General features: G+C 40.7%; 93 protein-coding genes and 1 tRNA gene (2 of these 94 running past the window's edge). 16 read left to right on the forward strand and 78 right to left on the reverse strand.

The annotated features are described in order from the left end of the window. Nucleotides 1–614 carry the end of a hypothetical protein gene (locus tag CH377_RS06060; RefSeq protein ID WP_243401997.1) on the forward strand. 1204 nt of this gene lie to the left of the window's left edge, so only the last 614 of its 1818 coding nucleotides appear in the window; the start codon falls outside the window, past its left edge; its stop codon occupies nucleotides 612–614. Here CH377_RS06060 and CH377_RS06065 read toward each other — a convergent pair. From CH377_RS06065 to CH377_RS06075, 3 genes are read right to left on the reverse strand one after another with little or no spacing between them, the layout of a single operon-like run. Then, nucleotides 597–1700, reverse strand: coding sequence for a SpoIIE family protein phosphatase (locus CH377_RS06065; RefSeq protein WP_100722914.1), 1104 nt, complete (start codon nucleotides 1698–1700; stop codon nucleotides 597–599). The two genes, CH377_RS06060 and CH377_RS06065, sit on opposite strands and share 18 nt — an antisense overlap. Next, nucleotides 1701–2516: a hypothetical protein gene (locus CH377_RS06070; RefSeq protein ID WP_100722915.1), complete on the reverse strand. Its 816-nt coding sequence runs from the start codon at nucleotides 2514–2516 to the stop codon at nucleotides 1701–1703. A 4-nt stretch (nucleotides 2517–2520) separates the two neighbouring features. Continuing rightward, nucleotides 2521–3429 carry a histone deacetylase family protein gene (locus CH377_RS06075; protein ID WP_207797596.1) on the reverse strand — a complete coding sequence of 303 codons (909 nt, stop codon included), beginning with the start codon at nucleotides 3427–3429 and terminating at the stop codon, nucleotides 2521–2523. A gap of 101 nt (nucleotides 3430–3530) precedes the next feature. Here CH377_RS06075 and pyk point away from each other — a divergent pair, with 101 nt between their 5' ends. Next, nucleotides 3531–4955 (forward strand): pyruvate kinase, encoded by a 1425-nt coding sequence (pyk, locus tag CH377_RS06080; RefSeq protein WP_100722917.1) that lies wholly within the window; start codon nucleotides 3531–3533, stop codon nucleotides 4953–4955. A 4-nt stretch (nucleotides 4956–4959) separates the two neighbouring features. Beyond that, on the forward strand, nucleotides 4960–5361 hold the full coding sequence (locus CH377_RS06085; RefSeq protein ID WP_100722918.1) for a hypothetical protein: 402 nt from the start codon (nucleotides 4960–4962) through the stop codon (nucleotides 5359–5361). Here CH377_RS06085 and CH377_RS06090 read toward each other — a convergent pair. From CH377_RS06090 to thrS, 28 genes are all read right to left on the reverse strand, one after another. Beyond that, nucleotides 5358–6227: a mechanosensitive ion channel family protein gene (locus CH377_RS06090; RefSeq protein ID WP_100722919.1), complete on the reverse strand. Its 870-nt coding sequence runs from the start codon at nucleotides 6225–6227 to the stop codon at nucleotides 5358–5360. The two genes, CH377_RS06085 and CH377_RS06090, sit on opposite strands and share 4 nt — an antisense overlap. A 49-nt stretch (nucleotides 6228–6276) precedes the next feature. Next, a complete protein-coding gene (gene aroB, locus CH377_RS06095; protein ID WP_100722920.1) occupies nucleotides 6277–7371 on the reverse strand; it encodes a 3-dehydroquinate synthase in 1095 nt (364 codons plus the stop codon). Continuing rightward, nucleotides 7368–7829, reverse strand: coding sequence for an NUDIX domain-containing protein (locus tag CH377_RS06100; protein ID WP_100710618.1), 462 nt, complete (start codon nucleotides 7827–7829; stop codon nucleotides 7368–7370). The genes aroB and CH377_RS06100 overlap by 4 nt, the downstream gene beginning before the upstream one ends. Nucleotides 7830–7840: 11 nt before the next feature. After that, entirely contained in the window at nucleotides 7841–8578 is a 738-nt protein-coding gene (rnc, locus tag CH377_RS06105) for a ribonuclease III (RefSeq protein WP_423789919.1), read from the reverse strand. 67 nt (nucleotides 8579–8645) lie between these two features. Further along, nucleotides 8646–8879, reverse strand: a complete 234-nt coding sequence (gene acpP / locus CH377_RS06110) for an acyl carrier protein (RefSeq protein ID WP_008594933.1) — start codon at nucleotides 8877–8879, stop codon at nucleotides 8646–8648. A 446-nt stretch (nucleotides 8880–9325) separates the two neighbouring features. Beyond that, nucleotides 9326–10090 (reverse strand): 3-oxoacyl-ACP reductase FabG, encoded by a 765-nt coding sequence (gene fabG, locus CH377_RS06115; RefSeq protein WP_100722921.1) that lies wholly within the window; start codon nucleotides 10088–10090, stop codon nucleotides 9326–9328. 96 nt (nucleotides 10091–10186) lie between these two features. Beyond that, complete coding sequence (gene plsX, locus CH377_RS06120; RefSeq protein WP_100722922.1) at nucleotides 10187–11191, reverse strand: phosphate acyltransferase PlsX; 1005 nt, start codon at nucleotides 11189–11191, stop codon at nucleotides 10187–10189. 5 nt (nucleotides 11192–11196) lie between these two features. Next, on the reverse strand, nucleotides 11197–11397 hold the full coding sequence (gene rpmF / locus CH377_RS06125) for a 50S ribosomal protein L32 (RefSeq protein ID WP_008593555.1): 201 nt from the start codon (nucleotides 11395–11397) through the stop codon (nucleotides 11197–11199). Between the two features lie 56 nt (nucleotides 11398–11453). Next, nucleotides 11454–12083 (reverse strand): ATP phosphoribosyltransferase, encoded by a 630-nt coding sequence (gene hisG, locus CH377_RS06130; RefSeq protein WP_100722923.1) that lies wholly within the window; start codon nucleotides 12081–12083, stop codon nucleotides 11454–11456. Further along, nucleotides 12084–12821 carry a tetratricopeptide repeat protein gene (locus CH377_RS06135; protein WP_100722924.1) on the reverse strand — a complete coding sequence of 246 codons (738 nt, stop codon included), beginning with the start codon at nucleotides 12819–12821 and terminating at the stop codon, nucleotides 12084–12086. A 21-nt stretch (nucleotides 12822–12842) separates the two neighbouring features. Next, nucleotides 12843–14525: a 30S ribosomal protein S1 gene (locus CH377_RS06140; protein WP_100722925.1), complete on the reverse strand. Its 1683-nt coding sequence runs from the start codon at nucleotides 14523–14525 to the stop codon at nucleotides 12843–12845. Nucleotides 14526–14555: 30 nt separating this feature from the next. Beyond that, complete coding sequence (cmk, locus tag CH377_RS06145; RefSeq protein WP_100722926.1) at nucleotides 14556–15269, reverse strand: (d)CMP kinase; 714 nt, start codon at nucleotides 15267–15269, stop codon at nucleotides 14556–14558. Beyond that, nucleotides 15266–16582, reverse strand: coding sequence for a 3-phosphoshikimate 1-carboxyvinyltransferase (gene aroA, locus CH377_RS06150; RefSeq protein WP_100722927.1), 1317 nt, complete (start codon nucleotides 16580–16582; stop codon nucleotides 15266–15268). Before aroA ends, cmk begins: the two co-directional genes overlap by 4 nt. Beyond that, nucleotides 16563–17480 carry a prephenate dehydrogenase gene (locus CH377_RS06155; RefSeq protein ID WP_100722928.1) on the reverse strand — a complete coding sequence of 306 codons (918 nt, stop codon included), beginning with the start codon at nucleotides 17478–17480 and terminating at the stop codon, nucleotides 16563–16565. The genes aroA and CH377_RS06155 overlap by 20 nt, the downstream gene beginning before the upstream one ends. After that, nucleotides 17477–18568: a prephenate dehydratase gene (gene pheA / locus CH377_RS06160; RefSeq protein ID WP_100722929.1), complete on the reverse strand. Its 1092-nt coding sequence runs from the start codon at nucleotides 18566–18568 to the stop codon at nucleotides 17477–17479. Before pheA ends, CH377_RS06155 begins: the two co-directional genes overlap by 4 nt. Then, nucleotides 18555–19094, reverse strand: coding sequence for an SMC-Scp complex subunit ScpB (gene scpB, locus CH377_RS06165; RefSeq protein WP_423789925.1), 540 nt, complete (start codon nucleotides 19092–19094; stop codon nucleotides 18555–18557). The genes pheA and scpB overlap by 14 nt, the downstream gene beginning before the upstream one ends. A 5-nt stretch (nucleotides 19095–19099) precedes the next feature. Further along, nucleotides 19100–19876, reverse strand: coding sequence for a segregation and condensation protein A (locus tag CH377_RS06170; RefSeq protein ID WP_100722931.1), 777 nt, complete (start codon nucleotides 19874–19876; stop codon nucleotides 19100–19102). Nucleotides 19877–19880: 4 nt separating this feature from the next. Next, nucleotides 19881–20243 (reverse strand): response regulator, encoded by a 363-nt coding sequence (locus tag CH377_RS06175; protein ID WP_008594408.1) that lies wholly within the window; start codon nucleotides 20241–20243, stop codon nucleotides 19881–19883. A gap of 4 nt (nucleotides 20244–20247) precedes the next feature. After that, nucleotides 20248–21330 (reverse strand): protein-glutamate methylesterase/protein-glutamine glutaminase, encoded by a 1083-nt coding sequence (locus tag CH377_RS06180; protein WP_100722932.1) that lies wholly within the window; start codon nucleotides 21328–21330, stop codon nucleotides 20248–20250. 16 nt (nucleotides 21331–21346) lie between these two features. Further along, complete coding sequence (locus CH377_RS06185; protein ID WP_100722933.1) at nucleotides 21347–24499, reverse strand: chemotaxis protein CheW; 3153 nt, start codon at nucleotides 24497–24499, stop codon at nucleotides 21347–21349. Continuing rightward, nucleotides 24500–24985 carry a chemotaxis protein CheW gene (locus CH377_RS06190; RefSeq protein WP_423789926.1) on the reverse strand — a complete coding sequence of 162 codons (486 nt, stop codon included), beginning with the start codon at nucleotides 24983–24985 and terminating at the stop codon, nucleotides 24500–24502. Nucleotides 24986–25099: 114 nt separating this feature from the next. Beyond that, nucleotides 25100–25687: a 5-formyltetrahydrofolate cyclo-ligase gene (locus tag CH377_RS06195; RefSeq protein WP_100722935.1), complete on the reverse strand. Its 588-nt coding sequence runs from the start codon at nucleotides 25685–25687 to the stop codon at nucleotides 25100–25102. A gap of 1 nt (nucleotide 25688) precedes the next feature. Continuing rightward, the gene (locus CH377_RS06200; RefSeq protein ID WP_100722936.1) at nucleotides 25689–25988 is read right to left on the reverse strand and encodes a cell division protein ZapA; all 300 of its coding nucleotides are present in this window, start codon (nucleotides 25986–25988) and stop codon (nucleotides 25689–25691) included. A gap of 5 nt (nucleotides 25989–25993) precedes the next feature. Continuing rightward, nucleotides 25994–26671: a hypothetical protein gene (locus CH377_RS06205; RefSeq protein WP_100722937.1), complete on the reverse strand. Its 678-nt coding sequence runs from the start codon at nucleotides 26669–26671 to the stop codon at nucleotides 25994–25996. A gap of 231 nt (nucleotides 26672–26902) precedes the next feature. Then, the gene (gene rplT, locus CH377_RS06210; protein ID WP_020771497.1) at nucleotides 26903–27256 is read right to left on the reverse strand and encodes a 50S ribosomal protein L20; all 354 of its coding nucleotides are present in this window, start codon (nucleotides 27254–27256) and stop codon (nucleotides 26903–26905) included. After that, on the reverse strand, nucleotides 27256–27459 hold the full coding sequence (gene rpmI, locus CH377_RS06215) for a 50S ribosomal protein L35 (protein ID WP_010514334.1): 204 nt from the start codon (nucleotides 27457–27459) through the stop codon (nucleotides 27256–27258). The genes rplT and rpmI overlap by 1 nt, the downstream gene beginning before the upstream one ends. Nucleotides 27460–27492: 33 nt before the next feature. After that, a complete protein-coding gene (infC, locus tag CH377_RS06220) occupies nucleotides 27493–28041 on the reverse strand; it encodes a translation initiation factor IF-3 (protein ID WP_100722938.1) in 549 nt (182 codons plus the stop codon). A 93-nt stretch (nucleotides 28042–28134) separates the two neighbouring features. Then, nucleotides 28135–30108, reverse strand: coding sequence for a threonine--tRNA ligase (gene thrS / locus CH377_RS06225; RefSeq protein WP_100722939.1), 1974 nt, complete (start codon nucleotides 30106–30108; stop codon nucleotides 28135–28137). 380 nt (nucleotides 30109–30488) lie between these two features. On the opposite strand from thrS, the gene carA reads away from it, so the two are divergent. Beyond that, nucleotides 30489–31577 carry a glutamine-hydrolyzing carbamoyl-phosphate synthase small subunit gene (gene carA / locus CH377_RS06230; protein WP_100722940.1) on the forward strand — a complete coding sequence of 363 codons (1089 nt, stop codon included), beginning with the start codon at nucleotides 30489–30491 and terminating at the stop codon, nucleotides 31575–31577. A gap of 25 nt (nucleotides 31578–31602) precedes the next feature. Here carA and CH377_RS06235 read toward each other — a convergent pair whose 3' ends face one another. The 17 genes from CH377_RS06235 to CH377_RS06320 form a co-directional block, all read right to left on the reverse strand. Beyond that, nucleotides 31603–32127 (reverse strand): hypothetical protein, encoded by a 525-nt coding sequence (locus CH377_RS06235; protein WP_100722941.1) that lies wholly within the window; start codon nucleotides 32125–32127, stop codon nucleotides 31603–31605. Nucleotides 32128–32382: 255 nt separating this feature from the next. After that, nucleotides 32383–32991 (reverse strand): SRPBCC family protein, encoded by a 609-nt coding sequence (locus CH377_RS06240; protein WP_100722942.1) that lies wholly within the window; start codon nucleotides 32989–32991, stop codon nucleotides 32383–32385. 33 nt (nucleotides 32992–33024) lie between these two features. Next, complete coding sequence (locus CH377_RS06245) at nucleotides 33025–33507, reverse strand: SRPBCC family protein (protein ID WP_100722943.1); 483 nt, start codon at nucleotides 33505–33507, stop codon at nucleotides 33025–33027. Next, entirely contained in the window at nucleotides 33494–33823 is a 330-nt protein-coding gene (locus CH377_RS06250; protein ID WP_100722944.1) for a metalloregulator ArsR/SmtB family transcription factor, read from the reverse strand. Before CH377_RS06250 ends, CH377_RS06245 begins: the two co-directional genes overlap by 14 nt. Before the next feature lie 343 nt (nucleotides 33824–34166). After that, the gene (locus CH377_RS06255; RefSeq protein WP_100722945.1) at nucleotides 34167–36401 is read right to left on the reverse strand and encodes a GAF domain-containing protein; all 2235 of its coding nucleotides are present in this window, start codon (nucleotides 36399–36401) and stop codon (nucleotides 34167–34169) included. Between the two features lie 2 nt (nucleotides 36402–36403). After that, complete coding sequence (locus CH377_RS06260; protein WP_100722946.1) at nucleotides 36404–39088, reverse strand: midas domain-containing protein; 2685 nt, start codon at nucleotides 39086–39088, stop codon at nucleotides 36404–36406. A gap of 193 nt (nucleotides 39089–39281) precedes the next feature. After that, complete coding sequence (gene atpC, locus CH377_RS06265) at nucleotides 39282–39662, reverse strand: ATP synthase F1 subunit epsilon (RefSeq protein WP_100722947.1); 381 nt, start codon at nucleotides 39660–39662, stop codon at nucleotides 39282–39284. A gap of 3 nt (nucleotides 39663–39665) precedes the next feature. After that, complete coding sequence (gene atpD / locus CH377_RS06270) at nucleotides 39666–41069, reverse strand: F0F1 ATP synthase subunit beta (protein WP_100722948.1); 1404 nt, start codon at nucleotides 41067–41069, stop codon at nucleotides 39666–39668. 21 nt (nucleotides 41070–41090) lie between these two features. Further along, nucleotides 41091–41951 carry an ATP synthase F1 subunit gamma gene (gene atpG / locus CH377_RS06275; protein WP_100722949.1) on the reverse strand — a complete coding sequence of 287 codons (861 nt, stop codon included), beginning with the start codon at nucleotides 41949–41951 and terminating at the stop codon, nucleotides 41091–41093. Between the two features lie 13 nt (nucleotides 41952–41964). Beyond that, entirely contained in the window at nucleotides 41965–43479 is a 1515-nt protein-coding gene (gene atpA, locus CH377_RS06280; RefSeq protein WP_086446202.1) for a F0F1 ATP synthase subunit alpha, read from the reverse strand. After that, the gene (gene atpH / locus CH377_RS06285; protein WP_086446201.1) at nucleotides 43469–44029 is read right to left on the reverse strand and encodes an ATP synthase F1 subunit delta; all 561 of its coding nucleotides are present in this window, start codon (nucleotides 44027–44029) and stop codon (nucleotides 43469–43471) included. The genes atpA and atpH overlap by 11 nt, the downstream gene beginning before the upstream one ends. Nucleotide 44030: 1 nt before the next feature. After that, complete coding sequence (locus CH377_RS06290) at nucleotides 44031–44558, reverse strand: F0F1 ATP synthase subunit B (RefSeq protein ID WP_086446200.1); 528 nt, start codon at nucleotides 44556–44558, stop codon at nucleotides 44031–44033. 2 nt (nucleotides 44559–44560) lie between these two features. After that, nucleotides 44561–44851: an ATP synthase F0 subunit C gene (atpE, locus tag CH377_RS06295; protein ID WP_008595212.1), complete on the reverse strand. Its 291-nt coding sequence runs from the start codon at nucleotides 44849–44851 to the stop codon at nucleotides 44561–44563. 43 nt (nucleotides 44852–44894) lie between these two features. After that, nucleotides 44895–45950, reverse strand: a complete 1056-nt coding sequence (atpB, locus tag CH377_RS06300) for a F0F1 ATP synthase subunit A (RefSeq protein ID WP_100722950.1) — start codon at nucleotides 45948–45950, stop codon at nucleotides 44895–44897. A 481-nt stretch (nucleotides 45951–46431) separates the two neighbouring features. Beyond that, the gene (locus CH377_RS06310) at nucleotides 46432–46665 is read right to left on the reverse strand and encodes an AtpZ/AtpI family protein (protein ID WP_100722951.1); all 234 of its coding nucleotides are present in this window, start codon (nucleotides 46663–46665) and stop codon (nucleotides 46432–46434) included. Between the two features lie 2 nt (nucleotides 46666–46667). Beyond that, nucleotides 46668–47663, reverse strand: a complete 996-nt coding sequence (gene lepB, locus CH377_RS06315) for a signal peptidase I (RefSeq protein WP_243401998.1) — start codon at nucleotides 47661–47663, stop codon at nucleotides 46668–46670. 91 nt (nucleotides 47664–47754) lie between these two features. Then, a complete protein-coding gene (locus CH377_RS06320) occupies nucleotides 47755–48054 on the reverse strand; it encodes a hypothetical protein (protein WP_100722952.1) in 300 nt (99 codons plus the stop codon). Nucleotides 48055–48359: 305 nt separating this feature from the next. On the opposite strand from CH377_RS06320, the gene CH377_RS06325 reads away from it, so the two are divergent. Genes CH377_RS06325 through CH377_RS06340 form a run of 4 tightly spaced genes read left to right on the forward strand, consistent with a single transcriptional unit; the run spans nucleotide 48360 to nucleotide 51471 of the window. Beyond that, complete coding sequence (locus CH377_RS06325) at nucleotides 48360–49163, forward strand: aldolase/citrate lyase family protein (RefSeq protein WP_100723227.1); 804 nt, start codon at nucleotides 48360–48362, stop codon at nucleotides 49161–49163. A 3-nt stretch (nucleotides 49164–49166) separates the two neighbouring features. Continuing rightward, a complete protein-coding gene (locus CH377_RS06330) occupies nucleotides 49167–49718 on the forward strand; it encodes a TetR/AcrR family transcriptional regulator (protein WP_100722953.1) in 552 nt (183 codons plus the stop codon). A 42-nt stretch (nucleotides 49719–49760) separates the two neighbouring features. Continuing rightward, the gene (gene corA, locus CH377_RS06335; protein WP_100722954.1) at nucleotides 49761–50762 is read left to right on the forward strand and encodes a magnesium/cobalt transporter CorA; all 1002 of its coding nucleotides are present in this window, start codon (nucleotides 49761–49763) and stop codon (nucleotides 50760–50762) included. Between the two features lie 10 nt (nucleotides 50763–50772). Beyond that, nucleotides 50773–51471, forward strand: a complete 699-nt coding sequence (locus tag CH377_RS06340; protein WP_100722955.1) for an SDR family oxidoreductase — start codon at nucleotides 50773–50775, stop codon at nucleotides 51469–51471. A gap of 23 nt (nucleotides 51472–51494) precedes the next feature. Here the strand turns inward: CH377_RS06340 and CH377_RS06345 are convergent, their stop codons facing one another. Then, nucleotides 51495–52235 carry a LytR/AlgR family response regulator transcription factor gene (locus CH377_RS06345; RefSeq protein WP_100722956.1) on the reverse strand — a complete coding sequence of 247 codons (741 nt, stop codon included), beginning with the start codon at nucleotides 52233–52235 and terminating at the stop codon, nucleotides 51495–51497. Further along, nucleotides 52232–53197, reverse strand: a complete 966-nt coding sequence (locus CH377_RS06350; protein WP_100723228.1) for a sensor histidine kinase — start codon at nucleotides 53195–53197, stop codon at nucleotides 52232–52234. Before CH377_RS06350 ends, CH377_RS06345 begins: the two co-directional genes overlap by 4 nt. 303 nt (nucleotides 53198–53500) lie before the next feature. On the opposite strand from CH377_RS06350, the gene CH377_RS06360 reads away from it, so the two are divergent. Continuing rightward, a complete protein-coding gene (locus tag CH377_RS06360) occupies nucleotides 53501–54943 on the forward strand; it encodes a hypothetical protein (protein WP_100722957.1) in 1443 nt (480 codons plus the stop codon). 10 nt (nucleotides 54944–54953) lie between these two features. Then, nucleotides 54954–55688, forward strand: coding sequence for a FecR family protein (locus CH377_RS06365; RefSeq protein WP_100722958.1), 735 nt, complete (start codon nucleotides 54954–54956; stop codon nucleotides 55686–55688). A gap of 61 nt (nucleotides 55689–55749) precedes the next feature. Here the strand turns inward: CH377_RS06365 and CH377_RS06370 are convergent, their stop codons facing one another. The 10 genes from CH377_RS06370 to CH377_RS06415 form a co-directional block, all read right to left on the reverse strand. Beyond that, nucleotides 55750–58890 carry an Ig-like domain-containing domain gene (locus CH377_RS06370; protein WP_100723229.1) on the reverse strand — a complete coding sequence of 1047 codons (3141 nt, stop codon included), beginning with the start codon at nucleotides 58888–58890 and terminating at the stop codon, nucleotides 55750–55752. Between the two features lie 227 nt (nucleotides 58891–59117). Continuing rightward, nucleotides 59118–62216, reverse strand: coding sequence for an Ig-like domain-containing domain (locus CH377_RS06375; protein WP_100722959.1), 3099 nt, complete (start codon nucleotides 62214–62216; stop codon nucleotides 59118–59120). 32 nt (nucleotides 62217–62248) lie between these two features. Then, nucleotides 62249–66034, reverse strand: a complete 3786-nt coding sequence (locus tag CH377_RS06380; RefSeq protein WP_243402000.1) for a hypothetical protein — start codon at nucleotides 66032–66034, stop codon at nucleotides 62249–62251. A 556-nt stretch (nucleotides 66035–66590) separates the two neighbouring features. Beyond that, the gene (locus CH377_RS06385; protein WP_100722960.1) at nucleotides 66591–66944 is read right to left on the reverse strand and encodes a hypothetical protein; all 354 of its coding nucleotides are present in this window, start codon (nucleotides 66942–66944) and stop codon (nucleotides 66591–66593) included. A 4-nt stretch (nucleotides 66945–66948) separates the two neighbouring features. Continuing rightward, nucleotides 66949–74529, reverse strand: coding sequence for a SpvB/TcaC N-terminal domain-containing protein (locus CH377_RS06390; protein WP_100722961.1), 7581 nt, complete (start codon nucleotides 74527–74529; stop codon nucleotides 66949–66951). A 37-nt stretch (nucleotides 74530–74566) separates the two neighbouring features. Next, a complete protein-coding gene (locus CH377_RS06395) occupies nucleotides 74567–78994 on the reverse strand; it encodes an LIC12048 family lipoprotein (RefSeq protein WP_100722962.1) in 4428 nt (1475 codons plus the stop codon). A gap of 10 nt (nucleotides 78995–79004) precedes the next feature. Then, nucleotides 79005–83501 carry an LIC12048 family lipoprotein gene (locus tag CH377_RS06400; protein ID WP_100722963.1) on the reverse strand — a complete coding sequence of 1499 codons (4497 nt, stop codon included), beginning with the start codon at nucleotides 83499–83501 and terminating at the stop codon, nucleotides 79005–79007. Between the two features lie 438 nt (nucleotides 83502–83939). Beyond that, entirely contained in the window at nucleotides 83940–85010 is a 1071-nt protein-coding gene (locus tag CH377_RS06405) for a TMEM43 family protein (RefSeq protein WP_100722964.1), read from the reverse strand. 178 nt (nucleotides 85011–85188) lie between these two features. After that, nucleotides 85189–85941 carry a beta/alpha barrel domain-containing protein gene (locus CH377_RS06410; RefSeq protein WP_100722965.1) on the reverse strand — a complete coding sequence of 251 codons (753 nt, stop codon included), beginning with the start codon at nucleotides 85939–85941 and terminating at the stop codon, nucleotides 85189–85191. A gap of 3 nt (nucleotides 85942–85944) precedes the next feature. Beyond that, a complete protein-coding gene (locus CH377_RS06415; protein WP_008596972.1) occupies nucleotides 85945–86283 on the reverse strand; it encodes an STAS domain-containing protein in 339 nt (112 codons plus the stop codon). Nucleotides 86284–86356: 73 nt separating this feature from the next. Between CH377_RS06415 and murD the strand changes: the two genes are divergently transcribed. Next, the gene (murD, locus tag CH377_RS06420) at nucleotides 86357–87706 is read left to right on the forward strand and encodes a UDP-N-acetylmuramoyl-L-alanine--D-glutamate ligase (RefSeq protein ID WP_100722966.1); all 1350 of its coding nucleotides are present in this window, start codon (nucleotides 86357–86359) and stop codon (nucleotides 87704–87706) included. A 2-nt stretch (nucleotides 87707–87708) separates the two neighbouring features. On the opposite strand, the gene CH377_RS06425 is transcribed toward murD, so the two are convergent. The 10 genes from CH377_RS06425 to CH377_RS06480 all read right to left on the reverse strand — a co-directional run bounded on the left by CH377_RS06425 (nucleotide 87709) and on the right by CH377_RS06480 (nucleotide 104448). Then, nucleotides 87709–89691, reverse strand: coding sequence for an HD domain-containing phosphohydrolase (locus CH377_RS06425; protein WP_100722967.1), 1983 nt, complete (start codon nucleotides 89689–89691; stop codon nucleotides 87709–87711). A gap of 95 nt (nucleotides 89692–89786) precedes the next feature. Further along, nucleotides 89787–92141: a cyclic nucleotide-binding domain-containing protein gene (locus tag CH377_RS06430; protein ID WP_100722968.1), complete on the reverse strand. Its 2355-nt coding sequence runs from the start codon at nucleotides 92139–92141 to the stop codon at nucleotides 89787–89789. Between the two features lie 157 nt (nucleotides 92142–92298). Then, nucleotides 92299–93693, reverse strand: coding sequence for a flagellar hook protein FlgE (gene flgE, locus CH377_RS06435; protein ID WP_100722969.1), 1395 nt, complete (start codon nucleotides 93691–93693; stop codon nucleotides 92299–92301). A gap of 30 nt (nucleotides 93694–93723) precedes the next feature. Continuing rightward, nucleotides 93724–94449, reverse strand: coding sequence for a flagellar hook capping FlgD N-terminal domain-containing protein (locus tag CH377_RS06440; RefSeq protein ID WP_100722970.1), 726 nt, complete (start codon nucleotides 94447–94449; stop codon nucleotides 93724–93726). A gap of 10 nt (nucleotides 94450–94459) precedes the next feature. Beyond that, the gene (locus CH377_RS06445) at nucleotides 94460–95938 is read right to left on the reverse strand and encodes a flagellar hook-length control protein FliK (RefSeq protein WP_100722971.1); all 1479 of its coding nucleotides are present in this window, start codon (nucleotides 95936–95938) and stop codon (nucleotides 94460–94462) included. Between the two features lie 1531 nt (nucleotides 95939–97469). Further along, nucleotides 97470–100781 carry a carbamoyl-phosphate synthase large subunit gene (gene carB / locus CH377_RS06460; RefSeq protein ID WP_100722973.1) on the reverse strand — a complete coding sequence of 1104 codons (3312 nt, stop codon included), beginning with the start codon at nucleotides 100779–100781 and terminating at the stop codon, nucleotides 97470–97472. A 71-nt stretch (nucleotides 100782–100852) separates the two neighbouring features. Further along, a complete protein-coding gene (locus CH377_RS06465; RefSeq protein WP_100722974.1) occupies nucleotides 100853–103114 on the reverse strand; it encodes a sulfatase-like hydrolase/transferase in 2262 nt (753 codons plus the stop codon). Further along, nucleotides 103095–103688, reverse strand: coding sequence for an RsmD family RNA methyltransferase (locus tag CH377_RS06470; protein WP_100722975.1), 594 nt, complete (start codon nucleotides 103686–103688; stop codon nucleotides 103095–103097). The genes CH377_RS06465 and CH377_RS06470 overlap by 20 nt, the downstream gene beginning before the upstream one ends. Next, nucleotides 103685–104251: a hypothetical protein gene (locus CH377_RS06475; protein ID WP_100722976.1), complete on the reverse strand. Its 567-nt coding sequence runs from the start codon at nucleotides 104249–104251 to the stop codon at nucleotides 103685–103687. Before CH377_RS06475 ends, CH377_RS06470 begins: the two co-directional genes overlap by 4 nt. Nucleotides 104252–104256: 5 nt before the next feature. Next, complete coding sequence (locus tag CH377_RS06480) at nucleotides 104257–104448, reverse strand: hypothetical protein (RefSeq protein ID WP_100722977.1); 192 nt, start codon at nucleotides 104446–104448, stop codon at nucleotides 104257–104259. Between the two features lie 106 nt (nucleotides 104449–104554). Here CH377_RS06480 and CH377_RS06485 point away from each other — a divergent pair, with 106 nt between their 5' ends. Next, nucleotides 104555–105547: a hypothetical protein gene (locus tag CH377_RS06485; RefSeq protein ID WP_100722978.1), complete on the forward strand. Its 993-nt coding sequence runs from the start codon at nucleotides 104555–104557 to the stop codon at nucleotides 105545–105547. A gap of 4 nt (nucleotides 105548–105551) precedes the next feature. Beyond that, entirely contained in the window at nucleotides 105552–105911 is a 360-nt protein-coding gene (locus CH377_RS06490; RefSeq protein WP_100722979.1) for an LIC12806 family lipoprotein, read from the forward strand. Between the two features lie 38 nt (nucleotides 105912–105949). Here CH377_RS06490 and CH377_RS06495 read toward each other — a convergent pair whose 3' ends face one another. Continuing rightward, the gene (locus tag CH377_RS06495; RefSeq protein WP_100722980.1) at nucleotides 105950–106360 is read right to left on the reverse strand and encodes a type II toxin-antitoxin system VapC family toxin; all 411 of its coding nucleotides are present in this window, start codon (nucleotides 106358–106360) and stop codon (nucleotides 105950–105952) included. Next, nucleotides 106361–106591, reverse strand: a complete 231-nt coding sequence (locus tag CH377_RS06500; protein ID WP_100722981.1) for a type II toxin-antitoxin system Phd/YefM family antitoxin — start codon at nucleotides 106589–106591, stop codon at nucleotides 106361–106363. A 282-nt stretch (nucleotides 106592–106873) separates the two neighbouring features. On the opposite strand from CH377_RS06500, the gene CH377_RS06505 reads away from it, so the two are divergent. Continuing rightward, nucleotides 106874–108862: an adenylate/guanylate cyclase domain-containing protein gene (locus tag CH377_RS06505; protein WP_243402001.1), complete on the forward strand. Its 1989-nt coding sequence runs from the start codon at nucleotides 106874–106876 to the stop codon at nucleotides 108860–108862. A 35-nt stretch (nucleotides 108863–108897) separates the two neighbouring features. On the opposite strand, the gene CH377_RS06510 is transcribed toward CH377_RS06505, so the two are convergent. The 3 genes from CH377_RS06510 to CH377_RS06520 are packed head-to-tail and all read right to left on the reverse strand — an operon-like array spanning nucleotide 108898 to nucleotide 111991. Continuing rightward, nucleotides 108898–109833, reverse strand: a complete 936-nt coding sequence (locus CH377_RS06510; RefSeq protein ID WP_100722983.1) for an energy transducer TonB — start codon at nucleotides 109831–109833, stop codon at nucleotides 108898–108900. Beyond that, nucleotides 109811–110842 (reverse strand): Holliday junction branch migration DNA helicase RuvB, encoded by a 1032-nt coding sequence (gene ruvB, locus CH377_RS06515; RefSeq protein ID WP_100722984.1) that lies wholly within the window; start codon nucleotides 110840–110842, stop codon nucleotides 109811–109813. Before ruvB ends, CH377_RS06510 begins: the two co-directional genes overlap by 23 nt. Nucleotides 110843–110851: 9 nt before the next feature. Continuing rightward, nucleotides 110852–111991, reverse strand: coding sequence for a S1C family serine protease (locus CH377_RS06520; protein ID WP_165780464.1), 1140 nt, complete (start codon nucleotides 111989–111991; stop codon nucleotides 110852–110854). 93 nt (nucleotides 111992–112084) lie between these two features. On the opposite strand from CH377_RS06520, the gene tmk reads away from it, so the two are divergent. Further along, nucleotides 112085–112678 carry a dTMP kinase gene (gene tmk / locus CH377_RS06525; RefSeq protein ID WP_100723232.1) on the forward strand — a complete coding sequence of 198 codons (594 nt, stop codon included), beginning with the start codon at nucleotides 112085–112087 and terminating at the stop codon, nucleotides 112676–112678. On the opposite strand, the gene CH377_RS06530 is transcribed toward tmk, so the two are convergent. After that, nucleotides 112672–113016 (reverse strand): LIC10421/LIC12816 family protein, encoded by a 345-nt coding sequence (locus CH377_RS06530; protein ID WP_100722986.1) that lies wholly within the window; start codon nucleotides 113014–113016, stop codon nucleotides 112672–112674. The two genes, tmk and CH377_RS06530, sit on opposite strands and share 7 nt — an antisense overlap. Nucleotides 113017–113125: 109 nt before the next feature. Continuing rightward, a complete protein-coding gene (gene omp85 / locus CH377_RS06535; protein WP_100722987.1) occupies nucleotides 113126–114568 on the reverse strand; it encodes an Omp85 family outer membrane protein in 1443 nt (480 codons plus the stop codon). Nucleotides 114569–114711: 143 nt separating this feature from the next. Between omp85 and CH377_RS06540 the strand changes: the two genes are divergently transcribed. Then, nucleotides 114712–114783 (forward strand) — tRNA-Arg (locus CH377_RS06540). Nucleotides 114784–114973: 190 nt separating this feature from the next. Here CH377_RS06540 and CH377_RS06545 read toward each other — a convergent pair. Beyond that, nucleotides 114974–115343: the final stretch of an alpha/beta hydrolase gene (locus tag CH377_RS06545; RefSeq protein ID WP_165780465.1), read on the reverse strand. 485 nt of this gene lie beyond the right edge of the window; only the last 370 of its 855 coding nucleotides appear in the window; its start codon lies beyond the right edge, outside the window — the gene reads right to left on this strand; its stop codon occupies nucleotides 114974–114976.

Genomic DNA, 115343 nt, shown 5'->3' on the forward strand with positions numbered 1-115343 from the left:
TTCGTTCTAAAAAGGAAGAAGCAACATATTATGATAATCTAAAACATTTTTATACCTTCAAACTGATCACCAAAAATTGCACATCCGAAATTTTTGATTCCTTAGAATTCATCTTAAATGAGAAGGAATACGAAACAGTTCTTGGAAAAAGAATAGATCCTCATTCTTCTCTCACTTTTATCCCGTTCATTGCCTACGACTCTATTACTGAAAAATGGAATATAAAAGAGGAAACTATTGAACTTTCTCATCGGAAAAAAGTTTTGGAAAAATTGTACGAATCGAATCCTAAATGGAAAACGTATCTGAAAGAATCCAATATTTTTAGTTCCAGCATTTACCGGAGTAATCCGGATGATTCTTCTTTTGTTTTTTTTACGGACGACGTAGTCCTACTCAGACCGATTTATGGGATTGTAAATTTAGGTTGGGGTATCGGCAATTTTACGGTCGGGATATTCACCAGCCCATTCGACAAAGGAAGAAGATTACAGAACGGATTGCAGTCTGCATTCTTCTCCTTGCCTGAATTAGTATTTTTCAATATTCGAAAAGGAACATTTCCGGGCGCAAAACCGAATCAATCAGAAAAGAAATTAGAGTTTCAGAAGTAGATAACTGGAATCGTCCCTAAATTCTCTAGTAGGCAAACTCACCTTGCTAAAAGTGCGGATCGCTTCTTGGTAATCCTCTATGCTTAGAGCTTTTTTGCGAACTTCTTCCAATTCCTTAAACAGAGGACTGGAAAGGCTATTTAATAACCCATCGCTATATAAGAATAATACATCTCCGGACTCATAAGGGATCTCATGTGACTCGAATTCTAGGGCATCCATAATCCCTAGTAATTGTCCAGACTTTTCGTTCAGAAGTTTTTGTCCGGCTGCCTGGTATAGAACTGGGAAAGGATGCCCTCCCCTTGCATAACAGATTGTCTTTTTTTCCAGATCAATCACTGCAACCGCAGCAGTTAAACTATGAGTTCCTATTTCCTGGGAAAGTTCCAGGTTCATTCTTTTCAGAACATTGGAAGGGTCCTGGCTTTCTTTATAAGCTTCTCTTGCAATACTTGTCATAAGAAGCCCTATAAGTCCGGAAGTTACTCCGTGATCCTCGATATCTCCCAGCAAGACCATTACCTTATTCCCTATTTTAGAGAGAACATAAAAGTCCCCGCTCACAAATGAAGCTGGAGTATTGTCCACTACCACTTCCAAAGGAGAAATTACAGGAACAGAAAGTATCTTTTTTTGGATCTTAGAGGCAAGTCTTAGGTCTCTCAGGATGTTTTCATCCCTCGCTTCCTTCTCTTTTAGCAAAGTATAATAATCCAATGCTCTTTGGACCGCGATACGGACTGTCTGGAGAGAGAATGGTTTTAAAAGAAAATCGGAAGCCTTATGAGTGAGTGAAGTCACTACATTATTAATATCCCTTTCTCCAGTCATCATAATGACCTGGGTAGCAGGAATCAAATTTTTGAAATAAGGTAGGACATCCAACCCGCTTGTTTTTGGCATATGAATGTCAAGAAAGACGATTGGGTTGGATTCTTTTTCAAAATATTCCTTACCCTTCTCCACTGAATCAAAAAAAGTAGAATTGTAACCTAATTTGGAGAGAAGAATTTCCAGGGCTTCTCCTACATCCCGATCGTCGTCAATGATCAGAATTTCAGGCTTAATCGTAATTGATGTCATCTAATCGATCCTAGAAAATTCCCTGGTCTCGGAAATTCTGGCAACCATAGAATCATACTGTTCGTCAAACAAGGATTTTTCGAGGTACGGATTGGTTGCGGACACCATTTCTCCGTAACTCCAGGAGTATACTGCAGAGGTCTGATTATCTAAAATTTTTCCGGAATGAATCGCTCCGGAGAGAGATCTTAGATTTTCTTTTTTAAAACATCTAAGTAGTGCCCTAAATTCTCCTTCTTTTTCAGGAGATAAGTATCTGAAATTTTTATGAAATAGAACTGCGTCGTGAAAATATTCAGGAATATTAAAGGCCCCTGCCGCCCCGATCTTTCCGGAAAGTAAACGGATAAAGGAAGTGATCTCGTTCATAATATTCAGGCCCGGGTATTCCTGGCCTTCGAAAAGTTTTTTCTTTTCTCCCAATTTCCCAAGCCTTACGTTTTGGCTTAATAACCAATCTATATAGATCATCGGAAAAGATTCGTTTATCTTTTTGAAAAGAAAATCGGAGAATTTTAAGCGCATATGGACTAAAATCTCGTTCTCTTCCGTTTTGATATAAATACGATTATCTACTTCTGAAATTCCATGGATCTCTAATTTAGTTTTTTGGAATCCTCTGAACTGCAACATTTCGAACATTCCGGATTGTTCCAAAAGTTCGTGTACTTCTTTAGCTGAGAATCTATTGAATAGAGTATCTTCTATTCCTAAATGTGTTTTAAATTCCCTATTTACATCTATGAGACCTAATGCCTCTGGATCGATATAACTCTGACCCGATGTGGATTTATCTGAACCGGAAAATATACTCATGTAATTAAATTAAGGAGGCGAAAACCCTGATCGTATTAAAATGAATACGAACTGTGTCATGGAAATTCCTTGCGTAACCGCCTGCAGGCATAACTACCACAGGAATATCCAAAGAATCCGCAAAAGTTTTCACCATTTTATCCCTTGCCTTCAACCCGTCGAAAGTGAGCTTTAGATCTCCTAAAGAATCATCTTCGAAAGGATCCGCACCAGCAAAATAATAGATCAGATCCGGTTTGAATTCTTTTTGGGTCTTATCCAAACCTTCTTGTAAACGGGCAAGATATGTTTTGTCATTGGTCCCGTTGTCCAAAGGTATATCCAGATTGGACTTCTCTTTTTTAGGATATAACTCTTCCTGGTGCATGGAAAAAGTCCAAACAGAAGGGTCTCCTTGGAAAATTCTTGCGTTCCCATTTCCTTGATGAAGGTCCAGATCTATAAATAAAACCTTTCGTTCCGGATATTTTTGCAGATAAAGTTTCGTCGCGATCGCAGCGTCGTTCAGATAACAAAAACCTTCTGCACGATCGGGCATACTGTGGTGGAATCCCCCACCGATATGATACACGTATTTATAACTTTCCGTCATCTCAGTCGCGAGAATGGTGCCCCCCACTCCCAGACAAAAACTTCTGACCATGGTTTGGTTCAGGGGAAGTTCTGAATACATGGTCCGATCCGTATATCTCAAATTCATAAAATCTGAAATGAATTCCGGAGTATGGACTAGGCTTAATTCTTCCTCTCCGACCGGGGCCGGTTGGAGGGCAGGCAAAGAAGAAAGTTTTGGATCTTCCTTGACTTGATTGTATATCATTGCGTATTTACGTGCGGGGAATACGTGAGGACCAAGGTCCATATTGTATTCCGGATGATAAACTAGAGCGAGCCGTTCTAACTGTTGGCGCAATTGGGTGTGCCTTTTTTTTCCCAAGCTTACCCTTCCGTTTCGCCCCGTAAAGAACGAAATAGCATTCTTAAATACGTCCAAATTTTCGGAGGTTCCCATTCATGTTTAGCCCGGAAAAAAAAACCAAAATGGTCTGCACCATCGGTCCTTCTTCCTCAGATGAAAATACTATCACCGCACTTCTCCGAGCCGGAATGGACATCGCGAGAATGAATTTCTCTCACGGCACTCACGAAGTTCACAAAAAAGTTTTTGAAACTTTGCGCAAATGCGAATCCGAATCCGGCGTTCCTCTAGGTATCATCGCTGATCTGCAAGGACCAAAAATCAGAACCGGAAAACTCCGGGTTCCCCAAATCGAATTAGAAAAGGGAAACAAGATCAGACTTTTACCCGACGCGGAATACTTAGGAGACTCCGAGGCGGTCGGCACTACCTACCCTGCCATGATAGAAGATCTTCGTTCGGGAGACAAACTATTAGTAGATGACGGTAAACTCGTACTAGAAGTTGAATCCAAATCAAGCAAAGAAGCAGTTCTAAAAGTTATAATAGGAGGAATTTTAAAAAGCAACAAAGGAATTAATTTGCCGGGAACTCCTATCTCTGCGCCCGCACTTTCCGAAAAAGATCTACTGGATTTGAAGTTCGCATTAAATTTAGGAGTGGATTACGTCGCATTAAGTTTCGTAAGAAGAGCTTCCGACCTAGAACTCGCCAGAGAAATGATGAGAGGCACCCAAACAGGACTCATCGCCAAAATTGAAAGACCGGAAGCCATCCGTAATATAGATGAAATTTTAGAAGCAGCCGACGGGATCATGATCGCGAGAGGTGACTTAGGGGTCGAAGTGGAAACGGAAAGGGTTCCTGTTTTACAAAAAGAACTCATTTATAAAGCGAACCGTGCAGGAAAACCCGTGATCACCGCAACACAGATGTTGGAATCCATGGTGGATAATCCAAGACCTACTAGAGCTGAAGCAAGTGATGTTGCAAATGCGGTGATGGATGGAACAGATGCAGTCATGTTATCCGGAGAATCTGCCAGTGGAAAATATCCAGTTGAATCCGCAGAAATGATGGCGAAAATTTTAAGAGAAACTGAAAACTTAGATCGAATCTACGAGATCCATTGGAACTTAAAAAAATCCGAATTAGAAATAGAAAGAGCCGCGCTCGGTTCTGCAGCAAGAGAGATCGCTCATAGTATCAACGCAAAAGCAATAGTGAATTTTACAAGAAGTGGATATTCTGCACTTATCACTTCAGAGATGAGACCAAAGGTCCCCATTCTTTCCTTCACGCCTTATTTAGCTACTGCAAGAAAGATGAAATTATATCGCGGTGTTCAACCTTATGTAATGCCATTTATGGAAACTTTCTTTGATATGATCCGTTATATGGAAACTAAACTTCCTGAAGACGGGATGTTGATCACGGGAGATATAGTTGTTATTCTTTCTGGAGCGCCGGGGGGAGAAGCAAAGTCAGTAGACTTTTTACAAATTTATAAAATAAGATAAACCCATGATCAAATATATTCTGAGTTGGTTCCTTCTTCTTTTGGCGGCTTTACTGAATGCCGCTATTCGGGAATTAGCTTATAAGGATTTTTTCGAAGAACATCTCTCTCACCAGATATCCGTTTTTACAGGACTCTTCCTGATCTCGGTGCCGATATTATACGTTTCCCAAAAATGGCCGTTTAAAGACAAGACTCATGCTTTTTCGATCGGACTTGTATGGTGTTTTATGACGGATCTTTTCGAATTTCTAATGTTCTTGCGAACTTCCGAAAACCCATATAAGGATTTTCTAAAGGTCCATAATATTTTTGCAGGCGAATTTTGGATCTTGATACTTGTCTGGCTGGTAATCTCTCCGATCTTGTTTTACGGCTCCGGTCCTAAATCAATCAAGATAGATTAGAGGATCTTAATCCCCGCTTCTGCAAATTCTTTCAGCACTTCTCTGGAGATCCTTGCCTTTTGGTTTCTTTTTTCCTTAATATGGGTCAGATAACGAAGGGAGAATAATACCCCTCCTTCCTCAACGGTCATATATACGATCGGAGTAGTTGTTCCAAGCCTAACAAGATAATTTTTCGAAAGTTCTCTAACGGAATAATCTATCTTATGTTGATCTATTATAGAGCTGTTTTTTAGGATCCCGTTCAAAAGTTTTTCGGCGGCTTCCCAATTTTCACTGTGAGGAATCTTAATCCTGAACTCATCCCACACGAACCCCATTTTTTCCTTAACTACATACACTTTATGAAGGATGATCGTATGATTCGGAAGATGTACCAATCGATTCGTGGATTGTTCCGATCTAGGATCAGGACTCAATTCCATTAAAGTAAAACGATTGATCCCTATATTGACCACGTCCCCTTTGATTCCTTCTATCTCGATCCTGTCCCCTACTTCGAATCCGTTACTACCGTGAATCAAAAGCCAACCCACATAGTTTAAAGTGATATCTTTTAAGGAGATTACTATACCCGCTCCAGCAAGCCCCATCACTGTAGGAAGATAAGATAGCCCTGAAAAAATTACGGGCAGAAGGGACACTGCTCCCACAACCACAAACAGGATACGAGTTACTCGCCTACGATTGTATCTGACAGAATTGTCCGCAGGAGGACTGATCCGATCGAAGCTCAAAACGAAAGTTTTGTAAACGATGACCAAGATCAGGATAAAATACACGACCAGAACAAACTCTTCCGTGATGGTTCTTTCCTTCGAGTTCAGAAGGGAAATCGGATTTAAGAGCCGTAGTATTTCTTCCATGATGAGAGAACCCAGGCTAAAGAAACTCTAAGCCAAGGCAAGGCGAATTCTAATCCATTCTTTTCTGTTTCTTAAATGCTGCAGCGATCTCTTCCAGTTCAACCGGAATATCCCAGATCGGATTTCCAGGAGATTGAAGAAGAACGAATCGAACCGAATTACCCACGTTCTTCTTATCATGAAGAGTATGTTTTGCTACCTGAGTGGATTTACTTTTATCGTGATATGGAAGATCGTATTCTTTTAGGATTTTTTTCAGAGCCTCTATCCAAGAAACATCCAGTCCTTGTTTTTCCGTAGAAAGAATGATCGCAGTTAATAAGCCGATGGAAACTGCTTCTCCATGAGAATATCTTCTGTAATTTGTAAGGGATTCTATCGCGTGAGCCGTGGTATGTCCCAGGTTCAAAACTTTCCTTAAACCAGTTTCTCTTTCATCCTGGGAGACTATATTAGCCTTGTATAAAATAGAGCCTACGATCAATTCCAAAAGTTCAGGAGAAGTATGGTCGTAGACGGATTTATCGTTCGAGCGGACCTTCTCTAGATATTCTCCTCCGGACAAAAGACCGTGTTTTACGATCTCAGCCATTCCACATCTCCATTCTCTTTTAGGTAATGTGGACAATGCGATCAAAGGTAAATATACGAATTCAGGTTGGTAGAAGGAGCCGATCATGTTTTTCCCAAGATCAGCATTCACTGCGACTTTTCCACCTACGGAAGAATCTACGGAAGCAAGTAAGGTCGTAGGAATTTGAGCGAAACGAATTCCTCTTTGGAATGTGGACGCAATAAATCCCGCAAAATCGCCCACCACTCCGCCACCCAAAGCAAGGATCAAACTTTTGCGGTCCGCTCCGAGCTCTATCAGTTTATTATAAACTTCTGCAGTGCGAAGGATATGTTTATTCTTCTCCCCGCCTTTAATATAAATTTCGTGATGCGGAATTCCAAGATCGGAAAGTTCCGATTCATAAAACTTGGAAAACAATCCTGAAAGTTTTCTTTCCGTAAGTATAAATATGGAAGAAACAGGGTAAAATCTTTTGATCGTTTCTCCCAAACCTCTGAAGTCTGAGTGGATCTGTACTTTATATTCTTTTGAAAACGCTCTGATCTGTACTTCCCGGATAGGATTCATTTATCATATACCCATTGGCTTCGTATAAAGGGAGCCGGTTTGTATTTTCCGGAAGAAAGAAAATCCTTAATATCCGGTCTTATATCCATTTCTAAAACCGCTCCCAAAGGAAAATAGCCGAATCCTGTGATCGCTTTCTCTTTCAGGTTCACTGTAGGATCTTGTTTTTTGACGGTAGCTAAGAACACCAACTGGAGAAGGTGACGATTCCCCTTAGGATCGATGGACTCATTCAAGAATAGAAAATTTGCACTGGTGATATCCAAAGAAAGTTCTTCTTTTAGTTCTCTTTTCAGAGCATCTTCCGCACTTTCTCCGAATTCAATTCCGCCTCCTGGCAATAACCAATAATAGGCATCCTTCTTTTTTTGCTGCAAAAGAAGGATCTCCCCTTTACGATTTCGGATCAAAGCGGCCACTCTGACCCTTAAACCTTTCTTTTTAAAAAAGAATTCCATATTAGATTTCATTAAACCTTGATCTTTAAGGCCTTTAACAATTGTTTCGCAGCGTCTTGTTCTGCGAACTTTTTATTCTTTCCCTTACCTTCCGCGGAGTATTTGTCCCGGATGGATACACTAACGTAAAATGTCTTTTCGTGATCCGGACCTATCTCTTTTAGTAATCTGTAGGAAGGTAGAAGTTTGAATTTTTTTTGGCAAATTTCCTGGAGGATGGATTTATAATCCGCGGCCTCTCTTACCTTATCGGAATTTTTAACGTAATCTATAAGATGTTGGAGTATAAACTTCTCCGCTGCTTCCATTCCTTGGTCTAAATAAACGGCGCCGACTAAAGATTCGAATAGGTTTGCGCCCAATTTTTTTTGGGCGCCTCCCTGACCTTCTCCTCTTCCCAATAGAACATAAGAAGTCAGTCCCAGTTTTTCACTGAGCCCGTTTAACATTGCCGTAGAAACCAAGGTCGCTTTTTTTCTGGAAAGTTCTCCTTCACTTGCAGAAGGATTTGTTCTGTATAAATATTTTGCGACCACAAGTCCGAGAACTGAATCTCCTAAGAACTCAAGTCTTTCGTTGTCTTCTTTGTACTGTGGATTTTCGTTCCTGAAAGAACTATGTATGAATGCGATTTCTAAATAAGAAGGTTTATTAAATTTTAAACCAAGCTCGGACGCAAGTAGAGCGGGATCCTTTCTGTCCTTAGGATCAGTCTTGTTTTGGTTCTGATTTTGTTTTTTTTTTATCAAAGGATTTTGATAAAAGGAATGGAAGAAAGACTTCCGAGTTCCCGTAAGAACCCGGAGGTCTAGTCAATTAGGACTTTAGAGTGTCGATGAACTTAATTACGTCTCCGACGGTTTGGATCTTTTCAGCATCCTCATCGGAAATTTCAACGCCAAACTCTTCTTCAAGAGCCATAACGAGTTCAACTGTGTCAAGAGAGTCTGCACCAAGGTCATCAATGAAGTGTGCTTCAGGAGTCACTTCTGACTCATCCACTCCAAGTTGCTCAACGATAATAGACTTAATCTTTTCGAAATCTGCCATTTGTTTCCTCCGTACCACCGAAGTGGTATGTAAGTTTTAGTTAGGTTTAGAATCGGGGATGAATTCATCCACCGATTTTTAAACATTTTTTTCTCAAATGTTTTGGCAAGCGATAACGGATTGGAAACGGGAAAAAAACAGAATATTATCCAAATTTCTTTTTCATATTTTTTTCAAAGAAGATGTTCTATAACTTACGTATTGGATCGACTTAATGGATCAAAAATTCCGGCCCAGTCCCATATTCAAATAATCAAAAAGTCACATTTCTAATATTTGATATTGAGACTGTTCTCGATCATTCGTTCGAACGCCGTTCGGATTTATAATTTTATGGAACATTACGAGAATCTTTCTAAGAAAGGTTTGATTGGTTCTGCAAAAAAACAAAAGCCCGGAAAATTCCGGGCTTTCTACCTATTATTCAGATTATAAGATCTGAAGTATTAGGCTTGGACACCTGGGAGGAATCCCCCACCGTTTACTTCGATCAATTGTCCTGTAATGAAAGAGGAAATATCGGAAGCTAAGAACGCGATAGTATTCGCGATATCATCCGGTTGTCCTGCTCTTTTTAAAGGGATCGCAGCTACCATTGCAGTGCGGATCTTTTCAGGGATCGCGTCAGTCATTTCAGTAGCGATAAATCCTGGAGCAATCGCATTACAACGGATTTTACGACCAGCCATTTCCAAAGCGACTGCTTTAGTCAGACCGATTACCCCTGCTTTAGAAGCGGAGTAGTTAGTTTGTCCGATATTTCCGTTCACTCCTGCGATGGAGGAAAGGTTGATGATGGATCCACCATTCGGATTTTTTGCCATAAATTTAATAGCGGCTTGGATACAGTTGAAAGTTCCAGTCAGGTTCACTGCGATTACAGCATCCCACTGCTCTTGTTTCATTCTAAGCATAAGAGTATCTTTAGTGATACCTGCGTTATTCACTAGAACGTCTATTGAACCGAAATTATCCACAACAGCTTGGATACCAGCTTGAGCGGATTCTGCGTTCGCTACGTTTACAGCGACTCCGATTGCTTTTACACCTGTGACTTTTGCGATTTCATCAGCAGTAGCTTTACTTGCCTCTTCGTTTAAGTCGGCAATGACAACGTTTGCGCCTGCTTGCGCGAGTTTAAGAGCGGTTGCTTTACCGATTCCGCGGGCAGCCCCGGTTATAATGGCGTTTTTGCCTTTCAAATCGATCATTGGTTTTTTCCTTACCAGATTCTGCGGTTAGCGTATTTTTAGGGCCTGGGGGGTCAAGTGATTCTGGGTGTAGCGTTCACCTTGGAAGACTCGGAGTTAGAACTTTGCCTTCTCTATATCTTCTTTGATACGCTGGTTCACATCCCTTTCGGCACATTCTACTACTACTCGGATCGCATTTCGGACCGCGTGCGCATTAGAAGATCCATGCCCGATCAAACAGGTTCCTTCTACACCAAGAAGAAGTGCTCCGCCATATTCAGCGTAATCCAATCTTTTCTTGATCGCAGTAAATGTAGGTTTAAGAAGAAGTGCTCCTGTTTGTGCAAGGCTGGATTGAGCGATACTCTCTCTAAGCACGGCAAATATGGATTTAGAAAGACCTTCGGTCGCTTTCAGGACTATATTTCCTACGAAGCCATCGCAGACCACAACGTCCACGTCTCTTCCTCCACCATACAGATCTCTTCCTTCTACATTTCCTACAAAATCGATCGGTAGTTTTTTAATATATTCGAATGCCTTTACGGTGACTGAGTTTCCCTTCTTATCTTCTTCCCCATTGGATAAGATCCCAACTTTTGGTTTATGGATATTGAAGATTAGTCTAGAGTAAATCTCTCCCATAATAGCGAATTGAGCCAAATATTCAGGCTTACAATCCACGTTTGCGCCTGCATCCAGAAGCAATGTAGGAGCTCCCTTTTCCCTTGGAATGGGAGCAGCAATTGGTGGTCTAAGAACACCCGGAATTCTACCCAGATATAATAATGCAGCAGCCATAGTGGCTCCTGTGTTTCCAGGTGAGAACATTCCAACACAAGTTTTATCCGCAACCAGTTGAGCAGCTTGCACAACGGAAGAATCTTCCATAGCGCGCACCGCAATGGAAGGAGAATCGTTCATGCCTATAATCTCACTGGCGTGAACAATCCTGATCTTGTTTGTATCGTATTCGTATTTGAGGAGGGTCTCGCTGAGATCTTCTTCTTTGCCAACGAGAATGACATTTCTGCCGTCCTGATTTACTGCGTTAACGGCACCTTCTACGATCCTATCAGGACCGTAGTCGCCGCTCATTGCATCGACGGCGACCCACATATTGATTAGTTCTCTTCGCTAGTCTTCCTGACTTTCGGTTCTACCACTACACGGTCTTTGTAAAAACCGCAAACAGGGCAGATTCTATGAGGAGGTCTGAAGGAATTACAGTTCGGGCAAGGTACTAGATTCGGTTTGCCGATCGCATGATGGGCCCGTTTCATCCTCACTTTTGATTTAGATTTTCGTCTCTTAGGAACTGCCATTGTTTTTCTCTATAGATAAGGTCGATTTACGACTATGTTTTTTTTAAAGCCGGAATTCACAACTGTTTTTCGGTTAAAGCAAACGATTCCAAGAATTCCCCTACTTCAGCTCGTTTTGTGTATAAGGCGGAGCGGTTGAACACCAATCTTGCCGTGGATTCCATAATAATTTCAACTTCTTCCAGATTATTAGCCCTGAGGGTCCCGCCAGTGGACACTAAATCCACGATACAATCCGATAATCCCACCAAAGGAGCGAGTTCAATACTTCCGTAAAGTTTAATGATCTCGCAGTTGATCCCTTTTTTCAGGAAGAAGTCCTTGGCGATATTCGGATATTTTGTCGCTACACGGACCTTTCTTTCTCCAGAACTAAGGCTCCAGCCTTTCGGGCCAGCTACTGAAAGCCTACATTTTCCTATGAGTAAGTCCAAGGGAAGAAGAAGGTCATAACCCCCTTCCAATAATACGTCCCATCCCACAATACCAGCATCCGCGGAATTTTGTTCCACGTAAGTCGCCACATCTTGGGAACGGACCAGTAAAATACGGACCTTTCCTTTCGGATCTTTATAAATAAGTTCTTTGGAATCAGGATCGGGACGGCCGGAAAGCCATCCCCTTTCAAGCATAAGTTCTATGCTCTCTTCGGCAAGCCGTCCTTTCGGAAGGGCCAAAGTCAGCATTTAGTTTCCCTGGCTGCTTTTTAGTAGAAGGTAAGTAGCTAGTTCTCTAACTGCTTTAAATTCTTCAGTAGGAGAAGCAATGTCTTGGTCTAAAACTTTTTTAAGTAGATCGACTGCTTCTTCTTTTTTGCCGTTTTCTAATTTCAAACGACCTGCTTGGTAAAGGCTCCAAGCGTAAAACCCAGCCACATTCTTACGGCTGCTTAAAAGTGAAGCGGAAACTCCGTAATCGGATTCCGCTTCCGCGAGTTGGTTTGCACTTTCTCTGTAATTTCCTGCGATATAAAAATAATAAGCCTTCACTTCCGGAAGCTCATCTATTTTTTTCCCCGCAAATTCTAACTTCTCTGCCGCTTTTTGGTATTCTCCATTTTTAGCATATAGATCTCCCAAGGTTTTGGAAAGTCTGATATCTAAAGAAGGAGAACTATAAGTTGAAGCAATAGTTTCGTATTTTTTGATCTTATCAGTGATCTCTGTCATTGGAGAAAGAGTTAACTCCTTCTCCACTTTTTCGATGGCGAGGGTACCCTTGCGGAATTGTTCTGCTCTGTATTCGTTCCAGCTAACAACAACCAGTACGGTTACAAATAAAACACCTACTCCGAATAAAACCTGCTTTTTATTCTCACCGATCTTGGAGAATAAAATTGCGAAAAATCTTTCTGCTCCGGTAAGACCTGGATAAGGATCTATATCCGTAATAGAAGCACCTGTTTTAGGTTCGAATCGTTTCATCCAAAACTCCGAGAATCGTCCTTATTTTAAGGAAGAATTGATAAAGCTGCCCAAACTTTCTCTGGAAGGAGTGTCGGAAGTTTTCAAGTACTTCGCCATCTCTTCTCTTTCTAAGGCTTTGTCGAAATCCTTGATAGACAAAGAGATCTTCTTGTTTTTGGAATCAATCTTAACAACAGCACATTTTACGATATCGCCAGGTTTATAAGACTCAGCCAAGTTGGTGTCTTTTCCGCCAGGGATCTCGGAGATATGAACAAGTCCTTCGAAACCAGGTTCGATTTCTACGAACATACCGAAGTCAACGATGCTCTTGATCTTCCCTTGAACAACTGAACCGATAGGATAACGATTTCTTAATGCTTCATAAGGATGTTCTTGCAGTTGTTTCAACCCGCAGGAGATCCTTTGAGCATCAAAATTGATATCAAGGATGATGTATTTCACCTCTTCTCCTTTTTTCAGAAGAGAAGTTGGATTCTTTTGTTTTTCATCCCAAGTGATATCGCTGATGTGGATCAAACCTTCGATACCGTTTTCCACTTCGACGAATGCGCCGTATTTAGTAATGCCGGTTACTTTTCCAGTCAGAACATTTCCAACTCTAACTTCAGGACCTAGAGCATCCCATGGATTCGGTTGAAGTTGTTTTAAGCCTAAAGATAATCTTCTGCTTTCGAAGTCGATGTCTAGGATAAGAGCTTCTACCTCTTGTCCTTTTTTCAAAAGTTCTTTTGGATGAGGAGGTTTTTTAGCCCAGGTCAATTCAGAAGTATGAATTAAACCTTCTAAACCTTCTTTCAATTCTACGAATGCACCAAAGTTAGTAAGAGAAGTAACGGTTCCACGGATGACCATGTCTTTTTCCAAGGAACGTTTTGCCCAAACCCAAGGATCTTCATACAGTTGTTTGAGTCCTAATGCGAGTTTGTTATTCTCCTTCTCCATTTCAAGAATTTGAAGTTCAATCTCTTGTCCGATGGTGAAGTATTGTTTGAACGGTGCGAATTTTTTATAAGAAATATCTCTTTGTCTGAGAAGTCCTACAACTCCTTCCAGATCGCAGAAAACTCCGAAGCTTGCAATTTTGGAAACAGTTGCTTTAACCTTGTCTCCAACTTTAACTTTTTCTGCGAGTGCGTCCCATTTCTCATTATTCACTTCGTCTAGAAGTTTTTTTCTGGAAACAACTCCGGAGCGGGTGCGTTCGTTGATCTCGATTACTTTGAAATCGAGTTCTACACCTTTGTAATTTTCTCCATCGGAGAATTTATAACTAAGTTGAGAAGCTGGAAGGAAAAGTTCCGAACCTTCTACGTTAACGATGTAACCTTTTCCTTTGATCTCATTTACCAAACGTCCGCTGACTTGGTAATTATTTTTGAATGCGTCTTTAACAACTTCCCAACCTTTTCTTTGGTCGGCTTCTTTTTTAGAAAGGATACATCCGGAGTCCGTGGACTCTTTTCTTTTTACAAGTGCTGTAACTAAAGATCCAAGTTCCGGTTTTTCGTCGAACTCGGAGCGAGGGATTCTTCCCTCTTGTTTCAATCCTTCGATTGCCACATAGACGTTATCGTTGTCTACGGATACGACTTTACCTTCGACCACTTGGTCTTTGCGAATTTCGGCTTCGTCGTTTTTCTTTTCTTCCCACTGTTTGAAAACTTCTGCAAAAGTGGACTTGTCTTGTTGGCTACTCATACGGATTGAAATACTCGGTGTTGATTGGGATTAGTGCGAATCGTTATAAATGCCAGAGTCTAGGCACCCAAGGATCTTACTAATTACACTATTTTTTGGCAGGTTATCTGTGTCAATGAGGATTGCGTCCTCCGCTTTCCGGAGAGGGGCGATTTCTCTTTCCGTATCGGATTTGTCACGGATAACGATCTCTTTTTCGATTTCTTCTAAATCCGAACGAATACCTTGCTCTAATAATTGATTATATCTTCTTTCGGCCCTAACTCTGGAAGAAGCTGTCAGAAAGAATTTGTAACGAGCGTCCGGAAATACATGGGTACCTATGTCTCTACCGTCCATTACCAATCGATGAGTTTGAGATAACATTCTCAATTGAGAATTTACGAATTCTCTGAATACAGCTTTGTCGGCGATGTATTTGATTTCTCTAGTGATCTCAGGAGTTCTTATATCAACGGAAACATCTTCTCCATTTAAGAAGATATGATTTTCCCCTGTTTCTGAAAATTCGCAGAAAATTTTCACACCTTCAGTGAGTGGTAGGAACTCCTTACCGGTTAACCAATCTGAAAAGGAAATAGAAGAATTTTTGGATTTATAAATCTTATAAATATGAAGAGTTAGCGCGCGGTAAAATGCTCCTGAATCCAAATATTCGAATCCAAGTTTTTTAGAAAGTTCACGAGCAACCGTACTCTTGCCGGTTCCGGCAGGCCCATCTAATGCGATCACGTTTTCCGTCATTGCACAAAACCTTCCAATAAAGATTCGAATCCGGGAAAAGAAGTTTCAATCCAAGAAGTTTCATCCGGATGGATTTCCAAACCGCTCACTGCCTTTAAGATCATAAAACTCATCGCGATCCTATGATCCATCTTAGTAAAAATGTCCACGGAGTTTCCGGAAAGCCAAGAAGATAGTTCGGAAGAATTTACACTCGAATCAATTTCAGGAATCTCGTATCCATCCGGATATTCGTGAACTGTAATCCCTAAGTTTCTGAGATTTTCAACCATCGCGGAAATTCGATCAGATTCTTTTGCACGTAATTCTTCTGCATGACGAATGATAAATCCACCTTTTGCAAAAAGACCGGCAATCGTTAGAATTGGGATCTCATCAATGAGAGAAGGGATCCATTCTTCTTTAATTTCAGAAAAACGTAAATTAGAAGAAACAGCTTCCAGATCTCCTACGGGTTCCCCACATTCTATCCTTTTATTATGGACTAAAATTTTCGCGCCCATTGCTTCAAGTGCGTGAAGAATTCCGATGCGAGAAGGATTTAATCCCACATTCTTCACAAGAACGGAACCTTCTTTCAAAAGAACTCCAAGCACTAAAAAAAACGCGGCAGAAGAAATATCCCCAGGTACCTTGAACTCCTTTGCTTCGAATATATAAGGAGGTTCCATTTTAAAATGAGTGGGAGAGAAATATGTCAGTTTATTTCCCAAAAACCGAAACATGTTTTCCGTATGGTCTCTGGAAAGAATATCTTCTTCGTATTCTAAAGAAGTTTCGGAAGCCATTGCTGCTAACATCAGGCAGGATTTCACCTGAGCGGAAGCAATCGGGCTTTTATAGTGAAAATTGGAAAGTTTTTTTCCCAGGATCTCAAGAGGTGCCTTATCATCCTTTCCTGAAATAGAAGCTCCCATTGAATTTAAAGGTTTTATAATACGGGACATCGGCCTTTTTTGAAGGGAATGATCTCCGGTCAATATTGCCTTAATTCCTTGAAGCCCGCAGAGTAATCCAGCGGACAATCTGATCCCAGTTCCTGCATTTCCGAAATCCAAAACTTCCTTAGGAGATTGAAGAGAATGTTTACCCGGGCTAGTAAAAACATATTCTCCCTTTGAGATCTTCTCCACTTTTAATCCGAGTTGGGTAAAAGCTTTCATTGTATTCAAAGGATCTTCCGCTTCTAAAAACCCGGAAACATGAGAGGCCCCTTTGGATAATACGGAGAATAATACGCTTCTATGAGAAAGAGATTTGTCTCCCGGAACTGTGATCTCTCTTCCGGAAGATTTAAGGATTCTTGGAATCATTTTGTTTCTTTAAAATTGCGTCCCTATCTATACGAGATTTTTCCATGAAGGACTCCCAATGTTTTAGGTCGAGCGGCTTTTCTGGATTTAACTCCGAAAGAAGTTTATCCAATCTATCTTTATAGTCCAAGAGTGCCTTATAGATCTCCTCTTGGTTAGAAGAAAAGATAGGTGACCACATTTTAGGATTTGAACCTGCAATCCGGGTCATATCCCTGAATCCCCCACCCGTCAAAGGCAAAGGGGAATTTTGGGTGAATTCCCTTACACATCCATTTTCCCAAACCCAATTTGTCATGAGAGAAGAGATCAAATGAGGAACATGAGAAACATAGGACAGAATCTTATCATGATCATGTGCAGGAATTTCAGTAGTGGACATTCCTAAAAATTTCCAAAAACTTTCTATCTCGGAATAAGCATCGTCAGTTGCGCCTTTAGGCCTGGTCAAAATACAAAGTCTGTTTTCGTATAGATCCACATTTGCGAATTCCAAACCTGATTCTTCGGAACCGCACATCGGATGAGAAGAAACGTATCTATGCTCTCCGGTAAGAACCGACTCCACCGCATGTGTAATCTCTTGTTTGGTAGAACCCATATCCGTCAAAAGACCCTTAAATCCGGAAGGAAGTTTAGAGATCACTTCGACGGTAGTATTTACCGGAACTCCGAAAACGATCAGATCATAAGATTCCCAATCAGGAGATTTGGAAAATTCTTCTGCAGTAAAAAGTTTATCCGCTGATTTAAGCCGGATCCCTTTTTCCTTACTGGAAGGAGATCCTACCACTCCCACAATTTCCGCGGGGGATTTTTTTTTGCGTAAGGCCAAAGAGAGGGAAGCGCCCATCATTCCCAGGCCGTAAATCAGGATTCTTGAAAAATTGGTTTTCACGGGTTAGGTGGAGAGATCGGATAAGATCCCAAAATCCTGAGATAGATTGTGTTTTCTTTTAATACGTTCAGGACCTCTTCTATCTGAGGATCCTTTTTATGACCTAGGAAATCTATAAAGAAGTTATATTCCCAAGAAGTCCTGCGTGTTGGTCTGGACTCTATCTTGGTCATATTGATCCCTTTATCAAAGATAGGTTTTAATACTTTGTATAAAGAACCAGGTTTATCCGGGATAGAAAAAACAACGGAAGTTTTATCGTTACTTGTAGGAGGACATTGATTTTTTCCGATGATCAAAAATCTGGTGGTATTGTCCGACATATCCTCGATGGACTCACGAACCAGATCCAGACCGTAAATTTCCGCAGCGATGGAAGAAGCTACTGCGGCACATGCTTCCTTCTTCTCTGCAACAATACTTGCGGCCCTAGAAGTAGAAGGAGTTTCCGAAACTTCTACATGAGGAAGGTTAGCAGCGATCCAATTCCTGCACTGAGAGTTTGCAATCTTGATACCATACAAGGTTTTGATCTTAGAAAGATCATGTTCGTATCCTAAAAGATTCAAATGTATCTTCAGATAAATTTCAGAATAAATATTTAGATCCGAAACTAAGAACTGATCCAAAGTAGAGTTTACAAGTCCTTCGGAAGAATTTTCCACAGGAACTACTCCGTAATCCGCTTTGTCAGTCTCAACCGCACGGAATACTTCCGGAATAGATGGAAATTCAGTCGCCTCTACGGATGTTCCGAATCTTGCACGAACCGCTTGGTGGGAAAAAGATCCTTCCGGTCCAAGATAACCTATCTTTAAACCCTTCTCCACGGAGAAGGAGCCGGACATGATCTCTCTATAAATTGCAATTAGCACTTTGTCCGGAAGTGGTCCCCCGTTTAGTCCAAGGATTTTTTCGTAAACGTCCTTCTCTCTATCAGGGCGATAGATAGGTTCGTTATTCTCTCTTTTGATCTCTCCGATCTCGGAGGCAATTTCCGCCCTGGCCTGGATAGCCTTTACGATTTCTTTGTCCAGGGAATCGATCTTGTCCCGGAACTCTTTCAGTTTGTCGTTATTCTTGGCCATTCTCTATCAAATCATCCAGGTTTTCGAATTTTAATTCCTTCACTTCCACAGGGGCAGGTAAATCGGTCAGTTTATTTAATCCGAAATGTATTAAAAAATCCTTAGTGGTTCCGTACAATGCAGGTCTTCCCGGAACTTCCTTATTACCAACTGGTTTAACCAGTTTTTTAGATATAAGAGAAGTTACCATCGCTCTAGAAGAAACTCCACGAATATCATCAATTTCAGATAATGTGATTGGCTGCTTATAAGCAATGATCGCTAAAGTATCCAAACTGGAACGTGAAAGTTGTTCTCTTTTCTTCTCTTTGAAAAGTTTAGCTAAAATTTCAGAATATTTTTCGTTCGTAGAAAATTGATAAGCGCCTGCGATCTCTCTAAGAACGAATCCACCGTCCTTCTCTTGGTAATCCAAGATAAGCTCGTCCAATATATCACGAGCTTCCTGTTTTTCGCAGTCTATGGATTTTGCGATACTGGCTAGTTTAAGCGGCTCTCCGGAAAGGAAAAGCAGCGCTTCTATCAGTCCTTTTAAGCCGGCTTTGTCGCGTTCCACGGTTCTCCCACCAAGAATATACGGATTTCGCCGAAAGTTTTATGCTGGCGGATGGATACAATTCTCTGTTTGCAGAGCTCCAACATTGCCAGAAAGACGGCTACTATCTCGGCTTTCTCCGGCTTGACCGTAGAAAACAATTCTTCAAAGGAGATATCCGAACGTTCGACGAGCAGTTCGGAAATGGTACCCATCTTTTCCTCGACAGAATACCGGTGGGGCGCGGTAAGTAAAGCGGGAATCTCAGCTTCGTCTTCCCGTTTTTCCAAGATCTCATTAAATGCGGAAATCAGGTCTAAAAGGCTTAGATCCAGCCAGGATTCGGACTCATCTATAACCTGATTGGTTTCTCTGGAAAATACTCCAGCCTGGACCTTATCCACATCCCCCATTTTCTGGGCGGTTAATTGGAATTTTTTATGTTCTAGAAGTTTTTCGACCAGTTCGGGTGGAAGAGGAGGATCATAATCTTCTTCTTCGAAACCTGGATCGGGTAATAATGCTTTAGATTTAAGATAAACTAAATTAGCAGCCATAAGAGCGTATTCCGCTCCCATGTCTATATGAATACTTGCAGAAATCTTAATGAAGTTAAGAAAGTCTTTGGTGATTTGAGAAAGGGATACTTCAAATATATCCACCTTATAACTTTCGATAAGAGACCAGAGAAGACTTAAGGGTCCCTCTGTAATACCACCTTCGGAATTGTTCCATTGAACTACGAAGGATTGTGTGGCGTTTTCTCTCTCCATCTCTTTATGAATTCAGTGCTTTTTCTGCCGCCTGTTGCAATCTTTCAGGTGAGAAAGGTTTTACTACGAAATCCTTCACTCCCATCTTGATCGCTTTCGCAAGAAGTTCTTCCTGACCAAGAGCAGTTACCATGATGATACGTGCTTTCGGATCTAATTTAAAAATTTCCTGGGCTGCTTCGATCCCGTCTTTTTCTCTCATGGTGATATCCATGGTGACTAGGTCCGGCTTGATCGCTTTGTACTGATCAACAGCGATGTTTCCGTTTTCGGCCTCGCCGACGATCTCATGCCCTCCGGCGACGAGTGCGTCCTTCACCATGGTCCTCATGAATTTTGCATCGTCTACTACGAGAATTCTGGCCATAATTTTAGTTTCCCCTTTCTTTAAGAATGGAAAGTATCCTTGATGTTATTGCGCTTACTGGTTCTACGAACTGAACCCCACCCATTTCGATGGCTTGGCGATTCATTCCGAAGATCACGGAGCTGTCCTCGTCTTGGGCAACAGTAGAAGCTCCAGTCTCTCTCATTCTGAGAGTCGCTGCCGCTCCATCTTTTCCCATGCCGGTCATAATCACACCGACTAAGGCGCTCCCGTATTCCCGGATTGCGCTGTCGAATAAAACTTCGACTGAGGGCCTGTGTCCATTTACCAACGCTTCCCTACCTAAGGCAATCCATTTACGTCCTGCCTTAGATTCGATCTTCAAATGTGCATCACCCGGCGCCACGTAACCTGTTCCGGGACGAATTTCTTCTCCGTCCTCGGCTTCCTTTACTGTGATTTTAGAGTGATCATTCAAACGAGAAGCAAAAGCTTTCGTAAAACCCACAGGCATATGTTGTACGACGAAAATTGGTAGATGAAAATTCTCCGGAAAATCAGAAAAAACAGTCTGTAATGCCTTCGGACCGCCGGTCGATGTCCCGATACAAACCGCTTCTACGGTTTTCTTTTCATCTTTGAAAATTTTACTTTTGACCGTTTCTACGATTTTTTTTGGGTCAAGGCCCGCATGACTTGGTCGTAAACTTTCGAAATAAGCTAGTATTCTATTTTTGAGAACTGTTCCGATTTCTTCCGGATTAAATTGATTACTGGAAGAGGGTTTCGGAACGAAATCTATGGCTCCGTATTCTAATGCTTTGAAAGTTGCATCCGCTCCGTGTTGTGTCAAAACGGAAAGCATCATTACCGGAATACCCAATTTTCGTTTCTGCAGTTCTTGGAGTGCGGAAAGCCCATCCATCACAGGCATTTCCACATCTAAAATTACAATATCAGGTCGCAGTTTTGTCGCGAGTTCAATACAATCCACTCCGGTTTTGCCGGTGGCTATAACTTGGATCCGACTTTCTTTTTTGATCTGGTCCGAAATAATATTTCGCACCAAGAGAGAGTCGTCTATGATCACGACCCTAATTGACCCGTCCGCAGGTGTTCCTACCACGACAAAATCCTAGTGTTTAAAATTTCGGAAGCAAATCCATGAGTTCGTCAAAGTCCGGAAGGAATAAAAGTACTCCTAACAGGTTGTTTCCCTCATGATTAAATTCAGTGAGCATACTTAAGAACTTAGTTCTTTCCGGTTTAACAACATCCAAAACTTCTAGGAAGGTTCCTTCCACAAGTTCCGGAACATCCGGCATCACACCCACTTTAGCCTTATTGGAAATAGAGTTCAAAACGGAGGCGCAAACTATGTTTGCAATCTCAGACAGAACACTTCTAGTATCGTCATCTAAAGCATCTCCGCTCGGATTGGAGTCCAAAAGTTCTCTGGCAAGATTTTTAGCATTTTCCCTGGAGAACATCATCAGCATGTTTCCGTTCAGATCTCCAGTCATTCTGACCTTCATTCCGTAGAATTTATCGTCAGAGAAACGGATCTCGGAAGCCAAACCTTCTTTATCATTCATGATAATTTCAGGAATAAATAGATCCACGTTTCTATTCAGGATCTGAGAAAGTACCATACCGGCATTCATCATACCAGTATTAACTACAGATTCGATTTTTTTGATCTGTTCTTTACTCAGGTTTCCGGTAAATTCCTTAGAGTGAGCAACAGACATCATTCTCTGTTTTTTCTGCTCTAAGAAACCTTCTATAATATGATCTGCCCTTTTTCTTTCTTCGTCAGAAACTGGAGAATCAGAGATCAATTCATTGATATGAGATCTGTAAGCTTCTTCCATTCCTTCTTTTTTAGCAGCAGGTCTTTCCAAAACTGCAGTATTGGAAGAAAGTTCAGAAGGAGTTTCGGTAGAAGTGATTAATTTCTCCTCGGAAGGACGGATCTCCATAGTGGTCTTGATCGGAGTGGACGAAACTTCTCTTTCGAGTTCTTCTTTCGCTACGATTACCTTTTTGGACTCTTCCGATTTTTTACGTTCGCTCTTCTTGCGACGTTCTCTTTCACGAGTAGTGATCTCATGTAATTTATGATTATAAACGTTAGTAGGGTTAGAAGTTTTTTGGATATACTTCTCTTCTTCCGTTTCGATAGTCCGGATCGTGCTGATACGTTTCATCGTTTCCAGATGGTAGTTTACATATCTCGCATTCTCTTCCAACTCTGCAGCGAATTCCACAAGTCCCGGAATATCTAGAACCATAATGATGGTTCCGTCTCCCATGATGGAAGCTCCGGTAAGTCCCTTGATATTTTTGAAGTTTTTCTCCAAGGACTTAATGACTGTCTCGTGTTTTCCGACAAGTTCATCCACCATGAAGCCTAACTTGCGTCCCTTGTATTGAACGATAACGACCGGGAATTCTTCTCTGTCCGTTTTGTCCTGAAGTCCCAAGATACGATTCAATCTGTAGATAGGAAGAACCTCTCCTCTCAAATTGATGATCTCGTTTCCTTCCAGAGTAGTGATCTGCTCGTTGTTTACCTTGATTGTCTCGTTCACTTCCGAAAGAGGGAAAGCATAAACTTCTTCTTCCATTACGATCAGGATAGAAGGAATGATCGCAAGTGCCTGAGGGAAGGATAGAACAAAGGAAGTTCCGGATCCTTTCTGAGATTGGATCAGAATTTTGCCCTTGAATTCTTGGATAAGGCTATTCACCACATTCATTCCAACACCGCGACCGGAAATATCGGTGATCCTATCTGCAGTGGAGAAACCTGGGGCAAAAATGAACTGATAGATGTCGCTTTCTTCTAAAGCAACTGCGTCGGTTTCGGAAACGAGTCCCTTCTCAATTGCTTTTTTGCGGATTTTGTCCAGATCCAATCCGCGACCATCGTCACGGATCTCTACCATAATATTGCTACCGCCTTGGTAAGCGTTCAACTCAACGATCCCGGTTTCAGGTTTACCTAATCTTTTTCTTTCTTCAGGAGACTCAATACCATGATCCACAGAGTTTCGGATCAAATGGAGAAGAGGTTCCCCCAATGCATCGATAACTTTTTTGTCCAGCTCAGTAGACTCCCCGTTTAAGACAAGGTCCACTGTTTTGCCGGTTTCTAAAGAAAGGTCTCTGACCAAACGAGAGAAACGACGGAAGACTGTAGAAATCGGGACCATCCGAATATTCATAATACCGGATTGGAGTTCTTTTGAGATACGATTGATTAGATCGATACGACCTTTTAGTTCGTTGAATAACTGATCGTCTCCAAATGTACGGAGAAGATCATCATAAATTTTTTGGAAGCCAGAGTTAGTGATTACAAGCTCACCCACATTATTCATTAGCTGGTCCAATTTGTCGGAAGATACTTTAATACTTTTTAAAGTAACTTTAGCTTCAGTGCTTCTCTCTTCCTCATCCAGTTGGTAGGAAGAAGAAACTCCGGTTTCAGAATAACCGCTGAGTTTATATTCCTGGATCATCAGGTTTTCTACCATATCCACGTTTGCGGCTTTGGTAAGTTCTTCTTGGGATTCAGAACTTACAATCAGGATAGAAAGATACGGAGCCTCTGTACCATTTTCCAATTCTTCCGCACTTGGTTTAGTACGGAATACTTGGCCTAAATTTTTCAGGTTTTGAACAATAAGAGTATAACGTAATCCTTTCATCGGGGAATCTTTTTTGAGTCCCACTTTTAAGAGCCAAGGTTTTCCGGAACCGTTTCGGATAATTTCTTCTATTTCTTTTTGATCGTCTGCATCTAGATCAATTCCGTTGCCGGTAATTTCTTCTTGTTTAGCAGCTGGAGCAGTAGATTGAGAAACGGATCTTGCAGGAGCGCTCGGAGCAGAGGCAACATCCGGATTTTTTTCATATGCCTCTAGTCTTTGGATCATATCCGTATAAGGGGTATCCACTTTTTTACCGGAAGCAACATTCACGATCACGTTCTTGATCAGATCAAAACATTGGAAAAGTAAATTTACTAAGGATAGATTAACTGCAAGTTTTCCATCTCGAATACTCTGGAGAAGATTCTCCATTTTGTGAGCAAGATCCGAAAGATTATATAATCCAACGAAAGCAGCGGAACTTTTTAAAGAGTGAGCTGCGCGGAATATATCATTGATTGTCTGAGGATCAGATTGGTCCTTTTCCAGTTTTAGAAGGTTCGCATTTAGTTCCTCTATCTGGTCTTCGGATTCTTCCAAAAAGAGTTCCGTGTATTCGCCAAGTACTCCTGCCATTTACGCCTCCTCCCCTGCATAATCCATTACCTTGGAGAGATTCAAGTTTAGGATCAGAGATTCTTCGAACTGGCTAACTGATTCTATAAGTTCACTATAATTTACACTCAGGTCTTCGTCCGCTTGGCTAACCTTGTCTTTACGGATCTTAACTACTTGTTTCACTGAGTCTACAAGGAGCCCTGCCCTTTTTTCTCCAGTAACAACTACAATGATCCGAGTGGAAGGAAGAATATCACAAAAACCTAATCCAAAAAGTTCCTTGAGATCCATGATAGGAATGATCTCACCTCTTAAGTTGATCACTCCTAATATAAAACCTTCTACATTAGGAATTCTTGTAATAGGCACCGGTTTTAATATCTCGTGGATATAAAGTATATCGATCCCGAAAATTTCCTTATCCACTTCGAATGTGAGAAATTCCTGAATGGTATCCAGTTCTTTTTCTTCTTGGTTTTGTTCCGTGTGGTTGTTTTTATCTATGGTTTTCACCGGTTCTCCGCCACTTACTCTTTCAGAACGGAAACTTTGGGCACAAGTTTCCGGCTTAGTACATTGTCGACACGGAGCCCCCTGAAAAAGAAACTCCCTATCAAATTATCCGACTGATTTTTCTCCCATTTTCCCGGGAAAGCAATGGTTTTTTTTCTCTGTAATCACTATACCTGCTTTCAGATCGTGGGGTTCCGCGGAAAAATCGCAAGGGTATAGGTCCTCAAAAGAAAGGCCAATCATTTTTTCCGAAAGGATATCCTTTAGAGAACGATCGTAGAAACCCTTCCCCCTTCCGAGCCTTGCCCCCTCCCCGCGCCCACCCAGGGCAGCCCCTATGATCCAATCTGCATTTTCCGGTTTTAATAAACCTTCTCCCATTGGTTCTAAAATACCAAATGCACCTGAGGAGAATCCGGAACCTAATTTAAATTCAAGTCCTGAATTTGTTACTTTTGGAAAAAATATGTCCAAACCTAAACTTCCTAACTGTAAAGAAGGGCTTAACGGTAAAAAAGGAGAAATTTCAAAATCATCAGCAACATAAGAAATGATTTTTAATTGGGTAGAAGAGGAGCTATGTCTCAGAAATTCCAGAAGATTGGAGCGGATACTTTCTTCTTTTTCTTTCCTGGAAGGAATTTCCAAGAGAAGGGATTTAATTTTTTTTCTGGCTTCCGATTTAGAAACCAAATCAAAGATCTCCTATCAAACCTTCTTCCAAAAGAGTGATCAATTTTTTAGTCTTTTCTTCAGCTTCGGGAGAAGAAGGTCCTGTATCGCCTGTTTGGTTTTTGGATTGTTCTAATTCGTCTGCGAAGTTTAAAGCAGCAAGCACCGCAAGTTTCAATTTAGGCGCATTAGGCATTCCCAATTGCAACTCACGGACTTTTCGGTCCACCAATTCGGCGAGCCTGTGGATATACTCCGGATCAGTATCGCCTACTATGGTATAGTCGTCGCCCAGTATTCGAGCTTTGACTCTTTCACTCATAAAAATTACTTAGGATCGTCTTCGATGACTAAGAAGTCGTCGTCTTCGTCCGCATCGAATACACTGATAGCATCATCATCATCTTCGATAATGATATCATCATCGTCGGCGGAAACAGGACTGAAGTCGTCGATCGGTTCATCAGTGATAATGATCTCGTCATCACCTCCGGAAGAATCGGAAGATTCAGTTAGAACAGAAATATCATCGTCTTCATCATCTAAAAGAATGATCTCATCGTCTTCGTTAAAATCTTCTTCCGAAGAATCTCTAACTACGGATGGAGCAGAAGCAGCTGCCGCTCCTGCAACTGCACCAGCTGCAGCGCCTGTAGCAAAAGAAGAACTTGAACTAGGCTTAGGTGAAGAAGAAGCAGACGAGGATCCGCTACCGGAAGCAGGAAGACCATCCAAACGTCCAAGAAGTTGATTGATCTTAGCTTCGAGTGCACGTTCTCTTTCTTTGATACCTTCCAACTCAGAGTTTGCTTTTTGGAGTTGTTCGCGGAGTGAAGAAAGTTCTTTTTCTTTCTCTTCCATCGCCAGTTTCATCTGGTCGTTTTCCGCGCGAAGAGATTCGTTTTCTGTTTCCAGGCGACCGTTTTCCGCCCGAAGGTCGCTAATGAGTTCGAGTGCTTTTAGGACTTTACTCTCGAGCTCCTCAATTGTCTCCATAGTTAACATAGTGCGAACCTCATTCCCCTTTATCGGAGTGGTTTATTTTATAAAATTACACTTAGAGCGAAATTCCGCCTAAATATTTTCGACCTGCCGCATTGGCAAAATCCATCCCATTTTTCATCTTTCTCAAAAAGAGAAAAACCTTTTTTTCTAAAAACAAAGAAAGCCCGTAGAATTACGGGCTTTTTACAAGAGGAAAGGTCCGTAACCGAACCCTCCTAAGGGCGAAAAATCTTACGCCGCTACCTTGATTTTTTCAACTAGAGCGTTGAAAGTTTCTTTGTCGCTGAATGCAAGTTCTGCCAGGGCCTTTCTATCCAAAGAAATATTGGCTTTTTTTAGACCATGGATGAACTGAGAATAAGAAAGTCCAGCTTCACGAGCTGCAGCATTGATACGGATAATCCAAAGTTTGCGGAAATCACGTTTTTTTGCTCTTCTGTCTCTGTACGCCCACTGACCAGCTTTCATTACTGCCGATTTCGCAGTTCTGTAAAGTTTGGATCTCGCTCCTCTAAAACCTTTTGCGGTTTTTAGGATTTTTTTACGACGATTCTTGTGTATGGTTCCGTTTGTTGCGCGTGGCATTATCGAACTCCGTAAGGCATGAGTCTAACGATTGCTTTCCAATCCGCATCCACTACCAAAGTCATTCCTCTAAGACGGCGACGTCTTTTAGGCCCTTTTTTGGTAAGAATGTGACGGGTGTTCATACTCTTCCGTTTTATTTTATTATTTTTGGAAAACTTGAACCGTTTAGCTGCGGCTCTATTTGTTTTAAGCTTAGGCATTTCCCCTACCTCGATAATTCCTGAATATTTACTCTATTGCTTTGCAGCAAGAGGTGTGATAACTACAACGATTTGGCGGCCGTCTAACACTGGTTCTCTTTCCGGAGTACCGACCGATTTTAAATCTTCTACCATTCGATTGACTACATTCATCCCGAGCTCGGAGTGCATCATTTCACGACCGCGAAAGCGAAGGCTGACTTTAACTTTGTCACCTTTTTGAAGAAACTCCACTGCGTGGCGTTTTTTAATATCGTAATCATGTTGCTCGATCCTTGGACGGATCTTCACTTCTTTCACGTTGATTACGTGTTGTTTCTTCTTAGCTTCTTTACTCTTTTTAAGTAGTTCGAACTTATATTTACCGTAATCGATGATCTTGCAGACATGAATCTCTTGGTCACCAGATACTTCTACCAGGTCCAAGTTTTCTTCTTTAGCGCGCCGTAAAGCCTCGTCAAAAGAAACGATCATTACACCGTCATCCGACACCAATCTTACCTGGGACACCCCTGTAATTTTCTCATTAATTCTATGAGTAAATAGCTTATCGGTGGGTTTCGGTTGAGGCCTCTTCTGCATTCAATCTCCGGTTTTTTCCAATTTTTTGGCTAGTAGGCTAGCTTTCAAGCGATTTTCTCTACGGATAGCCTAGTACATCAAGTAGAATTTAGTTCAAAGTCCTTCTGAGACTTCCTTTTCTAACAAAGAGAGAAACTCGGAATAAGACATAGAAATGGTTTCTTCTGAGCCTCGTTTTCTGACCGCAACTGTGCCTGAATCCTTTTCCTTCTGGCCCAATACCAGAAGGTAATTGGCCTTTTTCAGAATAGAATCTCGGATCTTGGCGCCTATCTTTTCATTTCTGAAGTCCGCTTCTGCTCGGAAACCGGAATCGATGAGATTTTTCAAGATCTCGGATCCGTATTCTTGCACATTTTCAGTTACGGTTAGAACGCGTATCTGGTTCGGGGAGAGCCAAAGCGGGAATTTACCTTCGAAATGTTCGATTAATATCCCTATAAATCTTTCCAAGGATCCATAAATTGCTCTGTGGACCATAACCGGTCTTTTTTTGGCTCCGTCAGAATCGGTATAATCCAATTCGAAACGATCCGGCATGGAGAAGTCAATTTGTACAGTTCCACATTGCCACATTCTTCCGATAGAATCCTTGATATTAAATTCTATCTTTGGCCCGTAGAATGCACCCTCTCCTTCTTTAATGGAGAATGGAATGTTTCTTTTTTCCAATGCTTGTTGGAGAGCGTTGGTTGCAAATTCCCAGTCTTCATCCTTACCTTGGGATTTTTCAGGACGAGTAGCGATATAAGTTTTGAATTCTTGGAATCCAAACTTCTTATACACATTAAAAGTGAAATCAATGATATCCAACACTTCTGCTTCCAGATATTCCAGAGGTGCATAGATATGCGCATCATCTTGAGTGAATGCTCTTACTCTAAAAAGTCCGTGAAGAACTCCATGCAATTCATGACGATGTACACTTCCTAATTCCGCAAATCTAAGAGGAAGTTCTCTGTAAGAATGAAGATGGTGTTTATAGATCAAACTACAACCAGGACAATTCATCGGTTTGATCGCGAATTCTTCTTCGTCGATATCAACGAAATACATATTCTCGTTGAAGTTATCCCAGTGACCGCTTCTTCTCCATAGTTCGGAAGAAAGTACAGCAGGAGTTTTGATCTCTTGGTATCCGCGCTTAGCGCATTCTTTACGAATATAATCTGCTAACGCATTCCAAAGAGTAGTTCCTTTCGGATGCCAAAAAGGAAAACCTGGAGCTTCCGGTTGGAAGGAGAATAGATCCATTTCTTTTCCGATCTTTCTGTGATCCCTCTTCTTAGCTTCTTCCATTTGGAAGGTGTACTCGTCCAATTCCTTCTTACTAGGAAATGCGATCCCGTAAATTCGGGTGAGCATACGATTGTTTTTGTCTGCCTTCCAGTAAGCTCCGGAAAGTGCAGTCAACTTGAATGCTTTCAAAAATCCGGAGCGTGGAATATGAGGTCCTCTACAAAGGTCGAACCACTCTCCCATTCCGTAGATAGAAACTTTGTCGTCCGGAATTTGGCCAACGATCTCTACCTTATAATTCTCTCCCATTTTTTCAAAAACGGAAATCGCTTCTTTTTTGTCCCAGACCTTGCGGAAAACTTCGTGGTCGCTATCTACGATTTTTTTCATCTCCGCTTCGATCTTTGGGAAATCCTCAGGAGTGATCACGGTTTCCGTGAAATCGATATCGTAATAGAAGAACCCAGGTCCATTTTCGATCACAGGACCAACGGTTAATTTTGCATCTTTGTATAAATTCTGGACCGCCATTCCGAGCAAGTGAGCCGCGGAATGTTGGAAGGTTTCCCAACCTTCTTTGTCCTGGAAGGTCAAAACTTCTAGCTTAGGTGTTGTATTAGGGGTGGTTGTGGAATCAATGGTCCGGCTCAAATCCAAAACGGTTGTGCCGTCCAAACGGACTGCTAACGCCTTGTTCTTTAAGAACGGAAGTTGGGATTCTATAAAATCCTTATATGAGGAACCGGAGGATACTTCTTTAGAACTTCCATCCGGTAAGATAAATTTGACTGACTGATTTTGAACTGCCACAGCTACCCCTGCTTCCATTCCGTCGATACGCGGTTTTTTTCGCAAGCAAAGCCGTGAAGAAGTAAAAAGGATTCGTGTGTTTTCCGCCTCAGTGGTCTTCGTGCCTTTGTGTGAACCAAAAAAATGGGATATTTCGCACAGAGACACGGAGCACACAAAGATTGAAGCAAGCAAATTTCAGATTAGCAGTTCCACGTGATTCCCTGCGGCAGGGATGAGTAGATCTTTAGTCCGGGCGAAGCCCGGATGAGCGCGAATGCGCGAAATCGGAGCAGCGCGACCCGAGCGATAGCGAGCGGTGCCGCCCGAATTTTCCTGCTTCCAACTTGTTGGAGTTCCTACAAAATTCTTGAGTGATTCCACTTGACCCTTGCCTTCGGTGCGAAAGCCTGTCCTTAATGAAAGCGTTCTTGGTTTTAGAAAACGGGGACGTATACGAAGGTGAATCCTTCGGCTACGAAACCCATTCCGTCGGGGAAATCGTCTTTAATACTTCCATGGCGGGTTACCAGGAAATTCTCACTGATCCTTCCTACGCCAACCAAATCGTAACTCTCACCTACCCGATGATCGGGAATTACGGGATCCATCCAGAAAACATGGAGTCCGGAAAAATCCAAGCGGCCGGGATGATCGTGAAAGAATATGTGGATCGTCCTTCCAACTTCAAGGCCCAAAAGACATTATCTCAATTTCTAAAAGATTATAAAATTCCTGGGATCCAAGGGATCGATACTCGAAAGTTGACCCGCTTCATCCGCACGAACGGCGCTCCTAATGGTGGGATCTTCGTCGCAAATGAATACTCTGATTCCTTTTTAGCGCAAGTGAAGAAGTTCCCGGGCATCGCAGACGCGGACCTCGCGAAGGTTGTCACCACTGATAAAAAATACGAGTTCGGATCGAATGCGGGGAAAAAATATAAACTCGCTGTTTATGATTACGGTGTGAAGACAAACATCCTTCGACTCCTGGACGCGGCTGGTTTTGCGGTTTCCGTTTATCCTGCCCAAACTCCTGCTTCTGAAATTATGAAAGATGGTGTGGATGCTTTTTTCCTTTCGAATGGTCCTGGAGATCCAGCGGCTTGCACCTATGCGATCGATTCTACTAAAGCTATATTAGAAAATAATTATCCTCTTTTCGGGATTTGTTTAGGCCATCAGATCATCGGCCTGACCTTAGGTAAGAAGACTGAAAAAATGAAATTCGGCCATAGAGGCGGAAATCAACCTGTCAAAAGTTTGGAAACCGGTAAAGTGGAGATCACTTCACAAAATCATGGCTTCGCTGTAGTTGCGGAGTCTTCCGAAAAAGAACCAATCTCTTTTATCAATCTGAATGATGATACTGTAGAAGGTATTTTAAAATCGGGGTATCCCCTTTTATCGGTTCAATACCATCCGGAAAGTTCTCCTGGCCCGAATGATAGTAGATACTTGTTTCAGAAGTTCTACGATTTAGTAGATTCAACTAAGAAAAAATAAATTTTACGAAGCCATCCTTAGTCGGCTAAGGCTTATAAGGATAATACTTTTGTAAATATTCGTATTCGTCTTTGAAAGTGGAATATTGATACATACATCCGGAACAGGTGAGTATTTTTGTAGGTGATTCTATAACTGCTTTTACTAGTTCAGTTTCTTCTTTGGTAAGTTTGACACCGCTCCCTTGCATAAAATAAAGCCCCTGTAATGCATACATTCTACCGACTGGGTTTGGCCCCTTTAGAATGTTCAAGAATACATCCTTTCTTTTTAGCTTATATAATAATTGATACTCCTCGTGTCCAAGGGGACTGTCACCTCCCATTCCACAAGAATTCCCATATGCAAACTCTTCTTTAGTTTCTCCCTCATAAGAAATTCTTTTAGGGTCGGTTAGTAGGTTATATGCAAAGCTATACTTCTTAGATAAGTTTAGTTTTACAAATTTTCCCAAATCAGTTACTGCAGGAGGTTTTTCCTGCTCAGACCTGGTGCTGGTAGAGGAACATGTAAGTATAAAAAAGATGAAAGCACAAAGAGTATATTTCATATGTATAATGAATCTACCCGCCATGGGCTAGATTTAGGACATTCAATTCGCCGACTAAACGAAAGTAATTGTTGGAAAAATCTGCATGTAGGAACTCCTACAAAGAATTTGCTTTGCGAATTTTGTTGACGAGAGAAGGAATTTATGATATTGCGTAAAGGCTCTCCCACAAGCCACTCCCCCCCTCCCGAATCTGGGCGGGGGCAATCTAAATCCAATGTAGGAACTACTACAATAATATCGTTCAGTTCTAAATTACTTTTTTCCCTTTAGCAAAGCATCTAACTTCTTAAAAGAACTCCCCCAGCCGACCGTCATAACGGGTTTCATTCCATCAAATGTCTGGCGTTCTGTTTCAGTGGCTTCTCCAAAAATTTCCCATTTTACTGTCACTTTTGTTTTTCCCTTAGCTTCTTCAGTGAAATTCACCGTGGTCAAAAGTACATCAGGGTATGTAGGAGCAAATGGAGGTTTAGATAAATTTCCTTCCATATCGCAAAAGTTCTGAGTGTAGATCAGTAGGTTATTCGGGTTTATCTTTTTATAATTTATCTTTCCGTATTTAGTAACTCCATCGGCAGTTGTCATTGACCATTGAGAAGTTCCACCTTCCTTAACCCCGGCACTTATGAACTTCATGGAAGCACCGGCTGGTCCCAACCATTTAACAAATCGATCCGGCTTAACCCACATTCCAAAAACTGTCTTTATATCTCCGTCAAAGGAACGGCTGATGGTAAATATATCTCTGTCAGAAGAATCCTCGAGCGACGAACCTTTAATAGAATTAGAAGTCGCACAACCAAAGAGAAGTGCGAAACCTAACAAGAATGTTAATTGCAAAATTATTTTTGATTTAAGCATAAGTTCTCCATCCTGACAAATATATAAGATCGACTACTTAAGTTTTTCCAAATACTTAGCAAGATTGCCGATATGTTGTTTAGCACCTTCGATCGCCCCATATTTCTCATTCACTCTTTCGAGTTCTTCTTTACTTGGGAAAATCTGCTCCATCGTAAGATTCGTACCTTCTCCGGCTTGTTCGAATATGATTTTTGATTCGAAATGAACATCGTGGTCACCTTCTCCGTCGCCTAGATGTTTGTAGAGAATATGATGAGAATCTTTAATATCGGTGAATTGGATTTTATTCTTATAATCATGCCCATCCGGCCCATGCATGATAAATTCCCAAATACCACCGTTGGTGAAATCCATACTCTTTGTGGTTAATGTAAATCCGTCCGGCCCCCACCATTCAGCAAGATGTTCAGGCGTTGACCATACTTCGAAAAGAAGTTCTGTAGATACATCAAAGTATCTCTTATAAATGACCTTATTGCCTTCGATAGTTGTTTCCACGTTATTTCTTATCACGGGCTCTCTCCTTTTTGATCTTCAATACATATTTATCCAGTTTATCTAACCGTTTATTCCAGAGATCGATTATATCCAGTAGCCAATCTTCCATTTCATTGATGCTTGATCCGTTCAGACTATAGATCCGCTTTTGAGCTTCCTTCTTCATATTAAGGACTTTGGCGCTTTTTAATATTTTTAAGTGATGTGAGATGGCAGGAGGGCTTATCTTAAAATTTTGCCCGATCTCTGTTGAGGTAAGTTCGCCGTTTTTGGCTACCAATCTCACTATTTCCCTTCTTGTATCATCTGCAAGGGCGGCAAAAGCATTCATAACCCATTATTTAAATGATTGTTTAATTAAGTCAATATTTAATTAAACAATCATTTAAATATATATTGCTTAGGGAATTGGCCATAGGATCTTAAATAAGGGAATCTTCCTAAAAAGAAGATGGGATTTTAAAATGGTTATTTGGATCGTGAAGTGTAATTTAAGGCTATGAAATGTTGGAATTCCAACATGGATTCCATGATGCGGATCTGGTTGACTAAGAAGGGATTTTGTGATATGGGGAATGAGCTCTCCCACGGGCCACTCCCCCCTCCCGAAGCCGGGTGGGGGCGATCTTCAGTCCATTGTAGGAACTCCTACAATAATATCCTGACAAATTAAATCAGGATTCTTCGATCAGCTCCAACATTCTTTCTTTCTCTCTGGTATCTGCAGGATAACATAAAGTTTGGTTTGCAGTAGAAGTCTGGAAATCTTTATTCTTTCTATCCAATTCTACGATTCTGTTTCGTATCTTACGAACTACAATCTGGGTTTCTTCTCTGTCTTTTCCGTCAAGGACGACTACGTATTTTCCTTGTCCTACCCTATAACAGTAATCCGTTTCTCCCAGATTTTCCTGGATGGATGCTCTGAGTTCTTCACAGTAATGAGCAAAAAATCCTGCACCCTTGATACGGACCATTCTGGTCGCATTTTGAACTTTGAAAACAGTAAGACTGAATGGAGTTCCTATTTTAGAAGCCCTTGAAATCGCTTCATCTATTCTTGATTCGACAGGACTGAATGGATCTCTGAATACAGCGTCTCTTTCTTCCAACATTAACAAATTGGAAAGTACAGGAGAAGCGATCTCTGAAATTCCAACTGCAGTTTCTCTATCCGTATCTGTCCAAGGTCTTTCTGTTTCATGAATGAATAACATTCCTACAAGCCAGTTCAGATTTAAGAATGGAAGAATATCGAAATCGTGCATGAGCCCGATCTCGTCGTTGGATAATTGGGATAATAGTTCCGGATTTTTCCTAAAATTCGCAATTCTGAATACGCCAGGAACATTGGCAACTATTCCGACCAAGTTGGAATCCAAGCCTAATCTAAATTTTCCTGAGGTATCAGGTGTTAGTAAGTTTGTCCCGAATACCTTATATTCTTTTCTGGTGCTTCTATCTAAAAGTAAAAAACTCCAACGTCTTAGTCCGAGTTCTTTTTTTAATACTTCTACAAGATAGTCGTATGCCTCGTCCATATCACGGACTCCGGCTAGGTCTCGTGCGGTTGCGAGTATCCTTTCGTTACTTTTGACTACTTGATTTAGGCGATCATTTTCTTCGTGAAGGGCTTCCAGGTCCATGATCCTTCTCAAAACGGATCCGGCCATTTCTCCTACAATCTTCAAGAACTCCAGGTCTTCGATAGTATAATCTTCACCTTCGACAGTCTTGCTTAATATTATAATTCCATAAAACTCGTCGTAACTACGGATCGGAACAAGCATCTCCGCTTCTGTTTTTTCCAGGATCTCTTTTTCTTTTTTAGGAGGAGAATGTTTTAAGACTTCCCTTGCATAAACTACGGAAGGCGTTTTTAATGCAGCCTGGTAACTTTCATCCCCTACTTCTAAAACCCAATCAGGATCAGCTCCTATTCCTTGGGCTTCTACAACTCTAAGAACATCATATTCTCCATTTGTAGAAGAAAAAATGACTATCGATTCCGCACCGATCTGTCCTTGGATGGAAAAGCTTAAATTTTCGAAAAAGTTTGTAAAATCTTTGGAGGCCGAAATCTCTTTAGAAATTTCGAATGCAGATAAATAATTCTCTAATTTTTTGCGAGATGCGATCTGCAAATCGATCGGTAATGTAGAATAATCAGAATCATCATCGAATAAGAACTGAGCATTTTCAGTGTCACTCTGTTCTTTGCTAAAAGGTCGACCAGCTTCTTGGTTTGCCTGGTTTTCAGCATCCTTGACCCAATCATCAAATGGGTCTTTAATCGCATCCGGTTTGGAAAGACCTGAAGGGATATTCTCTTCTTCTTTTGCTTCTTCTGCTTTCGATAATAATCCTTTGCTTGGAGTTTCTTCTGGAACATCCCCGAAGTCTGCCCCCAGATCTGAATCTTCTAATCCTAATCCAAGATCAGGATCAGCTTCAAAATCTGATTCTTCCGAGATAGAACCAAAGTCAGTAGAAGAAAGATCAAAATCACTATTTGTATCTTCTCCAAAATTTTCCTCACCGAAAGAGGAATCCGGGAAAGAAACTTCCGTATCCGAATCTTCCCCTCCAAAAGTATCGTGCGAAGTATCTGCACCAAAATCGATATCTCCGAAATCTGCAGAAGGTGAATCGAAACTAAAATCGTCTTCGGAGGAAGTGGATGCAGTTGCAGGTTCGAAGCTAGTAGGATCCTCGTAAGCAGAAGCGGCCTTCTCTTTTCTTCCGCCAAAATCCATAGCCTTTTCTAAAAGACCTTTGGCACGTACTGCCATTGATTTTTTCAGAAGAGAAGGTTTTTCACCTCCGGCAACTGCAACCGAAGATGATTTAGTTCCGGATTCCAAATTTCCGGAACGAATAAGACGAGTGACCTTGTCTAATAGACCCATCGTCAAACGCCGATTTGTTTCATTAATTTCTTATAAAGTTCAAAATAGTCTGAACGAGAAAAGTCACGGATCATATCATCCGGAAGATTTCCGAGTAGTTCATCTAAATAGAGAAGAATTCGTTTCATCTCATCTTGGGTAGGAATTGCCTCACCAGTTTCAGCCTCATCAGCAGAAGCTCCTGCTTGGCGGACCTCTTCTAAAGGAGAAAGTTCATTCTCATCCGCATACTCGTCCAAGATAAAATTCAGTTCCGGTTCCGGAGCCAATTTCTCTATAGTCGGGATAATCTCTCCGCCTACATCTTCTGCAAAGTCCAAACCTGAAATTTGGATATCATCTTCTAAAGAACCGAATGCATTTAAGTCATTTGCTTCAGGAGGAGAAGATAATAAGGAATCTAAGTCCTCTGAATCTACTCCTTCAGGAGTTTCGTCAGAGAGTAAGTTTCCTAATTCATCGTTGGATAATGTAATCGGTTCATCTGCTTCTTCTCCAAGATCCCAGTCAGAAGGTGCAGCAACTGCATTCTCTGTTCCTGCGCCAAGGTCATTCAGATCTGCAACAGGTCCGTCCCAATCTATATCATAGTCGGAAGATACATCAGGAGTTCCAATATCGTCTAACTCATTGATCGGAAGCGAGATTGGCTCGTCAGAATCTTCCATCAGATCATTGGAAGCCGTTTCTACTTCGGACTCTTCTTCCAATAAATGTCCTAACTCATCTTCGGAAAGAGCGATAGGCTCATCTGCTTCTGAATCTAAACTGAAGTCCCCGAATTCTATTGGGGCATTATCATCATGCTCTACAGGTGGAGCGTCCGCAAATATATCTGCATCGGAGCCTTCTTCTTCTCCAGAAGATAGTAGATCTCCCAGCTCGTCGTCTGAGAGTGCGATCGGTTCGTCTTCTTCAGAATCTAAAGAAGAAACTGTTTCTTCTTCTCCAGAGAGTAGGTTTCCAAGCTCATCATCAGAAAGTGCAATCGGTTCGTTATCATCAAGGTCAGAAGCAAGATCTAAAGAAGTTCCGGTATGTTCTTCTTCCTCTTCAGTTCCGGAAGATAATAAATTTCCAAGCTCATCGTCGGAAAGAGCAATTGGTTCATCTGGATCAGAACTTTCGGCAAAGAAATTTTCTTCAGAAGTTTCTGCAGGAGAGAAATCCATCAGATCGGAATCTGAACTTCCTAATATATCTTCGTCGCTTGCAGAAGTGAAATCACCTAAAGATTCTTCGAAAACTTTTTCTTCAGACTTAGCATTGTCCTCAAAATCCCCGAGATCCAATCCGGTATCTAGAGGATTTTCTTCTTCGCTCATTCCGAAATTATCAAAATCGGAAACAGGGAGAGAAATAGATTCTTCCTCTCCGCCAAATTCGTCCTTAGTTTCTGCAGGTTCTGAATCAAAATTAAAATCACTTAGATCAAGTTCGGAAGAAGAATCGGTATCCTCTTCCATTCCAAACTCAGACTCTGCTGTAGGAGCTCCTACAGAATCAAGATCATCTAGTTGGATACTTTCGATTTCATCCTCATCTCCGGAGGATAATAAATTCCCAAGCTCGTCGTCAGAGAGCGCGATCGGCTCGTTTGCTTCTTCTTCCATATCCAGATCGGAAGAAGTATGTTCTTCGGAAACAGAACCAAGATCCAGATCTCCAAAATCTCCCATCTCATCGAAAGAACTTTTGTTCTCTAAAGAAGTATCATCACCTTCTAAAAGATGATCCAATTCATCCGTAGAAAGTGCGATGTCCTTTTCTTCTTCACCGTCGAAGTTAATGTCCTCGGTCAATTCAGAAGAAGGCATGGAGATATCGTCTCCGCCCAAATCTCCGAATCCTTCTTCTTCCATGTTCGGGCTGAAGTCCTCTGCCATTATATCATCTAACTCATGCTCAGAGAGAGAAATTGGACCTTCATCATCAGAAACAATTTCGTCTTCGAATGTTTTGGAACCGGAATCTTCCGGAGCAGAAACTTCTTCTTCGTCCATGGAGAAGTCTGCAAGGTTGGAACCTATATCAATATTATGTAATTCGTCATCGGAAAGTGAGATCGGTGTCTCATCATCCAGGTCCGCATCCGAAAGCCCAACGACCTCGTCGTGGTCGGAAGAATCCCCTCCCCAATCGAAAGGTTGGTCGTCTGAATGGAATGCGGAAGAAGGGACTTCTCCAGGCTGAGAGAAATCTCCTAAGTCTAAAGAGCCTAGATCTCCGAATGCTTCCTCATGGTTTTCAGGTAGAGAAGAAGGAGATGATTCTTTCCAAGAAGGAGCAGAGGAAGAAGATGTTGGAGGAGAATTCAGATCATCATCGATATCGAGAAGTCTATCGATCTCAGCATCTATCATTGGATCTGTGAGCTCGAAATCAAAGTCTTCATCTAAATGAACGGACTCATCTAGTTGGCTTAGGTCTGAACCAAAATCAGCTTCTTCCGGTTCGAAATTAGGAATATCATCCGGGTAATCATCACCGGACGAAGCGAGTAATTCCTCGAAACCTTCGCTGTCTGGAGAATCTCCCGGAACGGAATCGAAATTAAAATCGGAAGAATCTCCATCGCTAGCCAAGAGAGAATCTATTTCGTCCAAGCTCATTTCACTCGGATCAAAATCCTCTCCATTTCCAGCTGGAAACCCCTCTCCCTCGTCTATCGTAAATTCGTCCGCCATGCTTCCTACAGTATGCTAAAAATCCGTATGTCTATTCGGAGGATCTCCTAAGTTGCAGGAAATACAATCCGAAAAAATTCCGAGACAGTCCTCTTATATTAGAAGACCCTCTCTCTTACTTATTGGGAAACTTCTTCGGCCTAACCGATAGAAGTGTCCCTTAATAATTTTCGGAATTTGGAACCCCTAAATATTAGCGGGAAGCTGCTAAAATTCGGGTTTTTGCTTTTAGGACGAGAGTATTTTTCTCGCTGGAGGCAGGAAGAGCTTCCGCTTCTTCTAGGGCTTTTTGGGCGGCCGCAAGGTCGATATCCTCTTTCAGGCTACCATGGTCCGTCAAAATTGTAACTTTATTGTCCCTTACTTCGAAAAACCCGCCTTCGATTGCGGCGATTTTCGTTTTATTTCCTTGTCGGACTTCCAACACGCCGATCCCAAGCAGGGAAACAAGAGAAGTATGGCCCGGATACACTCCGAAACCCCCTTCGCTCCCGGGCACGACGATGCTGTCCGCATCGCCGTGGAAGAGTAGTTTCTCTGGAGAGATTACCGATACGTCTAGCTTGGCTGCCATCGATTATGCTCTCAGGTTTTTGGACTTCTCGATCGCGTCTTCTATGGTTCCTACCATGTAGAAGGCTTGCTCTGGAAGGTGGTCGCAATTTCCTGCGATCAATTCTTTGAAAGAGCGAACTGTATCTGCAAGTTTTACGTATTTTCCAGGAGATCCTGTAAATACTTCCGCAACGTGGAAAGGCTGAGAAAGGAATTTCTCGATCTTTCTTGCTCTCGCAACAAGAACCTTATCGTCCTCAGAAAGTTCGTCCATACCAAGGATCGCGATAATATCTTGGAGGTCTTTATAACGTTGAAGGATCCTTTGAACCTCACGAGCAACACCGTAATGTTCCGCACCCAGAACTTCTGCGTTCATCACGCGGGAAGTAGAATCGAGTGGGTCAACCGCAGGATAAATTCCTTTATCAGAGATCGCACGAGAAAGAACCGTAGTTGCATCCAAGTGAGCGAACGCGTTCGCAGGAGCCGGGTCAGTCAAGTCATCCGCAGGAACGTAAATCGCCTGAACGGAAGTGATCGATCCCTTACGAGTAGAAGTAATACGCTCTTGAAGAGCACCCATCTCTGTAGAAAGAGTCGGTTGGTATCCTACCGCAGAAGGCATACGTCCAAGTAGAGCCGATACTTCTGATCCCGCTTGGGAGAAACGGAAGATATTGTCTACGAAGAGTAGTACGTCTGTTCCGATGGAATCGCGGAAATGTTCCGCCATTGTAAGAGCAGAAAGAGCCACACGAAGACGAGCACCAGGTGGCTCGTTCATCTGACCATAACAAAGTACGGTCTTGTTGATAACTCCGGATTCTTTCATCTCTCTCCAGAGGTCGTTTCCTTCTCTGGTTCTTTCACCAACACCTGCGAATACGGAAAATCCACCGTGTTGTTTCGCGATATTGTTGATCAACTCTTGGATAAGAACTGTCTTACCTACTCCGGCTCCTCCGAAGAGTCCGGTCTTTCCACCTTTGATATAAGGTGCAAGAAGGTCGATAACCTTGATCCCTGTTTCGAATACTTCCGTTTTAGGGGAAAGGTCTTCGTAACTTGGAGCAGCTCTGTGGATAGGCTTACGCTCTTTCACTTGGATAGGAGCTCCTTCATCCACTGGATCTCCAAGAACGTTAAAAATTCTTCCGAGGGTCACGTCCCCAACTGGAACGGAAATAGGAGCTCCTGTATCAGAAACTTCCTGTCCTCTTACAAGGCCGTCAGTGGAAGAAAGAGCAATCGCTCTTACTGCACTACCACCGATATGCTGTTGCACTTCAGCGATAATTTTTTCCTTTTTGCCTTCTACGACCGCGTCGATTTCAAGCGCGTTAAAAATTTCGGGCAGATGTCCGGACTCGAATTCGATATCCAAAACGGATCCGATGATTTGTTTTACTTTACCTTTGCTCATCCAAGTACTCCAATACCAGAACTAGTTTAGCGAGTCCGCACCCGCTACGATCTCCGAGATCTCCTGAGTGATCTTCGCCTGACGGATACGGTTGTAACCGCGGGTCAGAAGTTTGATCATCTCGGAGGCCGCGTCCGTTGCGGATTTCATGGCCACGCGCTTTGCGATCTGCTCGGAACAATTAGCTTCCAAGATCGCCTTTAAAAATGCAGTTTTTACAACTAAAGGAAGAAGAGATTCCAGAATATCAGCCGGACTTGGCTCATATAGGACATTGGAACCTACGTTAGCTTCTCCTTGTGCTTCAAACGGAAGAACCTTAGTAATGTCAGGCTCTTGGTTTGCAGAAGAGTGATAAACTGTGGAGATAATTTCCACTGTATCCACTTCTTCACTTGCAAATAGCGCTAAGAAGAAGTCTGCAAACTCTTCTGCTTCTTTGTAACCGGACTTATCGTCGATATGAGTATAGGTTTTTTCTATTTTCTCTTTTGCGAATTGGAAATAGGAAATTCCTTTCTTACCTACTACAAAAAGTCGAACGTTTACGCCCTGGTCTTTCAATTCTTGGATGCGAGTTCTTGCTAAACGGATCGTTTTGGAGTTATATCCTCCACAAAGACCTCTATTCGCAGTGATCACAAGAAGAGCTGCCGAGCGAATCGTATTCGGTTTCCTTAAATAAGGACTTTTTACTACAGAAGCAAGGGATGCAAGCGCTCCGACCAATTCCTTAATTTTATTAGAGAATGGATGGGACGCATTCACCCGATCACTCAACTTTTTGGATTTAGCCGTAGCGACCATTTCCATAGTTCGAGTGATCTTCCGAGTGTTCTTAACGGAGCTGATCCGTTTCTTTATTTCCCGAGGTGTAGCCAAGATTTTTCTCCGCTTACTTCAGGTTCCTAACAAAGTCAGCTGCGATAGAGGCGATAACCTCTCCCAGTTTTCCTTCGTCCGAAATTTTCTTTTCGGTGCGAATAGCGTTCAATACTTCTGGTTGTTGTGTGCGAAGAACGTTTAATAAATGTGCTCCGAACTCTCTAACTTTAGGAACCGGAACCTTGTCCATATGTCCTCTAGTTACCGCAAAAATTTCGACCACTTGTTCTTCTACAGGATAAGGGCTGGAAACAGGTTGTTTCAACATCTCAACGATGCGATATCCTCTGTCCAACTGAGCCTGAGTGATTGGATCCAAGTCAGTTCCAAGTTGAGCGAATGCTTCTAACTCTCTGAACTGAGCGAGTTCCAGTTTCATTTTTCCAGCGACTTGTTTCATCGCTTTGATCTGAGCTGCGGAACCAACACGAGATACGGAGATACCCACATCCACTGCAGGACGAACCCCGGATGCGAATAAGTTGGATTGCAGATAGATCTGACCGTCAGTGATGGAGATCACGTTAGTCGGAATATAAGCAGAAACCTCACCTTCTTGGGTTTCGATGATAGGAAGCGCGGTTAAGGAACCAGCTCCATATTTTTCGTCCAATTTAGCCGCTCTTTCTAATAAGCGAGAGTGAAGATAGAATACGTCTCCAGGATAAGCTTCGCGGCCCGGAGGTCTACGAAGAAGAAGACACATTTGGCGATAAGCAACCGCTTGTTTTGATAAGTCATCATAAACAACTAAGGTAGCTTTTTTCTCGTTATACATGAAGTATTCCGCGAAGGAACATCCTGAATAAGGAGCGATGTATTGCAGAGGAGCAGGATCAGCAGCAGTTGCGGAAACTACGATTGTGTAATCGAGAGCTCCAACCGCTTTTAGTTTTTCCACGATAGTTGCTACAGTGGAAGCTTTTTGTCCGATCGCTACGTAAACGCAGATAACTCCGGAACCTTTTTGGTTGATGATCGTATCCAGAGCGATGGAAGTTTTACCTGTTCCACGGTCTCCGATGATCAACTCCCTTTGGCCACGGCCAATCGGGATCATTGCATCAATACTTTTGATACCAGTTTGAAGAGGTTCTTCAACCGGTTGTCTTTTGGAAATACCAGGAGCAGGACTTTCTACCGCACGAGTATGTTTGGTATTGATCGGTCCTTTTCCATCCAGAGGCTCACCGAGTGGGTTTACCACACGTCCGAGCATTTCCGGTCCTACCGGAACCTCTAAAATTTTTCCGATTCTTTTTACGGAGAATCCTTCACGGATGTTTTTATAATCTCCGTAAATGATCACACCCACGGAATTGTCTTCCAAGTTGAATGCCTGACCGCGAACTCCGTTTTGGAATTCCACGAGTTCTCCAGCCATCACGTTTCTGAGACCGAAAACTCGAGCGATACCGTCCCCTACTTCCAGAACAGTTCCGACTTCTTCGACACCCAGATCTTTTTTATAATTTAAAATTTCCTGTTTGAGGACCGACGTAATTTCGTCTGTTTTAATTTTCATACACCACTCCGACCGGTAATTTGCTGTCCAGCAAGGTTTGCCTTACTTTCTTAAGTTGGCTTTTCATGGAAGAGTCGATCGCCAAGTCTTGGAATCTGACCACGAAACCTCCGAGAAGGCTCGGATCTTCACTTGCTTCCAAGATGAACTCCGATTTGAATCTTTCTTTTAATACTTCCCTTAATTTGGAGAGAGAAGCCTCATCCATAGCGGGATAACTTTTGACTTTCGCGCGAACTCTTCCTGCTTTACGATCCAGTTCTTCTTTTAAAGCTTCGTGAATTTCGGAAAGAAATGAAAATCTTCCCCTACGAAGAAGCACCTGTAAAAAATTCAGAGTGATTTCCGAAATTTTCCCCTGGAAGGTCTTTAATAGAACAGCTTCCTTATCTTCCCTTTTAACGGAAGGGGTATCGAAAAAATCGCGGAACTGCGGCTCTATCTTAAAAATACTTACGATAGAATCCAATTCCTGTTCGGCTTCTTCCGGAGAAGAACTAGCGTCCGCAAAAGCGGCCGCGTATGTTTTTGGGATCGCAGAATAGCTCATGTTACGCGCTCAGTTTCTTGATCTTGCCTAACTCGTTCTCGATAAAGGACTTATAATCGTCAGCTTTTAACTGTTTCTCCAGAACGAGAGCCGCGACTTGAACGGTCATGTCTACGATCTGTCCTTGGAGTTCTGCCAATGCTTTGGATTTTGCGAGTTCGATATCTTTCAGTGCAGTATCTTTAAGAGCCTTCACTTCTTTCGAAGCATCATCCAACATTTTGTTTTTCAGGTTAGTAGCGTCCGATTTGGCTTCCGCTACGATTCCGTTAGCTTGGTCCTTTGCTTGAGCGATTCTTGTTTCATAATCTTTCAGCAGAGATTCCGCTTCGGAACGTACGTCAGCAGCCTTACGAATATCGTTTTGGATGGTCTCAGCTCTTTCATCCAGAGCTTTGAGAATCACATCCCAAGCGAAAACTTTAAGGATAATGACGACTATCGTGAAGGTAATCAGGGTCCAAATGATCAGACCCGGATTAACGTCTAATAGTGCGCCTAATCCCCTGTCAGCTGCCAAGAGAAACAAGATTATTTACCTTCAGCCGGTGCAGAAACTTCAGTTTTAGCAGCAGATGCTTTGCTTACTGCTGTATTTAGAGTTCCACCTGCAAGGAACGCAATAACGATTGCGAACAGAGCCGCACCTTCGATAAGGGCTGCAGAGATGATCATTGCAGTTTGGATTTTTCCAGCTGCATCAGGTTGACGGCTGATTCCTTCAGCAGCAGAGCCACCGATTCTTCCGATTCCGAGTCCTGCGCCTAAAATAGCGAGTCCAGCTGCGATTCCTACTCCAATGTATCCTAGTCCGAATTCCATTTTATTACTTTCTCCTATTTGAAATCAAAACGCTTATATAAAATTAGTGCCTATGCATGCTCGAGCCCACGAAGAGCGAGGTGAGTAGAGCAAAAACGTAAGCCTGTAAGAAGGCCACAAACAATTCTAAGAAATAGATCGCGGTAGCTCCAAAAACCGAGATCGGCGCAACTCCCCATGATTGGAATTGGAAAATAAATCCGAGTAACGCTAAGATAATTACGTGTCCTGCAGTCATGTTCGCTAAAAGACGCACAGTGAGTGCGAATGCTTTAGCAAGTGGAGAAATGATAAACTCCAATGGCCACATTAGGAGATATAGAGGCGCAGGAACTCCATTCGGGACTGAATGAAGAATGAACTTCGGCCCTTGGTAAACAAATCCAGTTCCGTAGATCAAAAGTAAGGTAATAAGAGCAAGCGTAACGGTAACAGAAACATCGCCAGTCACAGTAATACCGTTCCAAACTTTTGCGATCCAGATCGGTTCATGATGAGAAGAAGCAGCATGTGCTTCTTCGGCAACTGGGACTTCTTCGCCTGCATTAACAGATTCAATTCCAAGTTGGATCACTTCTCCGACCGGAGGAATGAGTCCCATCAAGTTACAGAATAGAATGAAGAAGAATAATGTGAAAATATAATGATAATAAGAATGTCCGTGGCCGTCTGTGTTTGCATCCACAACATCCTTTTTCAAGAAAGTTATAAAAGCCTCTACAGCGTTAGCGAATCTACTTTGTATCTTTAAAGGATTTTTTGCGATTAATCGAGCAGCAGGAATAAATACAATCAGAAGAAGGAAGGAAACAATCCACATCATCGTAACACGACGAGTAATATGAAGATCGATACCGCCAACGAAATGGAATTTATGACCGGTGGAATGATCTACAAAGATGTTTTCTGCATGAGGATCATAACTTTCATGCCCTTCGAAAACTTTCTTTCCACCTACGTTGAAAGGAAACTCAGCATGATCCATCAAGTGGTGAACCAACACCTCATTCAAATCGAAAGGTTTAGAGGCTTCTCCCTCGGAAGCAAATAATGGAAGTGAGAACAATAATAATGCGGTTGCGAAGATTTGTTTCAACATACTTGTAAAGGGTCCTCTCGAAAACGACAGGAAAGAAGAGTTTTGGGGGCACCACCCAGGGTTCTATTTCCCGCAAAGTACCTTTAAACCGCTCTTTGAAGCGTTTTACGGGGTCACCTTGCGAATACCAATATTAAAAGGTTGGCGAAATGGGCAATAAAAAAACCGATCACGAAACCTTCACGTTCGCCTCTCCAGATAAACAGTACTAAAACGGCTAAATGAATAAAAAAAGACAGAACAGTCGTTCCAAATTGGATCGAAAAACCTTCTTTGGAATGTTTCCAAAGTAGATAAAATCTAAAATTGTAAATAAGTAAGGATAGGAAAAGAGATATTACAATTCCTTTCCAAAAGGATGGGTCGGAAGCTTCATAGAACCGAAACCATAATCCGAAGATAAGCAGAAGGATACTAAAACCTAAATAATACTTTTTAGGCTGTAGTAACCCGTCCGAGTCCTTTATCCCCAAGGTAAAACTTAATCCTTTTTGTCGAATTGGGAAACTCTAGTGAGAAGATAAAAAATCCCGTAACCGAATCCGAAAATCGCCCCAAATAAGATCCCGAAAGGAGACCAACCGAAACGTCCATCCAGATACCTTCCTATAAAAACGGAAGCAATGATGATAAAAGCAAACTCTGTCCCTACACTAGCAAGCTGCCAGGGAGAAACATCCTTATTTTCTGGAGGTTTTTGATCCGGTTCACTCATATTTATTCTAATACAGTCCCGATACGATACCAGCGGACCTGCATTCTAGGAATTCTATACAATATCGTACTCTTGAACCAGTTCATATTAGAACCGATATCTCCACATTTCGATCTAAATTCTTCCGGATCGTATTTTTGGGCGGCATCCCCGTTCATTCCAAGATCTTCTGCACTTTTATAAGCGCAAACATGGTCTTTCCAGTTAATGGAGAAGTAGATCAATGCGGCTTTTCCGAGTATATTCTCCCTAGGAACAAATCCCCAAAATCTGGAGTCGGAAGAATTTGTGCGATTATCTCCCATCATCATATAATGATCATCCGGGATCACACATCCAGTAACTTGGAAACATTCCGCGTCTTTGAATTCGTGTGTATAGGGACGAGTGTTTCCTTCGATCACATAATGTTCGAAACCGGGTTTCTTTTCTTTAAAAAGATAATATTGGACTGCTGCGTCATCGTCCAGGTCATCGAATAGGTTTCTTTTTTCTTCGTCCTGGAAGTCGTAAGCGGAGAAGTCTGTTTTTCCTTTTTCCATATATTCTATCTTGCCATAGACTGTTGGAAAACCATCTCTCTCATGTAGTACCTTTACGATCCGGATCCTATCTCCAGGAAGACCGATCACTCTTTTTACGAATCTTTTTGGAAACCAGCCTTCTTTTTCTTCTGGAGAGACTGCTCCGTCCGGAGGGATAAAGGTTACAATATCTCCTCTTTTAGGATCATCGTATCTTTTGAGTTCCGTATCCGTAAAAGGAAGCCTGAGGGAATATCTCATCTTATTTACGAATAGAAAATCCCCAATCTTCAAAGTGGGAAGCATGGATCCGGAGGGAATATTGTTCGCGTCCAAAACTGAGGATTTAAAAGCTAAAACTAATAAAACGATAAAAAAGAAGGAGAGAGTGGAATCTACCGATTCTTCTCCAAAGATTTCCTGGATCCATGTAGGAAGTTTTTTCAAAAAGGTACTGCCCTTCGGCTGGCTCATAGGTCTATTGATACGGGATCGGTATTTCCCGTCAATTCAGAAGACTGAATGCTCGCTTTAGAGGTTCGCGCGGAGTTCACAGAGAAATTTGTTACATGCCGCCGCCAGTTTCATTGGCGAGATATGTTTCGATTGTTCTATCCAAACATAAAGCTTCTACCCCGCCTCCCCCGTTATCGAAGTATTGCGGATCAGTTTTTACGATAAAACAACCATTCCCTTCTGCATCTATACAGGCTTGGAGGAAGGCTACACAAACAACATAATTAACAGCCGGATTGAATTCCTCCTCCTTCTTCTTCTTTCCTTTGGTCTCGTCTATGTCTTCTTTGGAGCAGCCGAAAAAGAGAAATAAAGTAAGAATCGGCAATAAAGAGAGTTTTTGCAGCATACATTCGCTTGAGACCCCATGATAATCCAATATGTTCCAGACCAAAACTTTGTGCGCTCCATGTCTCTGTGCGAAACTCGTTTTCTTTTAAGTTCGCACGGAGATCGCAGAGTTCACGAAGGAAACTTCCCGCGAGTGATCGAACCGGGGTCAAAAAATCGTTTTTGCGATTTTTTGACCGAAGGCGAGAGCACGTTCCGAAGCCTTGCGAGGACGCGGCCCGACCCACCTCTAAAAGACCTTTTCAAAGAGTTAAAATTTTTAAAAATCCTTACTGTTTTTTCGAAAAGGACGATATTAGAAACGTGAAAGAGCAGATAGACCGCAAAATTATCGAACTTCGCCGCCACCTGATTTCTTTGAAACAGAGTTATCCTATAGTAGGATTGAAAGGAGGCACGGAAACGGAAGATATGGATTCGGACGAGATCCGAGCGCTCCATATCGTGGCCAAAGATTTGGTCCCGGTCACTGTTAAGATCGGCGGGCCTGAAGCAAGGACCGATATCCGTATGCTTGTAAAAGAAGAGATCGAAGGGATTTCAGCGCCTATGATCGAATCTTCTTATGCTCTCAAAAATTTCATTTCTACTCTTAAAAGTATGCTAAGCCCTGTGACTTTTTCCAAGGTTACTAAGGCGATGAACCTGGAGACTATCACAGGTTATAAAAATTTATTAGAGATCGCTGACTCGAGTGCATTCGAGGACCTGGACCAGGTGACGGCAGCGAGATCTGACCTTTCCGCTTCTATGGGAATGATCCCTGATGATAAAGAAGTGATGAAAGTGACTCGCACCATCATCGCTATTTCTAAAGACAGAGGCAAAAAAACTTCTGTTGGTGGAACGATCACAAAACAAAATTTCAGAAAGATTGCCGAAGAAATTCAGCCTGATAAGATCAACTCCAGGCACGTTTGTGTGGACGCTATGAAATCTTTGGAAAAATTTCCGGAAGAAGTAGCAGAAGTTATGCTCCAATTCGAGATCGAATTGTATGACCTATTTTCTCTTTTAAAACCTGAGAAGGCCTACGGTTATAAGAATAGAATGGAAACCAATCGGGAAAGGATCGGATCCAGAAAGGTTCTCTATTCCATTCGGTAAACAATGGCCAAAGATACAAGAGACCTAATCCTAAGAACTTCCCTCAAATTATTTTCAGAACAAGGGTATCACGGCTCCACCATGAGGCAAATCGCCCAGAGAGCCGGTTTATCTTTGGGTCTCGCCTATCGTTATTTTGAATCGAAAGAATCTATTTTAGAAGGGATCATCGAGTCCCATGATAAGATCCTAAAAAAGTATCTTCCGGAAAAACTGAATACTACGGAAAATAGAGCGGAACTTATCCAATTCTTAGGTGGGCAGATCATTAAATTGGTAAAGGAGAATGAAGAATATCTCCGCCTATATTGGAGCCTCATGCTCCAACCTAAGATCCATAGATTAAAAAAACGAAATATTCATTTGGTGAATCTGATCTTTTATGAAAACTCCAAAAAGATCATATTGGCGTTAAAACCGAATTACACCGAGTTCGAAGTAAAAAACCTTACTTCCGCGATCATAGGTTATATGATCAATCATTTGACTAATAAGAGAGAATTCACTCTCGAAGATTTCCGAGCATATATAGTTTACGCATTGGAGAATACCTAAGGCTGAAAAAGCTCTCGGAAGAACCCGTATTAGGACAATAAGATGATACGTTTTCTTTCCTTCCCTACTCCCAAGGGCAAAAATCCAATATCCAAAGCGGTGATCCGAAAAACAGATCCCGCATTTCTGAAAAATTTCTCCCTGGCAAAAACTCTGAACAAAGAAAAGGTTTGGATCGATGTAGAAAATCCAAGCTCCGAAGACCTAATCTTTTTATCTAAAAACTGCGGATTCCATGATCTTGCGATAGAAGATTGTGTGAACAGGAACCAAAGGCCCAAGTTTGAAGATTATGATGACCATGCGTTTATCGTTCTTCATAGTTTTAAATCAGAAGGAGAACAGTCCTTTTCCGCGACTGAAACACATGTGTTTTTCAATCGTAAGTTTATCGTTTCAGTTCATGAACATAAGGAACCTTTGATCGATTCTCTCTGGCATCGAACTCTGACCGAACTGAATTTTGCTTCTAAGGGAACAGACCATGTTCTTTATCTTTTATTCGATCTTTTGGTGGATTCTAATTTTCCGATCTTAGACCAGATCTCGGAACAGATCACAGATTTAGAAAATCAGATCCTGATCAGCGAGATAGAACCCGACTTCATCACAAACATTTTATATGTAAAAAGAAATTTGGTCCGGATGAGAAGGGTCCTTTCTCCCCAAAGAGAAGTTTTGAATCTGATCATGAGGCATGAGGATAAATTTCTCTCCGAAAAGGTGCGCTTTTATTTTAGGGACGTATACGATCATTTGAGCCGACTCGTAGAAACCATCGATATGGACAGGGATCTGATCGGAAACTCCATGGATGCCTACTTCTCTATTCTTTCCCAAAAAACAAATGATATCATCAAACGATTAACCTTAGTTTCGATGATTTTTATGCCACTCACCTTCTTGACCGGTTTTTTCGGGATGAATTTTACGGAACTTCCCTATGAGAACAAACTGGTCCTGAGCTGCTCGCTTGCTACCATGCTTACTATTCCGGGTATGATGATTTTATATTTTAAATATAAAAATTGGTTCAAAGATTAGTCCAAGTCTTATGGACAAAAAAATTGCAATCGTTACAGGCGCAAGCCGCGGCATAGGCGAAGAAGTTTCTAAACAACTTTCCAAATCAGGAATTCATATAATATGCGCTTCCCGCAAAAAAGAAGATTCCGAAAAAACTGCGTCTTCTATTCGAAAAGCAGGCGGTTCTGCTGACGCTTATGCTTTGGATGTTTCTGATCCCGATTCTATCGATATGTTCTTGGAAGAGATTCTCTCCAAATATCCTAGGATCGATATACTCGTAAATAACGCAGGTGTGTATCTGGACAGCGGCTCTATAGAGAGTACCACTTTAGAAATGTTGCAAGGAACCTTGGATACGAATCTGATCGGCCCTTTCCTTCTTTCCCAAAAAATTTTGGGAATAATGAAGAAGAGCGGTTATGGAAGAATCGTAAATGTAAGTTCCGGAATGGGCCAACTTTATGATATGAGTTCCGGCTATGCCGCATATCGTATTTCTAAAACTGCATTAAATGCTCTTACTCGGATCCTTCATTCAGAATCTTCCGGCAAAGATATCAAAGTGAATTCTGTTTGCCCTGGTTGGGTAAGAACTGATATGGGCGGTAAGTCCGCAACTCGTTCTGTGGAACATGGTGCTGAGACTATTGTTTGGGCAGCTCAATTGGACAAAAGCGGGCCGAGCGGGATTTTTCTGAGAGATAAAAAAGAAATTCCTTGGTGAAGAGAGAAGCTTGTTGGAATTCCTCACTTTCCGAATAGTCCTTTGACTCCTTCTACAAACTCTCTTCCCACCGGAAGATTTGTTTCATCCTCATCTTTCAGATAAATCGTATATGCACCACCCGCTTGTGATTTTGCTGCAGATACTAGATTTCGATTCACCATATGTTTTCTATGGATGCGCAAAAAATCGGTCTTAGGTAATTCTTTTTCTAAATCGCCGAGAAGTTTAGCAGTTTCATAATCTCCATCCTTTGTATGAAGAACGGAACGTTTTCCATTTGCAGTGAGATAATATAGATCCGCATACAAAACCCGATGGATCAAACCTCCATCACGAAAAACGAATACTGGATCAGGCTCGCCACTGGCTCTGGAATTAGAAATGGATTTTAATTGCAGATGATGAAGTGCTCTTTCCATACATGCGGAAAATCTTTCCTTTGTATACGGTTTCAAAAGATAATCGCAGGCCCCGACTTCGAATGCTTTGAGTGTATGTTCTCGATAAGCAGTGGTAAATACTAATACTGGGAGACTTTCCCCTATTTCTTCCAGAACCTGTAAGCCGGTTTTTTCGGGAAGATTGATGTCCAAAAACATCAGATCGAATTTTTCTTTTTTGAGAAGGTCGATTGCCTGAGAACCTGTTCTCGCTATCCCACCCACCTCAAATTGTGGCCAATTTTCCAAAAATTTGCGAAGAAGGTCCCTGGCAGGAACCTCGTCTTCTATCACTAAAACCTTATATAGCACGCTATTCATCTTGATGCGAATTCCAATCGTAATGTGGTGATTCCGAATTTATCTTTTTCTAATTTGAGTTCCGCTTCTCCGAAATTATACTCTAACCTGGATTTTATATTGTTCAAGGTGCGAGAGAATTCGGATTTTTTATATTCAGGTAACAAATGATGCTCTTGTTTTTCGTTCCCATTATTTTTGATTTCTATTTTTATTCTTCCAAAACTTTCGGTGGCGCTTATTTCTAATATCCCTGCCTCGGAACGATTTTCTAATCCGTGTTTGAAACTATTTTCAACTAATGGCTGTAAGGTGAGAGGAGGGATCCTAAGTCTGGAAAAATCCCCAACTTTTTTGATCTTGATCGTCAAAGAATCTGAAAATCGGATCCTTTGCAATTCCAGATAGTTTACCGTGAAATCCCACTCTTCCGAAAAAGGTATCGTTTTTTCAAAAATCCGATCTGATAGGAATCTATAAGTTTCCGAAAGTAAAATTAAAGCATTATCCGCTTTTTGAGGGTCCGTTACTAGCAAAGAATGTATGGTATTCAAAGTATTAAATAAATAATGAGGATCCATCCTGTTCTGAAAGGTCCTGTATTGGATATCTTTCAGTTCACTTTCCATCTTCTTCCTTCTTTCTATCAGGATCTGCATGGATTTTTCTAAGAATGAAATGAATAAAGCTAGGATTAAGCTGCTCAGAAGAATATTATAAGATCCCCCGTGTGGTCTTTCGACTCCTTCTCCGGCTAATAATAATACATGGATGATTCCGCCTGACGCAACTCCCAGAACGGATGCGATCGCAGAAGCGACAACTAAGAAGGCACCTGTGAAAAATGCCCCTTTGTTCATTCGGTTCAAAAATTCTACCGAAAACTCCACTATGGAACATACACAATGTGTAGTTACCTGGGTAGCCAAGAACACCTTCCAAAAAGGAGCCTTGGAATTATGAGCGACTAACAATGAATTCATTGTGCCGATCACCGTGTTAATGGTTAACCAGAATAATATCTTAAAAGTGCGCATAGAAAGAATGGTCGAAAACTTTTTTCCGGTTCCGACTCCACTGTCCTGTATTCTTTTAACCCGTCGATTCCCTTTTTACAATCTTATTCCAGCCAAAGTATCGTTTATTCCAATCGAATGGGAACTACAGAAATCGGATCGACCAGCACGTTAAATACAAAGTCTGGTAGACAAGAGAGTCAGGATAGGTTTATCTAAACGAAATTTTTTCTTTACGACTTTTGTCGGCAAGTAATCGAGGGGACCTCTTTGAAAAGGACATCTATTCGAAAACTGATCACCGCTGCATGTTTTATTATGGGATCCGTAAGTTTATCCGCAGAGGAAATCGTTACCACTAAGAAAGACGAACCGGACGGTTTTTACGGTTTGAAGATTGGTGGTATCCTCTCCCCTTCTTATAATCAAAGAATGAGAGATGGTGGTTCCGGTCTTACTAATACATATCCTAATGAGGAGCCTGGCTTCTCCACACCTTGGACTCTTTTGACAGTTAATAAAGAATTTAAGGAAACAGGTGTCAGTCTGGAATTATGGGGAGAATTATTACGTTCTGCTCAAGTGAGCGCGGACACAAGAATGGATGGAGGGGTTAAATCCAATCCATATATTTTAGGGATCAGAAGGGCCTTAATACGTAAAACCTGGGAAACCGGACTAGGAGAATACTCGCTAACGTTCGGAATGCAGGAACTCCCACATACATACACCCAATGGAAAAACTATTGGAGATGGAGATATGTGGACAAGGGACCTCTGGAAAGTTTAGGGTTTGCACCTGCTCCCGCCGATATAGGGTTAGGCGGGACTGGGAAATGGGATACTTTATCTGCCCAAGTAATTCTTTCCAATGGAGAAGGTTACAGACAAACACAAAACACGGACTCCACAGGTTTCGATCTTTCTTCCAGAGTTTCTTATGAACCTAAAATAGGGGAAGAAAATAGGATTGGACTTCATTTCTTTTATAGATCCGCTAACTTAACCGGCGCTGCCACTTCTGATTGTAAGGAAGGAACGGCATGTCTTGCGTCGGACAATAATCCTTCTACCAGCCTCAGAAAAGATGTTCGTTCCTTAGAAAGTGACTCTTATGCTGTAGAAGCTAATTTTGATCGTAAAAAAATTCTTAACTTCGGTCTTGGATATGTGTTCAGAAAACAAAAAGGCGGAGAAGTCCGAGACGTTTCCAAACCATTCGGTGCGGTAACTCCTGGTTTGGATTCAACAGGAACCGCAGCCTACGCCTGGTTATCCTTAGGATGGGGAGATTTTAGGATCGTGGGTAGATTAGAAGGAGGAAGCGGAAGAGATGGAGTTCTCGCCGCAAACCGAACTCAGATAAATCAGATCATGCCGGGGACTCCTGAATCGGATTATTGGAATATACAAACCAATACTATTGGACCTTTGGTAAGCTCTTCCGGTTATTCTGTTCATTCTTCCTTTAGGAGAGGTTCCGTATTCGCAGAATGGAATATTACGGATTCTTTACGTGTTTCTATTGGATATACTGAATCCAGGAATAGAGATAAGGATGGAGGAAGAGAACAATCCTATGTGGACGGGTCCGGAAACGAAAGGACTAAAGCGGAGTATTTACAACAATTCCAGGGCGGTGCAAATAACGGGATAGTATCCTATGGCCGCCTGACCAAGGAGCTAACTCTTTGGACCACTATCGAATTTTAAGGAGATATTTATGAAACTAAGAGTGTGGATGATCTTAAGCTTAGCACTTTCCATCGGTTCCTTGGTTTTAATAAGCCAAGAGAATAAGGAGAAGGACGCAAGAGTTTCCTTCCTAATCGGAAAAGTGCAGTTACAAAAAGGCGGCAAGGGAAGTTGGAACATCTTAAAACAAGGAGATCTGGTTTCCGAAGGGGATATAGTTTCTACGGGTAACGCTTCTAAAACCACTCTACTCTATAAGGGTTCCGAGTTTAAAATCTTACCGAATACAAAACTGAAAATTTCCAGTCTACACAGTGAATCCAAAGATGGTAAATTGGAAGTGCAAAGTGGATTTGCTTGGTTCCAACTTGTGAATCTAAAAGGTAAAAAATTCGAGGTAAGCACTCCGACTACCACTGCGGGAGTAAGAGGCACTGCATTCTCCGCATTCCATGACCATAAAACCAAAGATTCTTCCTTCTGTACTTGTGAAGGTAAGGTTTTGATGAATGGAACTGGCGATCCAAAAGACGGGACCATGCAAGAAAAAGGAAATGGCGGTTATTATCCTGGCGGCGGAGAAGAGCCTAAAAGAAGTTCTTACGATGGAATTATCGTAAAATTTAAATCTCTTCCTCCTTTCAAAGACTTAATGAAAAAGAATATTTCCTTAAAGAACTGTTTATCCTGCCATACTCCTCAAGGTTGGACTCCGGAAGATTCCGTTCCAAGCGATGAGACTTACGGCGGAGGAAAAATATAAATCTTCTATCAAAATTTTGGAATGTATAAGAGGCTCGGGAAACCGAGCCTCTTTTTTTATCTTAAGGACAGGTGATCGCATTTCCAGGATTAGAAGCAAATGCTCCCTGGAACTGAAGTCCTCCAAATAGATAAGGATAAGCTTCCGAATTCGGAATAGGAATAGTCACCAATCTCAACTTATCCGTAGTAGATTGAAGATTACATTTATTCCCGGAACTAACATTTGTGATCGCATCCAAAGTCAAAGAACTAGGTAAAGGCACCTGTCTCAATACGTTATTTACCAAAGGAACGATCAAAGAACGAATCAAAGGATCTACCACTTGGAAAATTCCCTTAGGATCCAAACCAAAAGGATTAAACGTAGGACCTTCCAGAATATCCATTGTATAAGACATACTAGCCTCGTCTTTTCGGATCACAAGACTCATTGCATTCAAATTATTATATTGAGGCTTTCCAGTTGGATCTGGATTCACGAAAGGAATAAAATTAAAAGAGCCATCCCCTTTTATGCTCACACGTACTGTATTTAACAGATAGCGACAACTGTTTGCCGCATTATCTGCAGCAGCTGCACTGCAAGGCACGGAACTTCCGCTGCCCACATCAGTTCCAGGAAGTCTTCTTCCATATATTCTTAATTCCAAATCCGTAAAGTTAACAACCAAGGTAGGAAGAGAACTTGCACCGCCGAATTTGAACTCACCATTCGGAGCATGTATAGCATAGACATCTATGTCCACATCGTCCATTGCACTTACATTAGGAACAAATTTGGTTGGGTCGCTCGGTTTTAGTCCCACTAAAGGTCTACCTGGAGATAAGATATTTAGCAAAGTTCCAACTTTCACTAACTCTTGGGTTAATTCGAAAAGAGGATCTGAACCTGCATACTGCTTGATCTGATTTATAAATTGTTTATTGATCCTTAAATTTAAGGCTCCATTTTGCCAAAGGCTATAAGCTGCTTGAGTTACTGTATCCGCATTCAAAGTAAGAAGTAAGCCGGGATTTGCATTACTTCTGGAGAACGGATATGTTTTTGCCATAGCTGTCCCAGTTGGAATAGGACGAGTACTCACAAAACCGGTAGCTAATTGATGCCCATGATAATTCGGATCCGTATTTGCAAGAGGTGTTTTTGCCACCAAAGACACACTTGCAGAAGTTAAGATCCCTTTATTCGTACCATCTGATTTAACTACCGCATCGTTTTGCGCCATCAATCTCAGAGATAAAGGAAAATTATTCAAAGGTGCAGGCAAGTAATCAGGCAATGTAACATCCAGACCCGGATTATTCAAAGAGACTAATACGGCATTCATTGCCTCCACTGATACCCTTTCCACAATATCTCTAAGCATAGACTGAGTAATATAAGGTGTTGCCTGAGGAACCGCGTTATTCGCCACACTTTCCGTAATAGGAGAAAGCCATGAACCTAATGTGTCCGTAGCAGCGAGTAAATTTACTCCGGCTACATTTAGATTATTGGTCCATTCAGAAACATAGAAGTTCCCGTTTATCCCGTCCGTAGGTGTATATGGAGTTTTGATAGTAACTGCAATCTTACCGGCAGTATCGAAGCTTGCATTCGCTTTCGCTCTCGCCAAACGAGAAGTATATGGCGAGTTCGGATTCAAAGTAGCTGTTGTAGAGAACCCATATGTATCGTCATTTCCTAACAAACAAGCAAGACCTGTACAATCATGAGAATATCCGATCGTAGTGATATCTATCACGGATCTTTTTCCGTTCAGGTCTACGCCCATTACTCCATCCGCTTGGACATAAATTGAATCCGTAATATTCGTAGTATTATCGGGGGCTAAAGGAGGAACTACTACGTTATTAATATAAACATCCAGCCACATAGGAAGATTTCCCAAGAAGCTTGCAGTAATATTGAATGCACCGGTATTCCCAGCAACACCGCAGTAACCGTTTCCGAATTGGCCAGCCATATCACCATACGTTTTCACATAATTTACAGAGATAGGAAAATCATTCGCAGTAATAGACCAAAAATCTATACATCTTCTATCCGAAAAATTCCCATTACCATCTGGGTCTCTAAGAGGAGCAACGTCTGTCGACTTTGGAGATCCAGAAAAATCATTAAAAGTTTTATTTGTGATCTTAAAATCTGCATGAGCAAATCTCTGAAGAATATTAGAAAATAACTTTAAAGTTTGTGCTTCATCAAAAACAGCTGCGGATGCATTCGTGATTAAAGCATATGGAGTAGAATTTACTTTTCCATAATTGAATCCGAAAGATCTGCGGAAGGTTTTGCCGTCAGCAGTAGAGATCAGGAATTCGTAAGCGTTCCCACCTTGGAAAGGTTTTAGTCCTGCCTTAGCTCCAGAGAAAGTATTTAAATTCAATGAAGAAGCTAAAGGTGCTGTCATATCGCAAGGAGAAGCCGCACAAATTATATGTTCCGCAGTGGAACCCATATGTTTTAATTTAATAGATTGGATTTGGTTTGGATTACTAGGATTGGAAAAATTAGCATTCAGGTTCATGGAAATTGTACCTGGAGTTGCATCCAAGTAAGTTAGATCCTTTTGAGAATTCGCAGGACCTACCCCAGTACCGTTTAAGGACATCGTAATATAATAATCCGGCTCAGTAATGAAGCTGACTGTATAAGGTTGCAAACTTCCACCCTCCAACCCTTTCGAAGCAGAGGTCAAGGTAAGCTTGTAAGTAGTATTTGCTTTTAATTCCCGATAGGGATCGAATACAAGTCTTCCACCGGATTTCCAATAGAAAGTCCCTCCCTTTTCAGTTGGAGGTCCAGGCAGAAGAGTCCCGTTATCTTCGGTAAATACAAAGTCGGCCTTTACTGTGCTTGAAACCATCGGTTCGGAGAAAACGATCTCTAAACTTTTATAACGATCTACCTGAGTGAGACTAGCTAAATTAAGAAGAACCTGAGGACCTGCAGTCCCGAAATCAACAGGCAATGTAGCAGGTGTATCTGTTTCAGTATAATTAATATTATTGGAAGTCCCAGGGATAGAACCTCCGTCATCGATAGGTATCCCAATAGAACTAAGGAAGGAATCGAGCATTCCACCCCCCTTTTCGGAATCCTTACATCCCAAAAATATAAGGGAGAGCGCCAGACAGGTTATAACAACCGTCCGTTTAATAAAAATTCTATCTCTTTCACCCAATCCGGTAACCATTTTTTTTCTCCAGTCTTCAATCGCATGATTTCTTTCGAATTCGGCCGGAGTCGGCACCCGTCAGTGCCTATCCAACCTCAGACAAAACCTTCTTCTTTCGAAAATCGGCCCTGCCTTTAAGAGTTTATTTTCAATTTTGGAGAAAACTCTTGGTTTAGGATCTATTCTATCTTTATAATATTATATTTCTATACTTTACCCTATTCTATTCCTATCTATACAACTAATTAAGGACATTGCACCACGGTTCCAGGGTTTGTAGCGGCAGCTCCTTGGAACTGCAGACCTCCGAACAGATACGGATAAGGTTCCGTATTCGGGATCGGGATAGTGATCAATTTCAATTTATCAGTAGTTGACTGAAGATTACATACCGCACCCGAAGAAAAATTCGTGATCGCCGAAACGTTCAGAGATTTAGGCAAAGGCACTTGGCGTAATACGTTATTCACTAAAGGAATGATCAAAGAACGGATTAAAGGATCCACCACTTGGAAAATTCCCTTCGGATCCAATCCGAAAGGGTTCACAGAGTTTCCTTCCAGAATGTCCAAAGTATAAGCCATACTATTCTCGTCTTTTTTGATCACAAGGCTCATTGCGTTCAAATTATTATACTGTGGTTTTCCGGTAGGATCCGGATTTACGAATGGAATAAAATTAAAAGATCCATCCCCTTTGATGCTTACACGCACGGTATTCAGAAGATAACGACAACTGTTTGCAGCATTATCCGCTGCCGCAGAAGAGCAGGTTATTGAACTTAAGGTAGGATATCCGATCTGAGTTCCGTTCGGTCTTCTTCCATAAATCCTCAATTCAAGATCCGTAAAGTTCACAACTAATGCCGGAATAGAATTCGCTCCACCAAATTTAAATTCTCCGTTAGGCGCGTGAATCGCATACACATCGATATCCACATCATCCGAAGATTTTACGTTTTGGATTAACTTACTAGAATCACTTGGATTCAAACCTACTAAAGTGTTTCTACCTGGAGCCAAAATATTCAGAAGTGTTCCTACTTTTACCAATTCTTGGGTCAATTGGAATAGAGGATCAGAACCTGCGTATGCAGTGATTGAATCAATAAAAGGTTTATTGATCCTTAAATTTAAAGCACCGTTTTGCCAGAGGCTATAAGCGGCCTGAGTCACGGTGTCTGCAGTCAGGGTCAAAAGAAGTCCAGGGTTTGTAGAACTTTTAGAGAATGGGAAAGTTTTAGTAAGAGCATCTCCATTTGGAATAGGACGAGTGCTCACAAAACCGGAAGCCAATTGGTGTCCGTGATAATTCGGATCCGTATTAATTAATGGATTTTTAGCCACCAAAGCAACGGAAGCGGAACCAACTAGTCCTTTGTTCGCTCCGGAAACAGTAGGAGCTACATCCGTTTGGAATTTCAATTTTAAGGAAAGAGGGAAACTTTGGAGAGGTGCAGGAAGATAATCCGGCAAGATCACATCCAAACCGGGATTTGCCAAAGACGTCACAACAGCATTCAAGGCGTTAGGCGCAACCTTCTGGATCACATCTTTTAGCATGGATTGAGTGATTGCAGGTTTAAGAGCAGGAACCATTCCGTTCGCAATAGAGGCAGTTACGGAGGATAGAAGGTCCGCTGCCCAGGAAGTAGAATCCACATAGTCGACAGAATCCAGATCACCCGCATTGTTTTTCACACGTAAGTGATCGGACCATTCTTTTGTATAAAAATTATCGGCAGTGGTATTCGCAGGTAGAGCTGCTATCGTTAAAGGAGTTTTAATTGCGATATTAAATTCACCGTTCGAATCCACTATAGTATTCGTATTTGCGACTGCGGCACGAGGGTTCGCAGTCTCATTTAAATTCACTTCCGCAATAGTAGTGAAATAGAACTTACTACCGGAACCCACAAGGCCGAGACCGATCGAATTACGATTTCTTGCGATAATTGCAAGATTGATAATCGCCTTACGACCGTTAATATTCACTTTAAGATTATTATTCGCAGGAACACTTAAACCTGCTGTGATCGTAGGATCAGCTCCGGTCATAGCAGGGATATTGACTCCCGTAATGTAAACGTCCATATCGAAGTCAGAACAACCCAAGAAACATCCGTTACCTACGAATGCGCCGGGATTTGCTCCTGCCCCTCCGCAATACCCGTCTCCATTATCAGGATCAGTCGAATCACCGAAACTTCGGATAAAATTGATCTCTGAATGATAATCTATACAATGGCTGGTTCTTTTTGCAGTAGCCTTAGGATTATTTGAAAAATCGGAAAAAGATTTATTAACGATCTTATAATCGTTTTTAGCGAATCTTTCTAAAATTTGGCCGAACAGTTTTAACGCCTGGGTCTCATCCACAATCACTGCTGCACCATTCGTGATCAAAGCATATGGAGTAGTATTTACTTTTCCATAATTGAATCCGAATGATCTGCGGAACACTTTGCCGTTAGTAGTAGTGATCTCAAAAATATAAGCATTACCACCTTGGAAAGGTTTTAAGCCAACTTTCGCTCCAGAGAAAGTATTCAGATTTAAAGCAGAAGTAAGAGGAACAGTCATATCACAAGGAGGAGCGGCACAGATCACATGTTCAGCAGTAGAGCTTAAATGTTTCAGCTTGATCATTTGAATAGAATTTGCACCGCTGATCGGAGAAGTAAAACTCGCGTTCAAATTCATCGCGATCGTTCCAGGAGCAGCGTCCGTATAAGTTAAGTCCTTAGAAGAATTTGCAGGACCAACTGCAGTTCCATTTAATGTAGCACCGATCAGATAATCCGGTTCAGTAGTAAATTCTATCATATAAGGTTGAAGATTTCCACCTTCTAAACCTTTAGAAGCACTAGTCAAAGTAAGCTGATAAGTAGTATTAGGTTTCAACTCTTTGTAAGGGTCGAAGATCAATCTTCCACCGGATTTCCAGTAAAAGGATCCACCCTTTTCAGCAGCAGGACCAGGTAATAAAGTTCCCGTTTTTTCTTTCAGAACAAAATCACCATTCACTGTAGACTGAGTCATAGGCTCGGAAAAAACAATCTCCAAACTTTTATAACGATCTACTTGGTCGGTAGAAGATAAGTTTAATAATGCCTGGGGGCCGGCAGTTCCGAAATCTACAGGGAGAGTCGCAGGCTCATCAGTGTCCTTATAAGGAGTCAAAGACGCACTAGTAGGAAGACTTCCTCCGGAATCAGTAGCGATCCCGAGACTTGCAAAGATTGAATCAGAAAGGCTCGCTTGTTTTTCCGCTCCGCATCCAATAGATACGAATAGTACAGCGAAACTGATAAGTAAAAATCCTTTGAATGTTTGCATCTTCATTTGTGTCGGTAGTCCCGTAATATATCTATTTTTCATCTTAGTGAGAATATCGCATTCATATCGTCCCAGTACGTCGACGTGGGCTGTCCATTATTCCAATTGTCATAGAAGAAGGCATCAGATCCTGAGAAACGACGACCTCTTTCATAAATATCTCCAAACAATCCAATCAGAGTTCCCGCAGAATAAAGGAATGCCCTGTTATCCATAAGCGGGGTCTGGATCATATCGGATCTCAGAAGTACTTTAGTATTTTCGAATAATTCTTCTACAGAATACTGAGAAGACATGTTCGCATTCTTCTCCAAGAAACTGAAGAAACTTCCTGGTTTACCTAATTGGTAACCGGTTGCGTATAAATTCCTTCCATAAGGAGCCATAGAATCCAAAACAGGAGGGAGACTTGTGGTCAAAATATCGGAAAGAGTATAAGTTCTTGTATCCAGAGCAGTGTTATTCGGGTCAGTATCATCTCCCACATAGAAGAGAGAAGAAATTAGATCTAAAGTATTCGTAATTTCACTCGCTGTGAGTTGGATATCCAACAAGAGATCCAATAAGAAATCCAAGGATTTCACTAAAGACCAACCGGAAGATCTGGAAACGTAATCACGGATTCTTCTTACCAGATCATCTACTTTTACCCAGGTAGGGGCATATAGATCATTTCGAGGGCGATCATCATATTTATCTGCTATACGATAAACTAACCAATCAATCCCTTCATCGATAGCAAATTGATTCGGACAGTTGGTTTGGAAATTTGCTTCTCCACCACAATCTGACCAAAGTTTTGTTTGACCCAGGATCCCAGAAAGACCGTCCATCACCTTGCTAAGGGCATCTGCCTTTGCAGGGTCTCCAAGATTTGTAGTGAACTTAATGAGTCCTGAAAGAATATCAGTTTTACTTAATAGATCCAAAGGACCGTCAGTCATTCGGTTGCGGTCAGTATTTACGCTTGTAGAAGTTCCTTCTATTAATACGCTTAATAGAGTTCTGTAGTTTTTAGAAGCTTTGTATTCAACAACTGTAGCGGAAGGGTTCCTAAATCCTGTTGCAACTCCTACGGTACGAAGTTGAAGAAAAAGAGGCGCTTCAGTTGTTTCATCGATATTACTTCCTTTCGTAGGTGCATTGCTAACTCTTTCGGCAGGTGTCGCACCTGGAAAGTATTTAGGGTAAGTAGTGTCCCTACCATAAAATATATATGGTCTAGAAAAAAGTTCGGAAAGGTCAGTTAATACTTTGTAAGGATTTTTACCCGCAGCTCTATTTGCTGGAATCTTTGCATCGTCCCCCATTGCTTTCGCCAAAGCGACTATAAAAGGAGTCAAACGATTCCGTTTTTCCCAATTTGTAGTTACTTGAGAAGAAGATGTATCTGTAGGCCCCAAAAAGCCCAATTGTTTAATTACGCCAGCATTCTGAGAAATCACCGGCGGGATCATTCCCATACTTGTTTCTGGATTTGGGATCAAGAGAGGGAACAGTGCGGAATATACTGCAGTAACTTGTAAACTTTCATCCCCTGCTAGACCATAACCCCAACCTTCTACCAAGAAAACGGAATCTCCAGGCTCATTAGAAAGATCTTGTAATCCAGTCCCTGCCGAGGAATAATCTTTGACTTTCGTTGCTTTTTTATTCCAAGTTCCGTTATATGTCAAACAATCCGGACCACTATTAAGGGGACCGCAGTTAGGCAAAAGACTCATCATTCCCATAACCCCATTCCCGATTGCTGTAATAAACAATGCCTCTTCGTAGGTAACCGTAGCACTTAACTTTGCACGTACTGGCAAAATTGCTACAAACCGTTTTTCATATAATAACCATTGTAAATTCTTATAGAAAGCTTCCTCAGCGCTCGAAACCAAAATAGGTGCTGGAACTGTCTCAGCAATTGCATAAAAACCCTTAGTCGCTCCCGGATTTGCCGATGCAGGATTTGTTGCGCCTTCCTGGTAGCCACCAAGATAAATCCTACATTCCGTTTCAATTGCAGTTGCAGCATTCGTAACGGGAGTTCCGTTCGGATTTGGATCACAGCCAAGGCGTGTGGAAGCAGTCATACCGGTTCTAGGTACGATTTGCACATAATATTGAGATGTATTCCAGGAGGGTTGATATTTTAAGAGAGTACCATCCGGAGCGATTGGCTGCCCTACTCCATTTGTTTGACTATAATATGGTCCGTAACCTTCTAATGTTACCTTAACAACCCAGTCTAGCATCCAAGGAATTGTTTTATTGTATAACTTATCAAAAGCGGATTCGTTAAGAGTAGCACTCCCTGTTGAAGTATCTGTTATAGGTAAAGCTTCTCCCCTAGAAGGAGTTTCCAATACAGAAAGAACACGTGTATTAAAACCGATTCGATACACATCTGCAGAAGCTGGACCGGTATCCGGAGTGTCGTCCCTAAACACCTTGCTGCTCTTTCTACTCAACTCTGTAATATTCTTAAAATTGAATGTATCAGAAGAGCCTATTTGAGCTCCCAGGCTAAACATAGCATCTCCGAGAGTAATTTCTCCACCTGTTGTAACAGAACCAGAGTTTGTGAGGGCATTATTAACAGTCTCCCCTCCTTCCGGATTCCATCTATAACCGAAATTATTTCCGATTGTGATTACCAAAAACAGACTCTCTAAGGCAGAAACAGGCCGGCTATCAATGTCTGTTTGGCGATTTCGTCCATCCCCATCCAACTGCAAAAGATCTTTAAATGTTTGGCTGGAACCGGAAGAATTCCGCATAAAGTCCAGAAAATATGCATTCTTAGCAGTTTCTTTGAGCAGATTTACGGTAACATCTCCACTTGGAAAAATTAAAGATTTAATACTTACAAATAGATCCTGCAACATAGTTCGGAGTTCAGCAGGTTTTAATCCACCGCCCGGAGAATTATAAGCAGCATTCGTAGAATATTCGTTAGCTGTTGGCTCAACAGGAGAAGTAGTATTTACAGTAAAGAAGTTCTCAGCATTTATTATAAAATTCTTAAATGAGGTTTGAGGAGTCATTTGATCCTCAAACCCTGCAGCCTTATACATCATCTCACCGAAATCGTAAACAAGAGAGATAAAACCTTCTTTTAAGCTGCGGTCAGTAAGAAGAGAAGGAGCAAAAAATCCTCCTAACAGATTCTCCACTCCTGTGCGGAATGTGGTATTTTTACGTAATCCTTTATAAAGAAAATCTTCTATATCATGAAGAGTATCTATAGAATCCGGATCGGTCAAAATATCTGCGGTATCGTGTATAGATGTAGTGACTTGATTCGCAGTTTTTGTATTATATTCTATTAAAAGTTGGTTCGCACCAAGGGGCATTAGATTACGAACCACAGGTTTTTTATAATGACGAATCTTTTCAAAAACAGGCTGGATAGAAGAATATGCGGCAGGATTCGAAGTTTGCATCTTTTCGATCATGTCCGCAAGACCCAAAGAAAGGGTTTGGACACTAGTTCTACTCTGCAACATTGCGGATTCTAATGCGCGAATTGTACCTAAATTATCCGTTCTTGGTGCTTCGGAGAGTGCATCACCCAAGGCTTCATTGAAGCCAACGGGGTCCATATTAGTGAAAAAGCTCTTCACCACCGGATAAGGATTCAAAAAACTGAATAAAGAAACACCTTGGTAGTCGTCGGTATTATCTGAGAATTGAGAAATTCCGTTCTTGTCCGTTCCTGCATGAGAGCAGGCTCCGGATAATGAGAATATAAGAGAAATGAAAATTATATTTTTCTTAAAATCAAGAAGGCGAAATTTTCCCCTGGTGACTTCTCCTATTGGCAGCATCTTCATCCCTTAAACCTCTCTGGGTCCATGTTCGCTTTTTTGAACAATTGTTATTTTTTGGAACCAGAACGGCTTCTATTTATACCGTGGTTCTAAAAAACCTTCAATCTTTTTTTATATCAATTGTTCGGTTCGTGTATCGATCGCTATACTGGTACATACTATAACGGTATAGACAAGGACTTTTTTCACTATAATTGATGATTTTTGGGATAACGTATGTTATTTTTAACTGTCTTATACGTCCCTTATTTTCTCAGAATTCCACTTAAAATCGTGTTCTAAAGCATGATTTAATCTAGGTTTCGAATAAACGCACGTTTATTTTTTGGAAAGTTTTTATTGAGTGAGGTAAGTTTTTAGGAACTAAGAAAGAAGGTTTTTCGAACTACTACATTAATAATTTTTCTTAAAACGAAGTATAACATTAAAGATGGGAAATTACGAAGACGAGAATTCTATTAAATAATCAAAATAAAGAGTAAGAATATATATATCAATTCCTGTAAATTTGTTTCAAATTTGCTTTTTGGAAAAGCCGCAATGTAAGGAGTTTCGTAAGCTACTTCGTTCCAAGCATATTTAAAGCTGCCATCGCTAACGATCGAACTTTATCCCAATGGTTATAATATTCAGAAGATAGATTTTCACATATTTCATAATCTTTATTGGAAATCAAGTTCAACTCTGCGTCGATTTCTTCTAAAATTTTTAGTTCATTTTCAGTTAAATAAAATGAAAATTCACCATTAACAACCTTGTAATAAATATCTTCATATTCTAAAGCAAGTTCATCAAGCAAAGGAAAAGTTCCAATAGACTTTAAGTATTCTTCTTGAGTTTTAAGATCAGAAGATAAATTGGCAAGTGTGCGATTTAATTCAACAAGCAATGCATTTTTATGTAAACTATCCATATATTTACTCTCTTCCTCCTGGAATTACTTTTCCCTGACCATTGCCATTGTTGACACGCCAGTATGGACTCGCCCCTTTATGCCCCCCGCCAGGATGATAACGAAGCATTCTGCCCGTCGGTTCTCCTTTTTCAGTGTATTGACGATAAACCCATCCTTCTCCTTTTTTCGATCCTTTTCCTAGAGTTTCAACTTTCCAGCCTTCATTTTTCCCAATTGCTTCAGATACCTGTGCCGGTGTCTTTCCTTCAAGTAGCATTTCGTCTGAAAGAATTTTATCAAGAGTTAACTTTTGTAGGATGCTTTTAGACTGCGTCGACCCTTTAAATCTTCCTTTGAATTTCAATCCACTCGTTGCTGAACCTCCACCGACTCCTCCAAGAATTCCCCCTGTTAGATCGGTTACCAACTCTGCTTTCTCAGCAACTGTTAAAGGATCATCGAAAGTATAGCGCCCTGCAATGTCCCCCGCTGTGTAACCTAAAGTGAATGTCCCTGCACCAACCATACCCCATCCGAGTGCAGGTGCAAGTGTACCATCGGATGCAATTAATGCAGTTGCAGTTCCAGTATATAACATTGCTATTAAGGTAGATTGATAAAATCTAATTCTAAGGTCATACTGGTTGTCTTTAATATAGCCCCAAGTAGTTTTATAACCTTTTACGACGATTGTATATTCACCATTTTTATCATAGCGAACATTCCGACGTCGATTCAACATTTTACTGAGGTCACCTTCATGCCCCGTTGGATCTTTATATAAAATCGGATTCCCTGCAACGTATGAAAATCTATTCCAACCTTGTGTGCTACGAACCCCATCAATTACATTATCCGCACTTGTAAACCTCGCGATCTGCGGATCATAATATCTAGCATTATAAAAATAAAAATTAGTTTCTCTATCTAACTCTTGAGAGTTGTATTTAGGAGCAAAATCCAGAGTTCCTCTTTGGACAAGAGTCTCTCCATACGGCTCGTATTGCATTCGGCTAAGAGTATGCGCTCCTTCGTCTAATACATGAGCTACTGAATCTACTTGGTCCGTTAAGAAGTAAGCAGTAACCCCGTCTTCATTTAGAGCAGCGATTCGGACTCCATTGAGATAAACATTATTTATGGAACTTAATATATTTGGTTCTTCGGAGTATTCTAATCCGTAAAATTTACTTGGATAAAGGATCTCTTGGTTTTTGAAAGATGCCCCGCTCGGAATTAATGCTTTCTTACGAACTCTAAATCCACCTTCATCATACCAGTAATGCCCGATTGAGACGCTAAGCGCATCCTGGACTTGAGTGATCCTATTTTGAGAATCTATCGAAATCGTTTTGGTCAGATCTTTGAAATTATCTCTCTGGTAGGTCATGTTCCCGGAGGAATCGTAACTCATGACCAAACGATTATTCCCGCTTTGGGTGGAATCAATATTAGTGACTTGGTGGTTGGAATATTGGTAATTCCACTCGTCTATGAGTGTATTATCGTTAAAGTTATGATTTCGTTTTGCGAGTAGGTTTCCGTTCTTTGCATAGCTAAAACTTTGACGAAAAGTTTTGGTATAATTGTCTGCGGACTCTTGGTATTGTCCGTCTGCCTCAATAAGTCTATTTAAACCGTCATAGCTGTAATTGTATGCAGTTGCATAGCCAGAAGATGTGTTTGTGATCCCTGTAATATTGTTTCTGCTATTAAAAGCATAGACGGCATCTTGGAGAGTTTTTGCAATCCCATCTACATCCCCTACGGAGTTGATTCGAACTAATCTTTGTTTTATATCATAACTATAATTGGTTTGAACGCCGTTCCCAAGACCAAAACCCGCTGTTTGCCCGAATTCATTGTAGATAATATTTTCAACAATAGTTTTGTTACAGAATCCAGGAATGATACCGTTTGTATTAACCTGGACAGAGATCCCTGTAATATAACCCGCAGTTCCATAATCATAACAAGCCTTCATCCTGGTATGATTAACAGGATGCTCCGGATAATCTATTGATATTACACGATTAAGTAAGTCGTATTTATATTCTGTAATATAAGGACCATCTGCCAAGTCGATGGTCAGATTTTTGATGTTTCGGGTTTCTTTTTTCATGCGACCAAGCTTGTCGTAGCTAAATGTTTTGGTCTGAATGGAATCTTCTACCTTTACTAGCTTTCCAATAGCATTCTCGGCTCCAGAACCACTATCATAATCGAAATAAACGGTTCCCTCCGGAGTGTCCTTTGTAAGCATTCTTCCGAGAGAATCATATGTAAAGGTTATGCTAATTCCTCGTGCATCTGTGGTTTGAATGGTATCTCCAAATGCATTGTAAGAAACGGTGCTGACTCCGAAATCCGGATCACTGCTTTTCTTCAATCTCCCAAACGCGTCATAGAACCAATAGGCTTGATTCTTTCCGGAAATATCCTTAACGGTTATCCCACTTGTATCACAGGATAAGGCTCCTCCGTCATTCAGGTCAGATTTTTTGACCATCTTACCCGCAATATCGAAACAGAAACCTATCTTCGCTTGGGTCCCATCCGAGCCGAAGTCTTCAATGTAGAGGACTTGCCCTCTTCCGTCTTTTACTGTTCGTTTGCTTGTTCCACCACTATGTGTTTCAACTGTTTCAAAAGGATCATTATACGTTACTGTTAATGTTGTTGCTTCTGTCTCTCCGGCAGCAACTGGAAGGATTGTCTTATTAACCCTACCTATTGCATCATATTGGAATTGGCTTGGATTTTTTTCATCAGAAACCAAGGCGAAAGTATCCATCTCACTTGCATTGGCCCAATCCGATTGCCCCATCCTGGAAATTTGCCCATTACCATTATAAGTAATTTTTCCAGATCTTACATATTGTCCGTTTGATCCAGTCTTAACTGTATGAATTACTCTCCCCAGTCCATCTCTATAAGAACTAAGTGCAAAATCTGGATCTCCTACGCCAGAAAAGAATACTGACTTAGCGTGTGACGGAAAATTCGAATTAAAATTATAACTCGCCAAGACTTTGACGCCAGCATCAGTATCAGCGCTTGATTCAATTAATCTTCCATAATTATCATATTCAAAATAACTTTTATTTCCATTTGGGTCAGTTGAATCTTCGGGTAAACCGAAAGCTTTCTCATAATTTATACCAAAACGATTCACTAACTGTGCAGACCCACCAAAGTCAGTTTTTTTAGTGATAAACTGGTGAAGTTCACTATCATATTCAAAATTCGTTCCCCGATTCGGACTTGCACTTGAATCTTTTACCTTAATTTTGTTTCCATAAGTATCATATTCATTTTCCATAATCTTTGCAGAAACTGCAGGCAATCCACTTCCAGTATAACTTACTACTGAACGAGTTAAGTTTCCGAAAGTATCATACGTAAATGTATTTGTAAGCTCGTTAGAAGTTCCTTGAAAGGTAACCGTTTTCTTAGGTCTAATCTGATTTGTTGTCGAATTGGTTTCGAAATCCGTTGCTTGTATAGTGACCTGGACAGAATGAGCAGAATCCGAATACTTATCCGTAACAGTTTCTATTTTTTTAGAAACTGTATACCCATCTAAAGTAATCGAATTTTCAATAGTTTGCGTTGGAATGCCCTTCTGGCTTTTTTCCGTTTTAGTGCTGTTTCTTAAATAACTTACAACACCAGGAACAGTTTCAATATGCTTTATCTCATAAGAATACAATGCTGAACCATAATCTTGATTATCAGCTCCTATAATATGCGTTTCCTTTTCTACCCCACCTAATGCCCGATTATCTAGGAAATTGGCAAAAGTCCGGGAATGATAGGTATGAACCGTTCTAGAACCGTATGCATCTTGGATTGTAAATTTACTAAATCCGAAATAGTCAGTTTCCAATTTATCGTTTATGAATGAGGAGAAAAATACACCACCCTCGTAATCATACGTTTTGGGAATAATATTTCCGAATCCATCGTCCAGACTGATTTTTGTACAAACACGATATGTATTCGGTAAATCCGGGATCCCATCTCCTCCATTATTATCAAACTTTATAGAATCTGCATATTCAAACTTATAAATTCCGCCAATTCCATTTTTTAAACTTTCTATAATGTCAGGAACGGTTCCCGAAGATAATGCAAAATACCAAGTCGGTTCCTTTAAATGTATAATTCCTATATCTGTAAGTCCATCCCCGTTGTAATCTCCCTGGATCCATTGGAATACGTAAACTTGCGAGATCAAATCGGGACGAGTTAGACTCTTGCTAATTACATTGTCAGGTAAAGAAATCATTTTTGCCTGAGATAGATCGTATAACTTTATATCTGCCCCGGAAGAAATAATGGGATTTCCGGTTGTATCAAATAATCCGCTAAATCCGATTTGGCTTACTGGAAAGGTAGAAGAAGAGACAGTATTTCCGGCTATTTTAATCTTATAAAATATATATCCCGAATCATTTTTATCTCCGAATACGATTGATGTCCCCTGACCTACACCTTCGGATCTTAGAGTATATAAAACTCCCGCTTGAGATCGGGAATCGAATTCAGAAGCGGTAAACGGAAGCGAAACATTTCCGTTCAAAGCGATAAAAGAAATCTTCGAATTCGGAATATCTAATGTACCAAGATACCACTTATGTGTAGAATTACTTCGATCTACTATCAGGACCTGTGCCTGTCCCAGAGAAGTTGTAAAACTTCCTGAGAAGAAACTGAAATTCTTGCGATTCAATCTGTTTATAGAAGTTCCATTTTGAAAAAGGTTTCCCAAGTAGTTAGCACTAACCGCTACCCCATCTAGCGTTAAGAATTTGGTCCCGTTTGGCCCTGATAAGACAAATCTTCCAACATCTGTTCCATTCTGATCATCCAAAATCAAAATAGATTTGTAAGAAGTAGATTCGAAATGATCTGCTAAATAAGCACTTTCCTTTGGATGGAAATTCGTAATTTGGGAATCAGTTACATTTACAAAATCGGCCAAACCAAAGGTATTTGTTCCAGTTAGTTTGATAGTCCTAAATTTATTCGTATTTCCCGTTTTTTGATAATATAAGACTTCATCCTTTGTAATCTGAGAATAACGATCTGCCTTTCCCCCAAAAGGGAGAGTGATATCACCGTATTCTGGGTTAAAATCCAATAAGACTCTTTCGGTAAAATTGGTTCCTTGTTTAAAATCAAATGCACCCGTTTTTCGATCGTAAATGAGTAATTCAGGCGAAGAATTACAATCGTTTATACTAAAGCATCCTGGAAAAACAAGTTCTCCTCTTCCTGTATTCAGATTCCCATCATACTGGTAATTTAGTACGAGAGTTTTAGTGTCATTTGATAATGAAACTGCTGCGGATTGATTAGAGATTTTAACTTCGTCCTTCGGGAGGGGGGTTTTCATTACCCTTTCTTGATCTGGTCCATACTGCATATCGCTATATGCTTTATAACGAAACCCGTTTGAAGTAGATTCACCGATCCAAAACTTTCCATCAGTTAAAGAAAAAAATCCGATATCGGATTTGCCATCTCCATTAAAATCACCTTGTAGCCATCGAGTAATATCTTTGAACTGAGGAGCCTTAGACCAGACTCGAAAACTAATTGTCCCATCGCCAGTCTCTCCTAAAACCCAATCTCCAGAAGAACGATCAAATATTAGAAAATCGGAAAATCCATCTCCATTAAAATCTCCGGAAAATCTATCATTGGTGAAAAGGGATTGCTCAGGTACTGAGAAGGTTTTATATAATTTCCATTGGATCTTGAAATAGATCGGATCAGTTTTATCTTCGGTTCTATGATTTTCTCCGACGAACCATTTCCCATTTCTTGAATCGTAAAAGGAAATATCCGTTCTTCCATCTCCATTATAGTCACCGTTTAAAAAGAAAATTTTGCTTCTATTCCGTCCGTCTATTGACTCGTCGGAAGTAGAAGCGCTATCCCAATTGGAATTGGGAGTATAATCATCTTTAAATAGGTTTTGGAATTTTTTTGCAAATTTAAGAAATTCAAAACGACCCCCTTTATTCAACATAAGGATCCATTGCCCAGTCGGTTCGTCAAAAAGAACCGAATCCGCCAAACCATTGCCGTCATAATCACCTGGAAACCATTCCATTCTAAAAATATCTGGAATACTATTTGTTAACTTTCCATAATTACGAAATTGGAATACTTGCCCTGTATGTTCTGCTACAATAAAATCTCCGGTCTCCGGCAAATAAAAAGCTATATCGGCCCTTCCATCGCCATTATAATCTCCACTGACATTCCCTTTAAAAAATCGAATTTTAGAAACGCCTTTATAACCCTGATATTTATTTCCATAAAGCTTAAAGCTATATCCACCTTCTCTTTTACCTTCCGCAGCTTTCCAGTTCCCATTTTCAGGGTTAAAGAAAACGATATCAGAAAGACCATCTCCATTAAAATCACCTTCGAAATAATCCGTTTGGTTCGGAGTAGTTTCCGGTTCATTAGATGCTCCATTTGAAGTATTTTTCCAAACTAACTTTCTTTCTGAATTAGTATAATGAAACTCCGGTTCAGTAGTATGTCTATTGGATTCAACCGTTTTTAATATGGGGCGTCCTGAGTCAAAAGATGTATCATAAATAAAATTATATTTCCATAATTTCCCACCATCCCAACCGATTTCTATCGAATCCAAAAGACGATCCATCTTCGTTAAAAATCCTGGAACTTTTGAAACATATGGATCAGTTCTAACTTTTGTAAAAAATTTTATATATTGCCTTGGGCTCGCTCCACTGCGACTATTTCCAGTATATCTAATTTCTTGAATATATAACGAACGGCTTTCAGAGTAATTAGAAGTATCATAGATGACTTGAAAGTAATTTCCGTTCAAATCTTCTGATTTAGCAAGATACCAACTGTAAGTTCGATTAATCTTATTAGGATCATAAATACGATTCGAAGCGCTATCTCCATAAATCGACTTCTTTCCTGAAGAGTCTAAAACTTCCCAAACGCCTCCTGACTCTATATTACTGAGTTTTAATACTGAAAAATCTGCATCCGCCATCTCAGGTCTGTATGTCCCATTTTCAGAACTGCTCGAGCCGGAAATTTTTATTAATTTTTGTCCATTCCAGGAGAATGTATCTCGCGAATCGTAAAATAAGGCTCCGAACTCAGGTGTTCTAGTAATAGAACCTAGCCCCAAATTCCATCCTACCCCAACCCAGCCATCAGTTCCCGAACTTGAATATGAAAGTCCAAGACTGGGGTTCATTCCTGCTCTTCCATCCGGAACATCAAAAGGATAATTGAAACTGACTGCCCCAAAATGATTCGGTTCAGGTGGAGAAATTAAAATTGCTCCAGACAAAGGATCTGCCTTCGTTTCAGGATCATCAATAGCTTCACTATAATTGGTAGAAATAGAAAATAAATCACTTCCTTCCGGAGCTGGGGCCGATCCGGGAGAAAGTAAGCTTGTATTAGGAGCAAAAGCGCCTGGAAACAATTTGGATAGAAAATTCGCGCCTCCAGTACAAGAGGAGAAAAAGAGCAAAATTAGCCCAAAGCAAATGCCGTTTTTTAGAACGGAATTTCTATACATGGATTTCATTTTAATACCCTAACCTATAGGCAAACATTCTCCTCCTTTAATATGTTATCTTAGCTTGCAGTGTAAAATCTCGTTCTATCAAAGGTGACACGAAGAAATTATTCAAACCAAAGCGAGGTTTATCAAAATTTTGTAAATTAAAACTATATCCACTTAAGACTGGGGAAGAATTAGAAGTACTCCCTCCTGAAAAACCCATTAAGCCATTAGTAACGACATTTCCAATCTGGTATGTTCGTAGCACTGTCGAAGGGGAACTTCCTGACACTTGGAAACTACTATAGTCAATTCCACGTCCTTTTATGTAAGTAGGAGCGTTAACATCTCCAGAACTTATTGCCCATAAAAATATAATTTTATTCCCTACGAAGTAAACCGGGAGCAATGCTCTGGAAGTTGACGTAGAATCAATCTCGATCGGATTTGATTGATTCACTAAACCATTAGCTAAATTTATTGTCTTTACAAGCAAAGTATTGGAACTTTTCGAATAGGCTATCACCGAAAGATTATCTTTAGATGAGTATGTATAACCCCCCGTAACAGCCAAATCAAGAGGAGTCAATGCAACGGCACTGTCTGGGCCCAAATTTAAATCAAAAATTTGATATTTAATATTTCCATCCGACTTATAAAAAAATATTCCATTGTTGCCAGATACATCAACTCCCGAACTAACTGCGCTATCGTAAGAAACGGCCATTTGTGTAGAATTAGCAGGGAAACCAGAATCCAATACATACATTGTTGACCAAACATACTCATTTAAAAAGCCATTTTCTTTAGTAATCGAAGTAGCATAGAGCTTTCCATTTTTAAAGGCAGCCGAAGTCGAATAGTTATTGCGACCACCTAAGAATGCAAGATCTTCATTATTTGTTAAAACCTGCCCATTATTCAAATTGATCGTTGTTAACTGTAGTGTATGGTTCCACATTCCAAATGCAATTAAATTGGTCCCTCGAAGTATTGCCGCTCGATTGCCATCAGCAAGTAAGTAAAAACTATAGTTCTGATAAACACATGGAGAATCACAATTGGAATTTGGAACAAAGTTAAAGGATGTTTCCGGATACAATGGTGATGAAGAAGGGGTAGTTAAGCTGAAAATTCGAGCATAACCGGTTAACATATCCCCGTCATGCCAGACAATAATCGCTTTTCCTTGAGAGGCCGATATTCGAAAGAAAGAATATGTACTATAAGCCGTTTTGATTATAAATTCATTTCCAATTGGTAGGCCAGTAGCTAAATTGTAATAACGACCATGTAAAACATAAGGATCAGATGAGAAAGCTCCAGTTGACCAAACAGTTAATGCAGTATCACCATATGAGACGGTACTTGAAGCTATACCTGAATTTAATGCTCCATTATTTGGACTTATAGTAAAAGGTGCGTTATCTGTCTCTAATCCCAAAACTTTTCCGCTAAGAGTATTCAATTTCGGAACTCCATTTGCCAAGAAATTCGAAAAATGGCCTGCGTCAGCCCAGGAATTCCAGTTACCGACGCCCAGATTGTATGCACCTGTCCAATTTAATGTAGTAAAGTCGGTATTTATTCCTAAGCAGGCAGGATTGAAAAGATTACTCGCACAATTGACCGACCCATTTCCCACTGAAAGAGGCAAATACTTTGAATTTTCCCATTCTCCCGTAGGAATACTTGCATACTGTGAATTCCATTCAGTATAGAAATTGCTTTCAATGACGAATCTAAGATTTGGAGTTTGAATGCCAGCTAAAACAAACGCAGAAGTAAACCTATTATTCACTTGTTTAATAGGACTGTTAAGGTCGATCTTATAACAAACAGTACTATTAGGAGATCCTAGTTCACATTGTTCTTCAACCACATTTGAAATAGTATAGAAATTCGAATCACCATAGATTTTAAGTGTATCATTTATTTCGAAACCTGCCGAACCCTCTGTGAAGGTGAAATCTTTTGTGACAATTATACTTGTATCACCCTCGTAAGCAGCCCTAAAAAGCGGGCCTTGGACTTTCCTAACTTGTGAGTATTGCAGAGGCCAAACACTTCTACGATATGCATTATTTAATGCAGGACGAATATACACTTTAATTAAACTTACTTGCGGATCAACATAAGGATGATCTTTTGGAAGTTCTAAACATACAGAATAAATTTGGTTATCAAAATCCATACTAGTCCCGCAGTTTTTCATTTTGAAACTATCTCCCGAAGGACCTAGATCCTTGACAATATGCATCCAATCCGTTCTTTCACCTCCAAATCCTAAGCTAACCTCAAAATCCGGTATTTGATTATATTCAAATTTCTTGGTCAAGACCTGACTATTATATAAGAAATTATTAAAATATTGGTAATTTCCTGAAACTTGACCAATACCAAAATTAGGATTTAAGTAGGATGTTTTTTCAAGTTTCAGATTTAACTGGATCTTTTCTCCAAAGCCAGCATCTCCTAAAAACAGAGATTGACTCTTTGGATAATAAGGATGTTTCCCTGTAGACTCCAAATCCCAGGAAGTATTGATTTTATATGCAGAAAGGGTTTCTAAAGGATTAGTTCCAAATTGTTTTTGTTTTTGTATAAGATCTTTAACGGAGATATAAGTTATATCATAAGTGTCCCCTGCCCATATAAGCGAGTCTACACCCAACACCATGAATGCTGGTAAATTAGTGCTTGCATTAAATTTTCTTTGAGTAGCCGTATTTCCAACACCATCCATATAAAAGGCTGTGGGAGAATAATATTTTCCTTTCGAATAAACCATCCAAACTCCCGCAGAATTGAGCTCATCTTCGGACCATTGCGAAACAGGTTTCTGTACACAAGCTGTTCTCGTAACTCCGTCAGACCCAATACTCGTCGACGAAACACAGGGAATTGTGGATCGAATACCCCCAATAGACTTAATACCTTTCATAAATAATTTTGATTCATTTAAGGTAGGTGCAATTTCCGAGAAATCTATAACATAATTATCGAATTCAATTTCCATTCCCGAACACGCGATTCTTTTTAAGGCATTCTCTAATGAGATCCCAGGAGACATTTGAGTTGCTGAAATCAATTCGCAAGGATTAGAATTTGCACCTTCAGCATCAAAGGCTGTTACTCGATACATATCGCGAATGTTTGGACCAAGCACTTTGATTAGCGCAGTTCGCCCTTTAGCATTTTCTTCTATTATTTTAAGATTATCTCCCGAAAAATTCAATAGAGAAGATTTATAATTTGAGTCAGCTACGTGAGTCATCAGATAATCTACGATATATATTTTAGGATTATATCCTGCTGCAATGGCCCTTTCTACTTCATAGCCATTTAAGCCAACGTTTTCTACTACATAGGGGCCGAATTCAGTGCCTCCATAAACTTCCACTTCAAAGTTACTGCCATCAGCTTTCAATAATTCGAAACTTCTAACCGGAATTAATTCTCCGTTAGGCGCTTCAAACATCAAAGAACATAGAATATGACTTAACTTTACAGGCATATTAGCGGAATTATTTTTAATGTATAGAGCTGCTCGGACATAGCCTCCGTCCGATTTGGTATTCATTTGTTGTTCAGTCTTAGACGATTTTTCGGATCTGAATTTTCTAGCCTTTTGACTTGCTGAATCTGATTTTAAATTTTGTGCTGAGGAATCCAAATTATTCTTAAAGGGGCGATCCGCCCATTTAGTTGTAGTTGTAGCTAAAGAGTTTTTATTTTCCCAACTTGTCTTCGTACTCATTCCGTAGTTAACACCGGAAGAGGCGATATTTACCTCTTCTCCTGTTTCAGAATACCCTGATAACTTATTTGATGTCCCCACAGAAACGGAAGTTCCATAAGATCCAGAATTCTCAGACGTGGAACTATATTGATCCTGGAATTGAACAGTTTTCAAATTTAATTCGTTTTGATGGATTTTTTCCGAACCTTCGGATTTTCCGGAAGTAATATCATCCGAATTAATCTCACTTCCTACTTCATCTTGAGTAGTATGATCCGCTTTCTCCACAGCAACACGCATCGTTATAGGAGTAGCAATTACTGATTCTATAGAGGGAAAATCCGCTACCCATACGTTCGTAGTCGTTTCATTTGCATTTAGAATTCCATCACCGTCGAAATCATTTACAATGGTAGTACCCGTAGGATCTATCGTTCCTCCTAGGGAAGCAACATTAACCTTAGTTCCTGGAGGTAAATTGAATAGATTATCAACTGGAGTTACCGCTGGTCCGCCACCGGGAATCCCTCCTTTATCGGTAATCAATGGAATGGGACGAGCCATTAACCAAGTAGCTTTTGAAAGATTAACATCTCCCTTACCCCAGAGCCATTCCATTGCACATGCCGTATTGCAGAAGAATATAAAAAAAGAATAAATTATAATCTTTCTAAGATCTGCAGCTTGAAAAATTCTTAATCCCAAAAGCACTTTGTTATTAGTGAAATTCTTATTATTTTTTTTCATGATTAATTCCTTAGAAACTCAGCTGTGCCTTGAGTAGATATTCTCGTTCAACAAGGGGGGCTATAAAAAAGTTATTCGAGCCATACGGAATTACTGGTGTATAATTAAAGTCTAATAAATACCCCCTAACTTCCGGTAAAACGACATTATTTGCCAACCAAGAGAAAAAAATCTTGCTCTGAAATACACTATTTGTATCTGTCCAATGATGTGCACTTACAGTAGCTCCCGTTTGATCTACATCATTCGTCATGCTCACTAAAATCTCCGAAGAGCCTTCCGCTGTTGGAGTAACGCTTAAAAAATTTCCGATTCTTGCGCGTACAGATTTCTTATTTAAAACCGAATCTGTATGTTCCCAAGACACAATAAACTTAGGGTTTGTTCCATCAGTTAAAGAAATCTGAGTAGTTATTGGTTTACGAACAATAGCAGGTGTTGAGAGGTTCATCAGGATTGCAAAACCATTTAAGGCACTCGTTGCAATGTTGACAGATCGAACATACACTGAATTAGATTTCGAATATGTTAATAGGCCGTAATTGGAAACTTGAGATACTGTTAATTTAAAATTCGAATTTGCTCCTCCAGTCGCATCTACCAAGGTTGTATTCGATCCAATTACATTGCCTGCACCTGAAGTATCTAAGTTAAGTCCGCGGCCAGTAATTACTCCAGCTCCGTCGAGCCATGCAATAAAGCCCCTGTAAACCGGACTAGGCACAGTTCCAGTATTTAAACCACCAACGAATAAGGAAGTTATTGTTCCAGTAGTGGTCCCCAAAACCGAGCGAATTGCATTAAACGTAGGCGTAGATCCACTTCCTCCGGGAGTAGCAATATCATCGCAGTTAATGCTATTAATAGCGTATGAGGTTGTTCCGGTTAACTGTGCATATGTGACGACTACGCGAGAAGAGGATACTGCTTCTGCAACCACCATAATTTGAGAATTTGCGGTACTGGTAACAAAACCTGCAGTAGCAGAAACATTAAACTCGCTTGCATTTACTGCTGCTCCGGATGAGTTAATCAATTTTCCTTTAATCCAATATGTTCCACCGCTGGCTGAGGTGGAATGATTCCATACAACAAGAGAATAAGGCCCGCCTGACGCTATATCGAAGTATGAAGTTGTAGTGCCAGTGAGAGCTCTTGTGGTAGTTATTGTATTCGATTGTGTAGTAATAGAATTATCAGAACCAATCGTAACCTTTAAAACAATTAGATTCGTAAAACTCGGCTCATATAGAATAAAAATAGACCCATCGAATCCTTGCTTCGCCACAAACTTCCCAATGAGAGAACCTGCAGTATTTAGTTGAGCATAAGGACCCATTATTCCTGTTTTAATATTGTAAACTCTTCCAATTAAATTGGATCCGCTTTTCCAAATATTAAGTATCTGTCCATCTTGTGTTGTAATTACAACAGGATCAGAAGTAGGAATCGGCACCTGCGCTAAGCTATTTTTACCGAAAGAAATATCAGATCTTGGGACCTCTAATTTAAAAATCCTAGATGTATTAGTTTGGAAATTTAAGCCTCCATTAGTAATAAAGTTATTCATCTTATTCCTGTCAGTCCAGGAATTCCAATGAGCAACTCCATAATTATAGTTACCCATCCAGTTCATAGCCACGAAATCTGTACTGAATCCGAGGCAGCTCGGAAAGAAGTAAGAAGTTGTATTCGCACAATTCAAGTTTCCACTAGTAGGGACAAGGGGAACATACTGGGGAGTGACCCACTGGCCTAAAGGAATAGTCGAATACTGAGAATTCCAATCATCAAAGAAACCATTCTCGACGGTTAACCTCATTGGAGGAGATGTCAGTCCTGCATATACATATGCAGAACTGGTCCTTGATATAGGCGAAATAATCGAAGGAGTAATTGCGATTTTTTTACACATCGCCAGGTTTGTAGGAACATCTGGCTCACAACGCACATCTATTGCACTTAGTACGGTATATATATGCGGATCTGAATAAAATCTCAGCTGATCAGAATTTTGGAAATTAGTACCTCCATCCGCGATTAAACTTGAATTGCTAACATATATATTCGTATCTCCAGCAGATGCCGGCAAATACAGATCCCCTTGAATTTTTCTGACCTCAGAATAACGCAATGGCCAAATGCTTTTCCTATAAGCATTATTTAAAGATGGACGTATGTATAATTTAATAAGGCTTACACTTGCATCCACAAAGGGGTGTTTTTTCGGTAAAACTAAACAAAGAAAGAAATCTTGAGTATTAAAGTCTAATGTTCGCCCACAGTTTTGCAGCTTGTATTCTTCACTTGGATCATTCGTTCCCGTCCCTACATCACGAATAACGTGCATCCATTCCGATCTAGTTCCACCAAAGCCGAGACTGATCTCAAAGTCCATTGCTTCGGCCCATTTAAATTTCTCTTCTACCGTTGTTATCGGAGTATATGTAAAGTTTGTAAAATATTGATATAAACCTCCGTTTTCTGGAACACCGAAGTTAGGAGTAAGATATTTGGTACTATCAAGTTTAATCTTTAACTGTAATTTCTCTCCAAAACCTGCATCACCTAAAAATAATGACTGCTTATTAGGATAATATAAATCGTCCCCAAGAGAATCTATATCCCAAGTCGTATTTAAGCGATATTGATTTCCAGTTTCCAGAGGATTGGTGCCGAATTGCTTCTGCTTTAAGATTAAATCCTTTAGTGAAACATAAACTATATCATAGGAATCTCCGGCCCAAATAGTGGATGCGATACCTTTCACCATAAGTGTCGGGTTAGTTGCATTTCCATCAAATCTTCTTGGTTCTGCAGAAGGCCCAGTTCCATCCATATAGTAAGTTGTTGGAGAATAGTATTTGCCTTTAGAATAGATTACCCAAACGCCTGCATTATTCTTATCATTTTCTGACCATTGAGCGATTGGATTTTGAACACATGCATCTCTTGGTTGCCCATCAGAACCAACGACATTCTGAACCATAGTGCATGGAACAGTAGATTCGATACCTGCAAAAGATTTTATCCCTCGAATATATAGTTTAGACTCTCCGAGCGAAGGAGCTATATCTGAAAAATCTAATACGTAATCCTGATAGTCGATCTCAATGCCAGAGCATTTCAATCTATTAAGGGCTTTCTCCATAGTAATCCCAGGAGAAAGAGAAGTAGCACCTGTAACTTTACAAATGTCTGTTGTATTACTTTCTCCCTGAGCTTCAAATGCTGCAACTCGATATAACTCACGAAGATTCGGCCCTATTACTTTAACAAGGGCAGTTCTCCCCTTAGAGTTTTCTTCGATAATTTTTAGATTGTCTCCTGTGAAGTTCAAAAGAACAGATTTGTAATTTGAATCCTTAACATGAGTCATTTTATAATCTACAATGAAAATTTTCGGAGTGTATCCAAAGGCAATTGCACGCTCAACCTCATAGGCATTTAAACCAATATTCTCAATTACGTACGGACCAAACTCGGTACCGCCATAAACTTCTACTTCAAAGAGGCTTCCATCTGCTTTGTATAGTTCAAAGCTTCTTACCGGTATTAACTCTCCACTTGCAGTCTCGAACATAAGTGAGCATAATATATTTGTTAACTTTACCGGCATATTTACTGAATTGTTTTTGATATATAAGGCAGCCCGAACATAACCACCGTCTGATTTTGTCGTAAAATCATTCGTCGTCTTTTCAGAGCGATCAGCCCTATATTTTCGTGCCTTCTGACTAGATGAGTTAGCTTTAAGATTTAAGGCATCGGAATCTAAATTATTCTTAAATGGACGATCAGCCCATTTAGTAGTAACTGTGGAGAGAGCATTTTTACTTTCCCAACTCGCGCTAACGGTAGCGCTGTAATTCATTCCAGTCTGTACAGGTCCGACACCTGTAGTAACGTCCGCCGAGCTAGTATGCTCGACAGAGCGATCATTCTCGGACGATGAACTGTATTGGTCCTGAAATTGAACAGTTTTAAGATTTAATTCACTTTGGTGTATTTTCTCTGTCCCTTGACTTTTTCCCGATTCAAAATCATCTGAATTAACCTCATTTGTTAAGTCTTCTGTGATTGTCCCACTAGCTTTCTCTACGGTGACTTTCATTGTAACAGGAGGAGCAATAACTGTCTCTACAATCGGATAGTCAGCCACCCATACGTTAGTCGTCGTTTCGTCCGAATTTAAGATCCCATCCCCATCAAAATCGTTCACTATATTTGTTCCGGTAGGATCAATCGCTCCTCCCAGACTGGAAATTCTAATCTTAGTACCCGGAGCAACATTAAAAAGATTATCCACTGGAGTCTCTTGCGGACCGGCTCCAGGAATTCCACCTTTATCAATAATCAAGGGAACTGTTTTTGCTACGAGCCACGTAGCTTTCGAAAGATCAACATCCCCCCGTTTACTCCAATCAAAACCTCCGGAGCAAGTGGAAAGCATAAGCACACTCAAAAAGATTTTTAGAATTTTCTTAAAATAAGCAAAAGTAGACATCAAAACTCTCCGCTGTTTCACGAAGATATAGGTATAACGAGCGTTCGATACATCGATGCATTCAATTTAATCAAAAAATTTCTGTTATTATCTATATCTAAATAAACTTATCCGTGCCTCAACTATACGCAAAGGAACATAGATTGAGATCAACATGGCGGAGGATGAAAAAAAAAAGGAACTTCTGTCCATTAATTTTCGTAATTTAGCTAAAAATGTAGAAAGCCATATTGAAAAACCGAAATAACTATATCTCATTTGGGATAGAGTTACATTCTACATTATATAAATCGGATACAATTTATCGAGACAATAGAGAAATCGAGATCTCGAGACGGTTTGCAAATTGATATTTCAAAATTTCCAAAAGATGAAGATATAAAAAAAGCCCGAGAAAATCTCGGGCATTTTAAGAAAATATAATGTAATTTTCTTTTCTTATGCAGTTGCCGCCTTCTTTTTATAGATAGCGTAACCTATTGCAGCAAGTCCAAGCACCAGCCAAATATACCAGAACTTCACAAGAAGAATGGTAATAGCAGTAATCACAAATGCAACAACTCCGAAGACGATAGAAAGTGCAGCTTTTCCCAATTCTCCCACAAGAGGAACAAAACTTAAAAGGGAAAGCAATGGTCCTGCAAGAAGATTGAAGCTAACCCACATCGCGATAAAACAACCTAGCCTCATCAGCCATTTTTTAGTATTATCATCACTTTGGATATCCTTCATAGTGGTTTGGTAATCGCCCACAGAAGCGTTCAAAAATTTATTACCCTCTTCACTAGTGAATTCTCCTATAGAACTCCCATTCACTGACCCCACGAAAGTCATACTTTCTTCCGGAACCGGAACTAAAGAGACGCTGATCCTCTCACAACCTTCGGTTTGATCGCTTGCACATTTTTGAGTTAGGTAGATATAATCTCCTTCAGCAATCCCTTTTGATAAATCTCCCGATCCAGGACTCACAGAAGGAACAGCGGAGGTTAGATCCACTTTACTCAAATTCACGCTGAATGTTTTACCATCTTCCGCTTTTATTTTTGCGTCGGAAGCGACAGAACTTTTATCATCCACAGTCGCCTTATAGAAAGATTTGGACTTACATGCAGGATCCTTGAAATTTTTAGGATTTTTAGGAGAAGAGATCCAATCCAATTTGCAATCGTATGTTTTCTTTTTAGTTTTAGAATCTTCGTCAACAGTCTCTTCCCAAGCATATACTTCGGAAGACTGAGAATAGGAAATATATTTTCCAGGTTTTACGAACTCTCCACCCAATGTATCAGCGCTTAACTTTCCCGTTACGTAAGATGCTATCCCAGCTTTTGCCTGGGCTGCAGGCAGTGCACCTTTGAGAGCCGCGCTTGCTTGTTCGCAAGTTTCCACTTGAAATATCAAATATAAGGAAAGAGGGAATAATACTACCCCAGTCAACATTCCTTTGAATGAGTCACCAATCGATCCGAATATGCTCGAACCTTCTCCTGATTCTTCAAACGCCATGAAAAAACCTCCCAACTGGCCTTAAAAAAGACGAAAGGGCATTTTACATTCCACACAATTCGGTAGGCAATATCTTTTTTCCAATCGGAAAAGAAGAAGGTCAGTTCTCCAAACGTACGTTTTAGAAAAAGTTAGAATGCGTTTTTTAGGAATAGAAGAAAGCGAAACTATAGAAGGATCAGAATAGTTCCAGCCAAGCTTTGCGGATATCCGATTTTTCCATGAAGTAGGTCCCGATAAGCGCGGCATCCACATGGGAGCGGAACTCATCCAGATCTGCCTTATTCTTAACCCCGGATTCTCCAACTTTCACTATATTGGGAGAAAGTTTAGAAGCCACTTTAGGGACAAGATCCTGGTGAATGCTAAAATCATCCAGGTCACGGGTATTGATACCTACGATATTTGCACCCGCCTTAGCGGCAATGAGAGCTTCTTCTTCCGTATGGATCTCGGTTAGAACATCCATATTATATTTTTTAGCTTCTTTGATCAGCTCTGTGAGTTTTTCGGGTGTGAGGATGCGGACGATGAGTAAAATTGCGGCAGCTCCGAATTCTCGAGCTTCTGCTACTTGTTTTATATCTATTATAAAATCTTTTCTTAATATAGGTATATTCACCTGAGAAGAAACGTTTTTGAGATCTTCGAGAGATCCGCCGAAAAATTTTTTATCAGTCAGAACTGAAATTGCAGTGGCACCACACTCTGAGTAAGTTTTTGCGATGGATACGACATCATATTCCTGCCGTATGATCCCGGCAGAAGGACTCATTTTTTTACATTCCGAGATGATTGAAAATTTGCGGGAACGAAGAGATTGCCACAATCCTATCCCCGTGTAGGGGGAAGGATTATATTCGGGAATAGTTTCAATTTCCCTTTTCTTTTCTTCTACGATTTCTTGGAGAACCCGATGTAACGCCATCATCGGTTATGCACGAAAGGTTCGAAGCGCTTCGTCCTCAGTTTCGCGAATATCAAATAGAGAAGTAAGTTCGATCACATCGAAAATTCTTTTAACCGCCGGTTTGATCCCGCAGATTTTAAGACCGCCTTCTTTTGCGTTCAATTTTCTGAGTGTAGAAATGCAAGCTCTGAATCCGGATGAAGACATATAGTCAACGTCTTGCATGTTCAAAATAACCCTGGTATGTCCTTGGTTATCGATTAGATCGTTCAGATTTTCTTCCACCTCGTTTGCGATAGAAACGTCCAAACGTCCCTTGAGATAAACTATTAGAACTCCGTCCTGTACCTTGTGATCGAGCAAAGGAACCTACCCTAGCGATAATTTAGAGACAATTCTCGATGCAAAAAATAGCCTGTCAACCAAGTTCCCCAAGATGAAGAATTTTCCTACCTCCTTATTAGGCCAAAGAGTCCTGGTTCTCGGCGGGGGAGTTTCCGGCATGGCGGCTCTCCGACTCTTGAAAGAGAGACAAGCGAATGCTGTTCTCTGCAATTCGCAACCCGTTCCAGATTCGAATGTAACGTTCGTAGGTGAAGATGTAATTTTAGCGGACCTTCTTCCGATCGCACTCATCGTAAAAAGTCCGGGAATTTCTCCTTCTCATTCCGTAATTTCCCAAGCAAATTCTCTCGCAATCCCAGTAGTTTCCGAAGTAGAATTAGCAAGAGCCTTCTATTCCGGAAAATTGATCGGAGTCACAGGCACGGATGGAAAATCCACCACAACTTCTCTCACTACTCATTTAGTTTCCGCCGACTTTCCTGGGGCGACTGCAGGAGGAAATATCGGTTTGGCTTTCAGCGATTTTTGTCTAAAACCGGTTCCACTTTCCGTGTTGGAACTTTCCAGCTATCAACTGGAAGATTCCGGTCCTTTAGAACTTAACGTATCTGTAATATTAAATCTTGCTTCCGATCATTTAGAAAGGCATAAAAATTTAGATAATTATTTCGCTGCCAAAACTCGGATTGTGGATTCTTCCAATCCTCGTCATACTCTTGTGACCAGTTCCAAACTTTTTAAAGAGAGAATCCAAAAATTAGGATGGTCCTGTAAAATTTTAGTCTTCGGCAGAGAATCCGGAAACGATGCAATCATCTCTGAAGAAGAAAAAACCATTAAAACCGCAAATGCAGTTTATGATACAAAAGGATTCCCTCTTCCTGGTGGTCATAATTTAGACAACCTGGCGGCTTCTATCTTAGCCTCTGAAGCAATTGGTGCAAAACCGGAACATATCCAAAGTTTAATCGCGACTTTTAAAGGTCTTCCTCATCGATTCCAGCATGCAGGTAAGGCAGCCGGTATTTCTTTTATCAATGATTCAAAATCGACGAACCTTCATAGTATGCTTGCAGGTTTAAACACTTGGAAGGACAAAAAAGGAACCTTCTTAATTTTGGGGGGAAGGCCAAAAGTAGAACCGTTAGAACCTCTGAAAGAATTTTTAGGCTCAGGTATCGGCTGGGTATTATTGATAGGAGAAGCAAGAGAAACCTGGACGCCGGTGATTTCCCCTATTTTAGGTTCTCATTTAATTTTGGCGGATAATTTGGAAGAAGGTTTTTCTCAGATCAAAACTGCCGTACGTTCAGGGCGAGCAAGAGTTTCCTCGGTTGTATTTTCTCCTGCTTGTGCGAGTTTCGATCTATATAAGAATTTTGAGGAAAGAGGAGAACATTTCTTAAAATTAGTCTCCGACTGGGCCAGAGAAGAACCTTAGATTTATTTAATATGTCCTTGGTGGTTTAATTTTTCCCAAACCTTGGACTCTACGAATACTTTTAATAAGTCTCCGTCCAAATGATTTTCTTTGGCTTCCATTTCTAAAATGTCCAATGCCCTATCTACCGGAACTGCTTTTTTATAAGGTCTGTCCTGGTCCGTTAACGCGTCGAAAATATCCGAGATAGTCATGATCCTAGATTGGATCGGGATATCTTCTCCGGAGAGTCCTCTTGGATATCCAGTCCCATTTAATTTTTCGTGGTGAGCGTGCGCGATGGTTGGTACCATTTTTAGATCATTCGTCCAAGGGATCTTGCTTAAAAATTGGAATGTATGCTCCACATGGGATTCTATCTCTTTTCTTTCATCAAAATCCAATGAACCTTTTTTGATGGTTAAAAATCCGAACTCGTAAGGAGAGATGAGTTCCAAATTTTCTCCTTCGGTTGTGATATATTGCATCTTAGCGATCTCTTCCAAGAACTGAGAATTAGCCTCTTCTAATATAGAAGGTTCATTACTTTGGCTGATGATCTGGAACATGGAACTGAGTCTTTTACATTCTTCGTTAAATTCGAACTCGATCGCTTTTTCGAAATCCGAATATCCAGTAGGTCCGTGTTTTTTTAGATATTCCACTTTTCTTAAGTTTAATTTAGATTCGAAATCTTTCTTTAAATAGCGGAATCTCCAATCAATCAGACCGATCTCCAGATCTTCTAATTTTTTGGCCTTAACTAAAACTTTTTCCCTGACTCCCACTTTCCCGAAATCATGAAGTAGTGAAGCATATCTAATCTCTTTAAGCTGTTCTTTAGAAAATTTTGTGTCCTTATATTTTCCGAAGTCTACACGATCTAATGTTTCTGCAAGCCCGACTGTCAGCACAGCCACTCGGAAAGAGTGACCACTTGTGGTTGGATCCCTGGCTTCGATCGCATTTACGGATGCAGTCACAAACCCTTCGAATAATGTCTCGATCTCTCTAAGTAGATAATTGTTTTGAATGGCTACGGCTGCTTGTCCTGCAACTCCAAGCACCAATTGAGTGGAATAATCATCGAAAGGTTGGATCTCTTCCCCTTTCATTTGTTCAACGCTTAATTTTTGGCTAAAATTCCTTTTGCGGTTGATGAGCTGAAGAACACCTACTACGTCTCCCCTATGGCCTTTCATAGGGACAACTAGCATGGATTTTGTATGATAATTCGATAATATATCAAAATTGCTATTGAAGGAAAATTCGGCATCCTCAGGCAAATCATAAACATCTTGTATATTCAAGACTTTACCTGTTTCCGCAACGTAACCAGCAATACTGGATTTATTGATCGGAAGAATAAACTCTTCCGTATCAATACTTAATGCAGAAATTTTAAAACGTAAATTCCGGATAAACCCTATATCATCTTGTTCTACCAGATACAAGGAACCGGAGTCAGCGTTGCAGATCTCTCTTGCGCTATACAAGATCTCTCTCAGAAGTTTATCAAAATCTTTTTCATTCGCTAAACTGATACCGATCCTGGTCAATCTGTTAATCTCATATTTTGCAGTATTGATCTTATGTAATAGATCAAACTGATCGGTGATCATATGTAGGTGTAAAAATCCGTTTACGAATGTTTTAGAAAGATGAAGATCGGAAGTGATCTCAGGTAATATCCCAAAAATCAGATCATCTTCGATTTCAGTATTTTTATAACCTTCATAACCAAGGTCAGCATTCAAAATGAACCTGGCCAAGATCAGAGGATTATTCTTTAATTGTTCCCTGATCTTACTGTGTTCCGATTCTAATGTTCTGTCGGAGATATAAAATAAAACGTCTACGAATTGAGGAGTGTCTCTAATCTCAACGGACTCAAAAAAGTCTTTCAGATTGATCAGCTCAGCCGTCATCTTGGTGCGAAGGATCGAAAGTCTTCCGGCAAGAGTCGCGGAATCCGTTACAATATATTGCTTAAACTTGGATTCCATCCTGATTATCCCATCCTAAGCATCTTTTAAAATCGTGAAAAGGAGTTTTTTTCGAGTTTTAGCCTTATGTAATCTTCGAAAAACGACCGTTTGGCCTAGTTATTCTTCCTTTCCGAATATACTTTATCCTTAATGATCCTTACCCAATCCTTTACGGATTTTTGAGAATGCTCATAACCTATCTCATATAATCTTTTGTATTCGTCCCAATCGAATGTAGAAAAATCTCTCACTGGTAATTCGACGAATATATCAGAATTTTCTTTTGTTTTAAGAAGATTATTTCGACTGGATAATAACATAGATCTCATGAACAACTCACCTATATGAGGGAAGGAATATCTATCTTCCTTTTTCATAAACTGATTTCCCAAAAGTTTTAAGGCAGAAGGTCCTTCTCCGGGAAATCTCGACTCGACGAGTAATCCGTATGTTTGATCCTTATTCGGCTGAGAGCCGGCTCCTAAATCCACTGAGATCAATACATCGGCACCTTTTCTTCTTACCAATGAACCGGGAAGATTATCCCAAAGTCCACCATCTACATATAAGGCTCCATCAGTATAAAATGGAGGAAAGATCCCCGGTATAGAGGTACTCGCTCTGATCGCCTTCCAAACTTCTCCTTCTTCAAATACTTTCGGTTTTGAATTTGTAAGATCACATGCCACAGCCAAAAAAGGGATCAATAGAGTTTCTATTTTTCTATTCCCGAAAAATTCTTTGATGGCCCTAGAATATCTAGCACCTCTTAAGATGGAGACAAACGGAAGAGTATAATCTCTTGTAAGTTTCGCTTCTATCCAAACTTCTTTAATAAGTCTAAGAGATTCGTCGAATCCGTAACCCATCGCAAATAATCCGGCCATGATAGATCCCGAACTAGTTCCTCCGATCAAATCGATCGGTATACCGGCCTCTGTTAAAGATCTGAGCAATCCTAAATGTGCAAAACCTTTTGCACCTCCACCCGATAGGGCAATTCCGACGGACCTACTTTCCAATCTTCTTGCGATCCGATCGAATTCCCCCGCTCTGCCCTTTCTCAAGATGAGCTTTTGGCCCGGCAATTCATGTAGAGTATTTTCTAATTCTTCCCAACGATTATAAGAATCCTGCAAATAAATTACGGATTCTTTTGTGGTTTCGCCCAGACTTTCTCCCTGGATCAAATTCCAAGAATAAGAATTTTTTAATATTGGCCTTCCTGTTTCGGCAAGAAGAAGGATACGGTCCGCCTGCCTAAGACTCGCCTCAGTCCAGAGAGGATCTCCGGACGGTCCCACCTCGAATACTACGTTATCGTATTCCTTCTCTAAACCCCCGAACCAAGATAGAATATCCGGGATCCCGAATCTCATTCCATTTTTTTGATGGATCTTTTTATCTTTTAAGAACTTAGAAAGTTTTTCCTCGTTTACGGGAAATGCGGAACCGAATGATTTTAAGGATTTGGAAAGTTCGTTTGAAAAATTTCTGAGAGGAAAACCTTCTGTGACAGGAACCAATGCAATCGTGTGAACTTTTCTGCCAAAGCGAGAAGATTCTCTATTTTTCTGCCCCAATCTTCTGGCGATTGTTTCAGTAACATGGAATAATGCTTCAGGGGATTCTGAGATAAATTTCCTAAACCCATTTCTGGAAATTTGGATCACCTGAGAAGAACGGACTGCATAAACGGAGGCGGAACGAGGCTCTCCAGTGAGCAGAGACATCTCGCCAATAATATCCCCCTTAGCAAATTCTCCTTCTCCCGTAATATTCCCTTGCTCGTCGGAAACACTGTATCTAAATCTTCCGGACAATATTACAAAAAGTGAATTTCCAGGTTCCCCTTGGAGCATAAGCCTTTCTCCGCCGGGAACATATAACCACCTCAAATAAGGAGTCAATTCTCCTATCTTTTTGCGATCTATATGAAATAATAATTCAAGATTGGAAATGAATCCTAAAAGTTCCTTATGACTAGGTTCATAAGATGCCATCCTGAAAAATCTTTTGGTCTCTAGTCTTTCCTTCCAACGTTTAGAAGTTTCCGGATTTTCGGTTTCCCATTTATGCCAACTCTTAGCGCTGATCCTTAAAAGTTTAGAGTCCGTTTCCGTCCTTACTCCGAACTTCCCTTCTTTCCAATGAAAGAATCCGGCTTCTCCAAAATGAGAGCCAGGCCCGAGGCTTCGGATCATCAACTCTTCTCCGGAAGAAGCCTTAGTGAATTCTTCACATTTTCCTTCTAAAAGAAAATAGAACCAGGAGGAAGATTTTTCGGAAGCAATTAGAACTGTGCCAGAGCTTACGGATTTATATTCAAAATATCCCGCAAAAGAGGAGGTTTCTTCAGGATCCCAGTCCCGGAACAATTCTTGGTTGGATGAAAATATATATCCGAATCGACTATTCTTCCCTTCCTGTTTACTTTTTGTTCCGACTTTTTTCTTTTTTTCTCTCACTGCGTTATTCTCTGGTATAAGCTAAAAAACAAACTAAGTAGAAGAAATAGATACTGCAATCGGAAATATATACTTGTGCGACCCACAAAAGAAAAACGCCCGAAGGATGGAATTCCCGCGGGCGCAAACAAAATGAATAGGAGATCTAAGTTAACGATTAACGTTTCAGACCCAGGACTTCCTGCAACATTTGGTCTGTGGTAGTGATCGTTCTGGAGTTCGCTTGGAAACCTCTTTGTGTAACGATCATATCAGTAAACTGATCAGAAAGATCCACATTCGACATTTCTAATAGACCAGCGTTGATCTTTCCTCTACCTGCGATACCCGCCTCTCCGATCAAAGGTTCACCTGAGTTATTGGAGAATGCGAACATTGTATCCCCCGCCTTATCCAAACCGGCCGGGTTATTAAAAACTGCAGTTGCAATTCTTGCTAAAGGTTGTTTGATACCGTTAGAATAAACACCCGTAACAGTTCCGGAATTATCAATAGAGAAGGACTCCAGATATCCCATAGTATATCCGTCTTGTTTTACTGCTTTAGTAGTAAAGTCGGAAGAGAATTGAGTAATCCCATCAACCATTCCTGCCTCGCCTAAAGCCAGATCAAAACTTTGAACTTGTGGATTTCCAGGAAGTTTGAAAGAAACTTTTGCACTCAACTTCCCTGTGTTCATCACATCTGTTCCGTCAGAAACATAAACGATCTTTCCGTCAGGAGTGAATCCAAACTCAAGCTCAGTCAACCCTGGCATTTGAGTGTTTTGTCCACCTGTTGCGGCAACATCCACCGAAAGTTGAGTTGCATCAGTTAAGGATGTTCTTGCTTTCCAGGTATTTTCGCGGACCTTATAGAATTCCATTTTGAATTCTCTCTCAGCACCTTGGTCATCAAAAACTTTGATAGTAGTTACATGTCCCCTTCTCGCTTTAGGATCCGGATCGTTGATCATAGAAGTGATCTCTTCCTGGGTCGCATCAGGCGGAACCGCTTGCACAGAAGAATTCAAGTTGGATCTAAAATCCACTTTGGAAGTAGCTCTTGCAGGCTCTTTAGAATATACTGGAATTACGATATCTTCAATAGAAGCGGAAGAGTTGATATACTTATTTCCTTTTTCATCGAGGCGGGAATTCCAACCTTGCACTTTTAAACCGTTCGCAGGGTTTACATAATAACCATTCTTATCCAAGTTAAACGCACCGGCTCTCGTATAGAATTGTTTGTCCCCATCTTTAACGATAAAGAAACCTTCTCCGGAAATCGCAACGTCGGTATTCTTACCGGTGGTTTGTAAAGCACCTTGGGTCATGATCTTATCGATCGCTGCGATCAACGCACCAAGACCGACTTGTTGAGGGTTGACCCCTCCGATGTTTTCCTTAGGCTCAGAAGCTCCTCTTAACTCTTGGGAGATCATATCTTGGAAAGTAACACGTTCCGTTTTAAAACCGTGAGTGTTCACGTTGGAAATATTGTTACCGATTACGTCCATCCTCACTTGGTGGTTTTTTAAACCGGAAACTCCTGAATAAAGAGATCTCATCATGGCGCTTATACCTCGAAATTTTCTATTTAATTAATAATTGCTATCGTTCGGTTTTCCCGGAAAACTCCAGCCTGGAGCTCCGGAACTTGTTTCTTCAAAACCGGAATCATTCTGATTTTGTGATGTTTCCGGAAATTGTTGTGCTTGCATTGTTTGAGAAGGTTGAGCAGTAGGAGCTCCAACCGGAGCATTTAGAGAAGATCCTGCTCCATTAGATCCCGCAGATTTTGGAGCTGGTGCTCCAGCTTGTCCTTCTTGTTGGTTGATGATTGCAGGGTCAGTAATCAAAGTGATTGCATCGATTTCTACGGTTCTACCGTTTACTCTTACGAAAGATTTACCTTCCCCGTCGAAAAATAATGCACCTGCAGTTCCTACCACATTCTCACCGGTCACAAAATCAGGGCCGGATACAATCTTACCTACAAGAGAGAAACTTTGGCGATTGGTCATTTTGCCGATCCCTTGGGAGATATTATTCATCTGCTCTAAGGAAGAGAATTGCGCCATCTGTGCGATAAAGTCTTGGTCCTTAACAGGATTAGTTGGATCTTGAGAAGAAAGTTGAGTGATCAACAGTTTTAAAAAATCATCTTTTCCTAATGCTTTTGCAGTGGAACGGATCTCGATACCTTGGAGTCCGCTTTTTTCTTCCTTCTCCAATTTATCAAAATGCTTCCTTAAATCGTAACTTCTGTCTCCTTCGAGATAACGGCTACGTGTAGCTTCATTAGAAACTGCGTTTGCTTCAGGCATGATCCTCTCCTTAAACCAAAATGTTTAAGCGTTTATCAGTATTCTTTTCGGCGAATTCTGAATTTTCTATAGAGTCCATTTCTGAAACTTCTTCTAAATCGGAAAAATTAGAAAAACCGGAAGCCTCAAATCCAAAACCTTCTTGGTCAAAGAACCTCGAAGAATCTTGTCCATCCCAACTCATGCGCAATGAATCCTCTGACTCCACTATTAAGGATTGAAGATCTAATCCTTGCTCTTTAAAATCTTTGCGAAGTTGTTCCAGATCACCTGCGAATAATTTTCTCACCTGATCTGATTCTACTAAAATTTTACCTTGGACCTTATCGTCCTCTACAGTAATACGTAAGGAAACTCTTCCGAGCTCTCTCGGGTTCAACCTAAGAGTAGCTTCCGATCTTCCATTCTCGACAATATTCAATTTTGCTGATTGAACCAATCTCTGGAAATTTTCCTTCATCTGAGAGCGATCCATAGAAGAGCCAGAATTTGTTTTAGACGTTTTAGAATTTTGTCCCGAAATTTCCTGGTTCTTCTCCGCTACGCCAAGGCCGGCTTTTAAAAGGGTAAACGTAGTTTCGTTTCCATTTCTTTGGGAGAAATCTTGGTTCCCGGAACCTTTACCGGAAGTATCAGATTTAGAAGTTTCTTCTACCTGAGCCGCTTTAGCTGCTTGGTTTTTGGAAACCATAGAAAGAGTTTCTTGTTTTTTCTCTCTAGTGATCTTCCAGTTCTCCGATTCAGGAATGAAATTCTCTTTATGAGAATCTTTTAATACGGTTAGGATTTTTTCTTCATTTGCCGGTTTGGAAAATTTGCGGACTTCTTCCAAATTTTTTAAACCTTCATCCAGACTTTCCTTCTCTGGCGTTTTTTTGGTTTCTTTAATAGAACGTTTTTCTTCCGGCTGATTTGATTTTAGAACGGAAACATTTCCTGATTCTTCTTTTTGTTCAGCCTTAGGGGCTTCTTCTTTGGAATGTTTTTGGACTTTTTTGAGTGATACGGACTCTTCTTGATTTGCGGCACTCGCGATATCTTTTTCTTTTTTAGCCTCGAGCCCCGCCAAGAACACGCTCATCTGAGTGACAAAAGGAGAATCTAATTCTTCTGATTCGAATTCAGCATCTATCTCTTCCTCCGACTCAGAATCTGCTTCTCCTAGTTCCGCCTTTTGGACCTTCTTCTCGGAAAGACGAACTAATTTTTCATTCTCTTCTTCGGAATCCGTTTCTTCTACTTCTTCCTCTTCGGATCTTACAAATAATTCAGGCTCTTTTGAATCTTCAAGCTCGGAAGGTCTTTCTTCTTTGATCTCCGACTTCTGCCCTTCTTCCAAAACTTTTTGGGAGCGGAGTTGAATGGACTTCATCAAATCCATAAAACTTGCAGAAGGGGCAGAAGTTTTTTCGGAAACGTTAGATACCTTTGGCTCCGCCGATAACGAATATCCTTCTTCTCTGCCTGGTCCTTCCGTTCTGATCTGCATAGTTTGCCCCTTGCAGTATAAGGATCGAAAGATCTACAGATTCCTTGATATAATTATAAGATTATCTTCTTCCTTTATTTGATTATGTCGTATTAGATACGTCCCTTGCGAAGAATTACTGATCTCAATTATAACCAGCGAGCTCTTCTAAGATCCAAGCATGGGCATCTTGAACGGTTTTATATAAGTCCTCCAACTTATGAAGGTCCATTTTCAGGGAGCCATTCTCAAAGTGCAGATGCACATGCCCGCAATTTGCACATAGATCCACAATGAAATAGTTCCGTTCTGAGATCCGTATCGGGCGGCAATATTCTTCCATAGATGTCCTCTTTCCTCTCAGCGTCGTTTTTGGTTGCAAATTGTCAAATTGATTTTGAGACTCATTATTGACAATTCGAACTCTTTCGGTTAAACTAGCAAAATAATGGATTTGGGCGACCCGCTCGCTTTGCTCGGTCGCGCTGCTTCGATTTCGCGCATTCGCGCTCATCCGGGCTTTGCCCGGACTAAAGATCTACGCATCGCTGTCGCAGTTACTGAGTGAAAACAAACAGCGATTCCAAATCGAATATCCCATTCGTATGAAACAAACGAAAAGTCCATTACAGATTCATGAAAAGAAAAGATTATAATAAAAACATCTTGCCCTTGAAAGATGAGCGACTAACGTTAAACTTACATTTCGATAAATATGATCAGCCAAAAGAAATTTTATATTAAAGCCATAATCTTTTTATCCATGCTATTCTTTGTAAATGGTTGTGAATGCAGGTGGCCTTGCGGCCCGGCGACAGACCCACTTACACGATTGCTTGTAGCAAGCCTTTTCCCACCATCACCCCCTTTCTCCGGATCATGTACATTACAGAACGATTGTATAGATTTCCGCGGCGCGATGTTCGAATCGGTCCATGCGAATATATGTAATTCTCAGGGCGGAACTTACAAATCCAATATTCAGTGTGACCTAACCGGGAAATCGGCTGAGTGCTCTTTATTAAAAGAGACTACTCTTTTTAGATTAAAATATTATTATAATAATTCTTGGGACGGGAATTCCTCATTAGACCATTGTGAGAATAAATTAAAAGGGGTTTATTCTAATATATGAAATCGAAATTCCTTTCTAAACTTTTTTTACCTTTTGGAATCACTCTGATAATCGGAACCTATTTATCCGCTCCCTTTCCAAACGATTCTCCGGGATGTTGCTCTGTTGAAGTTAATCCTATTATAGATTTTATGCCGAACGCTACTTACTGCGATACGCCAGATTCATCCAGTTGTAATGAATTTTCTATCAATGGTTCGTATTCAGGCTCTATAAAAAAACTTTGTCCTATCTATTTTCCGAATTCCACAAACGTAGATGTTTGTCCGCAAACAAGAGTCGCGACTTGTCTTGTTAATGGATACTCAATCAAAAAGATTTATTTAAGTACTGGCTCCACACCTTGGGATATAAGTTCGGCAACGACCGATTGTTCAAACCTAGGTGGAACTCTGCAATAAACCGGAAATTCAGATCTTACTTAGAGTTATGGATCTCTTGTAGAGAACGAATGGTGAAACCTTTATCAGTCATTTCAACCATTCCTTTGATCAAAGCCTTAGCTGCACTTGCAGTAGTTAAACAAGGGATCTTATAACGGATTGCTGCTTGGCGGATTGCAAAACTATCGTCTCTGGTCACTCTACTAAGCGGAGTATTCAGTATAAGATGGATCTTGTTTTCGCGAATATAATCCAATGCAGTAGGGAACTGGTTATCATACACCTTATTGATCTTGGAAGAAAGTATTCCATTCTCAGATAAGAACTTATGAGTTCCTTCTGTAGCGATCAAAATGAATCCTAAATCAGAAAGATCCTTGATATACTTTAATAGATCCTTTTTGTCCTTATCGTTTACGGAAACGAATACAGTACCCTTAGAAGGAAGTTCTTCTCCAGCCATGTACTGAGATTTTAAGAATGCTTCTCCGGCGGTGTCGGCGATTCCCATCACCTCTCCCGTGGATCTCATTTCCGGCCCGAGGATTGTGTCCACTCCAGGGAATTTATTAAAAGGTAATACTGCTTCCTTCACGTTTACGGTCGGGAATGACATTTCTTTTGGAAGAGGAAGCTGTTTTAAGGTTTCCCCCATCATGATACGAGTCGCGTATTTTACAACCGGATGGCCAAGAGCTTTTGATACGAAAGGAACCGTTCTGGAAGCGCGAGGATTTACCTCGATCACATACACTACTTCTTCCTTAACCGCATATTGGATATTGATCAGACCCTTAACTTGTAATTCTAATGCAAGCGCTCTTGTGGCACTCCTAATATCATCCAATACTTTTTTGGATAAAGATTGTGGAGGAAGAACACATGCAGAATCTCCTGAATGGATACCTGCTTCTTCTATATGCTCCATGATCCCTGCAATGAATACATCTTTACCATCACAAAGTGCATCCACATCCACTTCTACAGCGTCTTCTAAGAAAGAATCTATGAGCAATGGTCTGTCTTCTGAAATTTCTTCAGCCTTCTCCATATACTTATCTAGCTCTTTTTCTTCGCTGATGATAAGCATTGCTCTTCCACCCAATACATAACTTGGGCGAACAAGCACCGGATAAGTGATATTATTGGCGATCTTTCTAGCTTCTTCCATAGAAGTAGCTATTCCATTTTTAGGAGAAATCAATTTCAGTTTTTCTAATACTTCTGCAAAACGTTTTCTATCTTCCGCTCTATCAATAGAATCAGGGCTTGTTCCTAAAATTGGAACTCCCCTACTTTCCAGATCTTTTGCAAGTTTCAGAGGTGTTTGTCCACCGAATTGGATAATCACTCCATCCGGTTTTTCCTTCTTATAGATCTGAATTACGTCCTCTAATGTAAGAGGTTCGAAGTATAATCTGTCGGAAGTATCGTAGTCGGTAGAAACTGTTTCCGGGTTGGAATTCACCATGATGGATTCCACTCCCAGGTCCTGAAGAGCAAAGGAAGCGTGGCAACAGCAATAATCGAACTCGATTCCTTGGCCTATCCTATTCGGTCCGCCGCCCAGAATGATAACTGATTTTTTAGAGGTTACGTTTGTTTCGTCTTCTTCATCGTAGGAAGAATAAAAATAAGGAGTATAAGCCTCAAATTCTCCTGCACAAGTATCGATCCTCTTGTAGATCGGTTCTATTTTAGAAGATTCTAATATTTCTTCCAGGTTCTTTTCTTCTTTTTTGAGAATGGAACCTATTTCTGCTTTTTTCTTATCAGGAGTTTGGGAAGAAGAGAGTATCTTTTCTACCTCTGTTTTTTTAGCAAGATACGCCAACTGTCTATTGGAGAATCCCGCTTTTTTCAGTTTTCCTAATACCGAATTCCCTTTTTGTACAAATTCTTTTTCTAAATTCTGTAGGTCTTCGAATTGATATAAGAACCAAGGATCTATTTTGGAAAGATTATGGATCTGCTCTACACTATAACCTTCTTCTAATGCTTTTTTAACATAGAAGATCCGTTTATCGTTAGGTCTGCGTAAGAATGAATCTATCCTTTCTTTTCTTTGAGGAACAGATAGAGTATGGAATTCGACCAACTCTGCAAAATTCCCGTCTGAACCAAATCCGAATCGATCGATTTCAAGAGAGCGCATTGCCTTCTGGAAACTTTCCTTGAAAGTTCTTCCGATTGCCATGGCTTCTCCCACGGCTTTCATCTGGACACCGAGAGTATCGTCTGTTCCAGGGAACTTCTCAAAAGCAAATCTTGGGATCTTAGTCACCACATAGTCAATAGATGGTTCGAAAGAAGCAGGGGTAACTCTTGTAATATCGTTTTTGATCTCATCCAAGGAATATCCAATGGAGAGTAACGCAGCTATTTTTGCGATCGGGAATCCAGTGGCCTTAGAAGCAAGTGCGGAAGATCTGGAAACACGAGGGTTCATCTCTATCACGATCACATCGCCGTCTTCAGGATTCACTGCGAATTGGATATTAGATCCGCCTGTTTCCACCCCGATCTCTCGAATGATACTGATGGACATATCCCTTAAATTTTGGTATTCCTTATCGGAAAGTGTCTGCTGAGGAGCGACTGTGATAGAGTCCCCAGTATGAACTCCCATAGGATCTATATTTTCAATAGAACAAATGATTACTACGTTATCCGCGAGGTCTCTCATTACCTCTAACTCGAATTCTTTCCAACCAAGAACGGATTGTTCTAATAATACCTGGCTAATTGGAGAAGCTTTGAGGCCCTTACCGACCACTTCGTCGAAAGTTTCTTCGTCATAAGCGATCCCTCCGCCGGTTCCACCCAGAGTGAATGCAGGTCTTACGATCAGAGGAAGTCCGATCTGAGCCTTGATCTCTGCCGCTTCTTTCAAATTTGTCACGAGCCCGGAACGAGGAACTTTGACCCCGATCTTTTCCATTGCTCTTTTGAAAAGTTCTCTATCTTCCGCCTTTTTGATCGCATCAATTTTGGCACCGATGAGCTCTACATTATATTTTTCTAATAATCCAGCGTTATGGCAGGCCAATGCAAGGTTTAATGCCGTTTGACCTCCTACAGTAGGTAGGATCGCATCCGGCTTTTCCTTTTCCAAAATTTTTTGGACGACTGCAACGGTCAGAGGTTCCACATAAGTGGCGTCCGCAAGATCCGGATCAGTCATAATAGTAGCAGGATTGGAATTGAGAAGAATGACTCGAATTCCTTTTTCTCGAAGGGCTTTGGCGGCCTGGGTGCCGGAATAGTCGAATTCGCAGGCTTGGCCGATAACGATCGGCCCGGATCCCAGGATCAGAACGGAGCGGAGATCTTCCCTTTTGGGCATATTATTTCCAGGATTTTTATTCTGGTCTGTACTTCAAGTCTTTCCGAACAAGAAAGAAAAAAGCAGTCAGATCAAAGTTCTGATTTTGGGAGAAAATAATCTCCCGCCTTCTTCCATTTCCCTGAACCAATCAGTAGGAGCTCCAACTTACGTTGTAAATCCCCACAATAAGAAGCTGGAAGAGGTTTTGTATTCCATGGATCGGAAATCCTATCGTAGCAGGTATACACAACTCCGCCGGGACTTGGAATATAAATCAGCTTCTTAGTCCTGGTTTGGAGCATCCTATGTTTGGAAAAAAGAACGGTCTCCTTTGCATAAGGATCCGAGACAGTCACACTATTACCGTCATTCGGATCGATTGTATGTAGCTCCAGAATATTCGGATACCGGATCCTATCCTTTTGAAAAAAATGATCCCCTCGATCCGAAAACCAAATCCCGGTCTCAGAATATACAGAACGATCTTCCGGCCAGGTATCCGCTTTTGGAAGTTTGGTCAAATCCCTTCCATGCAAAGAAAGTTCCGGGTTTGTAGGAACTCCTAGAGTAGACAAGACCGTAGGAAATACATCTAAGGAAGTGGTGATCCCTTTAAAATTCCGGACTTCTTTTCTTTCGAAAGATTTAGGGAATTTGATGATCAGAGGGATTTTAGTAACACCCTCCCCTCTTAAATGTTCACCGTGACCATGACTATGATCCTCTTCAAACAAGGATTCTCCATGATCGGAGGTAAGAATGATAAGTGTGTCGTCGTATAACTGTCTTCTTTTCAGCTCATCCAAAATTTTTCCGACGGAAAAATCAAAAGCAGTTAATGAGGCTGAATATATAGAACGAATTTGTTCCTGTTCTTTTTTATCAGGTTTCTCTGAATTACTCGGGTCCACAAAACGGAAATATTTAGAAGGTCCGTAATAGTGGTGATCAGTATTCTTATAAAAAGGGTAAGGTGGGCTATAAGGGAAATGAGTTACTGAAGAGAAATATAGTGCAAAAAAAGGACGGTCTTTTTTATCAAATACGGAAAATAAATCGGTGAGAATTCGTGAATCGTCCCCCAAACTAGGAAGAGATCTGATAGAAGAAAGATATTCTCCTCCCCCAAAAAAGGTTCCGGTCAAAACGGGAAGAAAAAATACCTGAGATTCGATCGTTCTTTGCTGGGTTAAAGTTTCCGCATTGAAATTAGGAGCATACACATTTTGAAATCCCCAATTCGCTCTCGGAAAAATATCTCCAGCAAAAGAAGAAACCACAAATGTTCTATGAGATTTTCCTAAAATACCCGGAAGTGTAGCAACCGTATTTCCTAATTTAGAACGATCTTCTTTATCCGGGAACATATCCTGTATCCCATGTTCAAAAGAATATTTTCCACTTAGAAAATCCGCCCAAGAAGGAAATGTCCTAGGAATCGTAGAATGATGATCCAGAAACACAAGGGACTCAGCAGCCAGGCCATCTATATTCGGAGTTTTATTCTTCTCTCCCTTTACGAATCCTAATTGGTCCTGGCGAATACTATCCGCAGAAATGATAAGCACATTCGTATCAGAAGAATGTTCCAAAACTTCTTTAGATAAAACTTTATTCTTTTGGACTCCGTTAAAAAAAGAAAATCCAAAACCTAAGAGTGCAATCAAAACAAAGACCAAATCTTTCTTAGATCTATAAAATTGGATATCTAAGGAATAAAATGCAGAAGCAACCAAAACCCCCCAAGCAGATCCCAAAAGATGAAAAAAATAAAATAATATTATAAAAACCGAATACCTAATCAAGGATCCGTAAGACTTGAATTTCCAAAAATAGAATCCAGCGCGAGCGACTTGAACGGCTAAAAATAAAAACAGAACAGATTTAAAGAAGAAGGGAGAAAAATGGTCCGTAATAAAATATAAAAACCCAACCATCCAGGAATGTCTATAATAGAAAAATTCTCCGTATACCTGAGGATATTCAGAAACAGATCCACAAAACAGCAGAAATAAAACGAAAGATAGAATTAAGTAAATTTTATATATTTTAATCTCCTTTCCATGCTTCCATTCAGAAAATTCAGGACCTAAAAATAATATCGCTGCTCCTACGAAAAAAACATAAGAAGAAACGAATACTCCGCCCAAATCTTTCAGTAATAAAGGAATAAGCCCATAAAAAAGAGAAATAAATTCGCTTATATCCACCCCCATCACATGTAAAGAAGTATTGGTGAGTAGGCATATAAGGGTCAGAACAAATACAAAAACTCCGGAATGGATCCAAGGATTTCCGGAGTTAAATTCTGATCGGATAAAAGTTTTAAATTTAAGCCAGAACTCTGACATTCAAAGTATTCCTTCCGAAGGAACGAGGAGTAAATCCTTCCCAGTTCAAAGGAAGAGGAGACTGTACAATAATCGCCGCCACACCCGGTTCATTCTGAGCTATCTCTTCTACTACGTTTTTCAATTTTTCTGTTTTTTTCTCCCAGAACGAATAAGGAGGGTCCATAAAATATACTTTTGTTTTTTCGGGAATATCGAAGCCGGAATAAAATCTGAAAGCGTCTTTACGTAAAACTAAATGAGGTTTTCCTAATTTATCCAAAACACCTTTCAGACTTTCGAATCTATCCCAGGCAAGTTCCAAAAATACTGCTTTGGCAAAACCTCTACTCAATGATTCGATCCCCATTTGACCGGAACCCGCAAATAGATCTATAAATGCGGAATCTTCCAAATTCAGACGCCCCTGAAGCTGTAGGGATTCAATAATATCAAATAATGATTTCTTAATAATAGCAGGGGTAAAATTACTTTTACCCTCAGGACTAACTGGAGAAGGGATCAATCTCCCTTTTAATTCTCCGGTCTGGATCCTTAAGCCCTTTGAACCCTTTGTTTTTTTGCCCGGTTTCATTTTTCCTCTTTTCTCTTTTCCAGATTCATTTCTAAGATCCGGATCCGCTTTCCCAATTTAGAATCCGAGGGAACTGATTTGAGTTTCGCCAGAACGGAACTCGACGCCTCATATTCTTGAGAAGAATACAATATACAAGCGTATGTGTAAACACCTTCGGAGTATCGAACAGAAGAATCTCCCTTATTCAGGAAAATTTTTCCCCAACGAGTGCCTGATTCATATGATTCTAAAACAAGTGCACGTTCTAAAAATAGAAAAACGGAATTATAAAAAATAGAAGGTTGTTCCTTGGATCTAGAATAAATGCTTAAAAGAGTCTTATCTATCTCTTCCAAATTGGACTCAGAAGCAACGTATAATAAAAGGATCTTATAATCCAGTTCACCGGATCTAAGACCCGATCTGGAAACTTTGACTAAGGTGTCGTAGTTTCCTTTTTTATAATATTCATACACTTGATCGAAATCAACCGAATAGATAGAATTCGAAAATAAAAAGATTACAGTAAGTATTAGGAAAGCGGCCCGAAATAATGCTTTAGAAAAAAAGCCGGACCGCAAAAAGATTAGAGTTCGATTACGTTTGAAGAGCCACACATGGAGCAGATATGATTTTCTGGGCCGTCGTAAGATCCTTCTGCATCATCTTCCCAACGATGATCGCAATCCTCGCATACAAAAGTTACGGCGTCCTCGTCGAGATAATCCTCGTCGCCGTCTGTTTCGTAATCCTCGTCAAAATCATAATTATAAGGCATATTTACACGGAATCCAGGAGGGGTCCGAGAGTCAAGCTAGAGTAGGAATTCCAACCCCAAAAAATAAGTGAAAGGTCCAGGCTTTTTTTAGAATCTGACTTTATACATGCTCTACCAAGCCAACCACAGAAGTTACAGAAAAAAAGCGAATTACAAACCGTTAGTGTTCTTTTTGATCCTGCTAGGTTTGGCAGGGATTGCGTTTTTTTTCAGGCAAGATATCAAGAACTTGTTCGCAGGAGATAGACGTTTACTTCTCGAGAAAGAGAGAAAACTACTCCAAGAAGGGATCGTAAAAGGTGAGCCAAAAGAAGGAGAGATCAAGGAATTCAAATCTACCGCTAAAGATTTCGTCACTTCTAATCCAAAAGAAGGGATTTCTTACCATTACGCCGCCCTTTCCGGATATTACGAATTTTTACTATTAGGTTTTAGATTCGACTCTGTCACTCTTTCCAAAATTGCATATACCGGTTTCCAAGAATTTTTGGAACAAGATAGTTCCTACCTTCCTCTTGTAGAAGATTCATACAGGCAAGCATTAAGAGCACAAGCGATTGATCCTGAATTCTTAGAATCGACTGACAATCGTTATCTGATCGCTTTCGGAGAATCCATCCGTCAAAAATTGAGTCGTTCCGCTTTAAATAAACTCCTGATCTCCATAGAGCCTGAAAAATTAAGTCCCGAATTAAAATCAGGCTATGCTTGGACCTGTTTGGTAGGAAGTGCACTTTCCGGTAATACGGAGTTCTTGAAAAAGATACTTTCCAGCCAGGATATCTCAGGCTCTCTCCTACTCTCCGCAAGAGAATCGGACTTTTTGATCGCTTTATCCGAATTCAGGGCCGGCCAATATGTTTCTTCCTTAAACTATTTAAGAAGGGTTAAGAATACGAATGATGATTTTTTGACCGGAAGCTCCAAAATTTTAGAAGCGAGGATCTTCTATTACCAAAACCTTTCTCCTAAAGCTATCGTATTATTAGAAGAATATTATCCTGGTTCAGGCGATAGAAAGGAAGAAGTTCTAAACCTAGCAAGAGAGATACTTTCCAAAAACCAAACCCTGAAAACAAAATTGCCTGTAGAGGATTAAGAAAATGAAATATTCTTTCTCTATTTTACTTTTAGCTTTTATAGGATGTGGAATAAAACCGGTGCCACCTCCTGCGGGAAATTTTTGCGAACCAATGCTCAAAAACACACAATGTGTGTATCTGGACTTCAGAAATGGGAAAGCGATTTTAGATGATAAAGAATATCCGATGAAATCCACAAGTATCTTGAATTTTTCCTACAAAGTGGACGAAGTATTCTATGAAGTGGAAGTTCTGAACGAAAACCGGGTAAAGATCACTGGTACCAACGGATTCCAAAAAACATTATTAAAATTAAAAGATAAAGATGAGAGAAAGAAAGAATACGCCAAACTTTGGAAGGCGATCAAAGATCTTTTTTAAGTTTGGCTCTCGCTCCTGAAGCCCAAGATTGGATAGGGCTATAAAGAAATTACCTTTAGGTTTCCCTTTTTACCGTATTTAATGATTTCTTTATCTTTCGTAACAAGTTCCGCATTCAAAACTCTCGCAGTTGCTACGATGATCCTATCCGCCGGATCTCCGTGAAAGGAGTCAGGTAAATTTACACTTTCTACGATTACTTCAGGAGTTAAATTATGAGGTTGGATCCCGGGAGCGTTATATGCATCTTGCAACCATCGATTCAAGGTTCCCGAGATTTGGATCCTTTTTTTGGCAACGAGCATTCCTACTTCCCAACCGGATATTTCGGAAACGAATAGTCCTCTATGCGGGATATGCCTATATAATTTCCTAAGAATGGGTTCCTTTTCAATTCTAGGATCTCCTTCCATTAGCCAGATCCAGGCATGAGTATCCAGAACGATCATCTATTTAGAATCCGCATCCCAACGTAATCCCAAACTAGGAACGATATCTTCATTCTCCTGGATCCTTCCTTTTAAATAACCGAATAGGCGGGCTGCAGTGCTATCCTTGATAGTTACTAGCTTGGCTACAGGTTTTCCATGTTTAGTGATGATCACTTCTTCCTGGGTTTCGTGAACTCTGTCCATTAGACTCAGGCATTTGGTTTTGAATTCGGCAGCGGAAAGTTGCATACTTCTAAAATTATAATATGACCAGTTGTTAGTGTCCAGTTTTTTATAAAAATTCCCGGAAATCCTCGTTCCACTTGAATTTTAGAAAAATGTATCTCCCAGATTTTCTGAACTACTCGAACAAGCGATATCGAAATCCTTCTATCAAATAATTCCAAAAGAACCGACCAGATCGCAAAAAATGCTCGCTGGAATGGGTTTTTTCTCCCCTATTGATCTACGCATATGAGTGATTCAGGTCGTCCAACTCGTTTTTTCATTTTAGGAATTCTTATTTGTTTTTTGTCCTTCTCCGCTTGCACCCAAGCAAAAGGTAAAGAAAGGCCCAAGGCAGAAAATGGGATCTTAGATCTAAGTAATTGGGATTTTGCAAAAGACGGAACGGTAGAATTAAACGGGGACTGGAGATATTATTGGAAGGAACTCATTCCACCTAAAAATTTCCAAGATGATCTTGTTTCAGATCCGAGTGGATTCATTCCTGTTCCAGGTGTATGGAATGGCCATCTTTTAAAAGGAGAACCTTTACCTGCGATAGGATACATCACCTATCACCTAAGATTATACCTACCTGAGAACACTCCCGATCTTGCAATACGAATAGACGACGGCCAAGGTTCTGCATACTCCTTATATTGGAACGGTAAGTTAGTCGCTTATAATGGGCACCCTGGCCCTTCTCCGGAAGAAGAAAGCCCTGAGTATCTTGCACAAACAAGTTCCGTTTCTAACTCCAAACAAGTGGATCTAGTGATGCATATTTCGAATCACTACCATAGAAATGGTGGATTTCAAATGCCGATCTTACTTGGAGATTCTTCTGAAATTTACGCTGCAAGAGATCGGAATAGAATGACTAACGCGTTTCTGGCAGGATCTTTACTCATTATGGGCTTGTACCATATGGGCCTATTTTTATTCCGTAAAAAAGAAATGGAGATCCTTTGGTTCTCTCTTACCTGTCTTGCTATCACTTCCAGAGTACTTACCAGCGGAGAAAGATTTATAGGAGAAACATTCAGGAACATTCCTTGGAATATCTTCGTGAGGGTAGAATATCTCTCCTTTTATTTAGGAGTCCCCTTTATGGCGATGTTTATGAGAACTTTGTATCCTGCTCAGTTCAGAAAGACATCCATGATCGTTATTTTAACGTTATCCATTCCTCCATGTCTTTCGATTATAGTGCTTCCTCCCGCACTTTTCAGTTATACGTTACCTTATTACCAAGCATTGATCGTATTCGGCGGAATATACGGTATGGTCATGTTGACCATAGCTATATTCAAAGGATTACAGGGCGCGAAACTGATGTTACTCGGCTTAGGAATATTCTATGCAGCCGTTCTAAATGATTTTATTTTTTACCAATTCCACGCCGGACCTGGGTATCTAACTCCTGCAGGTCTATTTCTATTAACATTTGCAGATGCAGCTTTGTTGGGCAGAAGGATCGCAACTGCATTCAATACCAGCGAAGAATTATCAGTCAATCTGGAGAAGAAGGTAGTAGAAAGAACAAAAGAACTCGCAGAAGAAAGGGATCGAACGGATTTATTATTATTGAATATTCTTCCTAAACCTGTAGCGGAAGAATTAAAATCCAAAGGATCTGTGACTCCTGTATATTATGAATCTGCAAGCATACTATTTACGGACTTTGTAGGATTTACTAAAATTGCGGCAGAGATGGTACCAAAAGATCTGGTAGAAGACCTGCATAATTGTTTTTCCGAATTCGATTCAATCGTATCACGTTTAGGTTTAGAAAAACTAAAAACAATCGGCGATTCTTATATGTGTGCAGGAGGAATTCCTAATACAAACTTCACTCACCCAGTGGACAACTGCCTAACCGGTTTAGAGTTTCTAAGGTTTATGAATAGAATGGCGGAATCTAAATCACAAATGGGACTTCCATTCTGGGAATTAAGAGTAGGAGTTCACACAGGACCTGTGACTTCGGGAGTGATAGGTTCCAATAAATTCGCTTATGATGTTTGGGGGGATGCAGTCAACCTTGCGAGCAGAATGGAGTCCTCAGGTAAACCAGGACATCTAAATATTTCTGGTTCCACCTATGAACTAGTGAAAGATTTTTTTGTATGCGAGCATAGAGGAAAGGTCCAAGCAAAAGGAAAAGGAGAAGTGGATATGTATTTTGTAAATTCTATTCGCCCTGAACTTTCCTTGGACGGAAGGGGAATTTCTCCAAACGAAAAATTCGAATCTCTTAGAAACGACTTAAATCTGAAATTAAGTGCAGTATAATCCTCACGGTTAGCGCGAGGGAATTGTTGGAGTTATTATCTTCTGTAAATACGAGGGAAGATAAAAGTAATTCCGTAGATCATTCCTTGCGCTTTTACATCTTCAGGAACTCTTCCAAAGTTCTGCCCTCTAAGTGCATCCACACAGGATTGGTCCACTAAAGGTTGTCCTTGGGAAGAAATTAGTTTTGTATCAATGACTTGACCGGCATCGTTTAATAAAAATTGGACTTTTGCTTCCCCAGGTTCTATCGCTTCTCGGATCACAGTTCCTGCGCCATCACGATATCCAAAGTTTCCACCACCGGGAGGAGAAAAACTTTGCTCAATTTGGCGAAGCATTCTTTTGAAATATTCATAACCCACTAACTTCTTAGTTGGAATACTCATAGATGAACTTCCGTCCCAACGAAATAACATATCTTGTTGGAAACGATAATTCATTGGGATTTTTGTCATTCTCCCGGTAGCTGGAGTTTGCTCAGGAGTTTGTTCGTTCGGATTCGTAAATTCTACTGGATCCTGCTTTAGGATAGCGACTTCATATACTTTTTCTTCTTCCGTTTTCTTTTGGGAATTTTGAGGACTTGCCTTGGAAGGATTTTTGAAAATATTTCCCATTACGAATTCATGAAAAGGAGAAAGTGTATGAAATCCTTTCTCCTTGGTGATACCGCCGGAACCAGCGGACTCTACATTGGAGAGTGCTTTGTATTCGTCCTTGATCTTTTTATCTACGAACTCCTGCTCTAATAGTACTTCGTAAATTTTTTCTCGTTCTGCTCTTTCTTTTACCTGAACGATTGGGTCTTCTCCCAGGATCTTAAATAGAATATTGCGTGTGAATAAGTGAGCTACTAAGAATGAAGCGAATGCAAATACGAAAAACGCAGCGAATAGAAGGCGACGATCGTCTTCTCCTAAATCTCCTGTATTATCTATTTCACTTTTAAAAAAGGCCGGGAGCCGCATCTTCTTCTATTCTTTTGCCGAAAGCCGGAGGGACTCTGTCCATCAGCTTATAAGCCTTCTCCGTGGCTACTCTACCGGAAGAGGTTCTATTGATCAAGCCAACTCTTACCATATAGGATTCATAATGGTCTTCCAGAGTCCTTTCTTCCTCTCCGATTACGGCAGCGATCGGTTTTAAACCTACAGGGCCGCCCTTGTACCGATCGATCATACATTCCAGAATCTGGCGATCCATTCTATCAAGACCCAATTCGTCTATCCCCAGGCGGGAAAATGCCTCTTCGCAGGCAGGGATACGGATCTGTTTTTCACCTTTTACCTCTGCAAAATCCCTAACTCTTTTGAGTAAATGGTTTGCGATTCGCGGAGTTTTTCGGGATCTTCTTCCTATTTCAAAGGCAGCGTTCTCTTCTATCTCGTAACCTAGGATCTTAGAGGATCGGAGAACGATATCCTTCATCTCGGCATCGTCATAATATTCCAAACGGAAATGGATCCCAAATCTACTCTTGAGAGGATCCGAAATAAGCCCACTACGAGTGGTGGCACCGATCAAAGTGAATGGTTTTAATTTGATCTGAATAGTTTGAGCAGTGATCCCTTCCCCCACAAGAAGATCGATCATGAAATTTTCCATCGCAGGATATAGGATCTCTTCTACCTTGCGGCCTAGGGAATGTATTTCATCTATAAATAATATATCTCTCTCCTCTAAATCGGTGAGTAATTTTGCAAGGTCTGCTCCTCGTGTCAAAACAGGAGCAGAAGTGACTACGATCCTAGTGCCAAGTTCTTGGGAAATAATACCCGCGAGTGTGGTCTTGCCTAGACCGGGAGGCCCTGATAAAAGTACATGATCCAGGGCCTGGCCTCTTTTTTTGGCGGCTCCTACAAAGACGCCAAGATTGGACAGGATCTCTTTTTGTCCTATAAACTCGGAGAATAAGGAGGGACGAAGAGATATCTCATCGTCAAATTTATCCTCCGGATTTAAGGTATGTCCTGCCAAAAGATTTATTCACTCCGCCAGCTTGACCGAAATTTTTAAGATCTGGCCTTTTCTAAATACAACAATCGAAACACGTTGTCCTACTTTAGAAGCTCTGATCTTAGAAACCACATCATTGGCGTTTTTGATCTTGGCCCCGTCGATCTCCAGGATCACGTCTTCTACATCGATACCTGCTTCTGCGGCAGCGCTACCGTTCTGAACTTGGCGAACGAATGCACCTTCCGGTCCGGAAAGTTTGAGTTCTTTTGCGGTTTCTTCGGTGAGATCATCCAATGCTACCCCTAAGCGAGCACGTTTGACTTTTCCGCCGGATTTTAATTCTTCTACGATTGCCTTAGCTTCATTAATAGGAATGGCAAAACCTAAACCGATAGATCCACCACTTGGAGAAACAATCATCCGGTTGATACCTACCACTCTTCCATTAATGTCGAGAAGTGGTCCTCCTGAATTTCCTTGGTTGATCGCAGCGTCAGTCTGGATATAATGAACTCCAGAATTATCGATACCACCTCTTCCTACTTTGGAGATCACTCCCACAGTCATGGATTGTTCCAAACCGAATGGAGCGCCGATCGCGATCGCCCAGTCTCCCACTTTTACTGCGGAAGAATCCCCAATCTCGATAGGTTGTAGATCCTGGTTTGCCTCTACCTTTAAGAGAGCAACGTCGATCATTGGGTCTGTTCCGATCAACTTAGCGGAAACAGGCTCTTTTACATTCTTAAAAACTACTTTAAATTTATCGAAATTACGAACCACGTGATCGTTGGTGAGAATATATCCTTCCTTATTGAGGATAAAACCGGAACCTAGTCCGCTTACTTTTCTTTTTTGATTTCTTACTCTACCTTGAGGTCCGTAAAAAAATTCTTGGAATGGATCATTGTATTGAGGAACGTTTACTGTTCCTTCGGTGGCGATCAACACAACACTTGGAGAAACGTTTTCATAAACTTCTTCGAATGCTTTTTGGATAGAGACTGCTGCTTTCGCAGATGCACTTGGCTCTCTATCCGATTTTGCATTTAAAAATAAAGCGCTGTCGTTTCCTGTTCCGCAATACAAGATCGGAGAAAGGATCACTCCGGCCATTACGGATATGCCTATCACCAGGAAATTTTTGAATCTGTCGGTTTTTTTCATGGATTCCTGCCCTCGGGAATGGGATTCCGGTAGATGAGCTTTCAGCATTCGAAGCAAAACCACTCATGTCAAGTGGCTTTCCAATTCAAAGGCATGGCACAAATACCAGGATTTTACGTTTTTGAAGGTTTAGACGGAAGTGGCAAAAGTACCCTTTCTGTCCGAGTCTTAGACCTTCTTACCTCCAAACATGTTCCAGCAATTTGTTTTGCGGAACCAACTCGGTACGAATCCGGGCTTTATCTTAGAAAATTTTTAAGCGGAGAAATTGAACTTTCTCCTGAAAAACAAATCGAAGCATTTTTAGAAGACAGGGAAGTTTCTCTGAACCGGAATATTCTACCTTCAATCTCCCAAAAAAAGATCGTACTACTAGATCGGTACATGTATTCCACTGCGGCGTATCAGTCCGGAGAATTTTTTTCAGCAAAAGAGATCCTGAAAAAGAATTTAGACAGAGGTTTTCCGGAACCTGAAAAAGTTTTTTATCTGGAAATAGAACCAGAAGAGGCTTTGGCAAGATTAAAGGGAAGAGACACTACTAAGGACAGATTCGAAACGATCAGCGCTTTGACTAAGATCAAAAAAGCCTATGAAGAAATTCTTCCGGAGAATACCATCCGATTAGATGCAAAACTCCCAACGGAAGAATTATTAAAATTAGTAACTGAAAAAGTCTCTTATTGAACTAAGGATTGCTGCAGAGTTTTTAAGGTTTCTTCGTGGATAGAAGCTTCCTTGTCCAATTGTGCAGCTAATTCCACTAACTTCTTCTTGCGAGCCTGAGAAGAATGATGTTTTGGTTCTGTAGAAGCAAGTTCTCTCAAATGAGTTGCTTCATTCCTTTTCTTTTTAGAAAGATTGACCAGGTATTTTTGGAACGCTTCTTTTTGCTCTGCGGTGGATAAACTTTCCACCAATGCCTTTTCGATCAGTTTTGTTTCTTCTTCTGCGGAGAAGGAAGAAAGCGCAAATGGGAATAGGGACAGAATTGAAATTAGCCCGACAAGCGATTGGATCTTCATCTTGACTCTCTTTGATAGTTCTAAGGCCGATTTGTATTTTTGGTCCGGCCGAACTCAAGTGTTTACAAGATACGAATCCTGAACAGCAAATTTCTATATTCTATAATTCTTAGAAAATCTGGCCTATATCGATGAATAATTGAGAATCTTCTCTGGACTTAGCATAATCTATCAAGATCACTGTAGCTTGGTTCCAAATAATTCGAAGGCCCGTGCCATATGAAAATTTATAACCTTGGGTGCTAATATCATGATATCCATTCCATACTCTACCAAAATCATAAAAAGGGACAAGACTCAACGTAACCAATTGATCCCAAAATTTGAATGTTCCAAATCTCCAGCGTATTTCTAAATTTCCGAAACCGATCATAGGAGCGATAAATCTTTCCTGTCTATAACCTCTTAGAGTTTGAAGACCACCTAACCCATTGATCGGTCCATCAATGGACCACATATAACGATATTCTGAAAAAGGAACTTCCCCTTTTGAATAATGAAGTCCTGCTCTTCCTGCAACCACAAGTTCTTCGAAAAGTTTCGGGAAAGGCATATAGAAAAATTTACCTTGGGTAAAAAACTTCTCAAACTCAAAATCTGAACCAGCACGTTTGGAAGAAGAGGAATAATTCATCTCTAATAAAACACCCGAATCAGGATCCGGTTCGAAGTCTCTAGTATCATAAGCAAGTCCTATATGGATATAATTTACATTTCCACCATGATAACCATTGATAAGACCTGCTTGGTAGTCTTTGGTAAGTTTAGATATTCCATTCGGATAAGAAGAGCCCCAACCAGTGGAAGGATCTCTCGCAACAGAATAATAATCTCCATTAGTTGCAATTCTTCCGTTCGGATAATCATAAGTTCGGATCACATTTTGAGAAAACTCAGGAGCAATGATCCAGCGGAAAGCTCCCCAAAAAGTTTTATCAACAGAGAATGTAGCGGTAGAGGAACGAAATTCGTACGTATTATACAAAACATTACTTTCATACGGATATATAGATCCGGGAGAAGAAGGTCTGCGATAGGAAAGAGCATCTTCAAGATCTGAGAAGCTGCCTCCATTTTTCAATTGGCCAGTTGGCTGGTTTCGATCTCTATATTGTATTTCGCGTAACGTATCAGTTCCGATCCCGAAATACTGAGAGTTCTTGTTTGTGCTGTAAGAAACGCTCGTCTTCAATCTATAGGCGGTGTCGAAAAGAAAGGGACTATCAAAAGTGAACTCGTAGTAGTCTGCACCTTTTGTAGTCTTGTAAGCTTGGGCACCGAATCTATACTTGTAAGGTTGGAATTCAAAATAAGGATCAGAACGATTTCCATTCTGGTATAAAAATCCTCTGGCACCGTAACCTTGTCCTCTTACAGGATCTTCTGAAAAAACGGGAAGACCAGTCGCGTACCAACCGCTTCTTTTTTCTTCCAGCTCTTGTTTAGAGAGACGTTTGGATTCGTTTAGGTCGATTGCAACCTTCTCCCCTTCCGAAAAAACAGAAACAGGGATCAAGATACAGGCTATAAAAAAATGCCGAAGAGAAAACAAATGCAACCGCCTATGGGCAAGTTGAATAAGAGCAGTAAAATGTAAGCTAAAAACCTCTGAAACTTTCCAGACATTTGAGTAAAATCCGACCTCCAGGAATCAGATTGACTGCACGAGCAATTCCCAAAAACTCACCTACATAAGTACCTATAGCTCAACGGATAGAGTACAGGCCTCCGGAGCCTGGGGTCCGGGTTCGAGTCCCGGTAGGTACAGCTATGGACTCGAAGCGAAAGCTGGAGAGCGATCTTAGCGACCCATAGGGAGCGTAAAAAGATCGCGTGCGAAACACAGGATGTGTTGAGCCCAGCTTGAGACGCCGTGGAGCCAAATCGAGCAGGATGTGAGATTGCGTAACGGCGAGTCCCGGTAGGTACAAGCCTGCAATTAAAACGAACCCAAATCTTAAAGAGTTTCCGAAAACCATAAAGCAGTTGATTCAACAGTGGAATTTAAATGTTCTCTAAATAATTCGAAATGCGTTTCCTGATATTCTTCTATCGCGACATTAGGGATTTTTTCAATCGCCTTCTTTACTAGTTTAGCTGGAGTTATTGTATCTTCTATTGCTAATATGACTTTCAAAGGTCTTTTAATTTTTTTTGCGTAAGAACTAGTTCGATAAAAAGTCATTTGTAATAGAGAAGCTAGAGTTACGTAGTTTTCAAAATTAGGAGACTCCGATGTCATTTCCTGCATCCATTCCCAAGCTCCATCAGTATTCATAGCAGCCATTTCACCCGGTCTTCCTGCGATAGGTAATACGCCTCCCTTG

Source organism: Leptospira haakeii (assembly GCF_002812045.1).
In the GTDB taxonomy this organism is placed as follows: domain Bacteria; phylum Spirochaetota; class Leptospiria; order Leptospirales; family Leptospiraceae; genus Leptospira_B; species Leptospira_B haakeii.

Bases quoted from the DNA above. Each gene is read 5' to 3' on its own strand.
- CH377_RS06065 (WP_100722914.1), bottom strand. From the start codon at position 1,700: ATGACATCAATTACGATTAAGCCTGAAATTCTGATCATTGACGACGAT.
- CH377_RS06070 (WP_100722915.1), bottom strand. From the start codon at position 2,516: ATGAGTATATTTTCCGGTTCAGATAAATCCACATCGGGTCAGAGTTAT.
- pyk (WP_100722917.1), top strand. From the start codon at position 3,531: ATGTTTAGCCCGGAAAAAAAAACCAAAATGGTCTGCACCATCGGTCCT.
- CH377_RS06085 (WP_100722918.1), top strand. From the start codon at position 4,960: ATGATCAAATATATTCTGAGTTGGTTCCTTCTTCTTTTGGCGGCTTTA.
- CH377_RS06090 (WP_100722919.1), bottom strand. From the start codon at position 6,227: ATGGAAGAAATACTACGGCTCTTAAATCCGATTTCCCTTCTGAACTCG.
- aroB (WP_100722920.1), bottom strand. From the start codon at position 7,371: ATGAATCCTATCCGGGAAGTACAGATCAGAGCGTTTTCAAAAGAATAT.
- CH377_RS06100 (WP_100710618.1), bottom strand. From the start codon at position 7,829: ATGGAATTCTTTTTTAAAAAGAAAGGTTTAAGGGTCAGAGTGGCCGCT.
- acpP (WP_008594933.1), bottom strand. From the start codon at position 8,879: ATGGCAGATTTCGAAAAGATTAAGTCTATTATCGTTGAGCAACTTGGA.
- fabG (WP_100722921.1), bottom strand. From the start codon at position 10,090: ATGATCGATTTGAAAGGCAAAAACGCCATTATAACCGGGGCTGCCCGC.
- plsX (WP_100722922.1), bottom strand. From the start codon at position 11,191: ATGTGGGTCGCCGTCGATGCAATGAGCGGCGACTACGGTCCTGATAGG.
- rpmF (WP_008593555.1), bottom strand. From the start codon at position 11,397: ATGGCAGTTCCTAAGAGACGAAAATCTAAATCAAAAGTGAGGATGAAA.
- hisG (WP_100722923.1), bottom strand. From the start codon at position 12,083: ATGCTGACTTTGGCCCTTCCGAAAGGACGGCTTGCCGAAGAGAGCATA.
- CH377_RS06135 (WP_100722924.1), bottom strand. From the start codon at position 12,821: ATGAAACGATTCGAACCTAAAACAGGTGCTTCTATTACGGATATAGAT.
- CH377_RS06140 (WP_100722925.1), bottom strand. From the start codon at position 14,525: ATGAGTAGCCAACAAGACAAGTCCACTTTTGCAGAAGTTTTCAAACAG.
- cmk (WP_100722926.1), bottom strand. From the start codon at position 15,269: ATGACGGAAAACGTGATCGCATTAGATGGGCCTGCCGGAACCGGCAAG.
- aroA (WP_100722927.1), bottom strand. From the start codon at position 16,582: ATGATTCCAAGAATCCTTAAATCTTCCGGAAGAGAGATCACAGTTCCG.
- pheA (WP_100722929.1), bottom strand. From the start codon at position 18,568: ATGGCCAAGAATAACGACAAACTGAAAGAGTTCCGGGACAAGATCGAT.
- CH377_RS06170 (WP_100722931.1), bottom strand. From the start codon at position 19,876: ATGGAGAGAGAAAACGCCACACAATCCTTCGTAGTTCAATGGAACAAT.
- CH377_RS06175 (WP_008594408.1), bottom strand. From the start codon at position 20,243: ATGGCCAGAATTCTCGTAGTAGACGATGCAAAATTCATGAGGACCATG.
- CH377_RS06185 (WP_100722933.1), bottom strand. From the start codon at position 24,499: ATGGCAGGAGTACTTGGCGAATACACGGAACTCTTTTTGGAAGAATCC.
- CH377_RS06200 (WP_100722936.1), bottom strand. From the start codon at position 25,988: ATGAGTGAAAGAGTCAAAGCTCGAATACTGGGCGACGACTATACCATA.
- CH377_RS06205 (WP_100722937.1), bottom strand. From the start codon at position 26,671: ATGTTAACTATGGAGACAATTGAGGAGCTCGAGAGTAAAGTCCTAAAA.
- rplT (WP_020771497.1), bottom strand. From the start codon at position 27,256: ATGCCACGCGCAACAAACGGAACCATACACAAGAATCGTCGTAAAAAA.
- rpmI (WP_010514334.1), bottom strand. From the start codon at position 27,459: ATGCCTAAGCTTAAAACAAATAGAGCCGCAGCTAAACGGTTCAAGTTT.
- infC (WP_100722938.1), bottom strand. From the start codon at position 28,041: ATGCAGAAGAGGCCTCAACCGAAACCCACCGATAAGCTATTTACTCAT.
- thrS (WP_100722939.1), bottom strand. From the start codon at position 30,108: ATGGAAGCAGGGGTAGCTGTGGCAGTTCAAAATCAGTCAGTCAAATTT.
- carA (WP_100722940.1), top strand. From the start codon at position 30,489: ATGAAAGCGTTCTTGGTTTTAGAAAACGGGGACGTATACGAAGGTGAA.
- CH377_RS06235 (WP_100722941.1), bottom strand. From the start codon at position 32,127: ATGAAATATACTCTTTGTGCTTTCATCTTTTTTATACTTACATGTTCC.
- CH377_RS06240 (WP_100722942.1), bottom strand. From the start codon at position 32,991: ATGCTTAAATCAAAAATAATTTTGCAATTAACATTCTTGTTAGGTTTC.
- CH377_RS06250 (WP_100722944.1), bottom strand. From the start codon at position 33,823: ATGAATGCTTTTGCCGCCCTTGCAGATGATACAAGAAGGGAAATAGTG.
- CH377_RS06255 (WP_100722945.1), bottom strand. From the start codon at position 36,401: ATGGGTCTATTAGACAAGGTCACTCGTCTTATTCGTTCCGGAAATTTG.
- CH377_RS06260 (WP_100722946.1), bottom strand. From the start codon at position 39,088: ATGGCGGACGAATTTACGATAGACGAGGGAGAGGGGTTTCCAGCTGGA.
- atpC (WP_100722947.1), bottom strand. From the start codon at position 39,662: ATGGCAGCCAAGCTAGACGTATCGGTAATCTCTCCAGAGAAACTACTC.
- atpD (WP_100722948.1), bottom strand. From the start codon at position 41,069: ATGAGCAAAGGTAAAGTAAAACAAATCATCGGATCCGTTTTGGATATC.
- atpA (WP_086446202.1), bottom strand. From the start codon at position 43,479: ATGAAAATTAAAACAGACGAAATTACGTCGGTCCTCAAACAGGAAATT.
- atpH (WP_086446201.1), bottom strand. From the start codon at position 44,029: ATGAGCTATTCTGCGATCCCAAAAACATACGCGGCCGCTTTTGCGGAC.
- atpE (WP_008595212.1), bottom strand. From the start codon at position 44,851: ATGGAATTCGGACTAGGATACATTGGAGTAGGAATCGCAGCTGGACTC.
- atpB (WP_100722950.1), bottom strand. From the start codon at position 45,950: ATGTTGAAACAAATCTTCGCAACCGCATTATTATTGTTCTCACTTCCA.
- CH377_RS06310 (WP_100722951.1), bottom strand. From the start codon at position 46,665: ATGAGTGAACCGGATCAAAAACCTCCAGAAAATAAGGATGTTTCTCCC.
- lepB (WP_243401998.1), bottom strand. From the start codon at position 47,663: ATGAGCCAGCCGAAGGGCAGTACCTTTTTGAAAAAACTTCCTACATGG.
- CH377_RS06320 (WP_100722952.1), bottom strand. From the start codon at position 48,054: ATGCTGCAAAAACTCTCTTTATTGCCGATTCTTACTTTATTTCTCTTT.
- CH377_RS06330 (WP_100722953.1), top strand. From the start codon at position 49,167: ATGGCCAAAGATACAAGAGACCTAATCCTAAGAACTTCCCTCAAATTA.
- corA (WP_100722954.1), top strand. From the start codon at position 49,761: ATGATACGTTTTCTTTCCTTCCCTACTCCCAAGGGCAAAAATCCAATA.
- CH377_RS06340 (WP_100722955.1), top strand. From the start codon at position 50,773: ATGGACAAAAAAATTGCAATCGTTACAGGCGCAAGCCGCGGCATAGGC.
- CH377_RS06345 (WP_100722956.1), bottom strand. From the start codon at position 52,235: ATGAATAGCGTGCTATATAAGGTTTTAGTGATAGAAGACGAGGTTCCT.
- CH377_RS06350 (WP_100723228.1), bottom strand. From the start codon at position 53,197: ATGAATTCATTGTTAGTCGCTCATAATTCCAAGGCTCCTTTTTGGAAG.
- CH377_RS06365 (WP_100722958.1), top strand. From the start codon at position 54,954: ATGAAACTAAGAGTGTGGATGATCTTAAGCTTAGCACTTTCCATCGGT.
- CH377_RS06370 (WP_100723229.1), bottom strand. From the start codon at position 58,890: ATGGTTACCGGATTGGGTGAAAGAGATAGAATTTTTATTAAACGGACG.
- CH377_RS06375 (WP_100722959.1), bottom strand. From the start codon at position 62,216: ATGAAGATGCAAACATTCAAAGGATTTTTACTTATCAGTTTCGCTGTA.
- CH377_RS06380 (WP_243402000.1), bottom strand. From the start codon at position 66,034: ATGAAGATGCTGCCAATAGGAGAAGTCACCAGGGGAAAATTTCGCCTT.
- CH377_RS06385 (WP_100722960.1), bottom strand. From the start codon at position 66,944: ATGGATAGTTTACATAAAAATGCATTGCTTGTTGAATTAAATCGCACA.
- CH377_RS06390 (WP_100722961.1), bottom strand. From the start codon at position 74,529: ATGAAATCCATGTATAGAAATTCCGTTCTAAAAAACGGCATTTGCTTT.
- CH377_RS06395 (WP_100722962.1), bottom strand. From the start codon at position 78,994: ATGAAAAAAAATAATAAGAATTTCACTAATAACAAAGTGCTTTTGGGA.
- CH377_RS06400 (WP_100722963.1), bottom strand. From the start codon at position 83,501: ATGTCTACTTTTGCTTATTTTAAGAAAATTCTAAAAATCTTTTTGAGT.
- CH377_RS06405 (WP_100722964.1), bottom strand. From the start codon at position 85,010: ATGGCGTTTGAAGAATCAGGAGAAGGTTCGAGCATATTCGGATCGATT.
- CH377_RS06410 (WP_100722965.1), bottom strand. From the start codon at position 85,941: ATGATGGCGTTACATCGGGTTCTCCAAGAAATCGTAGAAGAAAAGAAA.
- murD (WP_100722966.1), top strand. From the start codon at position 86,357: ATGAAGAATTTTCCTACCTCCTTATTAGGCCAAAGAGTCCTGGTTCTC.
- CH377_RS06425 (WP_100722967.1), bottom strand. From the start codon at position 89,691: ATGGAATCCAAGTTTAAGCAATATATTGTAACGGATTCCGCGACTCTT.
- flgE (WP_100722969.1), bottom strand. From the start codon at position 93,693: ATGATGAGATCTCTTTATTCAGGAGTTTCCGGTTTAAAAAACCACCAA.
- CH377_RS06440 (WP_100722970.1), bottom strand. From the start codon at position 94,449: ATGCCTGAAGCAAACGCAGTTTCTAATGAAGCTACACGTAGCCGTTAT.
- CH377_RS06445 (WP_100722971.1), bottom strand. From the start codon at position 95,938: ATGCAGATCAGAACGGAAGGACCAGGCAGAGAAGAAGGATATTCGTTA.
- carB (WP_100722973.1), bottom strand. From the start codon at position 100,781: ATGCCCAAAAGGGAAGATCTCCGCTCCGTTCTGATCCTGGGATCCGGG.
- CH377_RS06465 (WP_100722974.1), bottom strand. From the start codon at position 103,114: ATGTCAGAGTTCTGGCTTAAATTTAAAACTTTTATCCGATCAGAATTT.
- CH377_RS06470 (WP_100722975.1), bottom strand. From the start codon at position 103,688: ATGAAACCGGGCAAAAAAACAAAGGGTTCAAAGGGCTTAAGGATCCAG.
- CH377_RS06480 (WP_100722977.1), bottom strand. From the start codon at position 104,448: ATGCCTTATAATTATGATTTTGACGAGGATTACGAAACAGACGGCGAC.
- CH377_RS06485 (WP_100722978.1), top strand. From the start codon at position 104,555: ATGCTCTACCAAGCCAACCACAGAAGTTACAGAAAAAAAGCGAATTAC.
- CH377_RS06490 (WP_100722979.1), top strand. From the start codon at position 105,552: ATGAAATATTCTTTCTCTATTTTACTTTTAGCTTTTATAGGATGTGGA.
- CH377_RS06495 (WP_100722980.1), bottom strand. From the start codon at position 106,360: ATGATCGTTCTGGATACTCATGCCTGGATCTGGCTAATGGAAGGAGAT.
- CH377_RS06500 (WP_100722981.1), bottom strand. From the start codon at position 106,591: ATGCAACTTTCCGCTGCCGAATTCAAAACCAAATGCCTGAGTCTAATG.
- CH377_RS06510 (WP_100722983.1), bottom strand. From the start codon at position 109,833: ATGCGGCTCCCGGCCTTTTTTAAAAGTGAAATAGATAATACAGGAGAT.
- CH377_RS06520 (WP_165780464.1), bottom strand. From the start codon at position 111,991: ATGAAAAAAACCGACAGATTCAAAAATTTCCTGGTGATAGGCATATCC.
- tmk (WP_100723232.1), top strand. From the start codon at position 112,085: ATGGCACAAATACCAGGATTTTACGTTTTTGAAGGTTTAGACGGAAGT.
- CH377_RS06530 (WP_100722986.1), bottom strand. From the start codon at position 113,016: ATGAAGATCCAATCGCTTGTCGGGCTAATTTCAATTCTGTCCCTATTC.